Source organism: Flavobacterium sp. UW10123 (genome assembly GCF_040538975.1).
GTDB lineage: Bacteria > Bacteroidota > Bacteroidia > Flavobacteriales > Flavobacteriaceae > Flavobacterium.
Genome location: NZ_JBEWQE010000006.1, coordinates 1 through 115343, shown reverse-complemented (window position 1 = coordinate 115343; position 115343 = coordinate 1). Strand labels below are relative to the sequence as shown.

Here is a 115343-nt window from a genome sequence, read left to right as displayed (position 1 = left end):
CTAATGAATATTGCCATTTACGGAAAGATACCATTAAGTATAAGAAAATAACTGCCATTGCACCAAGAACCGCCCAGTAAGAGTTTGTCTTAATATCTTCAGAGATAGAAGCACCTACTTTAGAAGCTTGCAATACTCCAACTTTTTTACCGTCAAAAGAGTTGATGAATTTATCGTAAGTTGTATTTGGGAAATACTTTTGTAAAGAAGCATATAATTTTTGGTTTACTTCCTCGTCGATAGCAACACCATCTTCTTTAATTTTATATTTAGTAGTGATTTTCAATTGATCATCATCACCTAAAATTTTAGCTTCAACCGGAGTTCCAAAAGCAGCAGATAATTCATCTGAAACTGCAGTTGCATCAACTGGTTTTTCGAATTTAACTTGGAAAGTTCTTCCTCCAACAAAATCAACACCTTCATCTAATCCGTTAACGAAGAAGATAGAAACTAAACTTACTACAACTACAATAGAAGAGAAGATATAAGTGAATTTTTTGATTTTGATAAAGTCAAAGTGGAAGTTTGTAAACCAGTTTTTAGTAATATTTGTAGAGAAAGTTAAATCTGCTTTTCCTGCAATATTTCTGTCAATGAAAATTCTAGCAATAAAGATAGAAGTAAACAATGAAGTTACGATACCAATTAATAATGTCAATGCGAAACCTTTGATAGGACCTGTTCCAAAAATGAATAAGATAGCTCCAGTTAAAACGTGAGTAACGTTAGCATCAATAATAGAACGCATTGCACCATGCCATCCGTAAGAAGCTTGAACTGCTTCAGAAAGTGATTTTCCTTCACGTAATTCTTCTTTCGCTCTTTCGTAGATAATAATGTTCGCATCTACCGCAGTACCTAATGTTAATACGATACCTGCAATACCTGGCAATGTCAATACAAAACCAAAACTTGCCATAATTCCGAATAAGAATAGTAAGTTTAATAATAAAGCAAGGTTTGCATACCAACCAGCTTTACCATAATAGAATACCATCCAAACACAAACTAATAAGAAACCTAATACAGAAGAAATTGTACCTGCATCAATAGCTGCTTGTCCTAAAGATGGACCTACAACAGTTGATTGGATAATATCTGCAGAAGCTGGTAATTTACCTGCATTTAATACGTTAGCTAAATCTTTAGTTTCAGCAACATCAAATGAACCTGTAATCTCAGATCTTCCTCCAGCAATAGGACCGCTTGTTACACCTGGAGCAGAATATACGATATCATCTAATACAATAGCAATGTAGCTTTTTTGAGCAAATGCTCTTCCTGTCAATTCTTCCCAAACTTTAGCTCCTTGGCTGTTCATTTGCATAGAAACAGCTGGTTTACCCATTTGGTCAAAAGTATCTTTTGCATCAGTTACAACACCACCGCTCATTGCTGGGTTATTGTCTCTGTTTCCTTTTAAAGCATATAATTCTACAACTTCAATATCAGCTGCACTTTTTACGTCTTTAGCTTTAGGGTCTTTTATAGTTGTTGGCTTGCTCCATACAAATTTTGCATAGTGTTGGTCAGCAGCCAATAATACTCTAATTTCTGGTCTTTTGAAATACTCATTGATAGTAGCAGTATCTTTAGGAGCAAAATATCCTAAAACTGGTCCACCACCATTACCGATAATTTTATCGAATAAAGGATTGTTTCCCTTTTTAACTTCTGAAGAATCTTTTGCATCTGTTAATAATGCATTTAATGAATCTTTAGCAACAGTTTTAGTTTCTGTCTTTTTAACTTCTGTTTTCTTTAAAGCTTCGTTTGCTGATACTAAGAAATTACCAATTTCTTCAATTTTGAAAGTTTCCCAGAACTCTAATTGAGCTTTTCCACCTAATAATTTTTTAATTCTATCAACATCCTTAGCACCTGGAAGCTCTACTAAGATTCTTCCTGTTTCTCCTAATTTTTGGATGTTTGGTTGTGTAACACCAAATTTGTCGATACGCTCTCTTAATACTTTAAAAGCACTTTCAACAGATTCATCAACTTTTCTTTTGATAACTTTTTGAACTTGCGCGTCAGACATTTGAAAGTCTACTCCACCTTCTCCTTGAAGACTTCTGTTAGCAAAAATATCTGGAGATGCTAATTTTACAGAACCTTTTGAATTTGCTTCAAAAGCTTCAAAAAACTTATTTAAATACGTTTTGTTTCCTTCTAAATTTGCAGATGCATCAGCTAATGATTTATTAAAAACTGGATTTTTAGAATTATTAGCCAAACCTTTTAATACATCTTTAATAGAAATTTGAAGAATTACATTGATTCCTCCTTCTAAGTCAAGACCTTTATTAAGCTGTTTGTTTTTCACTTCGTTATAAGTGAAATCAGTAAAACCAAGGTTTAATACTTTTTCTTTACCAATAGAATCTAAATATTTCAGCTCTTTATCAGGATTATCTCCTGCAAAAGCTTTAGCTTCACTTTTGACACCATTTGCCACAAAAGTGAATGATAGTTGGTAAATACTTACCAATGCAAATAGAATTGCGAAAAATTTAATAAGTCCTTTATTCTGCATTATTACTAAAAATTAATTATGTTTTATTTTTGTTTTTGTTTTAAAGTCCCATAAAATAAGCCCTGACATGATTTTTTAAAACAAAAAAACGAGATCACGAATTACCAATTTTTTTTTAAACCGAGCAAATATATAATTAACGAAAATACTAACCAATTTATTTATTAATTAATCTCAAAAAAAAAGCTGCAAAAGTGCAGCTTTTTTTCTTTTTTGCCGTTTTTATTATACTAAAATCGTTTTTAGAGCATCATTCATACTACGAACTGCATCTGCACTTTTAGCAAACAAAGCCTTTTCCTGATCGTTTAAGTTTATATCTAGAATTTCTTCTACACCGTTTTTACCAATTATACACGGCACTCCTATACAGATATCATTTTGACCATATTCTCCTTCTACAAAAACAGAACATGCAATCATTTTTTTCTGATCATTCAAAATACTATCTACTAAATATGCAACAGAAGCTCCTGGCGCATACCAAGCAGAAGTCCCTAGAAGTCCTGTAAGAGTTGCTCCTCCTACCATTGTATCTGCAGCAACTTTTTGCAATACTTCTTCTGAAAGAAACTGAGATACTGGAATTCCATTATAAGACGCTAAACGCGTTAACGGAATCATAGTTGTATCTCCATGACCTCCAATTACCATTGCCGAAATATCATTTGCCGGTTTATCTAGAGCTAATGAAAGATACGTTCTAAAACGAGAACTATCTAAAGCTCCTCCCATACCAATAATTCTATTTTTTGGAAGACCTGTAGCTTTTAAAGCCAAATACGTCATCGTATCCATCGGATTGGAAACTACAACAATAATTGTATCTGGAGAATACTTCAATACATTTTCAGCAACTGTTTTCACAATTCCTGCATTGATGCCGATTAATTCTTCTCTTGTCATTCCTGGTTTTCTCGGAATTCCTGATGTAATTACTACTACATCACTTCCTGCAGTTTTAGAATAATCGTTGGTAACGCCAGATACTTTAGTATTAAAACCAGTATTTGTCGCACATTGTGTAATATCCAATGCTTTACCTTCGGCAAAACCTTCTTTAATATCCAACAATACTACTTCGCTAGCAATTCCTCTATAAGAAATAACATCTGCACATGTAGCTCCAACATTTCCTGCTCCTACAATGGTAACTTTCATATTTTTTACTTTATCGGTTATTAATTTATTTGTCTATTCTTTAAAAAGACAATTCGTTTAATTGTCTAGTAAATTTAAACAATTAAACGAATTGGAATTATTAAATTTTCATTTTATGCATCAATATTTGCATAAACTGCATTTTTCTCGATAAATTCTCTACGAGGCGGTACTTCATCTCCCATTAGCATAGAGAAAACTTGGTCAGCTTCTGCCAAACTATCAATGTTTACTTGACGTAAAGTTCTGAAGTTCGGATCCATTGTGGTTTCCCATAACTGCTCCGCGTTCATCTCTCCAAGACCTTTATAACGTTGGATATTGGCACTTCCTCCCATTCTTTCGTTAGCCTGATCACGCTGAACATCATTCCAAGCGTATTCTTTTTTATTTCCTTTTTTAACTAAGTACAAAGGTGGTGCTGCAATGTAAACATGACCTTCTTCGATTAGCTCTTTCATGAAACGGAAGAAGAACGTTAATATTAAGGTAGAAATGTGGCTACCATCGACATCGGCATCACACATGATGATTACCTTATGATATCTTAATTTTTCAAGATTTAATGCTTTACTATCTTCTGCAGTTCCTACTGTAACTCCTAGCGCGGTAAAGATATTTCTAATCTCTTCGTTTTCGAATACTTTATGATGCATCGCTTTTTCAACGTTCAAAATCTTACCACGTAATGGAAGAATCGCTTGAAAGTTACGATCACGTCCTTGTTTTGCTGTTCCACCAGCCGAATCTCCCTCGACAAGGTAAACCTCACATCTTGCAGGATCTTGCTCAGAACAGTCTGATAATTTTCCTGGCAATCCGCCACCGCCCATAACGGTTTTACGCTGTACCATTTCACGAGCTTTTTTTGCTGCGTGACGTGCTTGCGCTGCTAAGATTACTTTTTGGATAATTAATTTTGCATCATTTGGATTTTCTTCCAAATAATTTTCTAGCATTTCTCCTACCGCTTGAGAAACTGGAGAAACAACCTCTCTATTTCCAAGTTTTGTTTTTGTCTGACCTTCGAATTGAGGCTCAGATACTTTTACCGAAATAATTGCTGTTAATCCTTCACGGAAGTCATCTCCAGCGATTTCGAATTTTAATTTATCTAACAACCCAGAAGCATCCGCGTATTTTTTAAGCGTTCTTGTCAAACCGCTTCTAAAACCTTGTAAGTGCGTTCCTCCTTCGTGTGTGTTGATATTATTTACATAAGAGAAAATATTCTCTGTATAACTCGTATTGTAGATTAAGGCAACCTCAACTGGAATTTCGCCTTTATCATTATCCATACTGATAACATGAGAAACAATTGGCTCACGGTTACCATCTAAGTAGCGAATATATTCTTTAAGACCTTCATCTGAGTGAAATACTTCACTTCTGAATTCGCCTTTTTCATCAACTTCCCTCTTATCTGTAAACGTAATTGTGATTCCTTTATTTAAGAAAGAAAGCTCACGCATACGCGCTGAAAGTGTGTCATATGAAAATTCAGTAGTTTGAGTAAAGATTGTATCATCTGGAAAAAAAGTTTGGCGAGTACCTCTTTTTTCTGTTTCTCCAATTTGTTTAACAGGATATAATGATTTTCCTCTTTCGTATTCTTGCTCATAGATTTTTCCTTCTCTAAAAACAGTCGATTTCATATGAACCGAAAGTGCATTTACTACAGAAACCCCAACACCGTGAAGTCCTCCTGAAACTTTATAAGAGTCTTTATCAAATTTACCTCCGGCACCAATTTTAGTCATTACAACCTCAAGTGCAGAAACTCCTTCTTTTTTATGTAAATCAACAGGAATACCACGACCGTTATCTTCAACTGTTACCGAACCATCTTCATTTATTGAGACACTAATAGCATCACAATGTCCTCCCATCGCCTCATCAATAGAGTTATCAACAACCTCGTAAACCAGATGGTGTAGTCCTCGAACCCCTACATCACCAATATACATCGACGGACGCATTCTTACGTGCTCCATCCCTTCTAATGCCTGAATACTATCTGCTGAATAATTGTTCTTCTTGATTTCTTCGCTCATATAATTTATTCTAAAAAATGTAATTAATGTCTAACACGCAAATATATAAAAACGCGAGCTATATACCCAGTAAATTACGACTTAAAGCACTTAAGTTATCAACACAATTGTCTGAAAAACTAAAAAATAAAGCCAAAAATGAATTTAAATTCTAATTTTCCTAAATTCCAAATTCTAAAAATGGAAATAACGTAAAAAACCCACTCTTTCTAAAATTCCAAATTCTCGTTTTGAAATTCTAAAATCAAAAAACCGAAATGCATTTTAACGCATTTCGGTTTTTTCTATATCGATTCCAACTTTGAATTTGGAATTTTACCTTTTAAGCAATAACAGTAGTTTTTACAGGTTCAAAATTTCCATTTAAATGGGCTGCATTTGCTCTTCCGCTCGGATCGAGGTTTTCCTGCCATTTTGGTATCCATTTTCGAACGGTTTGCGCCGCACTGACCTGTGGATAGTATTTATGGAAAATCGATCTGTACAAATAAGCTTCCTTAGTCGTAGGAGAATTATACGGGAATTCTGTACTTGCGCCTGCCAACTGTTCATCTGTAACCTGCGATGCACAATATTCGATCAACTCATCTACCCAATTATATCCTACACCATCAGAAAATTGCTCTTTCTGACGCCATAAAACTTCTGAAGGCAAATAAGCGTCTTCAGTATCAAAAGCTTTTCTTAAAATGTATTTTTCAACACCATCATATGTTTTTGGCTGTTTTTCTTCTGTTTTAATTCGAATGGCAACATCTAAAAATTCTGTGTCTAGAAATGGAATACGCACTTCTAAACCATTTGCCATTGTTGTTTTATCTGCACGTAGCAAATCGGCTGTAAACAGCTTTTGCACTCGCTCTATAGTTTCATCCTGAAATTCCTCTTCTGAAGGTGCATTTCTAAAATACAAATGTCCTCCAAAAACTTCATCTGCCCCTTCGCCTGACAATATTACTTTTATACCTTGATCTGCAATAGCTTTAGAAAGCAAATACATTGGAACACCCGATCTTACCGAAATAATATCGTAAGTTTCTATATGATAAATTACTTTTTCTAAAACTTTAACTCCTTCTTCAACAGAAAAATGAATTTCGTGATGTTCAGTTCCTAAAAATTCTGCTGCTTTTCTTGCCGCAACGTTATCTGGCGCATTAGCATCCAATCCGATAGAAAACGAATGCAGTTTCTCTCCTTTTTCTTTTAGCAATCTTGAAGTGATTGCCGAAATCAACGAAGTATCCAAACCTCCTGACAATACAACCCCTAAAGGCACTTCAGCCAATAAACGTTTGCGTGTTGCCTGAATCAGACTTTCACGAATCAATTCTAAATCTAATGGGTGAGTTGCATTTTTATGATCCTCGTATTCTGGACGATAGTATTTTACAAAACCTGTTTTTGCTGTATAATAATGTCCTGGAGGAAAAGTAGAAAATGATTTGCACTGATCTGCAATAGATTTCATTTCTGAAGAAAAATAAATTCTTCCTCTTTCATCTAAACCATAATACAAAGGTTTCACCCCAATCGGATCGCGACCAGCAATATATTTATCGCCATCAATAACTACAAAAGCAAAATCTCCATCCAATTTATTACAGAAATCGTATCCAAATTCTTCATACAAGTGTACAATTACCTCTGAATCCGATTCTGTTCTGAAGGCATGACCCTTTAAAACTGTATTTTTAAGCTCTTTATAATTGTAGATTTCTCCATCATGCACCATCCAAGCTTTACTGGTTCCTTGAATTGGCTGTTTCCCCGAATTAAGATCAATAATCGACAGACTTTCATGACAAAGTATACTGCCATTTTCCATAATATGAATATCGCTTTCATCAGGTCCGCGATGTGACATTCTCTCAGAAAGTTCTTTTACAAGCTTGGGGTCTTTTCCTTTGCCAATAACGGCTAACAATCCAGACATACTATTCTATTTTTTTATTTTTATTCTGATGTACCAAGCCTAAGCAAGCTGTACATTAAAAAATCATTAAAATTTCTGCTTAAAAGCAAAACTAAATATTATTTTCTGCTTTCTTACATTTTGCATCCTAAAATTTCATGGTTTAACTTTTATTTCAACGAAAGTCAAACATCAAATAAATTTTAATCGATTACCAAAACTTTTTATTTTAACATATTGAAATACAGAAACTTTTTTAGACAAGAAAGACGCTCTCATAAAAGAACGTCTTTCAGCAATATATACTAATTCTAAAAATTAAACTCTTAATTATTTTACATAAGCGTCATCATGAACACTTGCTACAGCTCTTCCTGATGGATCGTTCATGTTTTTGAAAGCTTCATCCCACTCCAAAGCAATTTTTGTACTACAAGCCACACTCGCTTCTTGAGGCACGCATAACGCTGCTGCATCACTTGGGAAATGTTCAGTAAAAATTGAACGGTAGTAATACTCTTCTTTTGAAGTTGGAGTCTGCAATGGGAATTTGAATCTTGCGTTTGCCAATTGCTCATCTGAAACTTCTCTAGCTACCACTTCTTTCAGAGTATCAATCCAGCTGTATCCTACTCCATCAGAAAATTGCTCTTTTTGTCTCCAAGCAACACTTTCTGGTAGCATATCTTCAAAAGCTTTACGAACTACCCATTTTTCCATCGGGTGTTCTTTGTTGATCATTTTATCTTGCGGGTTGATACGCATGGCAACATCCATAAATTCTTTATCCAAGAATGGAACACGACCTTCAATTCCCCAAGCCGCTAAACTTTTGTTTGCACGTAAACAATCGTACATGTGAAGTTTTCCTAATTTACGAACGTTTTCTTCGTGGAACTCTTTAGCGTTTGGTGCTTTGTGGAAATATAAATATCCTCCAAACAACTCATCTGCACCTTCTCCAGAAAGAACCATTTTGATTCCCATAGATTTAATCACTCTCGCCATTAACCACATTGGAGTTGAAGCTCTAACTGTAGTTACGTCATAAGTCTCAAGGTTGTAAATTACATCACGAACTGCATCTAACCCCTCTTGGATTGTAAACTTAATTTCGTGGTGAATAGTTCCGATATGATCTGCTACTTTTCTCGCTGCAGCTAAATCTGGAGATCCTTCTAATCCAACAGAGAAAGAGTGCAATTGCGGATACCAAGCATCTGTTGTATCATCAGACTCAATTCTTTTTTGAGCAAATTTCTTAGCTACAGCCGAAGTAATAGAAGAATCTAAACCTCCAGAAAGTAAAACTCCGTAAGGAACGTCACTCATTAATTGTCTATGAACCGCAGCTTCTAATGCTTTTCTGATTTCTGGAATGCTAGTTTCATTGTCTTTCACTGCATCGTATTCTGTCCAGTCTCTTTTGTACCATTGTACAAATTCACCGTCTTTACTTGATAAATAATGCCCTGGAGGGAATAATTCGATTTTTGTACAATATCCTTCTAAAGCTTTTAACTCAGAAGCCACGTAGAAAGTCCCGTGCTGATCCCATCCAATATATAATGGAATAATTCCCATATGGTCACGAGCAACAAAATATTCATCTTTATCTACATCGTAAATTGCAAATCCAAAAATTCCGTTTAATTCATCTACGAAATCTGCTCCTTTTTCTTTATAAAGTGCTAAAATAACTTCACAGTCACTTTCAGTCTGAAAGTTGTATTTTCCGGCAAATTGCTTACGCAGATCTCTGTGGTTGTAAATCTCACCATTTGCAGCTAAAACCAATTTCTTGTCTTCAGTAAATAAAGGTTGTTTTCCTGACGCTGGATCTACAATTGCCAAACGCTCATGAGAAAGAATCGCTTTATCATTACTGAAAATTCCGCTCCAATCTGGTCCGCGGTGACGAATGATTTTTGACATTTCTAATACTTGAGGTCTTAACGCTTCGGCTTTTTGTTTAAGATCAAAGGCACATACAATTCCACACATAATTTTATATTTTTATTTTTTAAATTTTAATTTGATAGGACAAAGATGTAATATTAGTTACAATTGAAAAACACAAATACTAATATCAATTACAATTATCAATCAAAAAAATCAATTTACATATAAAATGTAAAATTTTAGTATTAAAAAAAAGGCTTAAACTTTAAATCCTTAATTTTAAGCACAAAACTGCTTTCAAATTTAAAGTTTAAAGCGGTTTTTTGAATTAAATTTTGAGTTATTTCGATATCAATTAAAGATTCGTAAAGAAGAGATAGAAAATTGTTCTGGAATTATTGTTTATATAGTGTTACCTAGATTTTAAATCTTATCTGTCATCTTGACAAAGGAAAGATCGCACAAGTAATTCCGCATACTAGTTCGCCAATCTTTATCGAGGTTCTAGTGTGATCCTTCCTTCGTCAGGATGATAAAATTTGTGGAATTACTTTATGTCTATTCTTTAGAGAACTTTGTCAAAGTTTAAAACTTTGACAAAATTGTTCATAGACGAATTCATTATTCAACACTTTGAATTGTGTAATGCGTCTTATTTATTTCAAATTGAAATCCAGCTTTATTTCCCATTAAATGATTTCCCAAAGGAGATTGCGGAGAAAGTGCAATGACATTGATTCCGTCAATCGCTATTTTTGGAAGTGCAACACTCACATACAAATAAATCCCATTTGCTTTCACCAGACTTCCTAAAACAATATTTTCTGTCGTTTTAAGCGGATCTATTTTATCTAAAATTGCTTTTTGCTCAAGCGCTTCCTTCAATTTATTCGTCAATTTTTCCTGTTCGATATGCATCATCGACAAAGCTGTTTCGTGTTTATCGCCAGCTGAACCTTTTGCATCGTTTTTTGAATCTTCGGTCAAGCCTGAAATCATGTCTTTAAAAACATCAATTCTATCTTGAACCATTTGAGTATAGTGAGAATATATTTTTTCTTTGAAAGTCATTTTTTTTTAAGGTACTGAGGTTCTAAGGGACAAAGGTGCAAAGGTTTTTCTTTTTGTCTAAATTTTTATTCGAAAAAAGCTTTTGGATAGACCACTTCTCCATTTACATCGTTTAAACCGTCTTCTGCCAACGCTATTACCATACAGTTTTCAGCTGGAACATCAAACGGCATTATGATATTGTATTTTTCGCAGAGTTCATATCCGAATCTTGGATAATAATCTTGATGTCCTAATAAAATAACTGATTTATAACCTAGACTTTTTGCAACTTCATGCCCGTACAGAATAAGTTTTGAACCAATTCCTTTTCCTTGAAATTCGGGTAAAACTGAAACTGGAGCAAGTGCCAGAGATTCAAACGAATTTGAATCGTTTTTGATTCTTAGTTTAGTAAATAAAATATGGCCGATAATTCTATCGTCAAGCTCCGCAACAATAGACAATTCAGGAATAAAGGCTTCAGAATTTCTCAGTCTTTCCACCAAAAACTGTTCTTTATGATCGCTGTATTCTTCCTTTTCAAAAGCTTTTTCTATTAATTGAAAAACACTTTCAAAATCATTTTTATTTTCTTGACGTAATATAATTTCCATTTTATAAAATTAAAAAAAACAGCCACGAATTCACGAATCTACTCCAAAAAATTCATGAGCTCATGGCTGAAAAAAAAAGGCACATTCATTTAAAATGTTTTAGTGCCCTGGTATCTTTATGGCAAAGATGTCTTAAAAATCAAATTTATAATTTGCGCCTCCTAAAACTTGGAATCCTTGTACAGGATAATTCAACCATTTTTCGTAAGCTTGATTTCCAATATTGTTCAGTTTCAAGAAAAACGTTAATCTTTCGCTGAATTTATATCCTACATGAGCATTAGCATCAAAATAACTTTTTAAAGTAATTGGTGTTGCATCTATTCCTAAAGAAGTATTGGTCTGCATATCTTTTCTTTCTCCAACATAAAACACATTCAATCCTGCATACCACTGCTTAGTAATATTAACGTCTAAAGTCGAGCTTAATTTCATTGTTGGCAAATTCCATGCTTCAACTACGTTATCAGTATTATAACTATTAAAAGTTCCGTTGATTCCGAAAGTTACATTTTGAGAGAAATCAGCTTTTAATTCTCCGTAGAAACGGAACGTTCTAATGTCTTCATAAACTACTCCAAATGAGTTTCCGAAAGCATAATCTTCATTGGTAATTACTTCTGTATAATCATTTGCTTTAAACAGTGCTTTATCTTTTTCATTTAAATAAGAAGCTGTCAGGTTATAATTTACATTATTAGCCAATTTTCCTTTTAATCCAGCAAAAACATTGTATTGTGTACTTGATGGACGCATGTTTAAAGTTGGAGACAAAAACGGATTTTCAGTTACAAAATCAGCATAAGAATTCTGATTTAAACCTCCGTTTACTCCAGTGTAGAAAATCATCAAATCGCCAACCAGTCTATACGAAGCATTTACTTTTGGATAGAAATAAAATTTATTGCCACTATTTTCAGAATCTGCACTGTAATAAATTCCAGCTCCTAGTTCTAACGTCCACTCGTTTTCATTGATTACAAAACTTGGTTCGATTCCAACATTTGTAAAACTGTATTTTAAAGCTTCTGTATTATCTTGAAAATAGTTATTTTTAAAAGAACCGCTTACATGATCTACAATTACATTGGTTTTAATTGCCTGATCCATTACATCAACTGTAAAAGTTGGCTTTACATAAAATCTGTTTTCTGACGAAGAATAACTGTCTGAGAAATGGGTGAATTTTGTAGAAAGTTTACTGAAAATACTTTCGTTAAATTCGGCATTTCCACCAACCCAAATAGTATTGTAAGAGTGATCCGGATTAATACTGTTTACCAAATCATAACGCTGGTCCGGAATTGTCAATCCAAAATCTGACGGAAGTCCATACCAATTGTAAATCTGATTTTGATATCCTAAATCGACTCCCCAAGTATTATCTCTATTGTTTTGGCCATAACCCACATTAATTGACGTATCATAAAATTCATCATTCAATTCAACATCTTTAATTCCGCCTTGAGAAGAATGATGACGAAACATTCCAGCTACATAATCATTATTTCCTAAATCCTGATTCACGAATAATTCACCGTTCAAAGTGCTGTAATTTCCAAGCCCTATTGTAGCATAATTATTAAACAATCTTTCTTTTTTAGCTTTTTCCACACCTTCAGCTTTTCCTTTAGAAGGCGTAAAAGTCGAAGCCACAGGAACAGACAAAATACTATATTTAATTACTTCTTTCGGCTGATTCCCGCTATCGTCAAGCAAAGGCGTTTCTTTTACTTTAAAAGCATCTGAAATAGTTGGCGAATACGGTTTTACTACATTTACAGTTTCAGTCCCGATACTTTCATTTTTCTTCACTTGCGAAAACGAAAACTGGACAGCAAATAATACTAGTAAAATGATAATTTTATACTGGCAATTTAATTTCATATTTCTTTATTTTAAGAGAATAGAAAAAAGAACCAAGAAGAAAGACTTCTCTTTTATCTTTAATTTTTCTCTATACTTTTTTATTCTATTTCTAATATCTTGACTCTTTGTTCTTGCTTCTATTTTCTAAATCTAGACTTCCCACTCACCTTTAGCCACAAACTGAGCTTTTCCACCTATTTTAATATCAAACAGATCTCCGTTTAGTTTTCCATTAAAATAGATTTCAGAAGGACGACCAATGTAATCTCCCTGATGGTTTGTTACTTCAATTTCAGGAGAATGATATTTTAAAAGATATGCTTGCAGACAAGTACTTGCACTTCCTGTTGCTGCATCTTCTACCAATTGATTATTTTCTATACATAACATTCTAGTTGCCAACTTCGAATCTTCAAAACTATAAAAATACAGTGCTCTATGATCTGTTTTACAATGCTGTTTCAACCATTTATCGGTTTTATCTTTATCTAAAACCAAATTCTCTAAAGCTCTTTTGCTATTTAACGGAACAATTACAAATGCACTTCCCGTAGTCACTTCTTGTATCAAATATTGATTATCAAAATCATCAATTGTTAAGTTACTGAAAGATGGAAAATCTTCTTTTGCAAAAACATCCCAAAACTTTGGCTGAGCTGCTTTTAGCCAAATCAAATCTTCTGTTTTATTGATTGCAATTGGCCCAATCGGAACTTCTAATTTTATTTCGTTAAGAGCATTTTCAAATACTTTATTCATCAAAACCCATGAAGTCCCAATGATCGGATGACCCGCAAACTGCATTTCGTGAGCAGGAGTAAAAATTCTTATTTCTGCTTTATTGTTTTCTTTGTCCAGTTTCGTTACAAATGTGCTTTCTGCAAAATTAATTTCGCGCGCCATCTTCTGCATTTCCTGCGAACTCAAATTCTCCGCATTCATAAAAACTGCCAACTGATTTCCAGCATATTTCTTATCGGCAAAAACATCAACTATGTAAAAAGGTAAACTCATTTCTTTCTTATTTTTTTAGAGAATAGAGACAAGAAGCAAGAGAAAAGACTTTTCATTATAATCTTGCTTCTTGGCTCTTTATTCTATTTTTCTATCTATTAATCGACGAATTTGTTTTTGACTCTTCCGCTTTAATAGCACTTAATTCTTGTTTCGCTTCTTCTACAACATCTGGGTAATCGGTAAAATTGTTGATTACGTTATCCAAAATATAAGTTGCCTGATAACTGTCTTTTAATCCGTAAAAGTTTTTCGCCATTAACACTAAGCCTTTTGCTCCGTAATATTTATAAGCCGAATAGCTTTTTGCTAATTTCTGAACAGCGGTATTTGAAGCGTCATATTTACCTTCTTTGGTTTTAAAATACGCATCATAATACAGAGCTTCTGCCGCTAATTCTCCTTTTGAAGTCGTCAATAATTTCGCGTACGCTGTTTTCGCTTTATCTTCATTTCCTGTTTGAATTGCTGCACGAGCTACAATAATTTGAGCATCGGCTTTTACACCAGCATCTGATTTTGCATTTTCTAAAACTTTCTCAGCTGCAGTAACCGAATTGTCATAATCCTTTTTGTCATAATAGCATTTCATTAGGTTTGCTTGAGCGAAAGTTTTGTTTTGCGGATAATCTGCTTCGCTTTCTAAACGTTTTAAAACCGGAATTGCTTTATCGCAATCTTTTGCTTTTAAATAAATCTGAGCCAATCTGTTCAAGGCTTGCTCTGTAAATTCATTTCTAGGCTGATCTACTACATACTGATAATTTGCTATTGATTTTGTTTCAGAACCTTCTGCATAAGTAAGCTGTGCCAAATAGAAATTAGCTTCAAGCGCATGCAATCCGTTAGGGAATTTAGACACATAACCAGCAAAACCAGTAATCGCTTGCTTAGAATTGTTTTGACTGTATTGTTTGAAAGCTGCATCATAAGTATCATTATCCAATTCTGCATCAGTAACGGCAACGAAATCTAATGTGCGAACCCAAGTTGCATATTCGTCTACTTTTCCTGAGTCAACATAAATCAATCTTGCTGTTGCAACTGCTTCTAAAGCTTCTGGCGTTTTTGGGAATTCAGCAGCTACTTTTTTAAATTTTGTCAAAGCCAGTTGATCGCGATCTGAATTGTAATAAATTAAACCTTGTTTTAAAATTGCTTTTGAAGTGAATGATCCATCTTTAAATTCAGAAATCAATTGATCATACGTTTTTATTGCCTGATCGTTTTTCTTTTCTGCAACATAAGTATTTCCTAACTCAAACAAAGCATCATCACGGTAAGATGACTTTTTGTACATCTGAAGGAAATTATTCAGCTCATCTATTTTCTTAGTATTATTTGACATAAATCCGTAAGAAAGTGCTTTTTGAAATTGCGCATAATCTGCATCTACACCTTTTGCCGCAATTGCTTTTGCATAAGCCTCGTTTGCAGCACTGTATTTTGAAGTCACAAAACGGCAATCTCCTAAACGCAAATAAGAATCGTTTAAACGAACTTTATCTGAAGGCGAATTATCGATCTGAGCTTGAAAAGAATTTGCCGCTTGATCGTATTCTTTCAGTTTAAAATAAGTGTAACCAATATTGTAATTGATGTTTTTATATTCATCTGTAGATTTTGCTGCAGCCATTCCAGCAAATTGCTTGTACGTTAACAAAGCATTCTGCATGTCATCGTTTAGATATTCTGTTTCTGCTTTCCAGAAAGTAGCACGAGCTGTAAACTCAGGAGTTTTTTGTTCGCTGATAGCACTTTTGAACATTTTACCCGCTTCTTGGTAATTATTTTCATTATACAATTCTAATCCGCGATAGAAAAGCACTTTTTGATATGCCGCTTTGTTTTCAGCAGTTCTATTTTTTTCTAACAAAGCCAAAGCTTCTTTATAGTTTTTAGAAGAAATATAAGAATCAACCAAAAGTTTTTCTACCTCTGCACGGCTTGAATTGTTCGGATATTTTTTCAAGAAATCTAACAAAATACCTGGAACGGCCTGATAAGCATTTCCGATGTCATAACTTAGTTTAGCGTAATTTAAAGCAGCATCTTCTTGAATTTGTGCATTAAAATCCATTTCAGAAGCGTTTTTAAAAGCATTTAAAGCTTCTTGCTTTTTACCCGTATTTAAATAACTTAAACCTAAATGGTAATAAGCATTCTGAGCAACAAAATCTTTTCCTTCAATAATTTTATTAAACTGAGAAATTGCTTTTTCGTAGTCTTTCTGCTCATAATAGGCGTAACCCAACTGATAAAAATCGGTATTGTTCCATTTCCCTTTTTTACCTGCATATTGCTCCAAATACGGAATTGCTTTTCCGTATTGCTTTAAGTTGAAATAGCTTTCTCCAATAATTTTATTCAGTTCCGATTTTTCAATATCGTTCGATTTATTCATGGCTACCAATCCTAAATCAATCGCTTTTTGAAAATTTCCCAGCTTGAAATTCATATCAGCTTGATAATACGAAAGCTTTTCCTTGTATTTTTCTTCACCCGAAACCTCATCAAAATATTTGGTAGCTTCTTTATAATCGTCACCTTCATAAGCCATAAAACCTAAGTAATATTTGGCTTGAGAACCATATTCTTTAGAGTTTACAACTTTATTAAAATAATTGGTGGCTTCTTTTTTCTTTTTAGCATTAAAATAGCTGTAGCCTTTCATGAAGTTAAACTTATCCGATTCGGTTTTACTCATGTAACTTTCGTCTACTTTATCAAACCATTGCAATGCTTTTGGATAATTTCCCTGTTCGAAAAAAAACTGTGCAGCTTCTATATAAGCCTGATTTTGTTTAGTACTTGTTGGATAGTCATTAACAAAATTTTCTACCAAAGCATCAGCATTTGCTTTATTGGTTCTTATCGCGCAATTGGCAATATAAAAAGCACAATCTGACTGAACCTCTTCGTTAGTTGCATTGTATTTTACTTTTTCAAAAATCAATTGAGCCGAAGCATATTGTTTATCATTATATAAAGCCAGTGCTTTGTCAAAATCCTTTAATTCGTAAGTATAAATAGCCGATTTCTGTGCTGAAACTATTGTTGAAGTAAGGAGAATTTGGAATATAAAGAACCTGGATAGTTTACGCATTTTGATTAATATTTAGGTATTCAAATGTATCATTTTATACGCTTTATAACGAAACGTTTTTAGGTTTTATTATAAACAAATTAATAATCGTTTATGATTTTAAGGTTTAATAAACTTCAATTTATTGGTTCTCAAACTTTCTAAAACATTTCATTTTTTAAACTTTTTCCTAAGAAATGATTCAAATTTATTTTGAATACAAACGTTATCTTATTACTTTTACCATTCAAACCAATTTTATTATGTCACAAACCGTACTGTCTCTTAAAGAAGTCACTATATATCAAGAAGGAAGAAAAATTATATCTCACATTAATTTAGATGTTAACCATGGTGAGTTTATCTACATTATCGGGAAAACCGGTTCTGGAAAAAGTAGTTTTCTAAAAACTTTATACGCTGATTTACCGCTAATTGAAGGTGAAGGACATATTGTTGAATTTGATTTGGCTACTTTAAAAGAAAAAGATATTCCGTATTTGAGACGTAAAATCGGAATTGTATTTCAGGATTTCAAACTGCTTCCTGATCGTTCTATAAAAGACAATATGCTTTTTGTTCTTAAAGCAACTGGCTGGACAGAAAAAGAAGCAATGCAGCACAAAATTGATGAAGTTTTGGATAAAGTAGGCATGAAAGACTTTATGAACAAAATGCCTCATCAGCTTTCTGGAGGAGAACAGCAACGTGTTGCAATTGCAAGAGCATTGCTTAACGATCCAGAATTTATTTTGGCCGATGAACCTACAGGAAACCTTGATCCACAAACGAGTTCTGAAGTATTAGAAGTACTAAAAGCAATCAACGCCGCGGGTAAAACTGTTATCATGGCAACTCACGATTATGCTTTATTAATGAAATTCCCATCGAAAACATTAAAATGTGAAGATGAAAGAATCTTCGAAGTGGTTCAAAGAAGCGTGTAATGCTTTCCATTTTAATTCCGGTTTATAATTATGATGTTTTACCGCTTGCAAGCGAATTAGTAAAGCAATGTAATTCTTGCGGAATTATTTTTGAAATCATTTGTCTAGATGATGCTTCTCAAAGTTTTATACTTGAAAATCAAAGAATCAATCAATTTGAGAACGCTTCATATTCTATTTTAGAAAAAAATATGGGACGAAGCGCCATTAGAAATTTACTGGCAAAAAAAGCAGTTTATGAAAATTTGCTTTTTTTGGATGCCGATACTATTCCTGTAAATGATAATTTTATTGCGAAGTATATTTCACAGATTACAAATGATGAAAAAGTAATTTACGGTGGCATTTTATACCAAAGCACTGAGCCGTCAAAAAATAATCTTTTTAGATGGATTTATGGAAAAAAAAGAGAAGCTTTAGAGGTTTCTGAACGTATAAAAAATACACATCTTTCTTTTTTGACTTTAAACTTCCTGATTAAAAAAAGTGTTTTTACGAAAGTTAGATTTAATGAAGAAATTCCAAATTTAAGACATGAGGACACTTTATTTTCATTTGATTTAAAACAAAACCAAATTGACATTGTTCATATTGAAAATCCCGTTTTTCATTTAGGATTAGAAGACAGCAAAACATTTTTAAGAAAATCTGAAGAAGCTGTTTTGGGCTTAAAAAACTTAGTCGATTCCAATTTAATTCCGTCAGAATATACCAAGTTATCCAGCTATTTTAAAAGTATAAAAAAATATCATTTAGAAGGAATTATTGTTTTCGTATTTAAAGTTTTTAAACCCGCAATGACAAAACAATTTCTTAGCAGAAAACCATCACTTTTCCTTTTTGATATTTATCGATTAGGTTACTATTGTTCTCTAAAAACAAAATAAATGGCTTTTTTTTCTATCATAATTCCACTTTACAACAAAGAGAGTTTTATCAAGAACACAATTCAGAGTGTTTTAGATCAAATTTTTCAAGACTTTGAAATTATTGTAATTAATGATGGATCAACAGATAGAAGTGCTGAAAAATTACAGGAATTTAATGACTCCAGAATTCAGTATTTTAGTAAAAAAAATGAAGGTGTTTCATCGGCCAGAAATTACGGAATCGAGAAAGCTAACGCTGATTTTATTGTTTTTCTTGATGCAGACGACTACTGGTTTCCATTTTTTTTAGAAACCATGTTTGCTAACATTTCAAAACTGCCAAATCAAAAAGTATTTTCTGCTGCTGTTGAATTTGAAACTTCAAAAAAAATAATTCCAGCCCAGTATTCGATTTTAAAAACAAATGAAGAATTTCAAATTGTAAATTACTTTAAAGCCAGCATAAAAGAATCTGTTCTCTGGACATCTAGTTCTGTTTTTCATAAATCTATTTTCCAAGAAATTGGAAACTTTGACACCAAAATTAAAAGTGGCGAAGACACCGATTTATGGATTCGAATTGGACTTGTTTATTCCATTGTTTTTTCATGGAAAGTCTTAGCCCGTTATGTTTACGATGCTAAAAGTCTTTCTAAAAAAAGTGAAATGGAAAATAAAATGGATTTTTCAAAGTTTGAAATAGCAGAAAAAACAAATTCAGACTTAAAATACTTTTTAGATTTAAATCGGTTTTCGCTTGCCATTAAAAGCAAATTAGCTGGGGAAGCTGCTCACTTTAATAAATATTACTCTCCTATTGATTTAAAAAAAATTGGCTGGAAGAAAAGAACTTTGTTGCTTTTACCTTCATTCGCTTTACGTTTTTTAATTTCTTTTAAAACCTTTTTAGCAAATTTAGGAATCGGTTCATCTGTCTTTAAATAATCGGAACTTTTTGTATTCTCGAATATAATCTTCTTCGCTAAATTCACCAGAAGACAAAACCAAACAAACACTTCCCGAAGAGAAATTTTTAAGTTCACGCCAAATTCCCGAAACAATAAGCAAACCTACATTTGGCTTATTTAGCGTAATTGTTTTGATGTTTTTTCCATCTTTCAAAACTACATCAAAACTGCCGCTTAAAGCTATTAAAAGTTCTTGCTGTTCTATATGAGCGTGCCCGCCCCTTTTGCTTCCGCTTGGAACATCGTACAAATAATACACTCTTTTGGAAACAAACGGAATCGTATCGCCTTCCACAACCGAAAGATTTCCTCTTCGATCTTGAATTTTAGGAATTTCGATCAATTGAACATCTGAAATATTGGTCATTATTGAGAATTTAGAAGGTTTTTCCATTCATCAGAAATTTGTTTTAAAGACAAATGTTTTACGCTTTCAGCAGCATTTTGTTTGCAAAAATGATACAATTCAGCGTCATCTGCAAATCGGTTCATGGCTTCGGCCAAAGCTTTGGCATTATGATTTTCGACCAATAAACCATTAAACTCATTTTGAATTATTTCTCGCGGTCCAGAATTACAATCGACAGCAACAACCGGCATTCCCAATGCCAAAGATTCTATAATCGACAACGGAAATCCTTCATAATGGCTTGTCAAAATCGTAAATTTTGCTTCTCGAACATCAGCAAAAGGATTTTTTTTGAAAGGAAGAATTTCAACATAACTTCCTAAATTCAAAACCTTAATTTTCTTCTGAATAAAATCTAAATCATCTCCTGTTCCCATCAAATGCAAATGATATCCTTTTTCATAGATTTTTGATTGAGAAAAAGCTTCCAGCATTAGCGTGAAATTCTTCACTTTTTCTTCAAATCTTCCAAAAAACAAAATCACATTTTTATTTTCAGAAACTTCTTTTTTCAATTCTTCTTCGGCAATAAAAAAAGGATTGTAAATCGTAACCGTATTTTTAAATTCATAGAGCTTGCTTACTTTTTCTTCAATCGCTTTTGAAACACAAATCAAAGCTATTGCATTCTTATACAATATTCTCGACCAAAACTTTGAAGAAGGAAAATAGTCCTTAAAATTATAACTGTGAACGATATAATAGATTTTTGAATTTCGATAAATGAATTTTGCGATTAAATCCCTCAGCAAAATATTTCTCGTTCTACTGTCAATAACGATTTCTATATCATTCTCAACCAAATAGTTTCTCAATAATCTTCCCTTCTTTAGTTTTTTAAGAATAGAAATCGAACCTTTACATTCGTTTCCTAAATTGAATAAAGTTCCAGTATATTCATAATCTACCTCATCATTGATAACAATAGAATGAACCTCAAAACCAGATTTTTCTAACATGAAAGTAAGTAAAGCAGCAAAACGTTCTGCACCTCCTTTTCCTAAGGAAATCGAAACAATAGCAACTTTCTTTTTATTCATGTTTTTAACCGAAAAAGTAAATATATTTGTCAAATATACATATAAATGAAAGTTTTACTTGTAGGCGAATACAGCCATTTGCACAATTCTTTAAAAGATGGCTTACAGGCTTTAGGGCATGAAGTTTTTATTATTGGTCACAAAGACGGTTTTAAAAATTTTCCTGTTGATTTTCCTATTCAGAAAAAATGGGATTCTGGTTTTCTGAAAAAAATCAAAATTGCACTTTATAAAATCTCTGGATTTGACATTAGTTCGTATCTAACATTTAGACAATTTTTAAAATTCGAAAACCAATGCTTTGGTTTTGATGTTGTACAATTGATTAATGAAAACAGCTTTTACTGTACTTATCATTATGAGAAAAAAATCATTTCACGTCTCTTAAAAAACAACCAAAAACTTTTTCTATTAAGTACCGGTTATGATTATCTGAATGTAAAATATTGCTTCGAAAATCCTAATTTTAAATCTGTAATTCCTTTATATCTGAATCATAAAATTGATAAAAAGTCTTTTGGAAATATTTTAAAATTTCGCGAAAAAGCTTTTTTAAAATTGCATCAGTTTATTTACAAAAACATAAACGGAATTATTGCTACCGATTTAGATTATCATATTCCACTACAAGGAAATGAAAAATATTTAGGAATGATTCCGAACCCAATTAATATTGAAAAACTGCATTTTGAGCCACTTAATGTCGCTGAAAAAATTGTTATTTTTCATGGAATCAATAACGAAAATTATTTAAAAAAAGGAAACGATTATTTTGAAAAAGCTTTAGAAATAATTGAGAAAAAATATGCTTCGAAAGTTAAAATTATAACAGTCAGAAGTGTTCCTTATGCTGAATATATCAATCTTTACAACAGCTCTCATATTTTATTGGATCAAATCTATGCTTACGATCAAGGTTATAATGCACTCGAAGCAATGGCAAAAGGAAAAGTAGTTTTTACAGGCGCCGAAAAAGAGTTTACAGCAAGATATAATCTTTCTGAAAAAGTCTGCGTAAATGCCATTCCAGATGTTGATTATCTGGTTTCCGAATTATCTTTTTTAATTGAAAATCCAAGTGAAATTACTGCAATAGGAAAACGTGCCAGAACATTTATCGAGAAAGAACATTACTACATAAAAATTGCGCAAAAATATCATGATGTCTGGAATTTGCAATAAATTAAACTTCAGGTCTATTCTTCTTAATTAAAATATTTTTCCTGAAAAATAAAATAACGATAAGCATCATAATATATTCAAAAGGGAAACTAAACCTTGCATTATCACCATACGTAACTAAAGCTTGAAGCACCGAAGCTAAAAAGACAATTGTAGTAATAACAAGCTCTTTTGTAATATTGTGATTCTTCAAAAACAAAATAAAATAGTAAGGAATTAAGAGAACAAATGAAGCTTTAAAAAACCAAATCATTATGGTCTGTAAATACCAGATTCCTAAAAACATTTTGTTTACTAAAGGCAATGAAAAGCTATCATAATCCCAATATATTTTAGGCTTCCAGAAATCAAACCATGATCTAAAAAGAACTTGTTTTATATATTCTAACGGATTCATTTTTATGGTTTCTTTAGCATAATCACCAAGTTCTGCTGAGAGCTTGGCAAAATTGCCCTTTGTTTTTGGCAATAACTCGTTTTCTGCATCCCAAATTGTCATTGCAATATCTGCTTTAAGGTGTGACTCTAATTTGCTATTCCCATCAATCAATTTATCTCTATGCGTTGCATAAACAGTTCCAATCCAAAGATAATCTTGCGATGTTTTTTCAGCAAAATAAACACAGTTCTGCGATAGATTAAGACCGAAAAATGTGGTCGAAACGAAATATCCCGTATTTATTTTATTAACATAAGACCATCCAAAATAGGAGACTAAAGGAAAGAACAGAATAATGAGCTTAGAATTTATAATTCTTGAAATTTTAAAGTTTTTTATTAGGCTAAATCCATAAATAATAAATGGAATAAAGGCATAAAATGGCTTAATTAAAACGAGGAAACCAAGAACTAATCCGAGAGTAAAATCCTTTTTTAAACTTTTACTTTCTAAATAATCAGATGCTAAATAGTAAAATAATACCGAAACTAAGAAAAGTGTCAAAGATTCTACCAATATTATTCTTTCGTAAAAATGAATTTGAAGAAAACTTTGTAAAAAAAGCGTAATGTATAATGCTGATTTTGAATCGAAGTTTAGCTTTAAAATAGTTTTAAACCAATATATTGAAGTTACAATTCCTAAAATAACCTGATACACCACGGTCAAGGTTGTAGACCCTAAAGCCAATGCAATAAATAATGGATATCCCGGAGTTCTTTCTCCGTTATAAGAATTAAGATCAAAGTTTAAAATCTTTTCAGCTAAAAATAAATATCCCTCAGAATCAGGAAAAAGAGTTACATGAAAATAAAAGATCGATATTAAAGCACGGAGAAATAATCCCGTGAAGACTAAAACTCTGATTTCTTTGGTAAAAATTTGATTCAAAAAGTGTACTATTTTATAAAACTAAAATAGTACAAATAATCGAAATATATTCCTATTTTTAAGCTAAACCAAAATCTTTCTAAAATAAATAATCAGAACTATTAAATAGAGAAAGTTGTCGATAGACTGAGCCATTATCACTCCTTCTATTCCATAATATTCTACAAAAAACAAACTTAAAAAATACAAAGCTCCAAGCGAAAACAATTCTGAAATTATAAAAGCTTTAATTAACTTTTTAGCAAAAAACTGATATCCCAGAATTAACGAAGCTACTTTAAACACATCTCCTATTAACTGCCAAAAGAAAAGCGTCGTAACAGGAAGAAACTCTTTTGTAAAAAGCAATTGAATTATAAAATAACGGCTAAAATAAATTGCAATTAAGCCAAGACAAAAAACAGGTAATATTGTTTTATAAAATTGCCAAAAAATAGATTTTGTTTCTGCATTATCCTTGGCTTTTGATAGTTTTGGTAAAAAATAAACCGTCAGGATTGTGCTTATAAAGAGTAAATAATAAGACGAAATTCTTGTCATGCTTTCCCAAAAACCTGCTTGCTCTAATCCTAACTTTTCAATTAGGTTGTTTCGAATTGCCAATAAAACTATTGGCCCTAAAAAGGACGATACTAACGCCATTAAAGAATAAGCCGAAAGATTTTTCAGAACTTTAAAGTCAAAAGCATCTAATTTTATGAATTGAAAAAACTGAATCTCTTTTTGAACAAAATAAAGAGTAACAAAAAATAATAATGCGGGTGCAACTACAATTGCCATTAAAGCTCCTGTGGTTTTGAATTGAAGTATCAGAAAAACAGAAACCAATAGACCCATAATATTTCCGGCAATATTAATTGCAATTACTTTTTTAAATCTACTCAAGCCATTGATTATAGCAATAAAAAAAATGGATAGCCCATAAGTTGGTAAGACCAATGATAATACTTTAAAAACAATTAAGTATTCTGTATTATTTCCAAAGATTTTTTCATTCCAATATGGCGCTGAAAAAAACAAAACACAGCTTAAGAAAAGTCCAATTCCCATCAAAGTAATAAAAACCGTAGAAACTATTTTTTGAAGTTCGCTTTTGCTTTTTTCATTTTCAGCGGTATATTTTACGATTCCATTTTGAAAACCTAAAGTGGAGATATTTTCTAATGAAGTTAAAAAATTACGAAGATTTCCAACAAGAGCCATTCCGCTTGGACCAACAAAAACTGCCAATATTTTTGACGTTACCAAACCTATTCCGATTTTTATAACAATGCTAAAACTGTTTAAAGAAGTAATCTTAAACAAAGTCGTTTGAACTATTTTTCTATAAAAATTCAAATCAATATTGGTTTAAAACTTCGATCATATAATCCACTTGAGATTCTGTCAAAACCGGACTTATTGGCAAGCTTAAAACCTCTTTATGAATCTTTTCCGTTATTGGAAACGACAAATTATTCCATTGCGAAAAAGCTTTTTGCTTATTTGGAGGAATCGGATAATGAATTACCGTTTGAATATTATTTTGAGCTAAATATTCTTGTAGATGTTCTCTATTTTCTGTTCGAATTACAAACAGATGAAAAACATGGTTATTGGAGAAATCCCAAAATGGCAATACAATTTTACTGTTTTTAATTTCAGACAAATAGCGTTTTGCAATTGCTCTACGTTTTTCATTGTCAGAATCTAAATTCGGTAATTTTAGATTCAAAAATCCAGCTTGCAATTCGTCTAGTCTTGAATTTACACCGATAAATTCATTGTGATATTTTTTCTCTGAACCGTAATTACGAAGCGAAAAAAGGACTTTTGCTAATGCTTCGTCATTTGTCGTGATCGCTCCGCCATCACCTAAACAACCCAAATTTTTTCCTGGATAAAAACTATAAGCGATTGCTGATTTTAGATTGTAGATTTTAGATTTTAGATTTTTTTCTGCACCGTGAGATTGTGCAGCATCTTCAATTATTAAAAGATTGTTTTTATTTGCAATTTCACTGATTTTTTCCATTTCAGCCAATTGCCCATATAAATGGACAGCTAAAATGGCTTTTGTTTTTGAAGTAATTTTTTCGGGAATTAAATCTGGATTTATATTATAAGTTTCCAACTTCGGTTCAATTAAAACTGGAACTAAATCGGCTTGCAAAATAGCAAGGATACTTGCAATATAAGTGTTGGCAGGAATAATAACCTCATCGCCTTTTTTAAGTTTTCCGAGTTCGATATAACCTTTAAAGATGAGAACTAAAGCATCAAAACCATTTCCAACTCCAATACAATATTTAGATTGACAATGTTGGGCAAAAGCTTTTTCAAAGGCCTCCACTTCTTTTCCCAAAATATACCAGCCGTTTTCTAAAACCGATTTCAATTTTTCTTGAAAAGCGGTTTCATAGGGTTGATTTATTTTTTTCAGATCTAAAAATGGTATCACTTTATTTCTATTTTATAAAAATCCTGATTGTAAACAGTACAACCTAGTTCTTCTTTTTGATTCAAAAGCCCTAAATTATAATCTTCTGAATCAGAATCCACAATTCCCATGTCGAAAAAATACTTTCCTTTTCTTTTATATTTATGAATTAGATTAATGAATAAAAAATCTAGTGCCCTAAATTCTTCTCCTATTTTTGAAGTTGCGCCATATTGTGATTTCACCACATTTTTGGTTTCAAAAATGGTTATTCCTGCTATGATTTCGTCATTTCTGTAAGCCGAATATTGTCTAATATTTTTTCGAAATTTAGATCTTAAGAATGCTATTTCTTCTTTGGAATGTACAGGCTTTGCTCCAAATTTCTCTGTTAATCTTGGCTCTAGAATTTTCTCCCAAAATGGATCAAAGTTTTCTTCTTCAAAAATATCCAAATCAAGGTTTTCAATTCTTCTAAAATGCTTCATTTTGCTTTTAGAAATCTTCAAAGGAACTGTCAGATTAACTACCAGATTCATTTCTTTTCTTTCTAAAACTGCTCCCCTTTTCAAAAGAAAAAAGTCTATTGCCGCGTTTCCTTCTGAAAAATAAAAATCTGGAATTGGCTTATAATAAAAGTTTTCAACTTCATTTTCTTTCAGAAAAAACAAAATTTCATCTAAAATGAATTCCACTTTAGAAGCTTTCAATTTCGGCAAATAAACCAATCCTCCATAAGTAAGCCCTTGATGCGAATAAACAGCATTGCCTTTTTTATTGGCGGGAAGAATAGCACGTAATTTTTCTTCTTCGAAAACTAAAAGCGAAAAATCTTCAAAACGATCTATGTGGTATTCCATAAAATCGCGATGAAATAAAAACGTGGCATTTTTGGACTGATCGACAAAATCGTTCCAGATTAAATAATCATCTTGAGAATACTTTCTTATGGTATATTTCATGCCTATTTATGATCAAATGCTTTTAAGTGCCATTTGTATTTAACTGCCATTAATCTAATCACAATAATCACAAGAGAGGTAACTAGATATAAGATATCGTCATTTAAGTTTAGTTTGCGCAAGCCAAAAAATACCATTCCGCCAAAAATACAGATTGTGGCATAGATTTCTTCGCGAAAAACGTTTGGAATTTCGTTGCACAAAATATCCCGAATTACACCTCCAAAACAAGCTGTCATCGTTCCCAATGCAATACAAATTGCGGGATGAAGACCAGTTAAAATCCCTCTTTCTAAACCAATTAAAGTAAAAACTCCGAGTCCAATTGTATCAAAAAGAAACAATGAGGTTCGAAGTTTATCGAAGCTTTTTCTAAAAAGGATTGCTAAAAAAAATCCTAAAATGATCACATACACATATTGCATATCACGCATCCAGCCCACAGGAGTTCTTCCGATTAAGACATCGCGAAGTGTTCCGCCTCCAACGGCAGTTACAAATGCAATGATAAAAACCCCAAACGGATCTAGTTTTTTGTGCATTGCGGTCAAGGCGCCTGACATTGCAAACGCCATTGTCCCAATAATATCAAGTAAGTGAAACATTTTTTTGAGTTACAAAGATGCAAGGGTCAAAGTTACAAAGTTGTACCGAATAATCTTAGCAAATCTGACTCGTAAAAGGACTTATCATTTCTTTACGTAAATCGGACTTCTTTTTAATAAATAAGAAATAGAATCCATCCAGCCGTCTTTTACTGCCAACAAAGGTTTACGAGTTTGAGAATAGATTTTATCTGTATTTCTATACATGTCAAAATAAACCGTATAGTAATAATACTTCTGATCGTTTGCTGTCGTTGTAGAAATATCGTTTGTGGTTACTTTTTTGTTATTGTTGCTCACTTTTGCATTTCCGCTATTATATGTGGTAGCTGTAGTACCCGTTCCTATTGTGTATGAAACTTTTGCCGCAACAATATTATCAACTCCCAATATTTTTTCAAGATCTTCTATTGGAGTTTCGTCAATGTTATTATGGTCAATTCCGGCTTTGTGCAATAAACTGTTTGTGGTTCTTAAATCCTGTACTGTTAAAGGAAAAATGTTCGAAGATTTGTCTAACAGTTTGTTATACAAATCGTTTTGGGCAAATTTTGCCATATCTTCAGAGCCTTGCTGATTATCTGCATTTACATACGGAATTGGCAATACCGCAATTGTATTGTGTTTTATGTCGGCACTTGATACGTTTTGAGATAAACTTTGAGTGGTCGTGCTTGCGTTTGCTGAAACATCAAAAGTTTGAGATCTTCCGCTTGCAAAATCGATTTTAGCAATCTGCGAAACGTCTAGAGAAATCTGAACTGTCTCCCCTGGAAGTGAATATTCTACTGTTTTATCAGATATTTTTAAAACGGTACATTCTATAATCTGATAATCTCTTTTTATAATTTTATCTAATTTTTTTCCGCTTTGAGCAAAACTAACGCAAGCAGATAATAGTACTAGTAATACGAGAAAAGGCTTTGTAATTTTCATTTGTTTGGAAATTTATGAATTAATTATCTATATATAAATTTACGAAGAAATTTTAAAAATTTATCAGTTAAAATCAAAAAAAATCAACAATTCTTCAAAGAAAAAAAATTACATATTTTGTGTATAGAAATTATAATCTTTTAAAATTACTCTAATAAAATCGCCGTTATTTCCAGATTGATTTTTAATTCCTGTTACGCTTTCTATTTTGGTTACCAATTTATAAATAACTTCATGATCATTTTTAGCAGCCGCTTTTTGATAGGTTTCTTTAATAATACGCATATCATTATCAGAAAGTTTTATCACCAAAGGATAAGTCGGCACATAGGATTCGCCAATATCTTCGAGAATAGTATGGCTAATGTTGATTTTATTCTTCAAAGTAATTACTGCAGTACCTGCCGCCATATCTCCCAATCGCTGTGATTTCTGACTTGTAATAACCGTGATAAGTCCCGGAAGTCCGAAAAAAGTAAAAAAGTCAATTACTCTAAAAAACCATCTAATTAAATAATCTCCAAAACCTGCCTGATAACCGTCAATTTTAACCACTTTAATTTTTAGCAATTTTTTGCCAAGCGACTGTCCTTCAAAAACACTTTCTAAAACCAGCGAATAAACTATAACGGGAGAATACAATAATAAAAAAATCGCACCGCGCGACCAGCCATCCAGACCAACCATCAGTCTATCGAGTTGCAACCAGTCAAAAAGCACCATCGAAAGTGCTATTATATAACAGATTACTATAAACAAATCGATAAAAAAAGCACCTAGTCTTTCACCAACCGAAGCGGCAATAAAATTTATTTTGACATTTTGTGTCGTATTAATAGATAATTCTGACATATTTCATATTTTAGCCTACAATGAGAGAAATCGCCTTTATAAAACAAAACAGAGAAAAATGGCTCGAGTTTGAGCTGGCAATTTTTGGTAAAGCTAAAAAAAATCCTGATGAATTAGCTAATTTATACATTCAAATGATGAATGATTTGTCGTATGCGCAAACGTATTATCCTAAAAGTAAAACGGTTGTGTATCTCAATCATCTTGCCTCTCAGATTTATCAAAAAATTTACAAAACTAAACGCACCGATCAGAATAGGCTTGTAGATTTCTTTAAAATCGAAGTTCCGCTATTGGTTTACGAGTACAGAAGATATTTGGTTTATGCTTTTGCTTTGTTTTTTGTGACTGTTTCTATTGGAGTTCTTTCTGCTCGTTATGACCGAGATTTTGTACGTCTCATTTTAGGCGACGAATATGTAAATATGACTTTAGAAAACATCAAAAAAGGCAATCCGATGGCCGTGTATGGTTCGGGCAGCAATTGGGGAAGTTTTATTGGCATTACGGTCAATAATCTTTTTGTTGGCGCCAGATGTTATTTTTACGGAATCTTTGCAGGAATCGGAACTTTCAATGTTTTTCTTCAAAACTGTATTATGCTTGGTTCTTTTCAATATTTTTTCTACGAACAAGGCGTTTTCTGGAAAAGTGTTCGAGGCATCTGGATTCACGGTTCTATGGAGATTTTTGCCATAGTAATCGAGACTACAGCTGGATTTATTTTAGGCGCTTCCATCCTATTTCCTAAAACTTTTTCTAGATTAAATTCTTTTAAAATCGGTTTCAAAAACAGCTTTAAAATATTCTTAAGCACTTTTCCTTTTACCATAAGCGCAGGATTTTTAGAAGGTTTTATTACACGATATTCTATCGATATGCCCAATTGGCTAAGCAGTTTTATTATTTTATTGACATTGGCAATAATTTCGTTTTACTACTTGATATACCCTTTTATTGTACACAAAAAAATAACTTCAAAACTAATTCATTTATAATGTTCGAGCTTTACAGAAAAAGACAATTAGGTGATAATCTAGGTGATACTTTTACTTTTTTCAAAAATTACGGAAAGAACTTTTTCAAGATATTTTTTATTTCAAATGGAGCATTTTTACTTCTTTTCGCAATAGTAATTTATACTCTTCTTAAAGTTAATTTTGAGCATATTCAAGATTCTGGTCTTGAAAATAATCAATTAAAAAACGATCTTCTTGAATACTTCAATCATAATGAAGGATTAGTAGTTGCATTGATGTTTATCTGCATTCTTTTATTCTTTATCATATCATTGTTTAATTATGCCTATCCCGTTTTATATTTAAAAATGGTCGCTGCTGGCAAAGAAGATTTTGAATTGAATGATGTCTCGGCAAGTTTTTTTAAAGTTCTTTTTAAATTAATAAAATTCAGCATTGGGTATTTGTTTTTAGTTTTTCCGGTTTTAATAATTGCCTTAATCATCTTGTTTTTTCTGTGCTTCATTATTATCGGAATTCCACTGCTAATGATTGCATTACCTGCATTATTTACCTTTTTAAACCTGCATTTTTACAGTTATCTGACCGAAGAAAAACGTTTTTTTGAATCTCTAAAACACGCCTACGATTTAATAAAATTAGATTTTTGGAATACAATAGGAACAACTTTTATTATTATGATGATAATGCAGTTTGTTCAGTTTGCCATAACAATGTGTTTATACTTTGTGGGTATGTTTATCGCTTTAGCCTATTTAATTGGAAATTCTGCTTCAAATCATACAAATTCTATAGAACCCTCGCCATTGTTGATAGGCTTTATAACAATTGTTGTCATTGTGCTAATTGTTCTTGGCAACATTTTCAACAACATCATTATAGTTAATCAGGGGATGATTTATTATAGTTTAGAATCAGGAGACAAACAAGAATCTAAATCAATTGATTTAATTGGAGATACTACAAATGAATAGGTTTGTTATTATTTTATATTTTCTTTTCTGTCTGAGCCCATTATATGCTCAAGATACTCTGGTTAAAGAAGATCCTCCAAAAATTGTTGGAATTAAGTATACAGAAAAAGATATCAAGGTAGATTCTGGAACTGTGAAAACCAAACATTTTGAAAAGGATTTCAAGAAAAAATATACAGACAAGGACTTTGTTTACGAATACAAAGAACCTGAAAAAAGCTGGTGGGATCATGTTAAGCATTGGCTTGCTAGACAAATTGCCAATTTGTTCAATTTCGGAAGTGTAAAAACATCTCTAAACTTTGTTTCTATTTTGTTTAGAATAATTGCCATTCTGGTTGTTATACTTTTAATATATTTTATTGTAAAGGCATTAATCAAACGAGAAGGAATATGGATTTTTGGAAAGAATGCTGACAAAAGAGCTTTATTTTATTCTGATGCCGAAAAAAACATCCATCTTTTGGATTTTGAAAAACTTATTAAAGAAAGCATCGAAGCCGGCGAAAAAAGAATTGCGGTCAGATATTATTATTTATGGCTTTTAAAGGTAATGGCGCAGCATCATTATATTGAATGGGATATCGAAAAAACCAATTCCGATTATTTGTACGAACTGCATAATCCTGCTCATAAAGAAGAGTTTACTTATCTTTCTTATCTATACAATTATATTTGGTACGGCGAATTTGAAATTGACGATACAACATTCAGAAAGACAGAAAATAGATTTAAAAAAGCATTAAAAACCTTTGGCAATGGATAATAAAGTTAAAATATACATTGCTATTCTGGTCTTAATTTTCGGAATAACATTACTTGTAGACAAAGGACAGCCAAAACCTATTGACTGGACTCCAACGTATTCTGTTGAGGACAAAATTCCATTTGGATTGTACGTTTTCGATCAGGAAGCCGATGGTCTTTTTAAACAGAAAGTGGAACGAATTTCGACACAGACTCCTTATGAATATCTGGATTCTCAATACAATTCTAGCGAAAATGCAGAATCCTATAAAATCAAAGGCACTTTCATGAATATTTCTGAAGTAGATAATATTGACGAGGGATCAATGCGAGAAATCCTAAATTTTGTTTCTCATGGAAATAATGCTTTTTTGAGTATGAAAGTGTTTCCGAAAGTTTTACTAGACTCTTTGAAAATTGAGTTAAAAACCGATTTTATGCCTAATGACAGCATTTCGGTTTGGATGGCAAACAAAAAAGTAAGCGCAAAAAAATATACTTTTAATACTGGATTGAGTGATTATTTTTCTAAAATAGATACTTTAAACACAAAAGTTTTAGGATACCAAATTAGCAGTAAAAACAAAAGACAAGTCAATTTTATTGAAGTTCCTTATAAAAATGGCTATCTATATCTGCATACACAGCCTGTAGCTTTTACCAATTATAATCTGCTGAAAAAAAATTATTATCAATATGCCGAAAATGCATTGTCTTATATTCCGAAAGGAAATATTTTCTGGTACAACAAAACTTTTAACGATAAACGAATTTCAAGTTCTCCGATGCGTTATATCTTGAGCCAGCCTGCTTTAAAATCGGCTTGGTATTTAGGCTTACTTGGTATTCTGATTTTTATGATTTTCAATGCAAAACGTAAACAGCGAATTGTGCCTATCATAAAACCATTGGAGAATCTAACCGTTGATTTTACAAAAACTATTGGGAATTTATATTATCAAGAAGGCGATCATACCAATATTATTGATAAAAAAATTATTTACTTTTTAGAAAAAATTAGAACCGATTATCTGCTTGACACCAGCAAACTTGATGACGATTTTATAACCAAATTGCATTACAAAACAGGAAAAGATGAAAAAGACATACGCGATGTGGTTCAGTTAATTAATGACCACCGAAGTAGTTATCACGGAAGTCTAGAAGAAGATTTGATTAGAATAAATACAGCAATAGAAAAGATTTTACATTAATTTATTTAGCCACAGATTAAAAGGATTAGCACAGATTATTTTTTTATAAAATCATTTTAATCTTTCTAATCTGTGGCAAAAAAACACAGCAGTAGAAAAGATTTTATATTAATAAATATTAGACACTCCCGATAGCTATCGGGATAAAAGGATTAAAAATGATTTTTTTTATTAAAACTCTTTAATCTGTGTTAATCCTTTTAATCTGTGGCAAAAAAATAAAAAAACATACCAAATTATGGACGATATCAATACAACATCAAACGAAATCACAAATGAAAATGTGAATTTTGAAACGAGAATCAATTTAGGACCGCTTTTAGATCACGTAAACACGATCAAAAAAGAAATTGAAACTGTAATCGTAGGACAGCACAAAATGGTAGATCAGCTTTTGGTTTCTATTTTGTCAAACGGTCACGTGCTTTTAGAAGGTGTTCCTGGGGTTGCCAAAACAATAACAGCTAAATTATTGGCTAAAACTTTAAATATCGGTTTCAGCAGAATCCAGTTTACACCCGATTTAATGCCTTCTGATATTTTGGGAACTTCTATTTTTAATCTGAAAAACTCAGAATTTGAATTTAAAAAAGGGCCTATTTTCTCCAGTCTGATTTTAATCGATGAAATCAACCGTGCTCCAGCAAAAACGCAAGCCGCACTTTTCGAAGTAATGGAGGAACGCCAAATTACAATTGATGGTTCTGCTTATCAATTGGAAGCGCCATTTTTAGTAATTGCTACCCAAAACCCTGTTGAACAAGAAGGAACTTATCGTTTGCCAGAAGCGCAATTGGACCGTTTCCTTTTTAAAATTACAATTGATTATCCAAAATTGAATGAAGAGATTCTAATTATTCAGAGAGAACATTCTTTACAAGATCACGGAAAACTGGATGCGATAAAAACGATCCTTTCTGCTGAAGAAATTAAAGAATATCAAGGGTTGGTAAAACAAATCAGGGTTGAACAAAACTTATTGGAATACATTGCTAGAATTGTGGTAAACACACGCGAAAATGCCTTTTTATATCTAGGTGCTTCGCCTCGTGCTTCAATCGCTATTTTGAATGCTTCGAAAGGTTTTGCTGCAATCCGCGGACGTGATTTTGTTACGCCAGAAGATATAAAAGAAGCTGCAATTCCAGTGTTACAGCACCGTGTTATTGTAGCGCCAGAACGAGAAATGGAAGGCATTTCAAGTCCAGAAATCATTAAGCAGATTATTGAAACGGTAGAAATTCCAAGGTAATTAATAATGGTGAATTGTGAATTGTTAATGGCGGAAAACGTAAAGGACTTCGACTCCGCTCAGTCTGACAAAGAAGAGCAAAACTTGAAACCTGAAATTTGAATCAATAAAACTAAAAAAATTGAAAACGTCTAACCTTCTTATATCATTCTCTCTACTATTGTTGACTGTTTTTCAGCCATCAAATGCTGCTTTATTAAAAAACAAAAAAGATTCTTTTTATTTCAAAAATGACAAACAGGAAATAGAAACTTTAGTAAAAAAATTGTACGAATGGGTTGAAACTAAAAATAGTAATAATGACTTCAATCCTCTTGCAAACAAAAAAGGAGATAAATATATTGGGCTAGATTTAAACTCGCACAAAAAAAGATTGGAAGAATTGAAGAAAACCAATTTCTTTTCGCAACAGTTTTTAGACAATTACAATAAAATCGCTTTAAGAATAGATTCTAATCTTAAAACTAAAAAAACAGAATGGTTCGAAGGAGATTTACCTCCTTTTGGAAGTGATTCTAATCCGTGGTGTAATTGCCAAGACAATCCAGAAAATTTTTGGAAAACAATGACGATTAACCATTTGAAGATTGAAAACGACAAAGCTTCTTTTGATTGGACTTGGTCGTGGAAAGGCGATTTTAAATACAAAGTGAAAACCATCAAAGAAAACGGAACTTGGAAAATAGCTTCTTTAGAAGGCTTTGATTTTAATGAGTTCACCAAAATTTATTAGAAAAACATAAAACCGAGAAAACTTGAAATTCATAAAAAGTCTATATCTGAACAATTTCTTTTTCTATGTGCTCATAGGCATTATAGGATTGTTTGTCTGCGCTTTTATTTTTCCGAATATGTATCATGCAGTCTGGCTGCTCGTTTTAGGTTTAATAACTTTTTTAGGACTTGATATTTTGCTTTTGTACTTGGCAAGAACAGGACTTGAAGCTGAAAGGATTATGCCCGAAAAGCTGTCAAACGGAGATTTAAATCCGATAAAAATTAATTTAAAAAACCATTATACTTTTCCTGTTTCGGTTAAGATTATAGATGAGATTCCGTTTCAGTTTCAGGTTCGCAATTTCAAAATTGTAAAAACAATAAAAGCTGCGACACAAAAAGAGATTGGTTACGATCTTCGTCCAACTGAACGCGGAGAATATTATTTCGGATCTTTAAATATTTATGTTTCTTCGCCATTAAGACTGATTTCGAGAAGATTTACTTTTGATAAAGACCAAATGGTTCCGACATATCCGTCTTATATTCAGTTAAGAAAATACGATTTGATTGCTTTTTCGAATAATTTATTTCAATACGGAATCAAAAAAATACGCCGTACTGGACATACAATGGAGTTTGAACAGATTAAAGAATATGTTCAGGGCGACGATTTACGAACTTTAAACTGGAAAGCTACTGCCAAAAGAAATTCATTGATGGTCAACCAGTTTCAGGACGAGAAATCACAATCCGTTTATATGGCAATTGATAAAGGGCGCGTGATGCAAATGCCTTTTGACGGACTAAGTTTATTAGATTATGCCATTAATTCATCATTGGTTTTGTCAAACGTAATTCTGAAAAAACAAGATAAAGCGGGACTTTTTTCTTTTTCTAAAAAGGTTGAAAATAGAGTTTTTGCAGAAAGAAGAGGTTCGCAAATGCAGAAAATCCTTGAAGCACTATACAATGTAAAAACTGATTTCTTTGAAAGTGATTATAGCAGATTGTATGTAGATATTAAGAAAAACATCAATCAGAGAAGCTTAATAATTCTGTACACCAATTTTGAAACTATGGACGGTTTAAATCGTCAATTGCCTTATTTAAAAGGAATTGCCAAAAGCCATTTATTGGTCGTGGTTTTCTTTAGTAATACAGAATTAAACAGCATCATCAATAAAAAAACAACTACAATTCAGGAAGTTTACGACAAAGTAATTGCCGAAAAATTCATGTTTGAAAAACGCCTAATCGTAAACGAATTGAAGAAATACGGAATTCATTCTGTCTTGACACAACCAGAAAACCTTACGCTTGACGCCATCAATAAATATTTAGAGATTAAGTCGAGAGGAATTTTATAGCTTATTGCTTTTCAAGTTTATTCATTTCAATCAAAAAACTATTCTCAATCAAAAATCAAAATAATGAAATCAAAAACCACTCTTCTCCTATTTTTTATCTTTTTTGCGCAGTTAGCTACAAGCCAGCAAAATATTCCAACAATAAAAGCAATATCAAAAAAACTTGATATTAGAGATGGCAAAACATACAAAAAACAATCTTGGAATATTTCTCCTCAACTAAATCCGGACGTATACGAAACATCATCATTAGGAAAAAAAGTCACTTTTATTACTGATAAAGATTCTATCTCAGTAAAAATTAAAAAAAACACACAATTTGATTTCGTGATTTTACTTAATGATTCTGTAAAAGCCTATACACAAATCAAGTATAAAGCCACTACATCTCGCTTAGAAATACTAAAAAAAGCAGCTAAATATAATTATTCAGATAATAGATTTATTCCTGAATTTACTTATCAGTCAATGGAGAATCCAAATCTAATGAAAATCAGGAAAGATTTAAAATTGGATTCAATTGCTGGAACTGGAAGTGAAACTTCTCAAATTCTTAATTTACTTCATTGGGTACATAAAATAATTAGACATGATGGAAGTAGCTATAATCCAGCTCTAAAAAATGCAATTGATTTAATAAAAATATGCAAAACTGAAAATCGAGGTCTTAACTGCAGAATGATGGCAACAATTCTTAACGAATGCTATTTAGCTATAGGTATAAAATCTAGATACATTACCTGCATGCCAAAAGAAACTGACTTTGATGATTGTCACGTAATTAATATGGTCTACAGCAACGAATTTAAAAGATGGATTTGGATTGATCCTACTTTTGATGCTTATGTTATGAATGAAAAAGGAGAATTACTTGGAATTCAAGAAGTAAGAGAAAGATTAATTACAGATAAAACATTGATTTTAAATCCTGAAGCAAATTGGAATAACAAAGCCACACAGACTAAAGAATATTACTTAGAAACTTACATGGCTAAAAATCTATATAGACTAAAAACTCCTGTTTATAGCGAATATGATACTGAAACTGTTAGAGACGGAAAAGAAACTGCGTACGTCGAATTATTGCCATTAGACGGAATTGAGCAAACTCCACAAAAAACAGAGTCTACAAATACTAAAACAAATGTAAAAACTATCAATTACAAGACAAATAATCCAAATTTGTTTTGGGCTAAGCCAACGAAATAAATCTTTTACAAGCTTTTTTATCCATTATTAATTTATAGTTACATTCTGTTATCTAGGAAAAATCGCTTTATTAAATTACTTAGTTTTGAATCGTATTTCAAATTTATATACAATGAAAAAAGCAATTCTAATTCTGTTCGTTTTATTAGGCATTCAATCTCAAGCACAAAAAACAGAGAATATCATTATTATCACTACTGATGGTTTTAGATGGCAAGAAGTTTTTAAAGGAGTTGATCCTGCGATTGCCAATGATAAAAAATTCAATCAGGGAGACAGCACCTACATTTATAAAAAATATAGCGCTGCTGACGTAAAAGAAGCACGTAAAAAATTAATGCCTTTTTTCTGGTCTGAAATCGCCTCTAAAGGTCAAATCTACGGGAACCGAGATTTAGGAAACAAAGTCGATGTTGCCAATCCGTATTGGTTTAGCTATCCTGGCTATAGCGAAATCATGACTGGAAATGTAGATGTAAAAGTCAACTCAAACGGCTACAAAGCCAATCCAAACGTAAATGTTCTGGAATTTTTAAATAAACAGTCCAAACTAAAAGGCAAAGTTGCCGCTTTTGGCGCTTGGGATGCTTTTGACAGAATCTTAAACGAAGAAAGAAGCGGTTTCCCTGTAATTTCAGCCTTTGATAAAGTGGGCGGAAATAAACCAACTGCAGCTCAGCACTTATTAAATGAAATGCGTGACAATTCATATAAACCATTTCACATGGATGAATGTCTAGATGTTTTCACCTATTATCAAGCTTTAGACGAACTAAAAAATAAAAAGCCAAAAGTACTTTACATTGCATACGGAGAAACCGATGAATGGGCGCATCATGGGCAATATCGTTCGTATTTAGATGCAGCCAATCAAGTGGATAAATGGATTCAGGAAATTTGGAATTTTGTCCAAAATGACCCGCAATACAAAAACAAAACCACTTTATTCATAACCGTAGATCACGGACGTGGAGACAAAGTAAAATCGCAATGGACAGATCACGGTTCGGATGTTCCAGGAGCATCTGAAATTTGGTTTGCCATAATGGGACCAGAAATTGCACCAAAGGGCGAAATCAAAACAGAATCTCAATTCTACCAAAAACAATTTGCTCAAACATTAGCAAAAATAATGGGATATGATTTCAAAACCGATCATCCTGTAGAAACAGAGATTAAAGAAATTTTTGAAAAATAGTTTTTTTTTCGCCACGACCCGAGCGATAGCGAATAGGCGAAGCAATTCCACAAATTTTCACGAATTATAATTTAGTCAAAAGAAATTAGTGAAAATTCGTGGAATTCGTGGCGAAAGAAATATAGTTTCAAACCTACGAGGTCTTAAAAACCTTGCAGGAAGAAAAAAACTCTGTACCTTTGCCCCTCTGCAACTTTGAGCCTTAAAAAAAATGAAACAAATTACTTCAGTTCAAAATCCGTTTATTAAATCTTTGGTTTTACTTCAAGAAAAAGCCAAAGCCAGAAAGCAAACCGGAACGTTTTTGATTGAAGGACAACGCGAAATTTCATTAGCTATAAAAGGCGGTTACGAAATCGAAACTGTTTTATTTTTACCAAAATTAGTTTCAGAATCAGAAATCAATAAACTGATTCAGAATCCATTTCAGATTATCGAAATCAACAAAGAAGTTTACCAAAAGCTTGCTTATCGTGATACAACCGAAGGAATTTTAGCAGTAGCAAAAACCAAATCATTAAAATTATCTGATTTAAAATTATCCGATAATCCATTAATTCTTGTGGTTGAATCCTTAGAAAAACCAGGAAATATCGGTGCTGTTTTACGAACTGCTGATGCCGCCAATTTAGATGCCGTTTTAATTGCCAATCCGAAAAGCGATTTGTACAACCCGAATATTGTGCGCTCTAGCGTTGGATGCCTATTTACCAACCAAATTGCAACTGGAACATCGGAAGAAATTATTGCCTTTTTGAAAGAAAAAAAGATCAATTTCTACAGTGCTACTTTACAAAATTCAACTTCATATCATACACAAAACTTTACTACTCCAACCGCTTTAGTTGTAGGTACAGAAGCAACGGGTTTAACCCAGCAATGGCGTGATGAAGCAACTCAAAACATCATTATTCCAATGCAAGGAGAAATTGACAGTATGAACGTATCTGTCGCTGCAGCTATTTTAATTTTTGAAGCTAAAAGGCAAAGAGGGTTTTAAATTTAGGTGCAAAGTTGCAAAGGCACAAAGCCTCTGATGTTCTGAGGTTCAAATTAAAAGTCTTCAACTTTTAATTTTTAATCTTTAATTTTTAATTAAAAAACGACTGTTTCCATGTCTAGCTGAGCGGAGTCGAAGCCTTATTCTTACATGCAAAAATCCAAAATCTACACTCTAAAATCAACAATCTAAAATCTTGTGTATGTTCAAACTAATTCTTATTTTTAGTACTTGAACTATGCCGTTATGACAGAAATAGATATAGAAAAAGAAAACAAAGCTATTGCGCAGGAATACAAGGAATTACTTCGAATAAGTTACCAAACTTTAAGCCCTACTGACAAGAAATTAATTAGAAAAGCTTTTGATGTTGCCGTTGATGCTCACAAAGATCAGAGACGTAAATCTGGCGAAGCTTATATCTTTCATCCTATTGCAGTTGCAAAAATTGTTGCCTCAGAAATCGGTCTGGGCGCGACTTCTATCGCTGCGGCTTTAATGCACGATGTTGTAGAGGATACTCCAATGACAGTTGAGGATATCGAACGCTTGTTTAATCCTAAAGTGGCGCAGCTAGTTGAGGGTCTTACTAAAATTTCGTTAGTTCAAAAAGACCTGAATGCTTCAATGCAGGCTGAGAATTTCAGAAAAATGATTCTGACGCTGAATGATGATGTTCGTGTAATTCTAATCAAATTGGCCGATCGTCTTCATAATATGCAAACAATGGATTCGATGGCGGAATACAAACAGACCAAAATCGCATCTGAAACTTTATACATTTATGCTCCCCTTGCCCACCGTTTGGGACTTTACAATATCAAAACCAAACTTGAGGATTTAGGCTTAAAATATACCGAACCTGCAGTTTATGATGATATAGTAAGCAAGATTCGTGAAACTAAGGAAGAACAGGACGCTTACATCAAGGATATTTCGGATGTTTTGAAAAAATCTTTAGATAATGAAGGTGTAGATTATATCATCAAAGGTCGTCCAAAATCTATTTATTCTATTCGTCGAAAAATGCGTGCGCAAAACGTAACTTTTGATGAAGTTTATGACAAGTTTGCGCTTAGAATTGTTTACAAAGCAGATCCGCATGAAGAAAAATTTATTGCCTGGAAAATATATTCTATCGTAACAGACCATTACAGACCGAGCCCGAGCCGTTTGCGTGACTGGATTTCATCTCCAAAATCAACTGGTTATGAAGCGCTTCACATTACCGTAATGGGACCAAAAGGACGCTGGGTCGAAGTTCAGGTTCGAAGCGAACGTATGGATGAGATCGCAGAAAAAGGTTATGCTGCACACTATAAATACAAAAATGGCGCAACAGAAGAAAGCGGTTTGGATACTTGGCTAAACCTTCTTCGTGAAGCCTTAGAAAATCCAGAAACTAACGCGGTAGATTTTGTTGAAGATTTTAAAATGAATTTATATTCTAAAGAAATCTTTGTCTTTACGCCAAAAGGAGAAATCAAATCACTTCCAAAAGGCGCGACTTCATTAGATTTTGCTTTCAGCATTCACTCCGAAATCGGAATTAAAACACGTGGAACTCGTGTTAATGGGCGTTTGGTTCCACTGAACTACGAACTAAAAAGTGGTGATCAGGTCGAAGTAATTACTTCTCCAAACCAGAAACCAACTGTAAACTGGCTGGAATATGTAACGACTTCAAGAGCTAAAAATAAAATTAAAAACGTTCTTAACGAGAACACTAAGAAAATTGCAGAAGAAGGAAAAGAATTACTTGTTAGAAAATTAAAACATTTAAAAGTTACGTTTAACGAACAGGTAACAAACGAGTTAGTTAATTTCTTCAAGCTAAAAACCAGTTTAGATTTATTTTACAGAGTTGGAATTGGCGCGATCGAAAATCAGCAGTTAAAAGATTATGCAGCGCAGAAAAGCAATTCGTTTATCAATTTCTTCAAAAATAAAATTAAACGAACGAAAGATACTGCAGATGAAGATATTCACAAACCAGTTATTAGCAGCAACTATGACATGCTGGTTTTTGGAACAGAACATGACAAGTTAGATTATAAACTTTCACAATGCTGTAACCCAATTCCAGGCGATGACGTTTTTGGTTTTGTAACTATTAATGAAGGAATAAAAGTGCATAAAAAAGATTGTCCGAACGCTATTGGAATGCAGTCTAATTATGCTTACAGAATCATGAGTGCCAAATGGATTGATTCTTCGCAAGAAGAATTTAAAGCCATTATCAATATTACAGGAATGGACGTTTTGGGACTTACCAACCAATTGACAAAGGTAATTTCAAACAATATGAGCGTAAATATTCAAAGTATTTCGCTGAGTACCGATGCTGGAATTTTCCACGGACAAGTTGCTGTAATTGTTAAAAACAATACGATTTTGAAAAAAATGATTAGCGCTATCAAGAAAATTGACGGGGTTGATAAGGTTACTAGAGAGTACAGAACCTAACTTTTTAGGGAAACTATAAGAATTTTGTAACGAAACTTTAAACCCGAAACTTTTATTCATTAAAAATAAAAAATTATCTTTGCCGGATATGACACTTATTTCAACTGACAACACTAAGAATCAAGAAATTGTAAAAAATGTTTTTACACTATATCTTGAACAAAAAGGGCATCGCAAAACTCCTGAGCGTTATGCTATACTTCAGGAAATTTACGATAGCGAAGAGCATTTTGATATAGAAAACCTTTATATTAAAATGAAAAACAAAAACTATCGTGTGAGTAGAGCTACTTTATATAACACGATCGAGTTATTGTTAGACTGCGCTTTGGTTAGAAAACATCAATTTGGACAAAATCAGGCTTACTACGAAAAATCATATTTTGATAAACAGCATGATCACATCATTATGACAGATTCGGGTGAAGTAATTGAATTTTGTGATCCAAGAATTCAAACCATCAAAAAGACTATCGAAGAAATCTTTGATATCGAAATTACAAATCACTCGCTTTATTTCTACGGAAACAAAAAGCAAAACTCAAATTCATAGTCTATTCAATTAGACTTTTTCAAAAAAAATAAAAAAGAAAATTAACTACATAATCAGTAGGGCAACTTAGAATTGCCTCAACGCAAATTAAAACAGAATGACCGTAGATTTATTACTAGGATTACAATGGGGAGATGAAGGTAAAGGAAAAATTGTAGACGTACTTACCTCAAATTACGATATTATTGCACGTTTTCAAGGAGGACCAAATGCAGGACATACGCTAGAATTTGACGGGATTAAACACGTACTTAGAACGATTCCTTCTGGAATTTTTCATAAAAACTCAGTAAATGTTATCGGAAATGGTGTTGTAATTGATCCTGTAGTTTTTCAAAAAGAAATTGAAGGTTTAGAAAAATTCAACCTTGATATCAAAAGCAAATTAATCATTTCTAGAAAAGCACATTTAATTTTACCAACTCACCGTTTATTAGATGCGGCTTCTGAAGCTTCTAAAGGTAAAGCTAAAATTGGTTCTACTCTTAAAGGAATTGGACCAACTTACATGGACAAAACGGGTAGAAATGGTTTACGTGTCGGTGACATCGAATTAGAAGATTTTAAAGAGCGTTACAGAGCTTTGGCAGACAAACACGAAGCTATGATTGCTTTCTACGATGTTAACATTCAATACAACTTGGCTGAACTTGAAAAAGAATTCTTCGAAGCTATCGAAGATTTGAAAAAATTAGATTTCATTGACAGTGAAGAATACATGCACCAAGCTCAAAAAGCTGGAAAATCAATTCTTTGCGAGGGTGCTCAAGGATCTCTATTAGATGTTGATTTCGGAACTTATCCTTTCGTAACTTCATCAAACACTACTGCTGCTGGAGCTTGTACAGGTTTAGGAATTGCTCCTAACAAAATCAAAGAGGTTTACGGAATTTTCAAGGCTTACGTTACACGTGTTGGTAGCGGACCTTTCCCAACTGAACTTTTTGACGAAGTTGGTGCTACAATGGCAAAAGTGGGTAACGAATTTGGTTCTGTAACAGGAAGACAAAGACGTTGCGGATGGTTAGACCTTGTTGCTTTAAAATATGCAGTTCAAGTTAACGGAGTTACTCAGTTAATGATGATGAAAGGTGACGTTCTTTCTGGTTTTGAAACTTTAAAAGTTTGTACAGAGTACAACTACAAAGGACAAAACATTTCTCACTTCCCTTACAACATTGAACCAGAAAACGTTACTCCGGTTTATAAAGAGTTTAAAGGATGGAAGCAAGATTTAACTGGATTGACAACTTACGATCAATTACCAATTGAGCTAAAAGAATATATTGAGTTTATTGAAAAAGAAATCGAAGTGCCAATCAAAATTGTATCGGTTGGACCAGATAGAAAGCAAACAATAACAAAATAATACATTTAAACGCTCTGATTTTCAGAGCGTTTTTTTTGACTATTTACTACTGACATGAGAAAAAATCCTGAAATTGAGATTACAGAAACCAAGTTATTATCAGACAATTGGTATATCTTAAACAAAGTTACTTTTAACTATACAAAAGAAAACGAAAAAGTAGAATCGCATATTCGTGAAGTTTACGACCGCGGAAATGGTGCTGGAATATTGCTATACAATACGGCAAAAAAAACAGTTATTCTAACAAGACAATTTCGTCTGCCGACTTATCTTAACGGAAATAAAACTGGAATGATGATTGAGGTTTGCGCGGGACTTTTAGATAAAGACAATGCCGAACAAGCCATTATTCGTGAAACTGAAGAAGAGACAGGATATAGACTTTCTAAAGTTCAAAAAGTTATCGAGACCTATATGTCTCCTGGATCTGTAACCGAAATTTTGTATTTGTTCGTTGGCGAATACGACGAAAGCATGAAAGTAAGTTCTGGTGGCGGACTTGACGCAGAACAGGAAAATATTGAAGTTTTGGAATTTACTTTTGATGAAGCTTACGCCATGATTGAATCTGGCGAAATTACAGATGCAAAAACCATTATGTTGTTACAGCATGCTAAAATAAAAGGTCTGATATAATTACAATAATTTATATGTCCCAAAAAACTGATGGCAAAGTAAATATTTGGAAAGAATTTGCAAATAAAACTAACGGAATTTTTAAAGAAGGCTATTTTTGGCAGTCAGATTCTGTTGTTATTAAATATAAAAACTGGAAAATTATATTTGATAATTACACGCTTTGGTCTGGAAAATATAGTACTGAAATGACAAGAATCATTGTTCCCATTAATTCAAATAATGATTTTAGATTTGAAATATATAAGGAAGGACTTATTCGTAAAATTGAAAAATTATTTGGAGCACAAGATGTTCAAATTGGATTTGAGGATTTTGACAAAACATTCATCATTAAAAGCAATAATGAATTAAAAATTAAATCCCTATTACGAAGTACAGTAATTCGATCTCTTTTTTTTGAAATCAAAGACGTAAATATTCAAATTTCTGATCAGAAAGGAATTTGGGAACAAAAACTCCCTGAAAATCAATTTGAGCTATCTTTTTATTTTGACGGAAAAACGGCAGATTTACAAAAACTAGATCAAATATTAGAACTCTTTAAAATAATTTTAAATGAGTTGCATCAAATGAGTATTATTTAATAAAATGAAAATCCCGAAACCAATTCAAAAAATTATGTAACCCTTTTCAGCTATCAGATTTATAACTTTATATTCATAAAAATACCGACCTATGAAAAAGTTATATTACACAGCAAATGCCCTACTGATATTAATGTTAGTCTTATTAGGTTCTTGCAAAAAAACCGATACTATAACATTGACTGAAAATAAAAAAGAAAAAAAGAAAGTAATTGAATATAAAAAGCCAGAAACGGTTTCTTATCAAATCACAAATACAAAAGAATGGTTGAAACTAAATGAAGCCGACAGTTCTCAAATGGATATTGTTTACGCTTTAAACCGAACAGATAAAGCCAATTTTAAAAAACTGGATTCTGTTGTAATTCCAGCAGATTTTAGCGGAGATTTGGTTTATTACCTTCCCTTTCCGTTACATGTTTCGGCTCTAGAAGAAGTTTCAAAAATCATCCTTTTTTCTTATCCTACGCAGGCTTTTGCTGCTTACGAAAATGGTGAATTGGTTCGTACGGGTCCAACCAATATGGGAAGAAAAAAAGACCCTACTCCCACTGGATTGTTTTTTACCAATTGGAAAGCCGAGCAAACCACAAGTACATTTAATGACGAATGGGACTTGAAATGGAATTTTAATATCGAAAATAAACTAGGAGTTGGTTTTCATGAATATGCGTTGCCTGGTTATCCCGCGTCACATTCTTGTTTGCGATTATTAGAAAAAGACGCTAAATATCTTTATAAATTTGCCGACGAATGGATTTTAAAAGACAAAGAAAACGTAAAAGTAAAAGGAACTCCTGTTGTAGTTTTTGGAAGTTATGATTTTGACGGTTCAAAACCATGGTTAAAATTAGCATCAGATCCTGAAGCTTTAAATATCCCAGAATCTGAAATTGAAAATCAGGTAAAACCGTTTTTAAAAGAGATTTTAGAAAATCAAAATCTAAGAGAAGCCGAACCAACCAAAACGATATAAATATACTCTCGATATAAAAATCAGCTGAAATGATGGCTCATTTTAGCTGATTTTTTTATGTTGCCAATTCAACATGTAATATTAGACAATTCATATCTTTAAAACTTTGAACATTTGTCCCTTTGCTCCTTTGCATCTTAAAAAAAATTATAAATAAGCGATCGTTCATTTATTATTAATATCTTTGCACCGTAATCAATTAGAATTATGAGAACGAGAGACATTAATAAAGAAGAAATTGTAAAGAAAAAAGCAATAGAAATGATTGTTACGCAAGGCGTAGAAGGCTTTGGAATGAATCGTTTGGCAAAGGAATGCGGAATTTCTGTCGCTACACTCTATATCTATTATTCAGACAAGGAAGATTTGATTCGTAAAATTGGAATCGAAATTGGGCAAAATTTCTTCCAAAAGATGTTTGATGGTTTCTCTACAGACATGTCTTTCAGAGACGGATTACGAAACCAATGGGAAAACCGTATTTATTTCACTCAAAATTTCACATTACAGGCAACCTGTTTTGAACTTTTAAGACATTCTACTCACGGCGATGCAATCATACAAGAAGTAACAGGAGAATACAAACAAATGATGACTGAATTTATGCTTTCGGCAATTGAAAGAAAAGAACTTATTTCTGTTCCTTATGAGGTCTTTTGGAGCATTGCTTATGGTTCACTTTACTCTCTTTTAGAATTTCATAGAGACGGAAAATCAATGTCTGGAAAATCTTTTGTTCTAAATGATAAGATTAAAGACGAAGCCTTTAATCTGGTTTTAAAAGCGCTAACACCATAATTTTTCAATTACAACAACAATTGCAAAAATCAATTTTAGATATAATATCAAAACACAATGAAAACTTCAATTATAGAAAATAAAAAAATTGCCATTATTGGCGGCGGTCCAGTTGGGCTAACTACCGCTAGGATTTTACAAATAAACGGTGCTGATGTTACAGTTTACGAAAGAGATATAAATGCACAAGCTAGAACTTCGGGCGGAACACTTGATATTCATTCAGATTCTGGTCAGTACGCGATTCAAAAAGCGGGTTTAATGGATGAATTTTATAAATATGCAAGGCCTACCGGCGAAAAAATGGCTGACATGGATGGAAATATAACTTCTGATGAAATGCCAGATGAAACCAATGCTTTCTCTCGTCCCGAAATTGACCGTAATGATCTTAGAAAAATTATGCTGGATAATCTTGAAGAAGATACTATTGTCTGGGATAGTCAATTGGTCAATCTTGAAAAAACAGAAACCCAATATATTTTAGAATTCAAAAACGGTAAAACAACAACAGCTGACTTTGTTATTGTAGCTAACGGAGGAAGATCTAATGCTAGAAAATTTGTGAGCGATCAGGAACCTCAGCTTTCTGGAACTTATATTATTCAAGGCGAAATTGTAAATCCAGATCAAGATTATCCTGAATTTAAACCGAAATTCGGAAACGGAAACGTAATGGCAATGGGCGAACATAAAATGTTTTATACACACACCATGCGCGATGGTTCTGTACATTTTGGCGTTTCTTTTAAAGCTGATGAAGAATGGATTTCAAACCACGGAATTAATTTTGAAGACGATCAATCTGTTATTTCCTTTTTGAATGAAACTTTTGAAAACTGGGCAGATGATTACAAAAAATTCTTTGCTGCTTCTACAGAATTCTCTGGTTTACCTTTAAGATTATTTTCTTTGGAAGAGCCTTGGAAAGAGCATTCAAATATTACTCTTGTTGGCGATGCAGCGCATTTAATGCCTCCTTTTGCTGGCGAAGGAGTCAATATGGGATTATTTGATGCTTTTCACTTAACCCAAAACTTAACCAACGGAAAATTCGAAACCATTGATGACGCAATTGCTAATTACGAACAAAAAATGTTCGGTTACGCTTTAGAAGCACAACGTATGACAAAGAAAATGGAAGATTTACTGCATTCTGATATTGTTGCCGAAGATATTTTGAGTAGCCGTGGTATGTGATTTTTTTTCACAATGTAAGTGATATAAGTTCTTTTATATAACGTTTGTCATTCTGAGAAACGAAGAATCACACACAGGATTCGACAAAGACATAACACAATCTTGTCATTTCGAACGAAGAGAGAAATCTTCACGAGTGGTTCGCCAAAGATTGATGATATGCTTTACGGAGTTTCTTACGAAGATTTCTCCTTCCTCGAAATGACAAAATTATGAGGAACTTTGACAAAGTTTTTTTTAATCAAAACCAATAAAAAAGGCGTAAGAATTAAATCTTACGCCTTTTGCTTTATGATGAAAACTAAAAATTATCTAGAATAATTTGGAGCTTCTTTTGTAATTGTTACGTTATGAGGGTGACTCTCAGTGATTCCGCTTGACGTGATTCTCACGAAACGACCTGTTTCCTGTAAAGCAGGAATGTCTTTTGAACCACAGTATCCCATACCTGCACGAAGACCTCCGATAAATTGAAGCATACTTTCGTTTAATTCTCCTTTGTAAGGAACACGTCCAACGATTCCTTCTGGAACTAGTTTTTTAACGTCGTCTTCAACATCTTGGAAATAACGATCTTTAGAACCAGTTTGCATTGCTTCAACAGATCCCATTCCGCGGTAAGATTTGAATTTTCTTCCTTCAAAAATAATAGTTTCTCCTGGAGATTCTTTTGTTCCTGCTAATAATGAACCTAACATTACACAGTCAGCACCCGCAGCGATTGCTTTAGGAATATCTCCTGTATAACGAATTCCACCATCTGCAATTACAGGAACTCCAGTTCCTTTGATAGCTGCAGCAACTTCTAAAACTGCTGAGAATTGAGGAAAACCAACACCTGCAACAATACGTGTAGTACAGATAGAACCAGGTCCGATTCCAACTTTTACACCATCAGCCCCGTTTTCTACTAAATATTTAGCAGCTTCTGGCGTTGCGATGTTTCCAACAATTACATCTATTTGAGGGAATTTTGCTTTTACTTCTTTTAATGTATTGACCACACCTTCTGTGTGTCCGTGAGCTGTATCGATAATGATGGCGTCTACACCTGCAGCAACTAAAGCTTCAGCTCTTTGAACTGCATCTCCAGTAACTCCAATTGCAGCGGCAACTCTTAAACGACCAAAAGAATCTTTGTTCGCGATTGGCTTTTGAGTCAGTTTTGTAATATCTCTAAAAGTGATTAAACCAACTAATTCGTTTTTATCGTTTACAACTGGTAATTTTTCGATTTTATGACCTTGTAAAACTACTTCTGCCTGCTCTAGTGAAGTTCCTTCAGAAACCGTTACTAAGTTTTGGCTTGTCATAACCTCAGCGATTGGTCTTGCTCCGTTTTTCTCGAAACGTAAATCACGATTGGTAACAATTCCTTTAAGGATTCTATTTTCGTCAACGATTGGAATACCACCGATTCCGAATTCTTTCATAGCATTTTTAGCATCAGCGATTGTAGAGTTCATTGGTAAAGTTACCGGATCGATAATCATACCTGCTTCTGCACGTTTTACTTTTCGAACTTTTCCTGCTTGTTGTTCGATAGTCATATTTTTATGTAAAACACCAATTCCGCCTTCTTGTGCCATAGCAATTGCCATTGCGCTTTCTGTAACTGTATCCATCGCAGCTGATACAATTGGAACGTTTAATGTAATGTTTCTTGAGAATCTTGATTTAATGCTCACTTCGCGAGGAAGCACATTCGAGTAGTTAGGTACTAATAATACATCGTCGTAAGTTAAACCTTCGCCGATAATCTTGGAGTTGTGTGCTATCATGGTGCAATTTCTAGTTGAATTGCGTGCAAATATAGTGAATAAATTGCTAACTTGAATACTAACTTATTCATAAATTTACTTTTACACGAAAAACCCTACGTTCAAAAATTCCAAAAACTAAATTATATTCCCAACAGAAACCGAGAAATAGTTTTTTGAATTTAAATATTGAATTTTACTTTTTAGAATCTTTAACTATAAAGTTTAAACCTAATTGGAAAGCAGCACTATTGGCTTTTGAAATATCTCTATATTCGAAAACATTATCTACTAAAGCATAAATATTAATTTTTCCGACTGTTCCAGAAATACCTAAACCAACGTTTGTTTTAGAATAAGGATCAATTGTATAAGTTGCTTTTACATCTAATTTCTCAAAAATACTTCGTTTGTAAAAAGCAGTCAAAGCCAAATACGGATCATTAGTTGGCATTGTCATAACAAATAATTGTGCGCCAACTGCATTCAAATACCTTTTTTCATCGGGAACTTTACAATTACATTCGCCGTCATATCTTGATTCGCCAAAAGAATACTGAATAGATGAATTAAATTTCACAGGACGCCAAGTTGTATACTTGTTATAAAGTTTTTCTTCTGGAATAGCTTCTTTAAAATCATCAAAAATATCTTTGGGTTCATTTACAGCATCAAAAATTGGGTTTACTCCGTTGTACTCATAAGTTCCTTTATATCTTCTTGTCTCAACATCTTTTGACTGTCTGATAAATCCAACATCAATTATACTGGCAGTAATCTGTAAATTGTCTTTCGGATAATAAGTTAATCCAGCATCAAATCCTAAACCTAGACTTCCGTTAAAAAAAGTATTGTGAGCAATATCACTTGGAACATTTCCTTCGTACTCATCTTTTGTAAATTTAGCAATTCCTGCTGTTTTAAGTTCTAGATTAGACTCTATTATCTGAGTGTACATATTAGCTCCAGTACCCGAACCTGTATATATGTATCCTGAATTTTTGGTTGAAGTTGCGTTGGCACCACTAGAATAAATTTTAGCTCGTCCTCCTAAAACAAGTTTCTTATTAAGCTTTTTATGAAAACCCACATGCAATACTGAAAGTACTTCGGCGCGCACGTTTAAATCGCCTAAATTGAATGATTTTCCAATATAGTCCCGATTTCCATCGATAGCTAAAATGGCAAGATCTTTTGGAAAATACATTAAAAAATCAAACTCCTGATATGCTCCAAATGAAACATAAGACTGACTATTCTCACCTCCTACTCTAAATCCACCAGAAAATATTTCTAATTGCTGGTTGATCTGCGTTTTATCATTGGCAGCTGATTTGTTTATAATATTACGAACTTTATCATTAAAATCTACGCCGTTATTGGCAAACAAATCATAAGCCGAAAAACTGCTTGATCCTGTATTTACAGAAACTCCCGAAAGTAGCGGAATTCCAAAATAATACTTATAAGACACATCAGCACCTGGATTTACAAGAGACGATTGAGGAATTGATGTAAAGTTGTACAGAATTTGCTTGTTTTGAGCCAAACTAGAAAACTGTACTATTAGTACTAAAATTAAAAGTGCTTTTCTCATTCAATTCTCATATAAGCGGTTGCACCTGATTTTAGTTTCAAATTACCTGATATATCGCCTGTTCCCGCTTCAATCGTAATAATAAAACCCACTTTTACTGTTTTTTTTAACAAAGCAAGTCGGTCACCTTCAAAAACTTCAGTTGGATATTTTATAATATTTACACCCCCATTATATTGGGGAACATTTAAAGTAATCGTTTCCGTTGGCTGATCGTTTGCATCAATAAATACTATTTCAACCTTAAAAGCTCTATTAAAGGTATTTTCGATTTCGAAATTGAGTTCGGCCTTGGTAAGATGATCATTTAAAAACTTATTCTTAAAAACATCAAAATCTTCAACATCAGGCGGTATTTGGTGTGCCGTTCCATCATCTTCAATATCATTTGCTTTAACATTAAAATAAGCCACATTTGCAACAAATACAGGCTCGATTTTAAAATCATTAACCTGATTAAAATCTAAATCGCTCGAACAAGACAGAAAAAAAATTGCGGCTAACAATGCTACTGAGATTCTTTGTATGAGATTTCGTTTCATTTTAATTTTATTAGAATAAATAAAAACGCATTTTTCTGTAAGATATTACCTATATGGTAAAATAATTTTTAATGAAACTTTCCAAACAACTTTGAAGCTTCATTGTAAGCACTTTCGAAACTAAGAGAATTAAGTCCTGTTATTTTTTTATTGGCGGTAAAATAAGAAACTAACTTTTCTGTCGGCATATTTCCTGTCAGTTTATCAGTTGCCATAGGGCAACCTCCAAAACCTTGAATAGCGCCGTCAAAACGAGTACAACCCGCTTTCGTTGCTGCATCTATCTTTTCGAACCAGCTTTCTGGTGTTGTATGCAAATGCGCTCCAAACTCGATTTCAGGATATTTGGGAATTAAATCTGAAAATAAATACGTAATTACTTCCGGAGTAGAAGTTCCAACAGTATCTGAAAGTGATAGAATTTTTACTCCCATTCCTGCCAATTTCTCAGTCCACTCTCCTACGATTTCAACATTCCACGGATCTCCATATGGATTTCCAAAACCCATTGAAAGATAGGTTACCACTTCTTTCTTTTTCTTATCAGCGACTTCTAGAATTTCTTCGAGCGTAACCAAAGATTCTGCAATGGTTTTATGTGTGTTACGCATTTGAAAGTTCTCTGAAATAGAAAATGGAAAACCTAAATATTGAATCTGCTCATAACTTGCTGCTGTTATCGCCCCCTGCGTATTGGCAATAATAGAAAGCAATTTGCTTGACGTTTGAGATAAATCAAGCTGTTCTAAAACCTCAGCAGTATCCTGCATCTGCGGAATAGCTTTTGGGGAAACAAAACTTCCAAAATCAATAGTATCAAAGCCAACTCGCAACAAAGATTGTATGTAAGTAACTTTATTTTTTGTTGGAATAAAATCCTTAATGCCTTGCATGGCATCTCGAGGGCATTCGATGATTTTGATTTCTTTACTCAAAGCTTATTCTTTTGTAAAGGCTAAGTTAGTTTCTTTTTTAATGAAATGAAAGATAATTTTAGTTCAAACTAATTTATTACAGAATATTGTAATAGCCTACATTATTACCAAAAAACGTAATATTTAAAATTATTACCAAAAAACGTAATACAAAATTTTATTACGTATATTTGTAATAGAAAGTTTATAATTTTTTAATTATATTTGAGTTATGACTAGTGTAATTACAGGTGACATAATTGATTCGAGACAACAGCAATCTGAGCATTGGGTTGAAGATTTAAAGAAAATCTTGGCTCCATTTGGCAAAACGCCAAGTCAGTGGGAAGTATATCGTGGAGATGAATTCCAAATTGAAGTCAGTAATCCCGAAGATGCATTGTTAGCCGCTATTTTGGTTAAAGCACATTTAAGAGCCATAAAATCTGATGCCAGAATGAGTATTGGTTTTGGAGATAAGACGCATAATGCTGAAAGAATTTCTGAAAGCAATGGTTCTGCTTTTATACATTCGGGAGAACTATTTGAAACTTTAAAAAAGCAGAAAGTTACATTAGCACTTCGAACTGGAGATATTGATTTTGACGAAAGAGTAAATTTAATGCTACAATTAGCATTGACCTTTATGGATAGTTGGCTGGTGCAATCGGCAGAATTTGTAGCTGTTGCCATTGAAAACCCGAATTTGTCTCAAGAAGAATTAGGACAAAAATTAGGCATCAACCAAGCCGCCGTGAGCCGAAGACAAAAACGTGCTCAGTTTGATTTGGTAATAAATCTAGATCGATATTTTAGAAAACAAATAAAACAACTTACAGCCCCATGATTTTATTTATAAAACTGCTTCTTGCTCATTTATTAGGTGATTTTATCTGGCAACCAAATTCTTGGGTGGCCGACAAAGAAATTAAGAAACACAAAAGTGTATATTTATATATTCATGTTTTGCTTCACGGAGTTTTAGCTGCAGTTTTAGTAGGCGAAATCAATTTTATACCATATGCCGTTTTAATTGCTGTTACGCACGGAATTGTTGATTTAATAAAACTGAATTTCCAGAAAAACAAAACCAAACGTACTTGGTTTGTTCTTGACCAAATTGCACATATTTTAATTTTAATTGGAATTACTCTTCTCTATGAAAATAAACCTATTCCTAGTTTCTGGAAAGATAATCAATTCTGGATTTTGCTAACTGGGTTTTTATTGCTTACAAAACCAACCTCTATTTTTATAAAAACGATCATCTCAATCTGGGCGCCAGAAAGCAAAAACAGCAATCAGGATAACTCACTAATTGCTGCTGGAAATTATATTGGTATTTTAGAACGCTTGTTTGTTTTCGGATTTATCTTAACCGGACATTTTGAAGCAATCGGATTTCTTTTGGCCGCAAAATCTATTTTTAGATTCGGAGATTTAAAAGAAGCTAAAGACCGAAAATTGACCGAATATGTTTTAATCGGAACTTTAATCAGCTTTGGAATTGCAATACTTGCTGGATTAACCGTTCAAGTTCTGCTTTTACAATTGCTGTAAAACTTTTTTGTTGATTGCTTTTATCAATGCTGGACCTTCGTAAATAAATCCTGTATACAATTGCACTAGACTTGCTCCTGCATTTAGTTTTTCGATGGCATCGTCTGCAGAATGAATTCCTCCTACTCCAATAATTGGGAATGCTTTATTGCTTTTTTCAGATAGAAAACGGATTACTTCTGTAGAACGTTTCGTTAATGGTTTTCCAGACAAACCTCCTGTTTCTGTTTGATTCGCAGATTGTAATCCTTCTCTAGAAATTGTTGTATTTGTTGCAATAACACCTGCAATTTGCGTTGTTTTTACAATATCGATAATATCTAATAATTGCTCATCTGTTAAGTCTGGAGCAATTTTTAAAAGAATTGGTTTTACTTTTTGAGTGCTTGTTTTTTGTTTTTCGATATTTCTATTTTGCAATGTCTGCAATAAAGCTGTCAAAGGTTCTTTGTCTTGTAAAGCTCTTAAATTTGGCGTATTTGGCGAACTCACATTCACTACAAAATAATCTACATGATTAAAAAGTGCATCAAAACAAATGATATAATCTTTTACAGCATCTTCGTTATCGGTCACTTTATTCTTTCCGATATTTCCACCAATCAAAACGCCTGAGTTCTTTTTTAGACGTTCAACAGCTTCTAGTACACCGCCATTATTAAATCCCATTCGGTTAATAATTGCTTGATCTTCTTTTAAACGGAATAAACGTTTTTTAGGATTTCCTTCTTGCCCAACTGGAGTCACAGTTCCGATTTCAATAAAACCAAAACCAAAATCGCCTAGTTCTTTGTACAGTTTTGCATCTTTATCAAAACCAGCAGCAAGTCCAACTGGGTTTTTAAATTTAATTCCGAAAACTTCTCTCTCTAATCGAGCATCTTTTACCTCATAAATCGATCTTATAATTGCCGAAACTCCAGGGATCTTTGAAATGAATTTTACAAAAGAAAAAGTGAAATAATGTACTTTTTCAGGATCAAAACAAAAAAGTATCGGACGAATTATCAATTTATACATAAGAGTTGTGTTGTTGTTATTTTGGCTGCAAATTTAAATATTATAGTTTAAAAAGGTGCTTTTTTACAAAAACAAATAATTTCCTTTTTGTTTAATTATTACAGTTATAACTAAAACGATTCTAAAAACTTATATCGGCTAGCCTTCAAAAATGCATTTTTTTATGTTGCAAGTTATAAGATGCAACATGTTTTTGCCTTTTAAAAAAAAACACAAGTTGTTTATCGGTTAATTTTGAGAGAATTAAGAATATCTGTAACCGAAAATCTTTCTCTTCATTAACAATAGCAATAACGAAAAACTATGAAAAGCAACAACAATTCATCTCCGAAAAAAAGTTTTTTTCTATTTTTATTATTCTTGTTATTTAGTGTAACTCCAAAATTATTTGCACAAGCTGATCCTCAGCAAGTAACAAAAGAAACGTTTAAAGGAAAAATGGCTTTAGACATTCGAGACTCCAAAAGTGACTGGGCTCCTTATTTACCTAAAAAAGCACCTGCAGGCGCTCCAAACATTCTATTTATTTTGTACGATGACACTGGAATGGCTGCTTGGTCTCCTTATGGTGGAGCGATCAACATGCCAACCATGCAAAAATTAGCCGATAACGGAATTACCTATTCACAATGGCACACAACTGCATTATGTTCTCCAACACGTTCTACTTTATTGACAGGTCGTAACCATCACCTTAACGGAATGGCTGCTATTACCGAAACTGCAGACGGATATCCAGGAGCAAGCGGAAGAATACCTAAACAAGCTGCCACAATTGGACAAATTCTGCAAGATAACGGATGGAGTACTTTTTGGATAGGAAAAGATCATAATGTTCCAGAACAGGATATTGCAGCGGGAGGACCGAGAAGCACTTGGCCACTTCAAATGGGCTTTGATCGTTTTTATGGTTTTCTTGGTGGAGAAACCAATCAATGGTATCCTGACTTAACAGAAGACAATCATTTTATAGAACCGCCAGCAACTCCTGAAGAAGGTTATCACTTATCTAAAGATTTAGCTGATCATGCATTAGAATATCTTAAAGATCAACAAGCAACAAATCCTTCTAAACCTTGGTATATGTGGTATTGTCCAGGTGCAAATCATGCTCCGCATCAAGCTCCAGAAGAATATATTGCAAAATACAAAGGCAAATTTGATGATGGTTATGATGCTTACCGCAAATGGGTTTTGCCTCGTATGATTGCAAAAGGAGTTATTCCAGCAGGAACAAAAATGGATAATTTTAACCCAATGCCTCCTGGAGTAGCAAATCCAGCTGATAATGTATTAGACTGGAATAAATTAAAACCAGAAGAGAAAAAATTATTCTCAAGATTAGCCGAGGTTTATGCAGGCTTCTCAGAATATACAGATGCTCAAGTTGGAAGAATTATTGATTATCTTGAAAAAACAGGACAGCTTGAAAATACTCTAGTAATTTATGCAGCAGATAATGGTGCTTCTGGAGAAGGTTCTGAATCGGGTTCTGTAAATGAAAATAAGTTCTTTAACGGATATCCTGATGAATTAAAAGAAAACTTAAAATACATTGATAAATTAGGAAGTCCAGATACTTACGAACACTACCCTACAGGATGGGCAGCTGCATTTTCTACTCCGTTTAAAATGTTCAAAAGATATAGCCAATATGCTGGAGGAACTTGCGATCCATTAGTAATGTCATGGCCAAAAGGAATTAAAGCTAAAGGTGTGGTTCGCGATCAATTCCACCACTCTACAGATATTGTCCCTACGATATTAGATGTATGCGGACTTGAAATGCCAAAAGAATATCGTGGTGTTGCACAATATCCATTATCAGGAGTTTCAATGCGTTATACTTTTGATGCCGCTCCAAATACCAAAACACAAAAACACATTCAGTATTTTGCTATGTTAGGAAGCCGTGCTTTATGGAAAGATGGTTGGAAAGCTGTTGCTCTACACGCTCCACTAGGTGGAAAAGGGCATTTCGATAAAGACGAATGGGAATTGTACAATACAGACGTTGACAGATCTGAGTCTAATAATTTAGCTAAAAAATATCCAGACAAATTAAAAGAGTTGATTAAAGACTGGGATGATGAAGCTGCTAAAAATTTGGTTTTACCTCTTGACGACCGTTCAGCAATTGAAGTATTAGGAACTGAAAGACCTACATCTGAACCTCCTCGTGACTTGTATAAATATTACCCTGGAACTTCAGCTGTGCCAGAAGGAGTTGCTGTCAATGTTAGAGGAAGATCGTATAAAATTCTAGCCGATGTTGATGTTAAAGATACTAAAGCTTCGGGCGTACTTTTTGCTCATGGGTCTCGTTTTGGAGGACATACTTTATTCATAAAAGATGGCAAATTGAATTACGTGTACAATTTCTTAGGAATTGCTCCTGAACAAAAATTCACTTCGAATGTGCCAATTACAACAGGAAAACATGTTTTCGGAATGGAATTTATTCGAGAAAAAGCGGGTCCAAATGGAGAATCTCTTGGTCAAATGAAACTTTATATTGATGGAAAAGAAGTTGCTTCTGGCCCAATGAGAACTCAATCTGGTAAATTTACTCTTGCTGGAGACGGGCTTTGCGTTGGATTTGACAGCGGTGATTCTGTTAGTAAAGAATATAAAACTCCTGGAACTTATAAAGGAGGCGAAATCGTTGGTGTTGGCGTTAGTGTTGGAAAAATTGAATATACTGACTTAAACAACGAAGCAAAAAGAGCTTTAGGAAGAGATTAAAAAACAAGCAAAGAGGTATATTCGGTTGCAATCGTGCAATCGAAATACCTCTTTTTCTTCTTTTAAATAAATGTATCATTAATAAAGAAGCCAAATGTATTACACTTATTTTAAGCAATATTTTCTTTTCTTCCTCTGTCTAATACTTTTTTTCTCTAATAAAATTGTAGCACAAGAAAGCGGAGAAGAGACATTCAAACCGCATCATCAAATCGGAATTTCAATCAATCATGTTCATGTTTTCGAAGGCCGTGATGATGAGGGAAATCGAGAAACTTTAACGCTTCCTGCTTGGGGAATCGATTATACGTTTCAGTTTCATGAAAAATGGGCTATTGGTCTTCATACCGATTTTATTGTAGAAAAATTTAAAGTCGAAAAAGTATACGCTAGTGAAGAAGATAAAGAAACTGTTGAAAGAAGTTATCCTATAGCTCCTGCTCTTATGGGAATTTACAAACCAAATGAACATTGGAGTTTTCTTCTAGGTTTTGGTGGCGAATTTGCCAAAGAAGAAGACTTTTTCTTAACCCGAGCCGGTGTAGAATATGGTTACGAACTTCCAAAAGGATGGGAAATTTTTGGCACTGCAAGTTACGACTTTAAATGGAACGCATACGACAGCTGGGGAATCGGTTTAGGAATTGCAAAAAACTTTGGAGGAAAATAATATATACAAATCTATTGATCTTATGTGCACCTCAAATAAATCAAATCGTATTTCTAGAAGCCTACTCTTTATTTTCCTTTTACTAATTGGTTTTAAAGGATTTTCGCAGCAAGAAAAAGATACGACAAAGCTGATGAACGTTCGTTATGGCAGTAAAGGAATTGAACTGGAAACCCGTGACAAAAAATTCCTCTTTCAACTAGCTAGCCGTCTGCAGTTTCGCTTTTCAACACCCAATGATACAGATCCATTAACTTATGATGATTATAGCCAAGATGCTAAAACTACTTTCAAAATAAACCGTGCCAGATTAAAAATCGGCGGTCATGCTTTCGAACCTTGGCTTAAATATTACTGGGAATATGAATTGAGTCAGTCAAATTTGCTTGACTTTAGAATAATGATTGAAAAATGGGATTGGCTGAGTTTTAAAGTAGGACAATGGAAAACAGAATTTACACGCGAACGCTTTATCAGTAGCGGTGAACAACAAATGGTGGATCGCTCACTTATTAACCGTCCGTTTACAGTAGACAGACAATTGGGAGTTGAAGTTTATGGGCATTTAAAAGGTGCAGGAATTGCCGATTTCAATTATTGGGCCGCAGCATTGACAGGAACCGGACGCGGAAGCACTTCTAATGACGATAATCATTTAATGTATTTTGGAAGAGCACAATGGAATTTCTTAGGACGTTTTCTTGATTTTGAAGGCTGCGATTTAGAATTTCACGAAAAACCAACTCCAATTATTGCTTTTTCAGCCGTAACCAACCGAAGCCCATATACTCGTTTCTCTCAAGCTGGAGGAGGTTCTTTAGACGGTTTTGAAGATGGCTTGCCAGGACAGTACAGAGTCAATCAATGGAATTTGGAAAGTGCTTTTATGTACCGAGGTTTTTCATGGCAAAGTGAATGGCATACTAAAGAAATCATTGATAAAATAAATAATGATGACACAACCATAATGAAAGGATATTACGTTCAGGCAGGATATTTCTTTCATAATATTTTTCATTGGTGGCCACAACACTTAGAAATGGCTGGTCGTCATGCATCATATAGACCAGATAATTCGATAAGAGAAAATAGACAAGATGAATCTACATTGGCTTTTAACTGGTTTTTTAAGGGACATAAAAACAAACTGACTTCAGAGGTAAGTTATTTTAGTTTTCAAGACAAAACACTTCCGTTAGAACAAGGCTGGCGATTTAGAATACAATGGGATATCTCATTATAATTCAAACTTTTAGAGCATTAACACAAACCGAACCTTTTTTTTCATAACTTTAAATCACATAAATTTCTGAATATGAAAAACATATCCAAAACAGTAAAAAAACTGGCACTTTTAATGTGTTTAACTGGAACCTTTTTCTTTATTTCGATGGACAGTCTAGCACAACGCCACCGTGGAGGCGCCGGCGCCGGAGGATTCAACAGATCTGGCGGAGGTGCAACACATACCAGACAAGCAAGACCAGCTACTCAATCTAGACCCAATGTATCAAGACCAGCAGCAACCACTAGGCCTGCAACAACCAGACCTGGAGCTAATAATTCTGGAACTCAAATTACAAGACCATCCAACAATTCCAACAGGAATAACACTGTAAATAGAAACAATACAGTAAATAGAAATAATACTGTCAACCGAAATAATGTAGGAAATAGAAACACCAACATAAGTGGCAATACCGTTAACAGAAATAGAAACAATGTCAATATTAATGTTAACAATAGTGTCCATGTTCGTAATAATCGAAATACAGTAGTTCGCCCAGGATATAGACCATATACACGCCCACCTTATGTGTATGGCGGTTACAGATATAATTGTTACCATCCATATTATCCGCGTCCTTATGTACCTTTTTATTGGGGCCCAGTTTGGCATCCTTGGGGATTTTTTGTTGCAACTTTAGCAACGACGGCAATTATTGTAAGTGTGCAAAACGAAAAGTATCACTACGATCAAGGAGTTTGGTATACCTCTACAAATGGTGGCTATACAGCCGTACCAGCACCAGTTGGCGGAACAGTAAACAATATTCCAAGCGGAGCAGAAACAGTAAATACCGGAACGGTAAATAATTATTATTACGGCGGAACATATTATGAAAAAGATGGCGGGAAATATACTGTAGTTGCCCCTACAGCAGGAACAATTGTAGAGAAATTGCCTGAAGGCGGAGAAGAAGTTACAATTGGCGATGCCAAATATGTAAAATTTGGAGAAACCTATTATCAGCCCGTGCAGATTGATGGAAAAGATAAATATGAAGTAGTGTCGGTTGAGAAAGAATAATTTAATTTTATTAATTCTATAAAACTAATATACTTTTAAAAGTAATTTTAACTAATTTTATCCCCGTTATTGACAACCATTATAAGCTCAAAATAAATAAACCATGAAAAACAAAACCTTTTGGATTTTTGCATTACTCACATTGTCCATTATTTCAATTGCTTACAGTTACACAAGATTTACAAATAAAAAAGCAGGAGCAACTCCTGCAGAATGTCATGAGATACCAAGCAATATAGAGTCTGAATTTAAACCTACTGTAGAAAACAAATTCAAACCTACTGAAAAAGCTCCTAAAGGCATGGTTTGGATTCCTGGTGGCGAATTTTCTATGGGTACAAATGTTGAAGACGAAAGCTTATGCAGCATAAAAGGCGTTACCAAAGATGCCGCTCCTATTCATAGAGTTTATGTTGATGGATATTATATGGATGAAACTGAAGTAACCAATGAAGAATTCGAGAAATTTGTAAAAGCTACAGGTTATGTAACAGTTGCGGAACAAAAACCAACAAAAGAAGAATTTCCGACAGCAAATGACGAAGATTTAGTTACGGGTTCTGTGGTCTTTACTCCTACTCCTTCTGCAGTTAATTTGAATAATTTCTTGCAATGGTGGCGTTACGAGCCGGGAGCTGATTGGAGACATCCAGAAGGTCCGCAAAGTACCATTATAGGAAAAGAAAAATATCCTGTTGTACATGTTGTATACGAAGATGCGGCCGCTTACGCTAAATGGGCAGGAAAAAGACTTCCAACAGAAGCTGAATGGGAGTTTGCTGCACGAGGTGGCAAAACGGGAAATCTTTACGCTTGGGGAAATGATTTAAAACCTAAAGGAAAATTTCAAGCTAATATTTACCAAGGGCATTTCCCGATTAAAGACGGCGATACTGGAGAAGACGGTTTTAAAGGCATCGCGCCAACAAAACAATACGCTCCAAATGCATACGGATTATATGATATAGCAGGAAATGTTTGGGAATGGGTAAACGACTGGTACAGCGTAGATTATTACAAATCATTAGCAGAAAGCGGTAAAGTAACAAAAAATCCGCAGGGACCGAGTGCTTATTATGATCCTAGCGATCCATCTGAAATAAAACGAGTTCACCGCGGCGGTTCGTTCTTATGCACCGATCAATACTGTACTCGTTATATGGTCGGAACAAGAGGAAAAGGCGAAATCAGATCTGCTGCAAATCACGTTGGTTTTAGATGCGTAAAAAGCAAATAACAAACTTAAAATACCAGAAAGGGATTCTACAACGAATCCCTTTTTTTATTAATTCACATATTGAAAGCTAAATTTCGCAGCAGATTTTTTTTTCTATATTTGCTAAAAATCTAAAAAAATGCAACATATCATAGATCGTTTTATCAGTTATGTAACAATTGATACTGAATCAGATCCAAATTCTCAAACAACGCCAAGCACGCAAAAACAATGGAATCTTGCCAATAAATTAGTTGACGAACTAAAGGCAATTGGACTTGAAGAAGTAACCATAGATGATAAAGCCTATATAATGGCGACACTTCCGAGCAATGTAGACCACGAGGTTCCAACAATTGGTTTTGTTTCACATTTTGATACTTCTCCAGATTTTAGCGGTGCGAATGTAAAGCCACAAATCGTTGAAAATTACGACGGAAAAGATATCGTTCTTAACGCTGAGAAAAACATTGTTTTATCTCCAGATTACTTTAAAGATTTATTACTATATAAAGGTCAAACCGTCATTACAACCGACGGAACAACACTTTTAGGAGCCGATGATAAAGCTGGAATTACTGAAATTGTTTCGGCAATGGAATATCTAATTCAGCATCCTGAAATTAAGCACGGAAAAATCAGAATCGGATTTACTCCAGATGAAGAAATTGGACGCGGTGCTCATCATTTTGACGTAGAAAAATTTGGAGCCCAATGGGCTTACACTATGGATGGAAGCCAGATTGGAGAATTAGAATATGAAAATTTTAATGCCGCTGGAGCGAAAATCACTTTCAAAGGAAAAAGTGTTCACCCTGGTTATGCAAAAGGAAAAATGATCAATTCTATGCTTTTGGCAAATGATTTCATCAATGAACTTCCAAAAGGCGAAACACCACAGGAAACTAGAGGTTACGAAGGTTTCTTTCACGTACACCACATCAAAGGAAACATCGAGGAAACCGTTTTAGAATTGATTATTCGCGACCACAACAGAAAGAAATTCGAAAAGCGAAAAGAATTGATTCACAAATTGGCGAAACAATTAAATAAAAAATTCGCGAAGAAATTCGGTGAAGATATTGTAATTGCTGAAGTTAAAGATCAATACTATAATATGAAAGAAAAGGTTCTTCCTGTGAAGTATATTGTAGATATTGCTGAAAAAGCAATGAGAGAATTGAACATCAAACCAATCATTAAGCCAATTCGTGGAGGAACTGATGGTTCTCAATTGTCATTTATGGGATTGCCTTGTCCGAACATTTTTGCGGGCGGACATAATTTCCATGGAAAATACGAATATGTTCCAGCGGAAAGCATTCAGAAAGCAACTGATGTTATTGTAAAAATTGCCGAGCTGACTGCAATTCCAGGAATCTTTGACGCACCAGAAAAATCTAAGAAAAGAAAATAATGGAATCAAAATCCGAAAATAAGGGCATTTGGAAATACGGTGATCAATGGGAAGAAGAGTTACTTTTCTTAAAATCGATTATTGATAGAACCGAACTAACCGAAACCACAAAATGGGGCGGTCCAGTTTATGTTTACGAGAAGAAAAACGTAATTGGCCTTGGCGGATTTAAAGATTATTTTGCAATATGGTTTTTTAATGGCGTTTTCTTAAAAGATGAGAAAAAGAAACTCATTAACGCTCAAGAAGAAGTTACAAAATCTTTGCGCCAATGGCGTTTTACATCTAAAGATCAAGTCAACGAAAAAGAAGTTTTAGAATATATTCACGAAGCGATTGAAAACGAAAAACAAGGAAAAGTCATTAAACCTGCAAAAAAAGAAACAATAGTTTCAGAATTTCTAAATGCAGAAATGGTTAAAAATCCAGATTTGAAATCAGCTTTCGAAAAGTTTTCTCCGTACAAACAATATGAATTTTTAGAATACATCGAATCTGCAAAACAGGAAAAAACAAAACTCTCTAGAATCGAAAAAGTGATTCCAATGATTTTAGCTAATGTTGGGCTGAATGATAAATACAGGTAGTTTTTTGAAATTTCAAATTTTGGAAATTCCAAATTCCAAGCTATACGAGACCTTTGTCAAAGTTTTAAAACTTTGACAAAGGTTTTTCTTTTTTTTGTCATCCTGACGGAGTAAGGATCGCACGCGGAAATCGACAAAGATTATCCACATTACTTTACGGAGCTTCTAGTGTGATCCTTCCTTCGTCAGGATGACATAACTCCTCCACACGGTTTGTCATTTAGAGGAACGAGAAATCTCCGCAAGAGACTCTACAAAGATTGGCGATATACTTTGAGGAGTAACTTGCGAAGATTTCTCTCTTCGTTCGAAATGACAAAACAAGGCAAAAAAAAATCCCAAACTCCATTTGGAATTTGGGATTTTAAATATTGTAATTTAAAATTTATGCTTTCTTATTCAAAGCAGCGCTCAATTCCAAAGAGATAGCAGAACGCTCTAATTTTAATTTTCCAGACATAGTTTCGATTACAACTGTAGTTTCTGCTAATTCAGCGATTTTACCGTGGAAACCACTTTTTGTAACTATTTTATCACCTACTTTTAGGTTGCTTTCAAATTCTTTTTCGTTTTTAGCTCTTTTTTGCTGTGGTCTGATCATGAAGAAATAGATTACCACAAACATTAAAAGGAATGGCGCAAATTGAGATAATTGTCCCATAATTTAAATTTGTTTTTGATTTATATTTAATATTCTTTTTGGAATTTCAAATTACATTAATCCTCTTCCAACTTTTACCATCTTTTTATTGGCAGTAAGTTCTTTAACAAGATTATCTAAAATTCCGTTGATAAAAATACTACTTTTTGGTGTAGAATACTCTTTTGCAATTTCTAAATATTCGTTAAGAGTTACTTTTACTGGAATTGAAGGAAATTTAATAAACTCGCAAATTGCCATTTTTAATATAATAGTATCAATTTCGGCAATACGATCACTGTCCCAGTTTGGCGTTTTATCTTCATATTCTTTTGCAAAAGTTGCTTCATTTAAAATTGTTCTTCTAAACAAATCTTTAGCAAAATCTTTATCTTCAACATCTTTATACAACTTTGGCACTCTAAAATCGTCTGGATCTTCCGTTTTAATTGCTTTTAATTGTTTAACGATGTGCGTATTTACAACCGGAATATCATCAACCCAAGTTAATTTATCATCCTCTAAATACTCGTATAATTTTTCGTTTGGTACAATAACGTTTTCAAACAAATCAATTATAAATTGTCTGTCTTCTTCAAACGTATTCACGTTATTGCTCATGTATTTTTTGTAGATATCACTTGCTTTAACATCATTTAAAAGCAAAATAATATAATCGTCGTTTAACGACCAGTTATTGATTTTACGATTTTCTAAAGCAATACTAAGAGAATTACTTTCTGCTAAAAGCTGAAAGATTTTGTTTTTGATAAACTTTTCGTTCGGATTACGTTCTGCTGCAGTAGCAAGGTGTTTTTTGCTTGATAGATGTAAATAGACAGCTTCTTTTTTGCAAATTTCTATCAATGAAGAAAGCATTATAAGATATAAGTCCTGAATATTATCTATGCTATAAAAAAGAAATTTCTCTTCTTTTTCCATATTATCAGAACCGCTTTGGTGCATTGCATAAATGGATTGCATTACTTTAACGCGTATGTGTCTTCTATTTACCACCTTGTAAGAACATTTAAAAATTAGTCTGCAAAAGTATAACTTTAAAGGCGTATATTAAAATTAATTCGTAAAAAAGTGACAGTTTTTAGTCGACGTTTTCCGTTTAATTCAAAATTTAAGTCACATTCACAGTTTTCTGCATTAATTGAAAAACAAAAAGTCCCAGTTTCCAGTAGATCTGAAAACTGAGACTGAGACTGTAAACTCAAAAATTACTTAGAAGCGTTCTCTATTCTTCTTTGATCAATTCTGTTTTGAGCAATTGTAAGAGCCGCTTTATGAGTTGTAATATTATTTTTAGCAGCAAAATCTATAATTTCTAAAGTTGTATTATAGATATTCTCTGTTTTTGTCATGATTTCAGCTTTACCGTAGTTTGCCAATTCAGCATAAACATTGATGATTCCACCAGCGTTGATTAAGAAATCTGGAGCGTATAAAATTCCTCTTTCTTGTAAAATCGCACCGTGAACATTTTCGTCTGCTAACTGATTGTTGGCTGCACCAGCAATAACTTTAGCTTTAATTTTATTTACCGTATTATCATTGATTGTTGCTCCCATTGCACAAGGCGCATAGATATCAACATCTGCAGTATACAAATCTTCACCAGTATAAATTGATGCATTGTATTTTGAAGCAACTTGGTATAATTTTTCTTCGTTGATGTCAGTAATCGTTACTTGAGCTCCTTCTTTAGTTAAATAATCAACCAAAGTTTCTCCAACGTGTCCAATTCCTTGCACCAAAACTTTTTTACCTTCTAAAACATCAGAACCAAACTGACTTTTAGCAGCCGCTTTCATACCTAAATAAACTCCGTAAGCAGTAACTGGAGACGGGTTTCCAGAACCACCTCTTTCTTCAGAAATTCCAGTAACATAAGGCGTTACATCTCTTACAGTATCCATGTCTTTAGTTTCCATTCCGACATCTTCTGCAGTAATGTATCTTCCGCTTAATGAATGAACAAATTCACCAAACTTACGCATTAATTCAGGCGTTTTTTGTGTTTTAGCATCACCAATAATTACAGCTTTACCTCCACCAATATTAAGTCCAGTAATGGCCGATTTAAACGTCATACCTCTAGAAAGGCGTAAAACATCGTTTAAAGCTTCCCATTCTGTGTTATAATTCCACATTCTGGTTCCTCCCAAAGCTGGCCCCATAACCGAATTATGAATACCAATAATTGCTTTTAAACCTGTATCTTTGTCATTGCAAAATACAATTTGTTCGTGATCGTCAAAAGATAATTGACCAAAAACAGGATCCATTTTTTGAAGTTCCTTTCCAGTTGCGAAAGTTGCATCCATAGCGCTAGTATTAATTAGGTTAAAATTATGAATTTGTCAAAAAGACTTCTCAAACATAATTAAAAAATACACATGCACTAATTTTTTGTCTTTAAAATAACAATTTTACAATATAATTGTTTTGATTAAATCGCAAATTATTATAATTTTATTTAATAATAATTCTTAAATCTAAATCAATTCAATATCATATTTCTTAAAAAAATGAAAGAATTAAGCTATTTAAATAAATATTTCATCAAATATAAATACAGTTTTTCGCTTGGAATTTTAATCACTATAATCGCACAAATATTTTCTCTGTTTACCCCAAAGCTCATTAGCAAGTCTTTAAACGCTATTGAGAATTTTGACAAACTTTCTGCTGCAGATCAAAAATCAGAAATTGTAATCGCCACTTTTCGTCAGGATCTCATTCATAATGTGCTACTTATCATAGGAACTACGATTGTTGCTGGATTTTTAACCTTTTTAATGCGCCAGACTTTAATTGTAATGTCGCGCCATATTGAATTTGATTTAAAAAATGAAGTTTTCAGACAATACGAGAATCTTTCGCAAAATTTTTACAAACAAAATAGAACAGGAGATTTGATGAACCGTATTAGCGAAGACGTTTCAAAAGTTCGTATGTATGTTGGCCCAGCAGTAATGTATACCATAAATACAGCTATCCGTTTTGCCATTGTTATTTTATATATGTATAATGTATCGCCGCTCCTTACCTTATATACTATATTGCCGTTGCCGATTCTTTCTTATTGCATTTTTAAATTAAGTTCAGAAATCAATAAACGAAGCACCACTTTCCAGCAATACCTTTCTAAAGTTTCAAGTTTCACACAAGAAATATTTTCGGGAATCAGAGTTATCAAAGCCTATTCTTTAGAAAATCAGCATCAGAATAACATGGTTGATTTGGCAGAAGAAAGCAAACGCAAAAGCTTAAGTTTAGCAAGAGTTCAATCTTTATTTGGCCCTTTGATGATTGCTCTTATCGGAATTAGTAATTTGGTTGTGATTTATTTTGGAGGTGTAATGTACATCAATGGAAGCATTCCAAATATCGGAACTATTGCCGAGTTTATCTTATATGTAAACATGCTGACTTGGCCGGTTGCTTCTTTAGGATGGGTTTCTTCGATGGTTCAGGAAGCAGAAGCTTCTCAAAAACGTTTGAACGAATTTTTGAAAATTGAACCAGAAATCAAAAACAACAATGAGAATTCTTCAGATATAAAAGGAAATATTTCTTTTGAAAATGTTTCTTTCACTTATCAGGACACTAATATTGAAGCATTGAAAAATGTCTCTTTTACAGTAAAAAAAGGAGAAACTTTAGCCATTTTAGGAAAAACGGGGTCTGGAAAATCGACTATTCTTTCATTGATTTCAAGATTATATGATACAACAGAAGGCGAGATTAAAATTGATGAAAACGAAATCAGTACTTTAAATTTAAACGATCTTCGTAATAATATCGGAATCGTACCTCAGGATGCTTTCTTGTTTTCGGATACGATTAAAAACAATATCAAATTCGGAAACCAAAACGCAACTGACGAAGAGGTAATCGAAACTGCCAAAAACGCTGTGGTTCACGACAACATTATAGCCTTTAACAAACAGTATGACACCGTTTTAGGAGAAAGAGGAATTACTCTTTCCGGCGGACAGAAACAGCGTGTTTCTATTGCAAGAGCCATTATTAAAAACCCTGCAATTTTACTTTTTGACGATTGTTTGTCTGCAGTCGATACCGAAACGGAAGAAATGATTTTGAATAATTTATTTGAAATTTCTAAAGACAAAACAACCATAATTGTGAGCCATCGAGTATCATCGGCAAAGAATGCAGACAAAATTATTATACTCGAAGATGGTAAGATAATTCAACAAGGTTCTCATAATCAATTGATAAATCAAGAAGGATATTACGCATCGTTATATTTAAAACAACTTTCGGAAAAAGAATTACTTTAATTGTTGCGTAATAGATAATTTTTTATGATTTTTGAGTACTATTAATTCCAAAAATGATAGAACGTATTATGAGAGAAAATGACATGTTAGAAAAAGAAGAGATTTTTTCTAAAGTATTACGAGCAGGAAGAAGAACTTATTTCTTTGATGTGAGAGCTACCAAAGCTGATGATTATTATATCACGATTACAGAAAGCAAAAAATTTACTGAAGAAGATGGTTCTTTTCACTTCAAAAAACACAAAATCTACTTATACAAAGAAGATTTTAGCGCTTTCGCAGAAATATTAGAAGAAATGACTTCTTATGTTTTAAACCACAAAGGCGAAGAAGTAATTTCTGAAAGACATCAAAAAGATTTTAAAAAAGAATACAGCTCTGAAAAGACTGAAAGCCAAAGATCTAGTTTTACAGATATTGATTTTGATGATATTTAATTCAAAATCATCTATATAAGTAGGAGTCCAATTTGTTATGCATTTTGGACTTTTTTTATATATTTAACTATTGCGTTAGGAGTTATAAGTTAGACGTTAAGTGTTAAATTCAAAACGTCAATTCTTTTTTTTCATAAACTCATAACTTTTAACCTATAACTTCATAACTTCACAAAAAAATGAAAAAATTAATTATCCTCCTAAGTTTCTTCCTTTACGGAATTTCGTTGTCTGCACAGAATCTAGAATATGAAACGAAAAACAACATCCAATATTATAATGCATCTGTAAATAAATCGGATAAATATATTAACGAAAGATGTGTATTAGATATTTACTACCCTAAAAATAAAAAGGATTTTGCTACTATAATCTGGTTTCACGGCGGCGGATTAACAGGCGGAAATAAAGAAATTCCTGAAGCTTTAAAAAATAAAGGTTTTGCTATTATTGGTGTAAATTATAGATTATCTCCAAAAGCAAAAGCAGCAAAAGCAATTGAAGATGCAGCCGCAGCAATTGCTTGGACATTTAATAATATTGCTAGTTACGGTGGAGACAAATCTTCTATTTTTGTTTCTGGACATTCAGCAGGAGGTTATTTAGCAATGATGACTGGATTGGATAAAAAATATCTTCAAAAAGAAAATATCGATGCGAATCAAATTGCTGGACTTATTCCGTTTAGCGGGCAATGCATTACACATTTCGAAATCAGAAGAGAAAACGGAATTCCAGAAAAACAGCCTACAATTGACGCTTTTGCACCACTTTACCACGTTCGTGCAGATGCTCCGCCTTTATTATTAATTACAGGAGATCGTGAACTGGAAATGCTTGGACGTTATGAAGAAAACGCATATATGGCCAGAATGATGAAACTAGTTGGGCATACGCAAACTAAATTATACGAATTGGACGGTTACGGCCACGGAATGACAGAACCTGGATTTCCGCTTCTGGTTAATGAAGTAAACCGAATTTTAAAAGAACATAAAAAATAATCACTAAATAAAAATTCCACGGCAATGGAGACACAACTATTAATTATACCAGGACTTGGAGATTCTGGAGAGAAACACTGGCAAACCTTTTGGCATAAAAAATTCGAAAACTCAATTCGCATTGTTCAAGACAATTGGGATGAACCAATTCTAAGAGAATGGCTTGAAAGATTAAATGAGAATATCTTAAAACTTGACAAACCCACTATTTTAGTGGCGCATAGTTTGGCGGTTTCATTGGTTCTGCATTGGGCTGAAAAAAATAAAAACCCGAATATAATTGGCGCTTTTTTGGTTGCTCCTGCAGATGTTGATTCACCTCAACATACACCAGAATGTACAAGGAATTTTTCACCGATTCCGCTTTACAAATTACCTTTTCCGTCTGTAGTAGTTGCAAGCGAAAATGATCCTTATGCTTCTTTTGAAAGAAAAAAACTTTTCGCTGAAAAATGGGGAAGCGATTTTGTAAATATCGGGCAGCAAGGACACATTAATTCTGATTCTGATCTAAAATATTGGGAAGAGGGACAGGAAATTTTACAAAACCTGATTAAGAATATAATTCCAAAATAAACATTAGAAATCTTCTATGAAAAAATTCTTTTTAATCGCATTATTAATTACAAACTTATGTTTCTGCCAAAACAATGAAGACAATGCATTTGAAACCAATTATAAGCTTTTATTAGAGAATCTCACAAATCAAAATTGGCAAAAATCTCAGGATTTGGCTAAGAAACTTCTTGACATTACAGAACCTATCGATTCTATGCAAATACAGAAAGAGGTTATAAGATATATGTACATTTATTCAACAGCCGGTCTTTTAAACGAAAAGCAATTAACCCAAAAAGAAGCTCTGAAAAAAGTGCTTTTTCTGAAATCAAAACAAATGATTATGCCTTCACATTTATTCAACAACAATTGTTATGTCAATTGCACAAACCTGAAAGATGATGAACCTAATACGTTTTTTACAGGAGTAAATAATACTCAGGGAACTCAGATTTTTTCGTTTGAGTATGTACAAATTGCAAACGGAATCAAAGAATCTGTAACTGAATTAGAAGGAAAATATATCCAGTTAAGAGGACAATTAAATGAAATCACAGTCGAAGGAAATCTACTTCCGAGATTCAAACTAAAATTTATAAATGGTGATTATAAAATAAAAAGCCGGTAAAATTTTACTGGCTTTTATTCCATAATAAATTATCCAATTCTTAATCCATTTGGAATCTTAAAATCAGGAGCCAATAAAATTACGTCTCCCTCCTCGCCTACGGCACCAAGAACCAGACATTCACTCATAAACTTCCCAATTTGTTTTCTTGGAAAATTGATAACCGCAACAATCTGACGATTTACTAAATCTTCTTTCTGATATCTTTTGGTAATTTGTGCCGATGATTTTCTAATTCCGATTTCTGAACCAAAATCAATTGTCAGCTGATAGGCTGGCTTTCTAGCTTCAGGAAAATCGTTTACTTCTAAAATTGTTCCAACGCGCATATCGGTGCGCTCAAATTCATTCCAGGTTAAATCCATTTTTAAATTGTATTATTTACAAACCTATAAATTTTGTAATTAATGAGCCTAATTCTATAACCTATTTCTTTTGCTTTAAATCTAATTTTACGAGAAGAAAAATAAAAACACTTACGTAAAAAAAATACAACATGGAACATACTGAACCAAATGCATGCATGTCAATTAAAGATTTTGAATCTAATTTAAAACAGGTTCACACAGATAAATATATAGAAACTGCTCAAAATGTAAGACTTTATGTGAAGGATTATGGTCAAGGGAAACCTGTAATCCTGATTCATGGATGGCCTCTTTCTAACGAAATGTGGGAATATCAAATTGATCATTTAGTACAAAACAATTGTCGTGTAATTGCCTATGATCGACGCGGATTCGGAAAATCTTCTCAGCCTTGGGATGGTTACGATTATGATACTTTGGCTGATGATCTAAAAGAAATTATCGAGCAATTGGAATTAGAAAATGTTACTCTTGTAGGTTTTTCTATGGGTGGCGGCGAAGTGGTTCGTTATTTTAGCCGTCACGGCGGAAAAGGAGTTACAAAAGCAGCTTTGATTTCATCAATTATTCCATTTCTATTAAAAACTCATGATAATCCTGACGGACATCCAAAAGAGAAAAGTGAAAACACTGCTGCAGCAATAAAAGAAGACAGGATAGGATTTATTGATAATTTTGGAAAAACGTTTTTCGGGGTAAATATTATCAACAAGCCTTTAAGCACACCTTTATTAGAATATTACAGAGCTTTATGTTCGGTGGCTTCTCCTAGAGCTACTTTAAAATGTGCTGAATCTTTTTCTTATACCGATTTTAGAGATGAATTAGATTTTATAAAAGTTCCAACCTTGATTATTCACGGTGACGATGACAAAATCGTACCTATTGATCTTACTTCTAGAAAAGCGGCAAAATCTATACCAAACAATACTTATATCGAATATGAGGGAGCGCCTCATGGTCTTTTTTATACAAATAGAGAAAAACTAAACGAAGATTTACTAGAATTTTTGAATTCATAAAACTTAAAAAAGTATCCAAAGAAGCAAGCTGGATCAGCTAACTGCTTTCTTTGGATATTTTTATTCTTGTGCGCTTTTATTTACAGTTTTTTAAAGCTATTTTTGGGAATCAAATTTCGGATAAAATGGCACGAACTGAATCAACAATGCTTCCACTAGGAACACTTGCACCTGATTTTTATTTAAAGGATACCAACTCGAACAATACTTTTTCTTTTGACGATTTAAAAGGTTCTAAAGGCACTTTAGTTATGTTCATCTGCAACCATTGTCCGTTTGTGCATCACGTCATTAAAGAAATTGTAATGATTGCCAATGATTATCGCGTTCAAGGAATTGGAGTAATCGCGATTTCTAGTAATGATGTTGTAAAATATCCACAAGATGGCCCAGAATTAATGGCTGACTTTGCAATAGAAAATAAAATTGATTTTCCTTATTTGTATGATGAAAGCCAAGAAACAGCAAAAGCTTATCAGGCGGCTTGTACTCCAGACTTCTACTTGTTTGATAATCAAGACAAATTATTTTATCGCGGTCAGCTAGACGATTCAAGACCAGGCAACGGAATTCCACTTAGCGGAAGCGATCTTAGAGGTGCGATTGATGCCTTAATTTACAATAGAAGTTTAAAAGAACCACAGAAACCAAGTTTGGGCTGTGGCATTAAATGGAAGTAAAACCTCACTAAATTGAAAAAGATTACTTATCTTTGCAGTTCAATTTAACAATCCTTATGGGAAATATAATATCACATACAGCCGCTACGAAGCCGTTTTGCATAGCAAAACCGATTCCTGCTGTAATTATTTCGCATAATAAGGCCTTTATTAATTAGGCCTCCGTCTACTTCACTTTTTTCTTCTTTTTGACGGAGGATTTACATCAGCTTAAACATTTCCTTATTTGACAAAAATCATTTTTGATCAGATATTTTTTTGTTTTTCCAGATTAAACATTTCGATTCTGTCTTTTTTAAGACTCTGAAATTTTTCGTTTGTAAATTATTCTAAGAAGAAAAAATCATTTAAAATTTAATAACAATAAATTCAATATAGATATGAAACCAACACCCACTTTCTGTAAATCAGATTATCAATTTTTAAGAGAATTGATTTTAAAAAGTAAGAACTCAACAAATACTAAAGAAGCCAATCAGCTTTCGCAAGAACTAGATCGTGCTGTAATTAGTAAAGAAAGTGAACTTGACAGTTCGGTAATCAGAATCAATTCATTTGTAACGATAGAAGATGTAAAAGCTAAAAAACAAATGAAAATTCAAATCGTTTTACCTTCTGCTGCAGATGTAAAACAATCTAAAATCTCAATTCTAGCACCTTTAAGCGTTGCCATTATTGGTTTTAAAGAAAATGACGAAGTAGATTGGGAATTGCCTGCTGGAATCAAAACTTTAAAAGTAATAGCTGTAGACAATTCGGCTGTACATCATTCCTAAATTTTAAAACACCTCATTATGTGACGGTGTTTTTTTTATATCTATTTGAAAATAAAAAAAACTGTTCTATCGAACAGTTTTTTTTATGCTTATTACTCAAATCAAAATTACAATTGTGAATCAATATAATTTGTAATTGAAGCCATTTGAGTTTCGTCTAATTTTGCTTTTTTACCCATTCTTACCAAAATCGGCGTCCATTCTTCTTTTGTGAATTTTTTAGGTTCAAACAATTTGTGACATTTTGCACAATTATTATCATACAAATTTTTGCCTGCTTCTAATTCAGGTGTCAAAGCAACCGTTTTTGGAGCTTCAGCAGTAGTTGCTGCAACTGCCGTTTTTTTAGTGCCACATGCCACTGCAAACAACGCTACGGTCATTAAACTTAAAATCGTTTTTTTCATTTCTTGGTTTCGTATTTTTTTAATTCAAGTAAATATAAAAAAAATCCCATACGCCGTGGCATATGGGATTATTATTTAAAACAATGCTAAATTGCTTCTAAACTCTTATTTTACGTCCATTAATTCAACGTCAAAAATTAAAACAGCATTTGGTGGAATAACTCCTCCAGCTCCAGATGGTCCGTAAGCTAAATCAGATGGAATTACAAAACGAGCTTTGTCTCCAACTTGCAATAAAGCAATACCTTCGTCCCATCCTTCAATAACTTGTCCAATTCCTAATTTGAATTCGATTGGTTTTTTACGTGGGTAAGAAGAATCGAATACTTTTCCGTTATCTAAAGATCCTTCGTAGTGAACAGAAACAGTTTTTCCTGCTTCAGCTTTTTTACCTTCACCTTTTTGAATCATTTTATAACGTAAACCGCTTTCTGTTCTATCAAAACCAGCAGCTAATTGTTCCATTTTTGCTTCAGATTCTGCTTTTAAAGCTGCCTCACGTTTCATACGAGCACCTTTTAAGCCGATGAAAGCTTCAATTGCATTCCATTTTTGAGCTTCTTCTCCAACTCTAATAATTTCAACAGACTCTAAATTGTCACCTTGAGCAACAGCATCAACAACGTCCTGTCCTTCAACAACGTATCCAAAAACACTGTGTTTGTTATCTAACCAAGGAGTTGGAACGTGAGTAATGAAGAATTGAGAACCATTACTTCCTGGACCAGAATTTGCCATAGATAAAACTCCTGGACGATCGTGTTTTAAACTTGGGTGAAATTCGTCATCAAATTTGTAGCCTGGATCTCCAGTTCCAGTTCCTTTTGGACAACCTCCCTGAATCATGAAATCTGCAATTACTCTATGGAAAGTTAATCCGTCATAGAATTTTTGCCCTTGAGGTTTTACTTTATTTTCCATATTTCCTTCTGCAAGAGCAACAAAGTTACCTACAGTTCCCGGTGTCAAATCGTGTGTCAATTTTACTAAAATTGAACCTTTGCTAGTATTGAATTTAGCGTATATTCCGTTTTCCATTGTTGTTATTTTTTTATTGAACGCAAATTTACAATTAATTTCTTAATCAATTTGCGCTTTCTGTCTTTTAGATTTTGATTTGTAAGTAAGTCCGTAAATGGTTAATGATAGTAAAGATAAGACCATACAGCCAATTGTTACTGCTGGCCATCCGCCTAATTTCCATAATAACAAACCGTATGCAGATCCTGCTGCAGTTCCTAAAAATGTCAGCGACATAAATACGGTATTTAATCTATTTCTTGCTTCTGGCAATAGAGAATAAACCCTAGTCTGATTTGAAATATGAACACCCTGAATTCCAATGTCGATAAATACAATTCCAATTGCAATTCCGATTACGCTTTCAATAGCAAAATAAAAAATGATGAAGCTTATTAGCACTAATAAACAGCCATATCCAACAGCAATTCTCGAATTTCCTTTGTCGCCAAGCTTACCAACCAGAGGCGCTGCTAAAGCTCCAGATGCACCAACGATTCCAAACAAACCGATTGTTGCACTATTAAAGTGGAATGGTTCGCCAGAAAGCAATAATACCATTGTCGTCCAAAATGCTCCAAATTGAGCAAAACTGAAAACATTTATTGCTGTTGCTTCACGTAAAACCGGCTGGGTTTTTATCAGCGTAAATAAGGATTTAATTAATTGACCATAAGTTCCCTGAAACTGTGGCTTATTGTACGGAAACTTACTTTGAATTACAAAAAAGATCAGAAGACAGATTCCAGCTGCGATATAAAACATCGATCTCCAGCCTAAAACCTGACCAATAAAACCGCTTAAAGTTCGCGAAAGCAAAATTCCGACTAAAAGTCCGCTCATGATAGTTCCTACGACTTTTCCTCTTTGTTCGGGCGCACTCAAAGAAGCCGCTAAAGGCAGAATAAGCTGTGGTACAATAGATGTGATTCCGATTAGCAGTGATGCAATTTGTAAAACAAGAAAACTCTTTGCAGTTGCTGCAATCAATAAGGCAATTACAGTAGCAAAAGTGGTCATTAAAATTTGCCTTTTTCGTTCTATTTTATCGCCAAGAGGGACCATAAAAAATAGCCCGATAGCATAACCCGCCTGAGTTAGATATGTTATAGTTCCGGCGCTGGCTTCAGGAATTTTAAATTCGTTAGCAATTAAAACAATCAAAGGCTGGCAGTAATAAAGATTTGCAACTATAAGACCAGTGCAAACTGCCATAAACAGTACATTAGTTTTAGATAAATTCATGCTGCAAAAATACCACTCTAATCTTTAGCAAAACTTTAAAAAAAGTATAATTTTTAAGTTTTTTTTAAAACCATATAAGTGATATAAGCTCATTTAAAAATATCTTGGCGAAATTTATAGCCAAACTTAAATTTTCTTAAATCACTTATATGGTTATTTTTTATTAAGCTTTTAATAGTTCAAAAAGTCTTCTCTTGCAGGACTAAAAACATCTGTAAGCATGCCAGTTTCCAAACATACAACTCCATGAACAGCGTGAGGCGGAATATAAAAACTATCGCCTTCTTTTAAAGTCTGCGTTACTCCGCTGATTGTGACATCAAATTTTCCGCTTGCAATATAAGTAACCTGTGAATGATAATGATCGTGTAAAGTACCAATTCCGCCTTTTTCAAAATGAACGTTTACCAGCATCACTCTGTCGTCAAAAGCCAAAATTTTGCGTTTGATTCCTTCGCCTACTACTTCCCATTCGATTTCGTCTCCTTTTATAAATTGTTTGCTTGTACTCATTTCTATTTATTTTTAATTTTTTCAAGATCTTTTTTCATTAACGCTAATCCATCATTTAGATTATTCTTTTCAAAGAATCCTTCTAGTTCTTTCAACCTTTTTAGATTGTCATATTTAAATCCCGAATTTAATTTTCTTTGACAAAGCGAACATAATCTAATAGAATGAGAATCTGTTTCAGCCATACTATTAGTTCCATTCATAACACAATTAGCAACAATGCAATGATACAGACCAAACATATGGCCAATTTCATGAGAACAGATTTTAAGTAATCGCTCTAAAGCTAAATTAAAATCGGCTTCTTTTTGCATTCTATACATCGAACTTACTGCGATTTTATCTCTATACGATGCCAAACCAAAAACATAATTCCATTCGGGTTTTGGATATAAATCCTTTTCAGTTATTGCCATTAAAGCAATTCTTTTATTAGGATTTTCTTCTTTTAAAACATCAGTTAAAATATATCCTGCTAAAAACTGTTCTTGTCCAACGTCTCCCATTCGTCTAGCACGATTCGGAATAATATCATTTGAAACATTTTCTAAGACCTTAGTTTCCAACTGAAAAAATATTTGCAAATACTGACGAACTAATTCGATTTGTTTTATTTGCGTCGAATTAAATTTTCCAATTGGTTGCAAATAGATTATATTTTCTTCTTTAGTTGGAACAACATGTTTCGTGTTTACAAATTTTTCAAAACTCTGTCCTTTTTCATCATGAGAAAATAGCCAATCACCATAAGTTGGTTTTCCCAGCTTAACATCATTAACTTTAATATCTAAAAAATAAGGTTCAGGCAGTAAAATTTGTTGTGGAATTGATTCTGCCTTTGAATTTGTTTTTTCTTTTTTATCAGATTGACAAGAAAAAAGAATCACCACGCTCAACAAAAGAAGTTTCTTCATAAATTGAATTTACTTGATTAAGTTTTTCGAAATAAAATCACAGCTCGATTTTATCGAATCAAAAGAATTTGAAGCAAAATTATTCTCCTGTTCTACAAAAAAATAAACCATTCCAGATTGTTTTGCCACTGCGAAAAAGGGTCTAAAATCAATTGTTCCAGAACCAACTTCAGTATTCAAATCGCTATTATTCTTATCTTTATCTTTCACATGCCACATTTTGAAACGCCCTGGATTTTCTTTGAATAGTTTTAAAGGATCATTGCTAGAATGAACTACCCAGTATAAATCTAGCTCGAAATACACCAAATCTTTATCTGTTTCCTTTAATAAAATTTCGTAGCCTGTAACGCCATCATATTTCTTAAACTCAAAATCATGATTGTGATAAGCCAGTTTCAAACCTGCCTTTTTACAAATTTTTGCGGCTTCATTTATACGAGCAGCAATCTTTTTATAATCTGCTATACTTCTTCTAAAAGGTTCATCGATCCATGGAACAGTCAGAAATTCATTTTTAAGAACTTTTGCCGCTTCAATTGCAGCAATTAATTCAGCAGTATTTCCGTCATATAAAAAACTTCCCAAATTATAATGCCCGCTAACGGCTTTCAGTCCATTATCATCTAAAATCTTTTTTAATTCCTGAGGCGTTAATCCCCAAAACTGATCTTTGATTGAAAAACCGTATGTTTCAACGGTCGTATATCCTGCTTTTGCCACTTTTTCTAAAGTTCCTTTTACATCTTTAGGAAGTTCATCACGAAGCGTATACAGCTGTAAACCTATTTCTTTTTTATTCATAGTAAGTGCAAATGATGGCGAAGCCAAAACTGCTGTTGCGGCAAGGCCTGTGGTTACGATAAAGTTTCTTCTGCTAATCATTTTAATGATTTAAATTTCAGAAAGTAAATATATTATAAAAATTGATTCTTAAAGTTTTCTGCAAAGTTTTGAAGTGCATTTGCAGTTTGTTCCGAAACTATTTCTCCTTCAGCATTCACTTTTCCGCGTACGCCTTGAATCAGAAGTTGTGTGGTGTCATCAAATTTAGCTTCCAATGTTTTCATTACTAACATTAGCTGCTCGTGCCCCATTTCACCTGAAGCAGAAGCAGTAATCAAGCCTGTCTTTTTATTTGAAAAAATAGTGGTTGAAACACACCATTCTAAAGCATTCTTTAAACTCCCTGGAAGACTGAACACATATTCGGGAGTGCAAATGATAACTCCATCAGCATTTATAATTTTATTTCGAAATGAATTGATTTCTTGCGGAGGAGTATCGGTATCCAAATCTGGATTAAAATGTGGAAGATGCTCTAAATCTTCAAAAAAATCTACTTCAAATTCAGGTTTTAAGTAATTTGAAATGTATTTCAGAATTTTGAAGTTGCTGGAATTACTTCTCGTGCTTCCAGAAATAGCAAGGATTTTTATATTTGGTGAAGTCATTAAATAAACAATTCGTATTTTTAAATTAATTATAAAAATACGAATTGCTTAATGATATTTTTAAAAAATTATTTTGCGGTCAACAAATTCATCCCCTGTATTTTCTGAGAGTCAATTGCTTGTGGGGGATAATTTTGTTTTTCTTGTCTCGTTGATGTGACTTTGCCTTCTTTGCTTATATATACGTAATTGTAACGCCAATAATGCGATCCCGCCATTGCTGTTCCACTTTCAGAAAAAACCTGATCTGCATAAACAAAAATTTCTCCATCTTGTTTATTATCTAATGTCATTACTGGACTGCCTAAAGTTTTTAGCACTTTCAATTTGGTTTCTCCTACGACAACGGCAGCTGAATTGGCACTCGCACAGGCAATAAAAAATGCAACTACTACAGAAACTAATAATGTTTTTTTCATGATTAAGTGTTTGGATTTTAAGTTTTATTTGGTTGGTATACCTTGATAATAAGGAACGCAAGGATAATTAAAGTTAGCCTATTAAAATTTATACAATTCAACAAGTATGTTATATAATTATTACTAAAAGACTCAAAGCATTATTTGTATCTTTGCCAGCAAGAAAATTATCGAATAAAGATGCGAATTGACATTATTACTCTTTTACCTGAATTACTAAGAAGTCCATTTGAGGCTTCAATTATGAAACGCGCCATCGATAAAGGTTTGGTCGAAGTGCACTTTCACAACCTACGTGATTATAGCACAAACAGGCAAAAAAGCGTAGATGATTATCCTTTTGGCGGAGGTGCAGGAATGGTAATGACAATTCAGCCTATCGATGATTGTATTACACATTTAAAAAGCCAGCGCGAATATGACGAAGTAATTTATATGTCACCAGATGGGGAAACTTTAGACCAGAAAATGGCTAATAAAATGTCTATGTATGAAAACATTATCATTTTATGCGGACATTACAAAGGCGTTGACCAAAGAGTTAGAGACCACTTTATTACAAAAGAAATCTCAATTGGAGATTATGTTTTATCGGGAGGAGAATTGGGTGCCATAGTTTTGTCTGATGCTTTAATCCGATTAATTCCTGGTGTTTTAAGTGATGAAACCTCAGCTTTGACAGATAGTTTTCAGGACAATTTATTGTCTGGCCCAATCTATACAAGACCGGCAGACTATAAAGGATGGAAGGTTCCAGATGTTTTGACCAGCGGACATGCTGCCAAAATTGACAAATGGCGCGAAGACAAAGCGTACGAACATACAAAAAACAGACGTCCAGATTTGTTGGAAGGTCATTAGAAAAGTGTTCAGTTTTCAGCCGCAGTATTCAGCCTGATCAAACTGAGACTGAAAACTAGAAAAAAATGAATCTAAAACGTATTTATAATACTCGTAACTATATTGAGACAAATTACAATAAAATCATCTCAATAAGCGAGCTTGAAGATATTTCTAGTTACTCTTACAGAAATTTACAGCGCGTTTTTTATTCTTTGTTTCAGGAAACAATTGGCGCTTATCAAACCCGTCTGAAAGTAGAAATCGGATATAAAAAGATTTTATATTCTAATAACCAAATTTCAGATATTGCTCTTGAAGTTGGCTTTGCAGATGTACAGTCTTTTTCGAAAACTTTCAGAAAACACTTTAATTGTCCGCCTTCTACAGCGCGAAATCAGAAGGAATTACTGCTAAATGATTTTCATCCGCAAGAACCTGTTTATAATATTTTAGACCCCGAAATTGTTTTCATTCCCGAAATAACAGCTTATTATTCTAGCTGTAAAACCTCATATATTAATCCTGAGATAGAAACTCTTTGGGATACTTTGCTGAAAAATGAAATTACTGAACCTATTTCTGATTTCTTCGGTATTATTACAGACGATGTTCTAATTACCGAAAAATCAAAATGCACTTATGAAGCTTGCATCGTTAGTAAAACAACTATTAGAAATCTTCCAACAAAAAAACTTTTTGGAGGCAGATATGCTCGTTTTCTACATCACGGATGTTATGATACTCTAGAAGATACTTATCAGCAAATTTTTGGAGCGTGGCTTCTTAATAATGATATCGAAGTTTCTCATTTACCAGTTATTGAACAGTACATCAAAAACGATTTAAATTGCAATACGCCAAGTGAATATCTTACAGCTATTTATATTCCTCTTATTTAAATTGTCCATTTTGGACAACTTCGCAATTACTATTTAGAAATACTTTTGTCCCGTCAAGTTATCGATAAAAATGGCATTAAACATTAAAAATTAAATCAACTAAGATGGAAAAGCTTTTTTTAACATTATTCTTAATTCCTTTAATCTCTTCTTGTCAAGGGGATGAAATAAACACAATTACAGAAAAAATAGAAAATACGGAAGTTATGTACACCATGCCAGAAGAATCGGCTCCGCATGAAGGAACTTGGCTTCAATGGCCGCATCAATATCAATATGGAATTGATTATAGAAACGATTTAGATGCAACTTGGATTGCCATGACTAAATCACTAATAACAAGTGAAAAAGTTTTTATTGTCGCTTATGATTCTACTGAAAAAAACAGAATTGAAGCTTTATTGCAAGAATCAGGAATTTCATTATCGTCAATTGAATTTAAAATTTACAAAACCGATGATGTTTGGGTAAGAGATAACGGACCAATTTATGTAAAAGACAAAAACAATCAAATGGTAATTCAAGATTGGGGCTTTAATGGCTGGGGCAAAAAAGCAGCTTATCAAAATTGCAACACTATTCCCTCGCAAATTGCCACAGACCAAAAAATCGCGGTTTTAGATTTAAACAATATAATGATTAATGAAGGCGGAGCTGTAGAAATAGACGGAAACGGCACTTTAATGGCTACCAAAAGTTCAATACTAAATTCAAATCGAAACCCTTCAATGACGCAGCAACAAGCTGAGGCGAATTTTAAAAAATACCTTGGAGTGACACATTTTATTTGGTTAGATGGTAAAGCGGGTAGAGAAATTACAGACATGCATATTGATGGATTTGCCCGTTTTGGCAATAAAAGCACTATTGTAACAATGAATGAGAATGATTTATTGTATTGGGAAGTTCCACAAAATGATATTAGTACTTTATACAGTTCGAAAGATAAAAACGGTAAAAATTATACTTTCTTAAAACTACCATTGTCCAAAAATAATGTTACAACAACTTATGGTAAAAAACTAGGATACAAAGGTTCGTATGTAAACTTTTACATTGGAAACACTGTTGTGCTGGTTCCAAATTATAATGACCCAAATGACGTTGTGGCCAACCAACTGATTCAAAGTTTATATCCTACAAGAAAAGTAATTGGCATTGATGTCCGCAATTTATATGCAAATGGAGGAATGATTCATTGCGTTACACAGCAACAGCCAAAGTAAGATTTTAGTCTTCAGTCTCCGTTTAAAGTCACAGTGTCAAATGTTACAAACCTAAGACTAAAAACCTTTTTATCAACAAGTTAAAATAATTTACAATTTATAATTCATAATTTATAATTATTTTCTACATTTGCACCCGAATTTGACCAACCTCTGGCGAGATCCGTGAATGTTGCTCTAATATAAAAACCATAATTTAAATTATCATGGCAGATTTATTAAAATTCGTTCAAGACGAATTCGTTGCTAAAAAAGATTTCCCAGATTTCGGAGCTGGAGACACAATCACTGTTTTCTACGAAATTAAAGAGGGTGAAAAAACAAGAACTCAGTTCTTTAAAGGAGTTGTGATTCAAAGAAGAGGTTCTGGTGTTACAGAAACTTTTACTATCCGTAAAATGTCTGGATCTGTTGGTGTTGAGCGTATCTTCCCAGTAAACTTACCAGCTTTACAAAAAATCGAAGTTAACAAGAAAGGTGCTGTACGTAGAGCTAGAATTTTCTACTTCAGACAACTTACTGGTAAAAAAGCTAAGATTAAAGATAAAAGAAGATAATCATTTATCAAAATGTTATAAAAAACTCGTTTCAAATGAAGCGAGTTTTTTTTATGCCTGTTTTTTTTTAGTTTAACCAAACCCGACATTTTAGAAATCCTATTGGGTTTCAATAAAAAAACCGACACTTGTAAAGCATCGGTTTTGTATCTTAATAAAAAATCGGTATTCTATTTATTCAATAGTTTTTCTAAATATTCGATTTTATCTTTTTCTGCTTGCAACAAACGTTCGTAAAGCTTTTCTTTTTCATGAAAAGTTTCAATTAATTTATCCAATGGATTAAAATGACATATATTATGAGTGCCCATTGGCCCTTGATTAATACTATTGTCGTGAAAACTATTAAAATAATTAATCATATTGTCTTCTGAAAAACTTTTAATTGCTTCAACAGTTACACCAAGTGCTTTTGCAACTTCTTTAAGTCTTTCTTCTTCTATGGTTTCGCTGTTTTCCATAATCGAAATAGCCTGCTGATTGGTTCCTAAAGCCTGCGCCAAAGCTTCCTGCTTCATATCTCGAAGTTCACGAATACGGCTAATTTTTCGCCCTATATGATTTGGTTTTGTAAGTGTGCTCATAATTCAAAGATAACGATTAAGCGCAATAATAAACAACATGTAAAAAACATATTAAACAATGTATCTTATATTTGTTATATGCCTATTGCATTTGAGTCAAAAATACAATTTTTCAGACAAAAAGAATGTTTTTATACGCATGAAAATATTTCTCTTTTTCAAAATCGTACTCTTTACTCTCCGATTCATCAAAACCGTAATTTTTTAATACCAAAATCATCGATTTAGCAATTTAATGAGCTCGAAATAACAATCTGTTAATTTCATCTTTTCTCTGCAAAACTCAACCGTTTTCGTTGTGATTTTATTATATTTGCTCCGCTCATTTTGAGCCGAATATATCTTTTACATCGTTAACTCCTGACGATACGATTATAAAAAAAAAAGAAAATGAATAAATCAAAAATTTTTTACACCTTAACTGATGAGGCGCCTCTATTGGCAACTTACTCTTTGTTACCAATTGTTCAAGCTTTTACAGCAACAGCTGGAATTGAAATCGAAACCAGAGATATTTCGCTGGCAGGAAGAATTTTATCAAACTTCCCAGATTCTTTGACAGATGCTCAAAAGACTGGAGATGCGTTGGCAGAATTAGGTCAATTAGCGACTCAGCCAGAAGCAAACATTATCAAATTACCAAACATTTCAGCATCTGTACCGCAATTAAAAGCGGCTATTGCTGAGTTACAATCGCACGGATACAACGTACCAAATTTCCCAGAAGATCCACAAAATGATGCTGAAAAGGAAATTAAAGCAAAATATGCTAAAGTTTTAGGTTCTGCTGTAAACCCAGTTTTACGTGAAGGAAACTCTGATCGTAGAGCTCCAAGAGCAGTTAAAAACTTCGCAAAAGCAAATCCACACTCAATGGGTGCTTGGTCTGCTGACTCAAAAACTAAAGTGGCTTCTATGTCAGGCGGTGATTTTTACGGAAGTGAAAAATCATTAACTGTTGCTGAAGCTAATGATGTAAAAATCGAATTTGTTGCTAAAGACGGAACTACAACTGTTCTTAAAGCAAGTACTCCATTAAAAGCTGGAGAAATTATCGACAGTTCTGTTTTAAGCGTAAGCAAATTAAAAGCTTTTGCTGCTGATGTAATCGCTGAAGCTAAAGCTGCAGGAGTTTTACTTTCTGTACACTTAAAAGCTACTATGATGAAAGTTTCTGATCCAATTATCTTTGGCGCTATCGTTGAAGTATATTTTGCAGATGTTTTCAAAAAATACGCTTCTTTATTTGCTGAATTAAACGTTGACACTAGAAACGGTTTAGGTGATATCTACGCTAAAATCGCTGGAAGACCTGAGCAGGCAGAAGTTGAAGCTGCTATTGATCAAGCAATCGCAAACGGACCTGCTTTGGCAATGGTTAATTCTGATAAAGGAATTACAAACTTACACGTTCCATCTGATGTAATTGTTGATGCTTCTATGCCAGCAATGATCCGTACTTCTGGACAAATGTGGAACAAAGAAGGAAAAGCACAAGATACATTTGCTGTTATTCCAGATCGTTCTTATGCTGGAGTTTATACTGCAACTATCGATTTCTGTAAAAAACACGGTGCTTTTGATCCAAAAACAATGGGAAGTGTTCCTAACGTTGGATTAATGGCTCAAAAAGCAGAAGAATACGGATCTCACGACAAAACTTTCCAAATGAAAGCTGATGGTGTTGTTCGTGTGGTTGATGCAAACGGAAATGTTTTAATGGAGCAAAACGTCGAAGCTAATGACATTTTCAGAATGTGTCAGGCAAAAGACGCTCCTATTCAAGACTGGGTTAAATTGGCTGTAAACAGAGCTCGTTTATCTAGCACGCCTGCTGTTTTCTGGTTAGACGAAAACAGAGCACACGATAGAGAATTGATCGTAAAAGTTCAAAAATACCTTAAAGACTACGATACTACAAACTTAGATATCCGTATTTTAAACCCAGTTGCTGCAACTGAATTTACTTTAGACAGAATCATCAAAGGTTTAGATACTATCTCTGTAACAGGAAACGTTTTACGTGACTACTTAACAGATTTATTCCCAATCTTAGAACTAGGAACTTCTGCAAAAATGCTTTCTATCGTTCCGTTAATGAACGGTGGTGGATTGTTCGAAACTGGTGCTGGAGGTTCTGCTCCTAAACACGTAGAGCAATTTACAGAAGAAGGATACTTACGTTGGGATTCATTAGGAGAATTTTTAGCTCTTGGTGCTTCATTGGAGCATTTAGGACAAACTTTAGATAATTCTAAAGCAATTGTTTTATCTGAAACTTTAGATCAGGCAAACGATAAATTCTTAGCAAACGATAAATCTCCAGCTCGTAAAGTGGGTCAAATCGATAACCGCGGATCTCACTTTTATTTAGCATTCTACTGGGCTCAAGCTTTGGCTGCTCAAACTAAAGATACTGAATTGAAAGCAATCTTTACTCCAATCGCTGCTGAATTTGAAGCTAATGAAGCTAAAATCGATGCAGAATTAATTGGTGCTCAAGGTAAACCTCAAAACATTGGCGGTTACTACCAACCAACACCAGAATTGGTAAGCAAAGCAATGCGTCCAAGCGAAACTTTCAACGCTATTGTTGCTAAAATCAAATAATTCAGAATACATTTTGTATTTCTAAATAAGCAAAAGGACAACTAGCATAGTTGTCCTTTTTTTATCTTAACTTATGTTTAACAAAAATTCCGTAAGAATATGTAGTAAGAATTTGTTAACTATGTAAATCAAAATCAATATAATGATTACAAAAAATACCTGCACATTTTTTCTTTTTATTCTTACGATTTTCACCTCATTTGCGCAGGAAAAATTCACTCTTAGCGGAACTATAAGTGACAGCAAAAACAACGAAACTCTAATTGGAGTTTCAATCTATATTCCATCACTAAAAATTGGAACTACTACAAATGAATACGGATTTTACTCGCTTTCTGCCCCTAAAGGAGAATACGAAATTGAAATCAGTTATACCGGTTATCAAACCATTCAAAAAAACATTATTTTAAACCAGAATTCTAAAAGTAATTTCTCGATTAAAGAAGGTGGCGAAGAACTTCAAGAAGTCATTATTACAGAAAACAAAGGCAAGACAAACATCAAATCGCCAGAAATGAGCGTTAACAAACTATCTATTTCAACCATAAAAAAAATGCCCGTAGTTTTAGGAGAAGTCGATGTTATAAAATCGATTTTACTGCTTCCAGGCGTTACTAATGCGGGTGAAGGAGCTTCTGGATTTAATGTCCGTGGAGGCGGTGCAGACCAGAACCTGATTCTTTTGGATGAAGCAACCATATTTAATTCTTCTCACGTTTTCGGATTCTTTTCTGTTTTTAATCCCGATGCTATTAAAGATTTAAAATTGTATAAAGGCGGAATTCCAGCACGTTATGGCGGAAGAGCTTCTTCAGTTTTAGAAATTTATCAAAAAGATGGAAGCAGCAAAGATTTTCATATGAATGGCGGTATCGGTTTAATATCAAGCCGTCTGCTTGCTGAAGGTCCGATTGCAAAAAACAAAGGTTCATTTTTAATTGGAGGAAGAGCTTCTTACGCGCATCTTTTTTTAAAACTCTCTGAAGACAATAAAAATAACTCAGCCTATTTTTATGACTTAAACACCAAATTAAGCTATAAACTCAGCGATAATAACAGTCTTTATTTATCAGGTTATTTTGGGCGCGATGTTTTCAGATTAAATAAAAGCTTCACTAATACTTACGGAAATTCTACTTTAAATTTCAGATGGAACCATTTGTATTCTGACAAATTGTTCTCAAACCTCTCCCTAATTTACAGCGATTACTATTATGGTTTAGATCTTGATTTTGTGGGATTCAACTGGGATTCTGGTATTAAAAACTATAATATTAAATACGATTTCAAACATTATCTATCAGACAAATTAAAATTAAATTACGGAGTAAACGGAATCTATTATCAATTTAATCCAGGAACAATTAAACCAAGCAGTATTGATTCAGGAATCAATCCAGATCAATTGGATAAAAAATATGCTTTTGAGCCTTCTGTTTACATAGATGCAGAAAGTCAGCTTTCTAAAAAAATTACTCTCGCATACGGATTACGTTATAGCTTATTTTATAGATTAGGCGCTTCTACTATTAATTATTATGATAATAATCAAGCGGTTGTTTTTAATAATGATATGCAGATTTACGAAAAAGGAACACCAACCTCAACAAAGTATTTCAGCAAAAACAAAGTCATTCAGAGTTATGATAATTTTGAACCTCGTTTTTCTCTTTCTTACCAATTAAATGAAGAGCAATCTATAAAAGCGAGTTACAACAGAATGGCGCAATACCTTCAGTTAATATCTAACACCTCATCTCCTACTCCGCTAGATGTTTGGATGCCAAGTGATAATTATATCAAACCGCAACTTGCAGATCAGGTCGCTCTGGGTTATTTTAGAAATTTCTTTAATGATGCGTATTCCTTAGAAGTTGAAACCTATTATAAGAAAATCCAAAACAGATTAGATTATATAGATGGAGCCGATTTAATTGCCAACAATGCCATTGAACAAGTTATTTTAAACGGTCATATGCGTTCGTATGGTTTAGAGCTTATGATAAAGAAAAACAAAGGCAAATTTAACGGATGGATTTCGTACACGATTTCCAAATCAGAACAACAAACACCTGGAAGAACTCCCGAAGAAACAGGAATTAATAATGGTCAATGGTATGCTTCTGCATATGATAAAACCCACAATCTTGCCATTACCTCAGCTTACAACTTAAACGAAAAATGGTCATTTGGTGCTAACTTTGCTTTGCAATCAGGACAGCCTGTTACTTATCCGAATGGCCAATATGAATATTTAGGAATCACAGTACCGAGTTACGGTTTGCGAAATGAAAACAGACTTCCTGCTTATCATCATTTGGATATTTCAGCAACTTTAACTCCGAGCAAAAATAAAGATCGAAACTGGAAAGGCGAATGGGTTTTTAGTATCTATAATATTTACAATCGTATGAATGCTGCCTCAATCAATTTTCGTCAAAATACGGATACAGCTATGAATGAAGCCATAAAAACATCTATTTTCGGAATTGTACCTGCAGTGAGTTATAATTTCAAATTCTAAAAAAATCAATGTAAAAACTAAAAATATAAGTATGAAAAAATTAGTTTTTTTAATCGTGCTTTTCACATCGCTATTCTTCGCAAGCTGCGAAGAGGTCGTTGATGTTGATTTGGATACAGCACCTCCAAAATTAGTAATTGAGGCTGCTATTAATTGGGAAAAGGGAACAGAAGGAAATGAACAGACGATAAGACTAACTACAACGACTGGTTATTTTGAAAACGTAATACCAACTGTATCTAATGCAATTATTTATATAGAAAACAGCCAAAAAGAAAGATTTAATTTCATCGAAATTAAAAAAACTGGCCAATATGTATGCATAAATTTCACACCCGTTATCGATGAACAATATACATTAACCGTAATTAGCCGCGGAAATAGATATATCGGAACAGAAACTTTAAAATCAGTAGCGCCCATTACGCGAATAGAACAGAATAATCAAGGCGGTTTTACTGGACAAGACATTGAAATAAAAGCCTTTTATAATGATCCTATTGATGCAGATAATTTTTATTTATACAAATATGTATATTCTAATAAAATCAAATCAACCTTCTATGTAGATGAGGATAAATTTTTTAATGGCAATGAATTTTTCAGCCTTTCTGATGATGAAGATTTACAAATTGGAAATGAAATTGAAGTGACACACTACGGGATTTCAAAACAGTACTATAATTATATGAATATTTTGATCAATATTGCCGGAAGCACTTTTGGAGGACCATTTCAGTCTCCTCCAGCAACCGTAAAAGGAAATATGGTTAATGTAACTAATAAAGATAATTATCCGCTGGGCTATTTTTCTCTCAGCGAAACCAGTACAGAAAAGTACAAAATTCAATAATTTATGCAGCCTCTAATCAAAACCTTAAACGAAAAAAAACTTGTTGGACATTTTATCGAAATGTCTTTTATCGAAAATAAAACTTTTCAATTATGGAGCGGTTTTATGCCAAATCGAAAAGAAATAAAGAATGCAATTAATGCCAATTTATATTCTCTAGAAGTTTATGCAGAAAACCATTTTGAGAATTTTGATCCTAACGACAGTTTTCAAAAGTGGGCTGCAGTAGAAGTTTCAGATTATTCAACTATTCCAGAAGGAATGGAAACCCTAGTTGTTCCAGACGGTTTGTATGCGGTTTTTCTTCATTTAGGCCCAGCCTCAGAAGGACATAAAACTTATCATTATATTTTTGCAGAATGGCTTCCAAATTCTGATTACACGGTTGATGACAGGCCACATTTTGCAGTAATGAACGAAAGGTATAAAAAAGACGATCCAACCTCTGAAGAAGAGATTTGGATTCCAATAAAAAACAGAAATTAGTTATGGTACTAGAAACGCTAAAAACACTTTTCAATCGAGATTTAAGCAAATTAAAAAACGAAATTGAATCGTATCAAAATGAAAATTCAATCTGGGCAATTGACAAGGACATCTCCAATTCAGCTGGAAATCTTTGCCTTCATTTAATTGGAAATCTAAACACTTATATCGGTGCAGAAATTGGAAAAACTGGGTACGTCCGAAATCGTCCTTTAGAATTTTCTTTAAAAGACATTCCGAAATCAGAATTAATTCAGAAAGTTGAAGACACCATTTCAGTTGTAAACAAAGCTCTGGACAATTTAGCAGAAGCTGATTTAGAAACGATTTACACGCAGATTATTTTTGAAAAAGAGATGACAACTGGATTTTTCTTAATTCATCTTTCAACTCATTTGGCTTACCATCTAGGACAAATCAATTACCACAGAAGACTGCTAGATTTCTGATTCTAGATTGTAAACATTACCTTTGCAACACATTCAAAAAAACATACATGTCATCACATCATATAGTCCGCGACGATCAAGAACCTGCTTTAGTAATTGCAAATGGCGCAGCCTGCGATCCAGAATTATTAGGACAATTGTTAGAATGGTCACCACTGGTTGTCGTTTTAGATTCGGCTATTGAAAGAGTGATTGAACTAGGCATAAAAGTTGACGTTTTATTGGGTGATTTTGACCGAGGTTTTGATCCTGAAATTTACAAATCACAATTTCCTATAGAAATTGTTCATACTCCCGATCAAGACAAAACCGATTTGGAGAAAGCTTTTGATTATCTTATCGAAAGAAAAATTCCCGCCGTAAATGTCGTCTGGGCAACTGGAAGACGTGCAGATCATACTATTACAAACCTTACACAAATTGTTCGTTACCGAGATTTGCTCAAAATTGTAATTCTTGATGATCATTCTAAAATATTCCTTCTACCAACAAAATTTGAAAAATGGTATACTGCAAAAACACCAATTTCGCTAATTCCTATTGGTGTTGTAAACGGAATTTCTTCAGCAAATTTAAAATACGAATTAAACGATGATACATTAACAATGGGCTACAGAACCGGAAGCAGTAATTCTGTCGAAAAAGACGGAATCGTAACCATTACACATCGTGAAGGCGATTTACTTTTAATGGAATGTTTTGATTAGAAGCTATTTCCTGCTGTCCGCTATATCTTTTCCTGGCTAAAGAAGCCAGAAAAAGGATGCCGCTCCCATCAGGGCTAGGGCACTCATTTTCACAACAAATCTTTCTTCAAAAAAGGAATAACTATATTTGCAATCGAAATCAATGAAAATGAAAGCAGAAAACAATTCACAAAAAGACAATTTACACCCAAGAAATCTTCATCGAGATCGATATGATTTTGAAAAACTGATTTCAAATTGCCCAGAATTAAAAGCTTTTGTTTCCATCAATAAACACAGAATTGAAACCATTGATTTTAGTAATCCGCTTGCTGTAAAAACTTTAAACAAGGCTTTACTTCAAACCTATTACGATATTCAAAACTGGGATATTCCTAAAAATTATCTTTGTCCGCCCATTCCAGGACGTGCAGATTATATTCATTACATAGCCGATTTATTGGCTGAAAGTAACAATAATCAAATTCCCGACACTTCTTATGTTTTAGGATTAGATATCGGAACAGGCTCAAATTTAATCTATCCGATATTAGGGAATTCAATTTACAACTGGAGTTTTGTCGGAACAGACATTGACAAAAAATCAATTGAAAATTGCGCTAAAATTATTGAAGCCAATCCAGAATTAATCGATTCAATTAGCTTGCAACAGCAAACAGAACCTCGATTTATTTTTAAAAATATTATCACGCCCGAAGATCGTTTTACATTCACGATGTGTAATCCTCCTTTTCATGCATCTGCCGAAGAAGCAAATAAAAGCACTTCTAGAAAAGTTTCTAATTTAAATCCGAAAGAAAAAAGAAATGCAAATCCAGTTTTAAACTTTGGAGGACAAAATGCAGAATTATGGTGCAACGGCGGTGAAATCGGATTCATCACACAAATGATTTACGAAAGTGCCAAATATCCTTCTCAGGTTTTATGGTTTACAACTTTAGTTTCTAAAAAAGAAAACTTGGCATCGATTTACAAAATCCTGAAAAAAGTAAACGCTGTTTCTGTCAAAACAATCGAAATGTCGCAAGGGCAAAAAAACAGCAGAATTGTAGCTTGGAGTTTTTTTGAAAACACAAATTCTCAGAAACATTTCTTTTAACACATTCATTTCCAATACCAAAATCTTGATTTTATAATTTACTTTAAGTACATTTATTGTAAACAATTTAAAATCAAGATTATGGCAGAATATATTGGTTATCTCGCATCTGTATTTATTGTTGGAGGATTTTTGCTGAAAAACCTCAGAGCAATCCGATTTATTAATATGTTTGGCTGTATCTGCTTTGTGATTTATGGCATTTTTTTAAACGATTACCGAGATTTCAATCAATGGCTTTGGCCTGTTATTATTCCGAACGCAATTTTAGCATTTGTACAGATTTATTATCTGACATCCAAAAACGAGAAATCTTAAAATTATGATATTTTAAAATAAAATTCTGATACACCTTTCACTTACGCTACTCGTAACTTTAAGCCGAAATTTGAATTTATTGCCATGTTAAAACTATATTCCCGATTAGTTATTGTACTTTTTTTAGTGACAAGCTGTGCCTCAAAAAAGCCAAAATTTGAAGATTACGTTTTTAAAACCAAAAGCGAAGAAGTAAATTATCAAACCGCTTATGATAAAGCTCTGAAACTTTGGAACATTCCTTACACTGAAGAAGATGTAAAAACAAGTTACGGAACAGCACATGTTGTAATGGCCGGACCAAAAAACGGAAAAGATCTGGTTTTACTTCACGGAATGGATGCCAGTTCAACAATGTGGTATCCGAATATTAAAGCTTTCGCTAAAAATCACCGCATTTATGCCATCGATTTTATAATGGAACCCAATAAATCCAATTTAACAGCAAAACCGCTTTCATCAGATGATATTGTTGCTTTTTACAACGAAGTTTTTGCTTACTATAAATTAAAGAAATTCGATATTATTGGGGCTTCTCGAGGCGGTTGGATTGCGACATTATTAGCGATTCAAAAACCAAATTCTATAGATAAAATTGTTTTATTGAGTCCCGCGCAAACTTTCAAATTCCTGGATAAACCCAGAAAAACGACTTCAGCATTAATGCTGAAACTTTTTCCTAGTGAGAAGAAATTCAGTAAGACATTAAACACTTTTTCAACTCATCCTGAAAACATAAGCCGTATTTATAAAAGACAATTTTATTTGGCCAATAAATATGCAAAATCAAATTCCAGTATGCTTAAAATGATGCCTTTTTCAGATAAAGAATTAGAATCTATTCAAAATCCTGTTTTAGTTTTAATTGGTGATAAAGACGTCATTAATTCAGAAGAAAGTCTAGAACGGGCACAAAAACATCTAAAAAACAGTAAAACCAATGTTGTAAAAGATTCTGGACATTTTCTCACTATCGATCAGCCAAAAATTGTGAATGATGCAGTTATTAATTTTTTAGATTAAGAGTTTTTTTGCCACACATTTTACAAATGCTCTTTGCATTTGCATTGGTTTGATAAACAAAATTAGTGCAAATTAGTACAATTCGGAACAGACTTTAAACTGCTTACTTCCACAAACTTCGTATCTTTACAAAACCAAATTTTCAGTATACGCAAATGAAATTCCAAGTTTCTTCAGAATATAGTCCAAAGGGAGATCAACCTCAAGCCATACAAAAATTGGCACAAGGAGTGGTTGATGGAGATAAATATCAAACTTTATTGGGAGTTACAGGTTCGGGAAAAACTTTTACCGTGGCCAATGTAATTCAGGAAGTGCAAAGACCTACTTTGGTTTTGGCACACAATAAAACATTGGCGGCACAATTGTATTCAGAGTTCAAGCAGTTTTTTCCAAACAATGCTGTAGAATACTTTGTTTCTTACTACGACTATTATCAGCCAGAAGCCTTTATGCCTGTAACGGGAGTTTTCATTGAAAAAGATTTATCTATCAATGAAGAATTGGAGAAAATGCGTTTAAGCACAACTTCTTCTCTACTTTCTGGCCGTCGTGACGTTTTGGTTGTGGCATCAGTTTCTTGTTTGTATGGTATTGGAAACCCTGTTGAATTTCAGAAAAACGTAATTGAGATTAAACGCGATCAGGTTATTTCGCGAACTAAACTATTACACAGTTTGGTTCAAAGTTTATATGCCAGAACAGAAGCCGATTTTAATCCGGGAACTTTCAGGATTAAAGGAGATACGGTTGAAGTTTATCCAAGTTACGCAGACGATGCGTATCGAATTCACTTTTTTGGAGATGAAATTGAAGAAATCGAATCATTTGACGCCAAAACTTCTCATGTAATAGAGAAATTTCAAAGACTTACTATTTATCCAGCCAACATGTTTGTGACTTCTCCAGAAGTTTTACAAGGTGCGATTTGGCAGATTCAACAGGATTTGGTGAAACAAGTAGACTATTTTAAAGAAATAGGAAAACATCTGGAAGCCAAACGTTTGGAAGAAAGAACCAATTTTGACTTAGAAATGATTCGAGAATTAGGATATTGTTCTGGAATTGAGAATTACTCAAGATATCTTGACGGACGTGAAGCGGGAACGAGACCTTTCTGTCTGTTAGATTATTTTCCAAGCGATTATTTGATGGTTGTTGACGAAAGTCACGTAACCGTTTCTCAGGTTCATGCCATGTATGGAGGTGACAGAAGCCGAAAAGAAAACCTAGTAGAATATGGTTTCCGTTTGCCTGCTGCAATGGACAATAGACCTTTAAAATTTGAAGAATTTGAAGCGTTGCAAAATCAGGTAATTTATGTTTCTGCTACTCCTGCCGATTATGAATTGCAAAAATCGGATGGTATTTATGTAGAACAGATTATTCGTCCGACCGGATTATTAGATCCAATTATTGAAGTTCGTCCAAGTTTAAATCAGATTGATGATTTGATTGAGGAAATTCAAGTTCGATGTGAATTGGACGAAAGGGTTTTAGTGACTACTTTAACCAAAAGAATGGCTGAAGAATTGGCTAAATATTTAACGAAAGTAAATATTCGATGCCGTTACATACATTCTGAAGTTGATACTTTGGAACGTATTGAAATTATGCAGGATTTACGAAAAGGTCTTTTTGATGTTTTAATTGGAGTAAACTTGCTTCGCGAAGGTCTGGATTTACCAGAGGTTTCACTTGTTGCCATTTTAGATGCCGATAAAGAAGGTTTCTTGAGAAATCACAGATCTTTGACGCAGACAATTGGTCGTGCGGCGAGAAACTTAAATGGTAAAGCCATTATGTATGCTGATAAAATCACAGCCAGCATGCAGCGAACGATTGATGAAACAGAATACCGAAGAACCAAACAGATTAATTTCAACGTTCAAAATAATATCGTTCCGCAAGCTTTAAACAAGAAAATCGAAAGCGCTTTTACCAAAAACCCATTGGTTGAATATGAATTAGGGCATCCTATTCCTGTTGCGGCTGAGCCAGAAACAGCTTATTTGTCTAAAACTGAATTGGAGAAAATGATTCGCGAAAAGCGTAAAACAATGGAAAAAGCAGCTAAAGAATTAGATTTCTTGCAAGCGGCTAAACTTCGCGATGAAATTAAAAAACTACAGGAACAGCTAGCTTAATTGTGCTGTTCCTGAAAAATTTCTAGTAAGACTATTGGATTGATTATTGTATTTGGTGCTTTTTTCATCATTTCTAAAACTCGTTTTACCGCAGAAAGATTCAATCCCATCTGTAAAGCAATTTGCTGAATGGCTTGAAACTCTCTTTCGTGCAAAACCCCATCGCAATGCATTAACAAAGCCAATCTATAAAACTGATTGATACGTTGCATCTCAGATGGAATTGGCAATGATTTTGTTTCCTGATGAAATAAATCCTGAAATTCTTGTTCGCTAATATTCAATTCAAAAGCTACAAGTCTTAAAAATTCTAGTTCGCGTTTGTGCAAATGTCCGTCTACAGTGGCGAGGGTAATCATTTCTAAAAGTAAACTTCTTTTTTCTGCTTCTGTATTCATCAATTTATTATTTTTAGCTAAAATATTGCTTTTAAATAAAAATACAAAACACGGATAATGAAGAGGATTTTCTTGGCGGTTTTACTTCTATTTACTCTTATTGGCAAAGCGCAAAGCACTGCTTCAAAAAATGTATCAACCTTTACAATTGAGGCACCTCAGTTGAATACTTCAAAAAAAATCTGGATTTATCTTCCTGAAAATTATTCTAAAGACATTAAAAAGAAATACAGCGTTATTTACATGCACGACGCTCAAAACCTTTTTGATGCCAAAACTTCTTATTCTGGCGAATGGAATGTAGACGAAAAACTGGACAGCTTAAAAGCTCCTGTAATTGTTGTCGGAATCGAACATGGAAATGATAAGCGCATTGACGAACTGACTCCTTTTAAAAATGAAAAATATGGTGGCGGAAATGCAGATAATTATTTAGAATTCATTGTAAAAACATTAAAGCCACATATCGATAAAAATTACAGAACCAAGACAAAAGCTAAAAACACTATTATTTTTGGAAGTTCTCTTGGCGGGTTGGTTTCTTATTATGGAGCATTAAAATATCCAGAAGTTTTTGGAAAAGCAGGCGTTTTTTCGCCTTCATTTTGGTTTTCTCCTGATATTTATACTTTCACCGAAAAACAATCCAAAATCAAAACTAAAATCTATTTTCTGTGCGGGGACAAAGAAAGTGATGACATGGTAAACGATTTAACCAAAATGAAACGTTTACTAGATACAAAACGCTGTTATTGTCTTCATCTTGATAAAATTAAAATTGTGAAAGGCGGAGAGCATAATGAGAAACTTTGGAGAGATCATTTTACAGAAGCAATATTGTGGCTAGGTTATAAATAGAAAAAATAAAAACATCGCATACCAATGAAACTAATTTTAAGAGAATACAATCTCAAACTAAAACACACTTTTACCATTTCGAGAGAATCTATAGATTTTCAGCCTTCATTAATTGTTGAATTGCAAAGCGGTGGTTTTTCGGGTTTTGGAGAAGCTACTTCAAACCCATATTACAATACAACTGTACCAATGATGATGCAGGATCTAGAAAAAATCAGAAGCATTATTGAAAATACTGAGAATGAAACTCCAGAAGTATTTTGGGCAAAAATTCATCCATATTTAAAAGACGATATGTTTGCTTTATGCGCTTTGGATCTTGCTTATAATGATCTGTACGCGCGTAAAAAAGGCAAAAAATTATACGAATTATGGAACTACACCACCGAAAGAAATCCAATGACAGATTACACAATCGGAATTGCCTCTATCGATAAAATGGTTTCTAAAATGCAGGAACTTCCGTGGCCGATTTATAAAATTAAATTAGGAACTAAAGAAGATATCGAAATTGTAAAAGCACTTCGAAAACATACCAACGCTATTTTTAGAATTGATGCCAACTGTGGCTGGGGCGTTGAAGAAACTATAAATAATGCAGTTGAATTAAAAAAACTTGGTGTTGAATTCTTAGAACAACCTATGAAAGCGGATAATTGGGAAGGTCATAAAGAAGTTTTCAAACATTCTGTTCTTCCTGTTATTGCAGACGAAAGCTGTATTATTGAAGAAGATGTTCAAAAGTGTCATAATCATTTTCATGGTGTAAATGTAAAATTGGTAAAATGTGGCGGTTTAACTCCAGGAAAACGCATGATTGAAGAAGCTAAAAAACTAGGATTAAGAACGATGGTAGGCTGTATGACCGAATCTACTGTTGGAATTTCTGCCATTGCACATTTGCTTCCTCAATTGGATTATGTAGACATGGACGGCGCGCTTCTTTTAGCAGAAGATATTGCGACGGGAGTAAGCATAAAAGATGGTGTTGTAAGTTATTCAGATCTTAACGGAACTGGCGTTACACTTTTATAAAAATGATAGTCGATAAATTTCCTGACCGAATTATTGAAATTGACCAAAAACAATATTTGTATTTTGGCGGAACTGCGTATTTGGGACTTCCAACAAATACAGCATTTCAAGATTTAGTCGTTCAGAATATTTTGAATTGGGGAACCACATACGGAAGCTCCAGAACGGCCAATATTCAATTAAAAGCATATGATGAGGGCGAAAGGTTTTTAGCGTCTCATATTGGCTCAGAAAAAGCCGTAACTGTTTCTTCTGGAATGCTGGCCGGAAAATTGGTTATTGATTTAATGAAAAAGCAAACCGATTGTTTTTTCCATTTGAATGATACTCACAACGCAATCCAAACCGAAAATAGTTTTCCTGTATTCCTGAATAGAAAATTAAACGATCAGCTGTTAGATTCAAAATCTGAAAAAATAACGATTTTAACCGATGGTGTTCCTTCTTTTGAAACAAAACCTGCCGACTTATCCTTTTTAGAAAAGATTTCGAAAACCAAAGAAATCACTTTAATTATTGACGAATCCCATTCTTTGGGAATCACAGGTAAAAATGGTTGTGGAATTTATTCATCAATTTCATTTCCTGTAAAAAGAAAAATCATGGTTTCTTCTTTAGGCAAAGCTTTTGGATTAACTGGTGGCGTTATTGCTGGCGATTTAAAATTTATTAATCAAATAAAAGAACAGGAAACTTTTACCAGCGCTGCAGGAATGAATCCTGCTTTTGTGCAGACACTCTCTGATGCTAAAGAAATTTATAAAGTACAGCATCAGAAACTGAACGAAAATCTGAGTTATATAGATTCAATTCTAATCAAAAATGACAGTATTCTATTTAATAAAAACTATCCTTTAATTTACCTTTTATCGGATGATTTAGTAGAAAAACTAAAACAGGAAAACACTATTATCGCAAGTTTTAGATACAAAAAAGAAGCTGAACCATTAAATCGAATTGTAATTACAGCCAATCATTTAAAGAAAGATTTGGATAAATTAGTTCAAGCCTTAAATAGTAAATAAAATAGCCACAAATTACACGAATTTTCATAAATTAAAATTTCAAATTGAATTAGTGGAAATTCGTGTAATTCGTGGCAAAAAAATAAATCGGCTAATTACTTTTAAAATGTACCTTTGCAAAGAATATATATTAAGTTTTACTATCAAGTAAAGATTGGAAAAACTTGAAACTTGAAACAAAAAAACCTGAAACAAAAAATTATGACAAATAACGATATACTTAAAAAACTTCGCGTGGCTTTGATGCTCCGTGATGACCAAATAGTTGAAATTTTAGAATTGGTAGATTTTAGAATTTCAAAATCAGAATTGGGTGCTTTTTTCAGAGCAGAAGATCATCCAAATTACATGGAATGTGGAGATCAGGTTTTAAGAAACTTCTTAAACGGATTGGTGATTCATTTAAGAGGAACTAAAGAAAACCCGAAAAATCCAAACGAAGTTTTGGCAAAGCACAAAGCTGAAATTCCGAAGAGAGAAACGTCTAAAGAAAGACCAGAATTTAAAGCTGCACCAAAAGATTCTGAAAAATACAGAGGTGATAAAAGTCCTTCAAAGTCAGGCCCATCAGCTGGTAAACCTAAGAAAAAATCATTCCCAAAAGGAAACGGAAAACCAGTTGTTGTAGAAAAAGTAGTTTTTAAAAACGGCAATAAGAAAAAATCATAATTGGGTGATTTTAACCGCAAAGAACGCAAGTTTTTTTTACTTAAAAGACTAAATATAAACGCAAAGTTCGCAAAGCTATATGGAAAAGCTTTGCGAACTTTATGTTTTAAAAAGATTCTAATTACGGTCTAATTTTCAAATATAGCCCGCGGTTTCAACCGCGGGGACGCCCAGAGATGCATTACGTGACATACATTGTGTACCCCTGGTTGAAACCACGGGCTATATCGAAATAAAAATCGAAAAATTTTATTGTTTTAGCTTTGCGAACTTTGCGTTTATATTCTCAATCCTAAATAAAAAATCCTTGCTCCCGATAGCTATCGGGATTGCAGTAAAAAAAATCTATATCTTATTCTCTTCTATTTTATCAAAAAAGGCATCTTTAAACGTTGCTCCAATCGGCAGTTCTTTTCCATTTACAAAAACAGAAAAATTATCCGTTGATTCGATATGTTTCAAAGAAACAACATGCGATTTATGAATCTGAATAAATTCATTTTCTGGAAGAGATTCAATTACATTTTTCAAAGATGAATGCGTGATTATCTGCTGTTTTGAAGCATGAATGCAAACATAATTCTGAAGGCTTTCTATATATAAAATGTCCCTCAAAAATACTTTCTGAAATTTATTTTTCCCATCTGTTTTAACAAAAAGAAAATCAGGCAGATTACTTTGATTTGAAACTACTGTCTTTGGTTCTGAATTCAGTTTTGAAACAGCCTGATAAAAACGTTCAAACGAAATGGGTTTCAATAAATAATCAACTGCGTTAAGTTCAAAACCTTCTAAGGCAAAATCAGGATAGGCGGTTGTAAAAATGACTTTTATATTTTTCGAAATGATTCTAGAAAGCTGTAATCCTGTCAATTGAGGCATTTGAATATCTAGAAAAATCACATCTACAGAGTGCGTATTTAAAAATTCTAATGCTTTTAAAGAATCATTAAAAACTCCAGCTTTTTCTAGAAAATTTACTTTTCCGATATAATTTTCCAATATTCTAGTTGCAGGCGGTTCATCGTCTACAATAATGCATTTAAAAGCCATAAATTATTTCTTTAGCGGTATTTTTAAGTAAGTTTTAAAGGTATTCTTTTCTTCTGTTTTTTCAAGTATAAATTGATCTCTATACATGTATTCGAGTCTTTTCGTCAGGTTTTCATAACCAATTCCGGTTGACGAATAATTCTCTCCATCCACATTATAATTGAAAGTCGAAATCTCCAGAAATCTATCTTCTATTTTGATTACAATAAAAGCTTTTTCATTTTCATTATTCAGTTTCCCGTGTTTAAAAACATTCTCCACAAAATGAATTAAAGCTGACGAAAGGATTTTTTCATTTGAATATTCTCCTTCAACAGAAAAATCCAAATACAACTGGTCTTCAAAGCGTTTTTTCTGCAAATGAATATAGTTTTGAACAAACTGAATTTCTTTTGAAAGTATGGCTTCATCTTTATCTGTTTCGGTAATAACATATCGAAGCAAATCTGAAAGCACCAAAATATCATCAGCCATTTCATCTTCTTTCAAGACTAACTGACTGTAAAACGAGTTTAGCGTATTAAACAAAAAATGAGGGCTAACTTGCGCTTTTAGCATTTGAAACTCAGCTTTTTTATTCTCTAAAAGCAATTCCTGATTGTATTTCAGTGCACTTTGAAACTGCCAGAACAAATAACTTAAAGCACTAAAAATAACAGCCGGAAGCCCAAAAAATAAATTATCAAGAATGTAAAATCCCCATTCTAAATCGCCAACATCATAATTGTGCACTCCTGTAATTTGAAAAACAATAACTTCCTGAGTTACATAACGAACACCAGCAAAAATCACTAAGGAAATTGGCATGCTTAAAAAGTAAAAAAGTATTTTCTTTTTATTTAGAAACCAATCACAAAAAGTATAGAAATTTAATACGTAAACAATAAAGACGGAAAGAATATAAGTTGATGTAAGCCAAAAATAAAGTTTGGTATGCTTCTCAATTGCTACTTTATTGTTTATTCCGTAATCCCAAAGAAAATAGGTTAAAAACAATCCGAGAAAAAGAACAATATGGTAATAAAAAGGGATTTTGAGTTTCATAAAAATTGGTTATAACATCAAAAATACAATTATGACTTTAAACGAAAACGGTATTTTATATGAAACCTCAATTTTTGTATGATGAACCACTAAAAACTTTACATGAACATTTTGAAATGAAAATTTGGATGGTTGGTCAATAGAAATTCAGCATTCATCAAAAACGAAAACGAACCGTTAAATCTACGTATACATTTGCAATGAATTTAAAACAGAATCATCATGCAAAAAATTATTGTATTACTAGCTCTAATAACACTTAACATCACTTCTGCTCAACAAGCTAAGAAAAAACAAATTTTATTAATCGGAACTTTTCATTATGCAAATCCAGGTCATGATGTTGCCAAGATAAATACTTTTAATGTAATGTCTGAGAAAAGCCAAAAAGAGCTCGAAATAATGAGTGACAAAATCAAGAAATTTGGTCCTGATAAAATTTTTGTAGAATGGAAATTTGCCAAACAAGCTGATTTAGACAAGTATTACAACAAAAACACTGATAGTATACTCAAAAAAGATTCAAATGAAATTGCTCAATTAGCATTACGCACTGCTAAAAAAATGAATCACAAAAAAATGTACGGAATTGACTATCGCACTCGTTTTCCTTATGATAGTTTAATGATGTCAATGGAAAAAGCGAATCAGAAGGATTTAATAAAAAAAACTACTGAGTCAACAGAAAGGTTTCAGAAAGAAAACAATGAAAGAATGGCAAAAAGCTCTCTTACCGATCTTATGCTTTATTATAATAAAAAGGCAACTAATGAAGATAATATTCAATGGTATTTAGAAGTAGCCAATAGAGCTGGAAATCCAGACGATTTTACAGGAGCTTCTTTAGTCTCAAATTGGTACAAAAGAAACCTTTACATGTATTCTTTGGTTCAGAAATTAACCGAAAGTACTGATACTAAAATAATGGTTTTGCTTGGAGCTGGACACGCTGCAATGCTGAGAGAATTTCTAGCACATGACCCAGAATTTGAAATCGTTGAATTGGCTACTGTTTTGAAATAATTTTTTAAACCGCAAAGCACGCAATCCCGATAGCTATCGAGATACGCAAAATTCGCAAAGTCTTTTTAGCCACAGATTACACAGATTAACACAGATTTTAAAAAATCATTCTAATCCTAATAATCTGTGGCTATATCTTTTGCAAGCTGCTAAAATTTTTGTCTCCCGCAGATTTTGCAGATTCAGCAGATTTATCTTTTTCTTTATCATTAAAAATCTGCTCAATCTGCGAGAGAAAATTTTTTAAGCATATTATTTTATTGTAGAGAATCACTGCAGTGCGTCTATACAATACGCAAACTTTACAAAAACAAAAAACCATTCCTTTCGGAATGGTTTTTCTATATAAATTGATTTCTTATTTAATTAAGAAAGAGCAGCTTTAACTTGATCAGCAGCTTCTTGGAATTGAACTGCAGATAAGATTGGCATACCAGAGTTGTCAATTAATTCTTTTGCAATTTCAGCATTTGTTCCTTGCAAACGAACGATAATTGGCACATTGATAGCGTCACCCATGTTTTTGTAAGCGTCAACAACACCTTGAGCAACACGGTCACAACGAACGATACCTCCGAAGATGTTAATTAAAATAGCTTTTACGTTTGGATCTTTCAAGATAATTCTGAAAGCTGTTTCAACACGTTTAGCATCAGCAGTTCCTCCTACGTCAAGGAAGTTAGCAGGCTCAAAACCAGCGTATTTAATTAAATCCATAGTTGCCATTGCAAGACCAGCTCCGTTTACCATACATCCTACAGTACCGTCAAGGTCAACATAGTTTAGACCAACTTCTTTAGCTTCAACTTCGATTGGATTCTCCTCACGGATATCTCTCATTTCAGCATATTTAGGTTGTCTGTATAAAGCGTTATCGTCGATGTTAACTTTAGCGTCAACAGCTAAGATTTTGTTATCAGAAGTTTTAAGAACTGGGTTAATTTCAAACATAGAAGCATCAGAACCAATGTAAGCATTGTAAAGTGCGTCGATGAATTTAACCATTTCTTTGAAAGCGTTTCCAGAAAGACCTAAGTTGAAAGCAATTCTTCTAGCTTGGAAACCTTGTAATCCAACAGATGGATCAATTTCTTCAGTAAAGATTAAGTGTGGAGTGTGCTCAGCAACTTCTTCGATATCCATTCCACCTTCAGTAGAATACATAATCATGTTGCGTCCTGTACCTCTATTCAATAAAACAGAAACATAAAATTCAGAAGTTTCGCTTTCACCTGGATAGTAAACATCTTCTGCAACTAATACCTTATTTACTTTTTTACCTTCAGGCGGAGTCTGAGGTGTAATCAACTGCATTCCGATGATTTGTTCTGCTAACTCTTCAACTTGTTGTAAGTTTTTTGCCAGCTTAACTCCACCACCTTTTCCACGACCACCTGCGTGAATTTGTGCTTTTATTACATGCCATCCTGTACCAGTTTCGGCAGTTAATTGTTTTGCAGCAGCTACAGCTTCAACCGCATTGTTAGCCACAATTCCGCGTTGTACGCGTACTCCGTAACTCGCTAAAATTTCTTTTCCTTGATATTCGTGTATGTTCATAATATAGAATTTGTCTGGTTCTGAATTTATTTCAGAATAAAAGTGCGACAAAAGTAACAAAATACAACTTAATAGTAAAATCTTTTTCAATTAAATAAATGTTATATATAGGTATTAGCCGTTGATAATTTTTCAAAGCAAACAAATCGTTAACGGAACAATTTGTTAATGTTAACACAATTCGCATAAAACGTTTGATATTTAACAAAAAATTCATTGGTTTTATTGGCCTGCCGACGATTTTTCCTAATATATTTTAAGAGTAATTATATTTTTAGCAATTCGGGATGCCTTCTATAATAATATTAATAATTAAGAACCCTTTTTCTAATATTACAGCAAAAATGAAAGCAAAATCACTATTTCAATACATTATGTTTAACGAAATCTTTATTTTTGTAAAAAAAATATCAAGAATGAGAGTTAAAGAACAAGGGCTTTATCTGCCTGAATTTGAACACGACAATTGTGGTGCAGGATTTATTTGTAATTTGAATGGTATTAAGTCAAATGATATTATTCACAAAGCATTAGACATCTTAATTAAATTGGAACATCGTGGTGCCGTAAGTTCTGATGGAAGAACTGGTGACGGAGCCGGAATTTTATTCGACATTCCTCATGATTTTTTTAAGAAAGTTTGTGACTTTGAAATCCCAGAAGCGCGTGAGTATGCAGTAGGAATGGTTTTTTTACCAAAAAGCAAAAACCAGGTTTCTTTTTGTATTAATGCATTTGAAGCTACTATCAAAGATCAAAACTTAAAGGTTTTAGGTTGGAGAGATGTACCTGTTGACGTTGAGAATTTAGGTGAAATCGCCGCAGAAAAAGAACCAACAATTAAACAAGTTTTCGTTTCTAAAAACGGACAAGATTTAACTGAACAAGAATTTAATGCAAAACTTTTTGCAGCTAGAAAAATTGCTGAACATGCCGTAAGAGGATCTAAAACCTCAGAAAGCCATATGTTTTATTTTACTAGTTTATCGACAACTACTATAATATATAAAGGTCTATTGATGCCGGAAGACATCAGCCGTTATTATATAGATTTGAAAGATCCAGACTTGGTGACGCGTTTAGCGCTTGTTCACCAACGTTTCTCTACCAATACATTCCCATCTTGGGACTTAGCTCAACCGTTTAGATACATGTGTCACAATGGTGAGATCAATACACTTCGTGGAAACGTAAGCCGTATGCGTGCTCGTGAAGAGCTTATGCAAAGCAAAGTTTTTGGCGAAGATATCAAAAAATTATTCCCAATTATCTTAGAAGGAAAATCAGATTCTGCTTCTATGGATATGGTGATTGAACTTTTATTAATGACTGGACGTTCTCTTCCAGAGGCAATGATGATGGTAGTTCCTGAAGCTTGGGAAAAACACCAAACAATGTCTCCTGAGAAAAGAGCTTTCTACGAGTACAATGCTTGTATCATGGAGCCTTGGGATGGTCCTGCTTCTATTCCGTTTACAGATGGTAACGTAATTGGAGCTTTACTAGACAGAAATGGTTTACGTCCTTCTCGTTATACATTAACTCATAGCGGATTCGTAATTATGTCATCTGAAATTGGTGTATTAGACATCGATCCAGAAGATGTAATCCAGCATGGTCGTTTGGAGCCAGGAAAAATGTTCTTGGTTGATATGAATGAAGGCCGTATCATCGAAGACGAGGAAGTTAAAAAAGCGATCGTTACAAAACGTCCATACAAACAATGGGTTGATGAAAACTTATTGCCATTGGCTAGTGTTCCTTACACAAACAATCCTACTCCTGTTGAAAAATTAGATTTCTTGACAAGACAGCGTTTGTTTGGTTATACAATTGAAGATTTAAAAACAATCATCAACCCAATGGGTAGCGACGGAGCTGAAGCAATCAGTTCTATGGGTAACGACACACCTTTGGCAGTTCTTTCAGATCAGCCTCAGTTGTTGTACAATTACTTCAAACAATTGTTTGCTCAGGTTACAAACCCTCCATTGGATGGTATTCGTGAAGAAATTATCACTGACATCAGTTTAGCGATCGGTGGAGATTTCAATATTTTCGAAATTGAATCTAAACAATGCAAAAAACTGAAAATCCAAAATCCGGTTATCTCTAATGAAGATTTGGATAAAATCAGAAATATCGATCACGCAGATTTCAAATCTGCTACTATTTCTACTTTATATAAAATAGAAAAAGGAGTTAACGGTTTAGAGCGTGCACTTGAAAAATGTGTTCAGGCGACTTTTAAAGCGGTTAATGAAGGATGCAACATCATCATTTTATCAGATAGAGGTGTAAGCGAAGAATTAGCTCCAATCCCAATGTTATTGGCTTGTTCTTACATTCACCACTCATTAAACATTTTACAGGTTCGTTCTAAATTCGGAATCATTATCGAATCTGCTGAACCACGCGAACCTCATCATTTTGCTTTATTGTTCGGATACGGTGCAAGTGCGATCAACCCTTACATGGTAAACGAAATCATTCACGATCAAGTTGAAAAAGGTTTCATTACAAAAGTAAAAGCGGATTATGCAGTTGTAAACTATAACAAAGCAATTGCTAAAGGAATCGTAAAAATCATGAACAAAATTGGTATCTCTACCTTACATTCATACAGAGCTGCTCAGATTTTCGAGATTTTAGGTTTAAACAAAACATTTACATCTAAATACTTCCCTTACACGCCATCAAGAATTGAAGGAATTGGTTTAATGGAAGTTGAAAAAGAAGTGAAGAAACGTTTCCAAAAAGCTTTCCCAAATTCAAAAATTGCAAACTTGCTTTCTCTTGAAATTGGAGGTATTTACAGATGGAGACGTGGCGGTGAAAAACACATGTTTAATCCAACTACGATTTCTAAATTACAGCAGGCAGTTCGTTTAAACAGCCCAGAAAGCTATAAAGAATATGCTAATGCTGTAAACGAACAAAGCTCAAACTTAATGACCATTAGAGGTTTATTTGAATTCAACAATTTGGACCCAATTTCTATTGACGAAGTAGAACCTTGGACAGAAATTGTGAAGAAATTCAAAACCGGAGCAATGTCTTACGGTTCTATCAGCCAGGAAGCACATGAGAACTTAGCAATTGCAATGAACAGAATTGGAGGAAAAAGTAACTCTGGAGAAGGTGGAGAAGATCCGAGACGTTTCCAGAAAGAAATCAACGGAGATTCTAGAAACTCTGCAATTAAACAAGTAGCTTCTGGACGTTTTGGAGTTTCAATCAACTATTTGACAAACGCCAGAGAAATCCAGATCAAAATGGCTCAGGGAGCAAAACCTGGAGAAGGTGGTCAGTTACCTGGAGAAAAAGTAGTGCCTTGGATTGCTGAAACTAGAAACTCTACGCCTTATGTAGGTTTGATTTCGCCTCCGCCTCACCACGATATCTACTCTATTGAGGATTTATCTCAGTTGATTTACGATTTGAAAAATGCAAACCGTGAAGCTCGTATCAACGTAAAATTAGTTTCTGAAGTTGGAGTTGGAACCATCGCTGCCGGTGTTGCCAAAGCAAAAGCTGACGTTATCTTAATTTCTGGTTACGACGGAGGAACGGGAGCTGCACCATTAACATCTTTGCAACACACAGGTATTCCATGGGAACTTGGTTTAGCTGAAGCACAGCAAACACTTATCTTGAATGACTTAAGAAGCCGTGTAGTTTTAGAGTGTGACGGACAGTTGAAAACAGGACGTGACGTTGCGATCGCAGCTTTATTAGGTGCAGAAGAATTCGGATTTGCAACGGCTCCGCTTGTAGCTTCTGGATGTATCATGATGAGAGCTTGTCACTTAAATACTTGCCCAGTTGGTATTGCTACTCAGGATCCTGAATTAAGAAAAAATTTCAAAGGAACTCCAGAGCACGTAATCAACTTCATGTATTTCATTGCTGAAGAGTTAAGAGAAATCATGGCACAGTTAGGTTTCAGAACTTTAAAAGAAATGGTAGGTCAGTCTCAAAAATTAAATGTAGACAAAGCGATCAAACATTATAAAGCTAATGGTTTAGATTTATCGACTATTTTATACAAACCGGAAAAAGCGAAAACAGAGCCAAATCATAATACAACAACTCAAGATCACCAACTTGAAAACGTATTGGATTTTGACATCATCAAAGAAGCGATTCCGTCTATCTATAGAAAAGAAAAAACAAGAGTAACCTTTAAAATTAAAAATACAGACCGTTCTGTAGGTGCGATTTTGAGTAACGAAATCTCAAAAATCTACGGAGCACAAGGATTACCTGATGACACTATTTTAGTTGATTTTGAAGGTTCTGCCGGACAAAGTTTTGGTGCTTTTGCAACAAACGGATTGTCATTTAAAATTCACGGAAACTGTAATGATTATTTAGGAAAAGGTCTTTCCGGAGGAAAATTAATTGTAAAAGTACCTCCTACTGCAACTTTCAAACCTGAAGACAATATCATTATCGGGAACGTTGCCCTTTACGGAGCTATTACCGGAGAGGCTTATATTAATGGAATGGCCGGAGAGCGTTTCTGTGTGAGAAATTCTGGAGCAACAGCAGTTGTTGAAGGAATTGGAGATCACGGTTGCGAGTACATGACCGGTGGTACAGTAGTAGTTTTAGGAAAAACTGGAAGAAACTTCGCAGCTGGTATGAGCGGTGGTGTAGCTTATGTTTACGATCCAAATAAGAAATTCGATTCTACAGTTTGCAACATGGAAATGGTTGCATTCGATCCAATGGAAGAAGAAGATCTTACGAAACTAAGAAAACTGATCAAAAATCATTCATTGTACACCAGCAGTCCATTAGCAAAAAGAATTTTAGCAGACTGGGAAAACCAACAACAGCACTTCGTAAAAGTAATGCCAACTGATTACAAAAAAGCATTGCAAAGAATTGCAGAAGAGAAAAAAATAGAAGAATTAATAGCGGGATAAAAATCAATTTCAAAAAATAAAATTCCAAATTCCAATGTCAATATCAATGGCAATGTCGTCCTGAGCGAAGTCGAAGGATTGGAATTTGGAATTTAAAGAAATTGGAATTTAATTTAAAAAGTCATGGGTAAAATAGGCGGATTTAAAGAATATAACAGAGCCGATGAAAGTAATTTAGCAGTAGCAGAACGTGTTTCGAACTACAACGAATTTACTATTCCGGTACCAAAAGATAAATTAAAAGAACAAGGATCAAGATGTATGGACTGTGGAATTCCTTTTTGCCACAGTGGTTGTCCGTTAGGAAATTTAATTCCTGATTTCAACGACATGGTGCATCAGGAAGAATGGCAAAGTGCACTAGAGATTTTACAATCTACTAATAACTTCCCTGAATTTACAGGACGCTTATGCCCTGCTCCATGTGAGAAATCATGTGTATTAGGAATCATCAAAGATCCAGTTTCTATTGAAAACATTGAGAAAAGCATCGTAGAAAGAGGTTTCGCAGAAGGATGGATCAAACCACAAGCGCCAAAAACAAGAACTGGAAAAACGGTTGCTGTTATTGGTTCTGGACCTGCAGGTCTTGCTGCGGCTCAACAATTAAACAGAGCGGGTCACACTGTAACTGTTTTCGAAAGAGACAACGCAATTGGAGGTTTATTACGTTACGGAATTCCAAATTTCAAATTAGAAAAAGGAATTATCGACCGTCGTGTAGCTATTCTTGAAGCAGAAGGAATCACTTTCAAAACGAATGTAAATGTTGGAGTAAACTTCAGCGTTGAAGAATTAAACCAATTCGATTCTATCGTCTTATGCGGAGGAGCAACTGAAAGAAGAAGTTTGCCAACTAAAGGAATCGAAAGCAAAGGCGTTGTTCAGGCAATGGATTTCTTAACACAACAGACTAAAGTTTTATTTGGAGAATCAATTCCAGATCAGGTTAAAGCAACTGGTAAAGATGTAATCGTTATTGGTGGTGGAGATACAGGTTCTGACTGTATCGGAACTTCTAACCGTCACGGAGCTAAATCGGTAACTAACTTTGAGATTTTACCAAAACCTCCAGTTGGAAGAAGCGAGTCAACTCCTTGGCCTTTCTGGCCGTTGCAGTTAAAAACATCTTCTTCTCACGAAGAAGGTTGCGACAGAAACTGGTTGATCAACACTAAAGAATTCATTTCTAACGATAAAGGCGAATTAACTGGATTAAAAACTGTTGAAGTGCAATGGAAAATGACTCCAGGAAACAGACCAGAACTAATCGAAAAAGAAGGTTCTGAGAAAATCTGGCCTTGCGATTTAGCTTTATTGGCTCTTGGATTTACAGGTCCTGAGAAAACACTAAGTGAGCAATTAGGAATCGAAACTGATATGAGAAGCAACTACAAAGCGCATAACTATCAGACAAACGTTCCTCATATCTTCACAGCTGGAGATATGCGTCGTGGACAATCATTAATCGTGTGGGCTATTTCAGAAGGTCGCGAAGCAGCAAGAGAAGTAGATTTATTCCTTATGGGATCTACAAACTTGCCTACTAAAGGAAAAGGAGATTTACCGAGTCTTTAGTTTTAAGGTTCTGAGATACTAAGATGCTAAGGTTCTAAGTTTTTTTTCCTTGCATTTAATCTTTATTCCGATAACAACATAACTACTAACAAACCCTTGAATTTATATTCAGGGGTTTTGTTTTTTTTAGCCACAGATTTCACAGATTAAATGGATTTTTTCTGTTGCCACAAATTACGCGAATTTTCACTAATTTTTCTTTTCTCTTTGGCTTCAATATTCAAATATAGCCCGTGGTTTCAACCACGGGAACACAATATATGACTAAGCTCAATCCGCAACGTTTCCTGTGGTTGAAACCACGGGCTATGTTTTAGCATTTTGCGAAAAATCTAAAAATTAAAATTTGTGTAATTCGTGTAATTCGTGGTAGAAAAAAAAATCTGTGAAAATCATTTTGATCTGTGGCAAAAAAATAATTTAAGCATCACGTAGAAATTAGAGAAATTCGTGAATTCGTGGCAAAAAACCTTTGTACCTTTGTACCTCTGTCCCTTTTAACCTCAAAAAAGGTTACAAAACTCCAAAAACACCAACTTTTTGTTCAAAATAAAACAATTTGTTATAATTTGTTATTTTTCTGCAAATTATTTGCTGATAGATAAAAGTGTAATAACTTTGCCCAAAATGATTTAAAAATGCAAGCAAAAGATTTACTGCAGTTAGCAGACCAATTTGGAAGTCCATTGTATGTTTACGATGCTGAAAAAATCCAATCTCAGTACAACAGATTAACTAAAGCTTTCTCTAAGGTTGAGAACTTAAGAGTTAATTACGCCATGAAGGCATTGTCAAACGTTGCGATTCTACAGTTATTAAAGAACATGGGGTCTGGCTTAGACACTGTATCTATTCAGGAAGTTTTATTAGGACTTCATGCTGGCTATGAACCCGAAAGAATTTTCTTTACACCAAACGGCGTTTCTCTAGAAGAAATCGAAGAAGTTGCCGCTATGGGTGTACAAATCAATATCGACAATTTATCTATTTTAGAGCAATTCGGAACAAAACATCCACATATTCCGGTATGTATCCGTATCAATCCACACGTAATGGCAGGCGGAAACGCTAACATTTCTGTTGGACATATCGATAGTAAATTCGGAATTTCTGTACACCAGATTCCGCATATCTTGCGAATTGTTGAAAATACAAAAATGAGCATTGTCGGAATTCACATGCACACAGGATCTGATATTTTAGATATCGAAGTATTCTTGTATGCTGCTGAAATACTGTTTGATACCGCTAAACATTTCAAAGATTTACAATTCTTAGATTTCGGAAGCGGATTCAAAGTACCTTACAAAAAAGACGATATCGAAACAGACATCGAAGAATTAGGTAAAAAATTATCAAAAAGATTCAATGCTTTCTGTGCTGAATACGGAAGAGATTTAACGCTGATTTTCGAACCAGGAAAATTCTTGGTAAGCGAAGCAGGTCATTTCTTAGTAAAAGTAAACGTAGTAAAACAAACAACATCAACAGTTTTCGCTGGAGTTGATAGTGGTTTCAACCACTTAATTCGTCCAATGTTGTACGGATCTTCGCATCATATTGAAAACATCTCAAACCCAAAAGGAAAAGAGCGTTTTTACTCTGTTGTAGGATACATTTGTGAGACCGATACTTTTGCAAACAACCGTAGAATTCAGGAAATTACTGAAGGCGATATTTTATCTTTCAGAAATGCTGGAGCATACTGTTTCTCAATGTCTTCAAACTACAACTCAAGATACAAACCAGCCGAAGTTCTTTGGAAAGACGGAAAAGGAATCTTAATTCGTCAAGCCGAAACTTTTGAAGATTTACTTAAAAATCAAATTCCGTTACCAGAAGAAATTGCTGCTACGGTTTAATAATAGAAAAAAAGAGAATATCACTTTAATCCCGTTTCTTAATTGAGGCGGGATTTTTTTGTTTTTTGTTTTTTGTTTCACGCAGATTCTACAGATTTTAGCAGATTTTTTCTATTGATACTAATAATCAGACTGAACGAAGTCGAAGTCTACACAAAGTAACCACACAGTTTTGTCATTTCTGTAAAGGTTAGATATTTCGGTAACAAAATTTAACTTTAATAAATTTTGTTGCGATGAGAAATAACAGTCAGGATTCAAC

At 33.5% G+C, this 115343-nt stretch carries 101 protein-coding genes and 1 pseudogene (1 of these 102 running past the window's edge); 61 read left to right on the top strand and 41 right to left on the bottom strand.

Annotation, left to right across the window (positions count from 1 at the left end):
- The 10 genes from secDF to ABXT06_RS08635 all read right to left on the bottom strand — a co-directional run.
- Positions 1–2539: the 5' portion of a protein translocase subunit SecDF gene (secDF, locus tag ABXT06_RS08680; protein ID WP_354590395.1), read on the bottom strand. The gene continues 452 nt to the left of window position 1, outside the view; 2539 of the gene's 2991 nt are visible here — the first part of the coding sequence; its start codon is at positions 2537–2539; its stop codon lies beyond the left edge, outside the window.
- Between the two features lie 225 nt (positions 2540–2764).
- Entirely contained in the window at positions 2765–3700 is a 936-nt protein-coding gene (gene mdh, locus ABXT06_RS08675; protein WP_278022377.1) for a malate dehydrogenase, read from the bottom strand.
- Between the two features lie 113 nt (positions 3701–3813).
- Complete coding sequence (gene gyrB / locus ABXT06_RS08670) at positions 3814–5754, bottom strand: DNA topoisomerase (ATP-hydrolyzing) subunit B (RefSeq protein WP_223705167.1); 1941 nt, start codon at positions 5752–5754, stop codon at positions 3814–3816.
- A gap of 322 nt (positions 5755–6076) precedes the next feature.
- The gene (gene asnB, locus ABXT06_RS08665) at positions 6077–7690 is read right to left on the bottom strand and encodes an asparagine synthase B (protein WP_354590394.1); all 1614 of its coding nucleotides are present in this window, start codon (positions 7688–7690) and stop codon (positions 6077–6079) included.
- A 309-nt stretch (positions 7691–7999) separates the two neighbouring features.
- Positions 8000–9673: an asparagine synthase B gene (gene asnB, locus ABXT06_RS08660; protein ID WP_354590393.1), complete on the bottom strand. Its 1674-nt coding sequence runs from the start codon at positions 9671–9673 to the stop codon at positions 8000–8002.
- A gap of 519 nt (positions 9674–10192) precedes the next feature.
- Positions 10193–10642, bottom strand: a complete 450-nt coding sequence (locus tag ABXT06_RS08655; RefSeq protein WP_111365260.1) for a hypothetical protein — start codon at positions 10640–10642, stop codon at positions 10193–10195.
- Positions 10643–10707: 65 nt separating this feature from the next.
- The gene (locus tag ABXT06_RS08650) at positions 10708–11238 is read right to left on the bottom strand and encodes a GNAT family N-acetyltransferase (RefSeq protein WP_354590392.1); all 531 of its coding nucleotides are present in this window, start codon (positions 11236–11238) and stop codon (positions 10708–10710) included.
- Positions 11239–11370: 132 nt separating this feature from the next.
- A complete protein-coding gene (locus tag ABXT06_RS08645) occupies positions 11371–13125 on the bottom strand; it encodes a TonB-dependent receptor (protein WP_354590391.1) in 1755 nt (584 codons plus the stop codon).
- Between the two features lie 132 nt (positions 13126–13257).
- Positions 13258–14121: a PhzF family phenazine biosynthesis protein gene (locus tag ABXT06_RS08640; protein ID WP_354590390.1), complete on the bottom strand. Its 864-nt coding sequence runs from the start codon at positions 14119–14121 to the stop codon at positions 13258–13260.
- A 91-nt stretch (positions 14122–14212) separates the two neighbouring features.
- A complete protein-coding gene (locus tag ABXT06_RS08635; protein ID WP_354590389.1) occupies positions 14213–17227 on the bottom strand; it encodes a tetratricopeptide repeat protein in 3015 nt (1004 codons plus the stop codon).
- Between the two features lie 242 nt (positions 17228–17469).
- Here ABXT06_RS08635 and ABXT06_RS08630 point away from each other — a divergent pair, with 242 nt between their 5' ends.
- From ABXT06_RS08630 to ABXT06_RS08620, 3 genes are read left to right on the top strand one after another with little or no spacing between them, the layout of a single operon-like run.
- Entirely contained in the window at positions 17470–18153 is a 684-nt protein-coding gene (locus ABXT06_RS08630; protein WP_354590531.1) for a cell division ATP-binding protein FtsE, read from the top strand.
- Positions 18153–19040: a glycosyltransferase family 2 protein gene (locus ABXT06_RS08625; protein ID WP_354590388.1), complete on the top strand. Its 888-nt coding sequence runs from the start codon at positions 18153–18155 to the stop codon at positions 19038–19040. The genes ABXT06_RS08630 and ABXT06_RS08625 overlap by 1 nt, the downstream gene beginning before the upstream one ends.
- Positions 19041–19967 (top strand): glycosyltransferase, encoded by a 927-nt coding sequence (locus tag ABXT06_RS08620; protein WP_354590387.1) that lies wholly within the window; start codon positions 19041–19043, stop codon positions 19965–19967.
- Here ABXT06_RS08620 and ABXT06_RS08615 read toward each other — a convergent pair.
- Both ABXT06_RS08615 and ABXT06_RS08610 read right to left on the bottom strand, forming a co-directional pair.
- The gene (locus ABXT06_RS08615; protein ID WP_354590386.1) at positions 19950–20384 is read right to left on the bottom strand and encodes a sugar 3,4-ketoisomerase; all 435 of its coding nucleotides are present in this window, start codon (positions 20382–20384) and stop codon (positions 19950–19952) included. The genes ABXT06_RS08620 and ABXT06_RS08615 overlap by 18 nt on opposite strands.
- Positions 20357–21439, bottom strand: a complete 1083-nt coding sequence (locus ABXT06_RS08610; RefSeq protein WP_354590385.1) for a glycosyltransferase — start codon at positions 21437–21439, stop codon at positions 20357–20359. The genes ABXT06_RS08615 and ABXT06_RS08610 overlap by 28 nt, the downstream gene beginning before the upstream one ends.
- A gap of 45 nt (positions 21440–21484) precedes the next feature.
- On the opposite strand from ABXT06_RS08610, the gene ABXT06_RS08605 reads away from it, so the two are divergent.
- Positions 21485–22621: a glycosyltransferase gene (locus ABXT06_RS08605; RefSeq protein ID WP_354590384.1), complete on the top strand. Its 1137-nt coding sequence runs from the start codon at positions 21485–21487 to the stop codon at positions 22619–22621.
- A 1-nt stretch (position 22622) separates the two neighbouring features.
- On the opposite strand, the gene ABXT06_RS08600 is transcribed toward ABXT06_RS08605, so the two are convergent.
- From ABXT06_RS08600 to ABXT06_RS08570, 7 genes are all read right to left on the bottom strand, one after another.
- A complete protein-coding gene (locus ABXT06_RS08600; protein ID WP_354590383.1) occupies positions 22623–23951 on the bottom strand; it encodes a hypothetical protein in 1329 nt (442 codons plus the stop codon).
- A gap of 63 nt (positions 23952–24014) precedes the next feature.
- Positions 24015–25289 carry an O-antigen translocase gene (locus tag ABXT06_RS08595; RefSeq protein WP_354590382.1) on the bottom strand — a complete coding sequence of 425 codons (1275 nt, stop codon included), beginning with the start codon at positions 25287–25289 and terminating at the stop codon, positions 24015–24017.
- Position 25290: 1 nt separating this feature from the next.
- Positions 25291–26391 (bottom strand): DegT/DnrJ/EryC1/StrS family aminotransferase, encoded by a 1101-nt coding sequence (locus tag ABXT06_RS08590; RefSeq protein WP_354590381.1) that lies wholly within the window; start codon positions 26389–26391, stop codon positions 25291–25293.
- Positions 26388–27332, bottom strand: coding sequence for a GNAT family N-acetyltransferase (locus ABXT06_RS08585; protein WP_354590380.1), 945 nt, complete (start codon positions 27330–27332; stop codon positions 26388–26390). Before ABXT06_RS08585 ends, ABXT06_RS08590 begins: the two co-directional genes overlap by 4 nt.
- A gap of 2 nt (positions 27333–27334) precedes the next feature.
- Complete coding sequence (locus ABXT06_RS08580; RefSeq protein WP_008462233.1) at positions 27335–27937, bottom strand: trimeric intracellular cation channel family protein; 603 nt, start codon at positions 27935–27937, stop codon at positions 27335–27337.
- Positions 27938–28021: 84 nt separating this feature from the next.
- Positions 28022–28873, bottom strand: a complete 852-nt coding sequence (locus ABXT06_RS08575) for a hypothetical protein (RefSeq protein ID WP_354590379.1) — start codon at positions 28871–28873, stop codon at positions 28022–28024.
- Between the two features lie 108 nt (positions 28874–28981).
- Positions 28982–29725 carry an RDD family protein gene (locus tag ABXT06_RS08570; protein ID WP_354590378.1) on the bottom strand — a complete coding sequence of 248 codons (744 nt, stop codon included), beginning with the start codon at positions 29723–29725 and terminating at the stop codon, positions 28982–28984.
- Positions 29726–29745: 20 nt separating this feature from the next.
- Here ABXT06_RS08570 and ABXT06_RS08565 point away from each other — a divergent pair, with 20 nt between their 5' ends.
- The 18 genes from ABXT06_RS08565 to ABXT06_RS08480 all read left to right on the top strand — a co-directional run bounded on the left by ABXT06_RS08565 (position 29746) and on the right by ABXT06_RS08480 (position 48974).
- Entirely contained in the window at positions 29746–30723 is a 978-nt protein-coding gene (locus ABXT06_RS08565) for a stage II sporulation protein M (RefSeq protein WP_354590377.1), read from the top strand.
- The gene (locus tag ABXT06_RS08560) at positions 30723–31679 is read left to right on the top strand and encodes a hypothetical protein (RefSeq protein WP_354590376.1); all 957 of its coding nucleotides are present in this window, start codon (positions 30723–30725) and stop codon (positions 31677–31679) included. Before ABXT06_RS08565 ends, ABXT06_RS08560 begins: the two co-directional genes overlap by 1 nt.
- Entirely contained in the window at positions 31672–32445 is a 774-nt protein-coding gene (locus ABXT06_RS08555) for a DUF4129 domain-containing protein (protein WP_354590375.1), read from the top strand. Before ABXT06_RS08560 ends, ABXT06_RS08555 begins: the two co-directional genes overlap by 8 nt.
- Positions 32438–33640 carry a DUF4350 family protein gene (locus ABXT06_RS08550; RefSeq protein ID WP_354590374.1) on the top strand — a complete coding sequence of 401 codons (1203 nt, stop codon included), beginning with the start codon at positions 32438–32440 and terminating at the stop codon, positions 33638–33640. Before ABXT06_RS08555 ends, ABXT06_RS08550 begins: the two co-directional genes overlap by 8 nt.
- A gap of 238 nt (positions 33641–33878) precedes the next feature.
- Positions 33879–34892, top strand: a complete 1014-nt coding sequence (locus ABXT06_RS08545) for an AAA family ATPase (RefSeq protein ID WP_354590373.1) — start codon at positions 33879–33881, stop codon at positions 34890–34892.
- Positions 34893–35013: 121 nt separating this feature from the next.
- Positions 35014–35625 (top strand): hypothetical protein, encoded by a 612-nt coding sequence (locus tag ABXT06_RS08540; RefSeq protein ID WP_354590372.1) that lies wholly within the window; start codon positions 35014–35016, stop codon positions 35623–35625.
- Between the two features lie 22 nt (positions 35626–35647).
- Positions 35648–36979: a DUF58 domain-containing protein gene (locus ABXT06_RS08535; RefSeq protein ID WP_354590371.1), complete on the top strand. Its 1332-nt coding sequence runs from the start codon at positions 35648–35650 to the stop codon at positions 36977–36979.
- Between the two features lie 63 nt (positions 36980–37042).
- A complete protein-coding gene (locus ABXT06_RS08530; protein ID WP_354590370.1) occupies positions 37043–38188 on the top strand; it encodes a transglutaminase domain-containing protein in 1146 nt (381 codons plus the stop codon).
- A gap of 112 nt (positions 38189–38300) precedes the next feature.
- Complete coding sequence (locus tag ABXT06_RS08525) at positions 38301–39386, top strand: phosphoglyceromutase (protein WP_354590369.1); 1086 nt, start codon at positions 38301–38303, stop codon at positions 39384–39386.
- 211 nt (positions 39387–39597) lie between these two features.
- Positions 39598–40386: a TrmH family RNA methyltransferase gene (locus ABXT06_RS08520; RefSeq protein ID WP_354590368.1), complete on the top strand. Its 789-nt coding sequence runs from the start codon at positions 39598–39600 to the stop codon at positions 40384–40386.
- Between the two features lie 246 nt (positions 40387–40632).
- Positions 40633–42852, top strand: a complete 2220-nt coding sequence (locus ABXT06_RS08515; protein ID WP_354590367.1) for a RelA/SpoT family protein — start codon at positions 40633–40635, stop codon at positions 42850–42852.
- Positions 42853–42940: 88 nt separating this feature from the next.
- The gene (locus ABXT06_RS08510) at positions 42941–43405 is read left to right on the top strand and encodes a Fur family transcriptional regulator (RefSeq protein ID WP_008462215.1); all 465 of its coding nucleotides are present in this window, start codon (positions 42941–42943) and stop codon (positions 43403–43405) included.
- Between the two features lie 97 nt (positions 43406–43502).
- Positions 43503–44774 (top strand): adenylosuccinate synthase, encoded by a 1272-nt coding sequence (locus ABXT06_RS08505; protein ID WP_202000275.1) that lies wholly within the window; start codon positions 43503–43505, stop codon positions 44772–44774.
- 54 nt (positions 44775–44828) lie between these two features.
- Positions 44829–45413, top strand: a complete 585-nt coding sequence (locus ABXT06_RS08500; RefSeq protein WP_354590366.1) for an NUDIX domain-containing protein — start codon at positions 44829–44831, stop codon at positions 45411–45413.
- A gap of 14 nt (positions 45414–45427) precedes the next feature.
- The gene (locus ABXT06_RS08495; RefSeq protein WP_354590365.1) at positions 45428–46000 is read left to right on the top strand and encodes a hypothetical protein; all 573 of its coding nucleotides are present in this window, start codon (positions 45428–45430) and stop codon (positions 45998–46000) included.
- Positions 46001–46091: 91 nt separating this feature from the next.
- A complete protein-coding gene (locus ABXT06_RS08490; RefSeq protein WP_354590364.1) occupies positions 46092–46976 on the top strand; it encodes a L,D-transpeptidase in 885 nt (294 codons plus the stop codon).
- A gap of 207 nt (positions 46977–47183) precedes the next feature.
- The gene (locus ABXT06_RS08485; RefSeq protein ID WP_354590363.1) at positions 47184–47774 is read left to right on the top strand and encodes a TetR/AcrR family transcriptional regulator; all 591 of its coding nucleotides are present in this window, start codon (positions 47184–47186) and stop codon (positions 47772–47774) included.
- A gap of 57 nt (positions 47775–47831) precedes the next feature.
- Positions 47832–48974 carry an FAD-dependent oxidoreductase gene (locus tag ABXT06_RS08480; protein ID WP_354590362.1) on the top strand — a complete coding sequence of 381 codons (1143 nt, stop codon included), beginning with the start codon at positions 47832–47834 and terminating at the stop codon, positions 48972–48974.
- Between the two features lie 308 nt (positions 48975–49282).
- On the opposite strand, the gene guaB is transcribed toward ABXT06_RS08480, so the two are convergent.
- The 4 genes from guaB to ABXT06_RS08460 form a co-directional block, all read right to left on the bottom strand.
- Positions 49283–50755, bottom strand: coding sequence for an IMP dehydrogenase (gene guaB, locus ABXT06_RS08475; protein WP_354590361.1), 1473 nt, complete (start codon positions 50753–50755; stop codon positions 49283–49285).
- Positions 50756–50930: 175 nt separating this feature from the next.
- The gene (locus ABXT06_RS08470; protein ID WP_354590360.1) at positions 50931–52331 is read right to left on the bottom strand and encodes a DUF5723 family protein; all 1401 of its coding nucleotides are present in this window, start codon (positions 52329–52331) and stop codon (positions 50931–50933) included.
- The gene (locus ABXT06_RS08465) at positions 52328–52873 is read right to left on the bottom strand and encodes a hypothetical protein (protein WP_354590359.1); all 546 of its coding nucleotides are present in this window, start codon (positions 52871–52873) and stop codon (positions 52328–52330) included. The genes ABXT06_RS08470 and ABXT06_RS08465 overlap by 4 nt, the downstream gene beginning before the upstream one ends.
- Before the next feature lie 68 nt (positions 52874–52941).
- The gene (locus ABXT06_RS08460) at positions 52942–53808 is read right to left on the bottom strand and encodes a hydroxymethylglutaryl-CoA lyase-like TIM-barrel protein (RefSeq protein ID WP_354590358.1); all 867 of its coding nucleotides are present in this window, start codon (positions 53806–53808) and stop codon (positions 52942–52944) included.
- Between the two features lie 211 nt (positions 53809–54019).
- Between ABXT06_RS08460 and ABXT06_RS08455 the strand changes: the two genes are divergently transcribed.
- Both ABXT06_RS08455 and ABXT06_RS08450 read left to right on the top strand, forming a co-directional pair.
- On the top strand, positions 54020–54634 hold the full coding sequence (locus tag ABXT06_RS08455) for a SatD family protein (RefSeq protein ID WP_354590357.1): 615 nt from the start codon (positions 54020–54022) through the stop codon (positions 54632–54634).
- Complete coding sequence (locus ABXT06_RS08450) at positions 54631–55347, top strand: DUF3307 domain-containing protein (RefSeq protein ID WP_354590356.1); 717 nt, start codon at positions 54631–54633, stop codon at positions 55345–55347. The genes ABXT06_RS08455 and ABXT06_RS08450 overlap by 4 nt, the downstream gene beginning before the upstream one ends.
- Here the strand turns inward: ABXT06_RS08450 and ABXT06_RS08445 are convergent.
- Positions 55333–56367: a quinone-dependent dihydroorotate dehydrogenase gene (locus ABXT06_RS08445; protein ID WP_354590355.1), complete on the bottom strand. Its 1035-nt coding sequence runs from the start codon at positions 56365–56367 to the stop codon at positions 55333–55335. The genes ABXT06_RS08450 and ABXT06_RS08445 overlap by 15 nt on opposite strands.
- 303 nt (positions 56368–56670) lie before the next feature.
- On the opposite strand from ABXT06_RS08445, the gene ABXT06_RS08440 reads away from it, so the two are divergent.
- The 7 genes from ABXT06_RS08440 to ABXT06_RS08410 all read left to right on the top strand — a co-directional run bounded on the left by ABXT06_RS08440 (position 56671) and on the right by ABXT06_RS08410 (position 65313).
- Complete coding sequence (locus ABXT06_RS08440; protein WP_354590354.1) at positions 56671–59112, top strand: arylsulfatase; 2442 nt, start codon at positions 56671–56673, stop codon at positions 59110–59112.
- Positions 59113–59206: 94 nt separating this feature from the next.
- On the top strand, positions 59207–59782 hold the full coding sequence (locus ABXT06_RS08435) for a hypothetical protein (protein ID WP_354590353.1): 576 nt from the start codon (positions 59207–59209) through the stop codon (positions 59780–59782).
- A 22-nt stretch (positions 59783–59804) separates the two neighbouring features.
- Positions 59805–61025, top strand: a complete 1221-nt coding sequence (locus ABXT06_RS08430) for an OprO/OprP family phosphate-selective porin (protein WP_354590352.1) — start codon at positions 59805–59807, stop codon at positions 61023–61025.
- A gap of 72 nt (positions 61026–61097) precedes the next feature.
- Complete coding sequence (locus ABXT06_RS08425; RefSeq protein WP_354590351.1) at positions 61098–62093, top strand: DUF6515 family protein; 996 nt, start codon at positions 61098–61100, stop codon at positions 62091–62093.
- A 103-nt stretch (positions 62094–62196) separates the two neighbouring features.
- A complete protein-coding gene (locus ABXT06_RS08420; protein WP_354590350.1) occupies positions 62197–63330 on the top strand; it encodes a formylglycine-generating enzyme family protein in 1134 nt (377 codons plus the stop codon).
- Between the two features lie 118 nt (positions 63331–63448).
- Entirely contained in the window at positions 63449–64726 is a 1278-nt protein-coding gene (gene pepT / locus ABXT06_RS08415) for a peptidase T (protein ID WP_354590349.1), read from the top strand.
- Positions 64726–65313, top strand: coding sequence for a YdeI/OmpD-associated family protein (locus ABXT06_RS08410; protein ID WP_354590348.1), 588 nt, complete (start codon positions 64726–64728; stop codon positions 65311–65313). The genes pepT and ABXT06_RS08410 overlap by 1 nt, the downstream gene beginning before the upstream one ends.
- A gap of 385 nt (positions 65314–65698) precedes the next feature.
- Here the strand turns inward: ABXT06_RS08410 and yajC are convergent, their stop codons facing one another.
- The 3 genes from yajC to ABXT06_RS08395 form a co-directional block, all read right to left on the bottom strand.
- Positions 65699–65974, bottom strand: coding sequence for a preprotein translocase subunit YajC (gene yajC / locus ABXT06_RS08405; RefSeq protein WP_008462186.1), 276 nt, complete (start codon positions 65972–65974; stop codon positions 65699–65701).
- 51 nt (positions 65975–66025) lie between these two features.
- Positions 66026–66937: a transcription antitermination factor NusB gene (gene nusB, locus ABXT06_RS08400; protein ID WP_354590347.1), complete on the bottom strand. Its 912-nt coding sequence runs from the start codon at positions 66935–66937 to the stop codon at positions 66026–66028.
- Between the two features lie 245 nt (positions 66938–67182).
- Complete coding sequence (locus ABXT06_RS08395; RefSeq protein ID WP_354590346.1) at positions 67183–68289, bottom strand: Glu/Leu/Phe/Val family dehydrogenase; 1107 nt, start codon at positions 68287–68289, stop codon at positions 67183–67185.
- Positions 68290–68493: 204 nt separating this feature from the next.
- On the opposite strand from ABXT06_RS08395, the gene ABXT06_RS08390 reads away from it, so the two are divergent.
- The 5 genes from ABXT06_RS08390 (at position 68494) to ABXT06_RS08370 (ending at position 72899) form a co-directional block, all read left to right on the top strand.
- The gene (locus ABXT06_RS08390) at positions 68494–70272 is read left to right on the top strand and encodes an ABC transporter ATP-binding protein (protein ID WP_354590345.1); all 1779 of its coding nucleotides are present in this window, start codon (positions 68494–68496) and stop codon (positions 70270–70272) included.
- 68 nt (positions 70273–70340) lie between these two features.
- Positions 70341–70709 carry a PUR family DNA/RNA-binding protein gene (locus ABXT06_RS08385; RefSeq protein ID WP_095931384.1) on the top strand — a complete coding sequence of 123 codons (369 nt, stop codon included), beginning with the start codon at positions 70341–70343 and terminating at the stop codon, positions 70707–70709.
- Between the two features lie 179 nt (positions 70710–70888).
- Positions 70889–71713: an alpha/beta hydrolase gene (locus tag ABXT06_RS08380; RefSeq protein ID WP_354590344.1), complete on the top strand. Its 825-nt coding sequence runs from the start codon at positions 70889–70891 to the stop codon at positions 71711–71713.
- Between the two features lie 24 nt (positions 71714–71737).
- Positions 71738–72289 (top strand): RBBP9/YdeN family alpha/beta hydrolase, encoded by a 552-nt coding sequence (locus ABXT06_RS08375; RefSeq protein WP_354590343.1) that lies wholly within the window; start codon positions 71738–71740, stop codon positions 72287–72289.
- A 16-nt stretch (positions 72290–72305) separates the two neighbouring features.
- Positions 72306–72899, top strand: a complete 594-nt coding sequence (locus ABXT06_RS08370) for a hypothetical protein (protein ID WP_354590342.1) — start codon at positions 72306–72308, stop codon at positions 72897–72899.
- 29 nt (positions 72900–72928) lie between these two features.
- On the opposite strand, the gene ABXT06_RS08365 is transcribed toward ABXT06_RS08370, so the two are convergent.
- Positions 72929–73264 carry a tRNA-binding protein gene (locus ABXT06_RS08365; protein WP_354590341.1) on the bottom strand — a complete coding sequence of 112 codons (336 nt, stop codon included), beginning with the start codon at positions 73262–73264 and terminating at the stop codon, positions 72929–72931.
- Between the two features lie 131 nt (positions 73265–73395).
- On the opposite strand from ABXT06_RS08365, the gene ABXT06_RS08360 reads away from it, so the two are divergent.
- The 3 genes from ABXT06_RS08360 (at position 73396) to ABXT06_RS08350 (ending at position 75745) form a co-directional block, all read left to right on the top strand.
- Entirely contained in the window at positions 73396–74289 is an 894-nt protein-coding gene (locus ABXT06_RS08360; protein ID WP_354590340.1) for an alpha/beta fold hydrolase, read from the top strand.
- Between the two features lie 125 nt (positions 74290–74414).
- Positions 74415–74969 carry a thioredoxin family protein gene (locus ABXT06_RS08355; protein WP_354590339.1) on the top strand — a complete coding sequence of 185 codons (555 nt, stop codon included), beginning with the start codon at positions 74415–74417 and terminating at the stop codon, positions 74967–74969.
- Between the two features lie 380 nt (positions 74970–75349).
- Entirely contained in the window at positions 75350–75745 is a 396-nt protein-coding gene (locus ABXT06_RS08350) for a GreA/GreB family elongation factor (RefSeq protein WP_095931379.1), read from the top strand.
- A gap of 107 nt (positions 75746–75852) precedes the next feature.
- Here ABXT06_RS08350 and ABXT06_RS08345 read toward each other — a convergent pair whose 3' ends face one another.
- The 8 genes from ABXT06_RS08345 to ABXT06_RS08310 all read right to left on the bottom strand — a co-directional run bounded on the left by ABXT06_RS08345 (position 75853) and on the right by ABXT06_RS08310 (position 81717).
- Positions 75853–76152, bottom strand: a complete 300-nt coding sequence (locus ABXT06_RS08345; protein WP_354590338.1) for a c-type cytochrome — start codon at positions 76150–76152, stop codon at positions 75853–75855.
- A gap of 105 nt (positions 76153–76257) precedes the next feature.
- On the bottom strand, positions 76258–77190 hold the full coding sequence (locus ABXT06_RS08340; RefSeq protein ID WP_202000191.1) for a peptidylprolyl isomerase: 933 nt from the start codon (positions 77188–77190) through the stop codon (positions 76258–76260).
- A gap of 42 nt (positions 77191–77232) precedes the next feature.
- Positions 77233–78387 (bottom strand): MFS transporter, encoded by a 1155-nt coding sequence (locus tag ABXT06_RS08335; protein ID WP_354590337.1) that lies wholly within the window; start codon positions 78385–78387, stop codon positions 77233–77235.
- Between the two features lie 201 nt (positions 78388–78588).
- Positions 78589–78930: a cupin domain-containing protein gene (locus tag ABXT06_RS08330; protein WP_202000187.1), complete on the bottom strand. Its 342-nt coding sequence runs from the start codon at positions 78928–78930 to the stop codon at positions 78589–78591.
- A gap of 2 nt (positions 78931–78932) precedes the next feature.
- Complete coding sequence (locus ABXT06_RS08325; RefSeq protein WP_354590336.1) at positions 78933–79844, bottom strand: archaemetzincin family Zn-dependent metalloprotease; 912 nt, start codon at positions 79842–79844, stop codon at positions 78933–78935.
- A 9-nt stretch (positions 79845–79853) separates the two neighbouring features.
- Positions 79854–80729 (bottom strand): sugar phosphate isomerase/epimerase family protein, encoded by an 876-nt coding sequence (locus ABXT06_RS08320; RefSeq protein ID WP_354590335.1) that lies wholly within the window; start codon positions 80727–80729, stop codon positions 79854–79856.
- A gap of 32 nt (positions 80730–80761) precedes the next feature.
- Positions 80762–81298 carry an NADPH-dependent FMN reductase gene (locus ABXT06_RS08315; RefSeq protein WP_354590334.1) on the bottom strand — a complete coding sequence of 179 codons (537 nt, stop codon included), beginning with the start codon at positions 81296–81298 and terminating at the stop codon, positions 80762–80764.
- Between the two features lie 68 nt (positions 81299–81366).
- Positions 81367–81717 (bottom strand): hypothetical protein, encoded by a 351-nt coding sequence (locus ABXT06_RS08310; protein WP_354590333.1) that lies wholly within the window; start codon positions 81715–81717, stop codon positions 81367–81369.
- A 180-nt stretch (positions 81718–81897) separates the two neighbouring features.
- Between ABXT06_RS08310 and trmD the strand changes: the two genes are divergently transcribed.
- The 4 genes from trmD (at position 81898) to rplS (ending at position 85242) form a co-directional block, all read left to right on the top strand.
- Complete coding sequence (gene trmD, locus ABXT06_RS08305) at positions 81898–82578, top strand: tRNA (guanosine(37)-N1)-methyltransferase TrmD (RefSeq protein ID WP_354590332.1); 681 nt, start codon at positions 81898–81900, stop codon at positions 82576–82578.
- Positions 82579–82643: 65 nt separating this feature from the next.
- Complete coding sequence (locus ABXT06_RS08300; protein ID WP_354590331.1) at positions 82644–83459, top strand: AraC family transcriptional regulator; 816 nt, start codon at positions 82644–82646, stop codon at positions 83457–83459.
- Positions 83460–83563: 104 nt separating this feature from the next.
- Entirely contained in the window at positions 83564–84685 is a 1122-nt protein-coding gene (locus tag ABXT06_RS08295) for an agmatine deiminase family protein (RefSeq protein WP_354590330.1), read from the top strand.
- A 206-nt stretch (positions 84686–84891) separates the two neighbouring features.
- Positions 84892–85242: a 50S ribosomal protein L19 gene (rplS, locus tag ABXT06_RS08290; protein WP_008462155.1), complete on the top strand. Its 351-nt coding sequence runs from the start codon at positions 84892–84894 to the stop codon at positions 85240–85242.
- Between the two features lie 170 nt (positions 85243–85412).
- On the opposite strand, the gene ABXT06_RS08285 is transcribed toward rplS, so the two are convergent.
- Positions 85413–85826 carry a helix-turn-helix domain-containing protein gene (locus ABXT06_RS08285; protein WP_354590329.1) on the bottom strand — a complete coding sequence of 138 codons (414 nt, stop codon included), beginning with the start codon at positions 85824–85826 and terminating at the stop codon, positions 85413–85415.
- 390 nt (positions 85827–86216) lie between these two features.
- On the opposite strand from ABXT06_RS08285, the gene ABXT06_RS08280 reads away from it, so the two are divergent.
- The 10 genes from ABXT06_RS08280 (at position 86217) to uvrB (ending at position 98042) form a co-directional block, all read left to right on the top strand.
- Positions 86217–88436, top strand: coding sequence for an NADP-dependent isocitrate dehydrogenase (locus tag ABXT06_RS08280; RefSeq protein ID WP_354590328.1), 2220 nt, complete (start codon positions 86217–86219; stop codon positions 88434–88436).
- A 142-nt stretch (positions 88437–88578) separates the two neighbouring features.
- On the top strand, positions 88579–90960 hold the full coding sequence (locus ABXT06_RS08275; protein WP_354590327.1) for a TonB-dependent receptor: 2382 nt from the start codon (positions 88579–88581) through the stop codon (positions 90958–90960).
- A 31-nt stretch (positions 90961–90991) separates the two neighbouring features.
- Positions 90992–91813: a DUF4249 domain-containing protein gene (locus tag ABXT06_RS08270; protein WP_354590326.1), complete on the top strand. Its 822-nt coding sequence runs from the start codon at positions 90992–90994 to the stop codon at positions 91811–91813.
- A 3-nt stretch (positions 91814–91816) separates the two neighbouring features.
- The gene (locus ABXT06_RS08265) at positions 91817–92299 is read left to right on the top strand and encodes a GyrI-like domain-containing protein (protein WP_354590325.1); all 483 of its coding nucleotides are present in this window, start codon (positions 91817–91819) and stop codon (positions 92297–92299) included.
- 2 nt (positions 92300–92301) lie between these two features.
- Positions 92302–92748, top strand: coding sequence for a DinB family protein (locus ABXT06_RS08260; RefSeq protein ID WP_354590324.1), 447 nt, complete (start codon positions 92302–92304; stop codon positions 92746–92748).
- 47 nt (positions 92749–92795) lie between these two features.
- Positions 92796–93455, top strand: coding sequence for a thiamine diphosphokinase (locus ABXT06_RS08255; RefSeq protein ID WP_354590323.1), 660 nt, complete (start codon positions 92796–92798; stop codon positions 93453–93455).
- A 148-nt stretch (positions 93456–93603) separates the two neighbouring features.
- Entirely contained in the window at positions 93604–94554 is a 951-nt protein-coding gene (gene rlmF / locus ABXT06_RS08250) for a 23S rRNA (adenine(1618)-N(6))-methyltransferase RlmF (protein WP_354590322.1), read from the top strand.
- An 81-nt stretch (positions 94555–94635) separates the two neighbouring features.
- Entirely contained in the window at positions 94636–94872 is a 237-nt protein-coding gene (locus ABXT06_RS08245) for a uroporphyrinogen decarboxylase (protein WP_354590321.1), read from the top strand.
- Positions 94873–94956: 84 nt separating this feature from the next.
- The gene (locus tag ABXT06_RS08240) at positions 94957–95895 is read left to right on the top strand and encodes an alpha/beta fold hydrolase (protein ID WP_354590320.1); all 939 of its coding nucleotides are present in this window, start codon (positions 94957–94959) and stop codon (positions 95893–95895) included.
- A 155-nt stretch (positions 95896–96050) separates the two neighbouring features.
- Positions 96051–98042 carry an excinuclease ABC subunit UvrB gene (gene uvrB / locus ABXT06_RS08235; protein WP_354590319.1) on the top strand — a complete coding sequence of 664 codons (1992 nt, stop codon included), beginning with the start codon at positions 96051–96053 and terminating at the stop codon, positions 98040–98042.
- Here uvrB and ABXT06_RS08230 read toward each other — a convergent pair.
- Positions 98039–98440, bottom strand: coding sequence for a TerB family tellurite resistance protein (locus ABXT06_RS08230; protein ID WP_354590318.1), 402 nt, complete (start codon positions 98438–98440; stop codon positions 98039–98041). The genes uvrB and ABXT06_RS08230 overlap by 4 nt on opposite strands.
- Positions 98441–98497: 57 nt before the next feature.
- On the opposite strand from ABXT06_RS08230, the gene ABXT06_RS08225 reads away from it, so the two are divergent.
- The 4 genes from ABXT06_RS08225 (at position 98498) to ABXT06_RS08210 (ending at position 102027) form a co-directional block, all read left to right on the top strand.
- Positions 98498–99298 carry an alpha/beta hydrolase gene (locus ABXT06_RS08225; RefSeq protein WP_354590317.1) on the top strand — a complete coding sequence of 267 codons (801 nt, stop codon included), beginning with the start codon at positions 98498–98500 and terminating at the stop codon, positions 99296–99298.
- A gap of 24 nt (positions 99299–99322) precedes the next feature.
- Positions 99323–100333 carry a dipeptide epimerase gene (locus ABXT06_RS08220; RefSeq protein WP_354590316.1) on the top strand — a complete coding sequence of 337 codons (1011 nt, stop codon included), beginning with the start codon at positions 99323–99325 and terminating at the stop codon, positions 100331–100333.
- A 2-nt stretch (positions 100334–100335) separates the two neighbouring features.
- Positions 100336–101358, top strand: a complete 1023-nt coding sequence (locus ABXT06_RS08215; protein WP_354590315.1) for an aminotransferase class I/II-fold pyridoxal phosphate-dependent enzyme — start codon at positions 100336–100338, stop codon at positions 101356–101358.
- A 201-nt stretch (positions 101359–101559) separates the two neighbouring features.
- Positions 101560–102027 (top strand): DUF1456 family protein, encoded by a 468-nt coding sequence (locus ABXT06_RS08210; RefSeq protein ID WP_354590314.1) that lies wholly within the window; start codon positions 101560–101562, stop codon positions 102025–102027.
- A 345-nt stretch (positions 102028–102372) separates the two neighbouring features.
- Here ABXT06_RS08210 and ABXT06_RS08205 read toward each other — a convergent pair whose 3' ends face one another.
- On the bottom strand, positions 102373–103080 hold the full coding sequence (locus ABXT06_RS08205; protein WP_354590313.1) for a LytR/AlgR family response regulator transcription factor: 708 nt from the start codon (positions 103078–103080) through the stop codon (positions 102373–102375).
- Between the two features lie 3 nt (positions 103081–103083).
- Positions 103084–104124, bottom strand: a complete 1041-nt coding sequence (locus ABXT06_RS08200) for a sensor histidine kinase (protein ID WP_354590312.1) — start codon at positions 104122–104124, stop codon at positions 103084–103086.
- Between the two features lie 222 nt (positions 104125–104346).
- Between ABXT06_RS08200 and ABXT06_RS08195 the strand changes: the two genes are divergently transcribed.
- Positions 104347–105147: a DUF5694 domain-containing protein gene (locus ABXT06_RS08195; protein ID WP_354590311.1), complete on the top strand. Its 801-nt coding sequence runs from the start codon at positions 104347–104349 to the stop codon at positions 105145–105147.
- Positions 105148–105513: 366 nt separating this feature from the next.
- Here the strand turns inward: ABXT06_RS08195 and sucC are convergent, their stop codons facing one another.
- A complete protein-coding gene (sucC, locus tag ABXT06_RS08190) occupies positions 105514–106707 on the bottom strand; it encodes an ADP-forming succinate--CoA ligase subunit beta (protein WP_091131042.1) in 1194 nt (397 codons plus the stop codon).
- Between the two features lie 416 nt (positions 106708–107123).
- On the opposite strand from sucC, the gene gltB reads away from it, so the two are divergent.
- From gltB to lysA, 3 genes and pseudogenes are all read left to right on the top strand, one after another.
- Positions 107124–111641, top strand: coding sequence for a glutamate synthase large subunit (gene gltB / locus ABXT06_RS08185; RefSeq protein WP_354590310.1), 4518 nt, complete (start codon positions 107124–107126; stop codon positions 111639–111641).
- A 123-nt stretch (positions 111642–111764) separates the two neighbouring features.
- Positions 111765–113219 (top strand): glutamate synthase subunit beta, encoded by a 1455-nt coding sequence (locus tag ABXT06_RS08180; protein WP_354590309.1) that lies wholly within the window; start codon positions 111765–111767, stop codon positions 113217–113219.
- A gap of 635 nt (positions 113220–113854) precedes the next feature.
- Positions 113855–115081: pseudogene (lysA, locus tag ABXT06_RS08175) on the top strand (diaminopimelate decarboxylase); the annotation flags it as partial.
- Positions 115082–115343 lie beyond the last annotated feature (262 nt).

Coding starts and splice junctions, on each gene's coding strand:
- mdh (WP_278022377.1), bottom strand. CDS start 3,700: ATGAAAGTTACCATTGTAGGAGCAGGAAATGTTGGAGCTACATGTGCA.
- gyrB (WP_223705167.1), bottom strand. CDS start 5,754: ATGAGCGAAGAAATCAAGAAGAACAATTATTCAGCAGATAGTATTCAG.
- asnB (WP_354590394.1), bottom strand. CDS start 7,690: ATGTCTGGATTGTTAGCCGTTATTGGCAAAGGAAAAGACCCCAAGCTT.
- asnB (WP_354590393.1), bottom strand. CDS start 9,673: ATGTGTGGAATTGTATGTGCCTTTGATCTTAAACAAAAAGCCGAAGCG.
- ABXT06_RS08655 (WP_111365260.1), bottom strand. CDS start 10,642: ATGACTTTCAAAGAAAAAATATATTCTCACTATACTCAAATGGTTCAA.
- ABXT06_RS08650 (WP_354590392.1), bottom strand. CDS start 11,238: ATGGAAATTATATTACGTCAAGAAAATAAAAATGATTTTGAAAGTGTT.
- ABXT06_RS08645 (WP_354590391.1), bottom strand. CDS start 13,125: ATGAAATTAAATTGCCAGTATAAAATTATCATTTTACTAGTATTATTT.
- ABXT06_RS08640 (WP_354590390.1), bottom strand. CDS start 14,121: ATGAGTTTACCTTTTTACATAGTTGATGTTTTTGCCGATAAGAAATAT.
- ABXT06_RS08635 (WP_354590389.1), bottom strand. CDS start 17,227: ATGCGTAAACTATCCAGGTTCTTTATATTCCAAATTCTCCTTACTTCA.
- ABXT06_RS08630 (WP_354590531.1), top strand. CDS start 17,470: ATGTCACAAACCGTACTGTCTCTTAAAGAAGTCACTATATATCAAGAA.
- ABXT06_RS08625 (WP_354590388.1), top strand. CDS start 18,153: ATGCTTTCCATTTTAATTCCGGTTTATAATTATGATGTTTTACCGCTT.
- ABXT06_RS08620 (WP_354590387.1), top strand. CDS start 19,041: ATGGCTTTTTTTTCTATCATAATTCCACTTTACAACAAAGAGAGTTTT.
- ABXT06_RS08615 (WP_354590386.1), bottom strand. CDS start 20,384: ATGGAAAAACCTTCTAAATTCTCAATAATGACCAATATTTCAGATGTT.
- ABXT06_RS08610 (WP_354590385.1), bottom strand. CDS start 21,439: ATGAATAAAAAGAAAGTTGCTATTGTTTCGATTTCCTTAGGAAAAGGA.
- ABXT06_RS08605 (WP_354590384.1), top strand. CDS start 21,485: ATGAAAGTTTTACTTGTAGGCGAATACAGCCATTTGCACAATTCTTTA.
- ABXT06_RS08585 (WP_354590380.1), bottom strand. CDS start 27,332: ATGAAATATACCATAAGAAAGTATTCTCAAGATGATTATTTAATCTGG.
- ABXT06_RS08580 (WP_008462233.1), bottom strand. CDS start 27,937: ATGTTTCACTTACTTGATATTATTGGGACAATGGCGTTTGCAATGTCA.
- ABXT06_RS08575 (WP_354590379.1), bottom strand. CDS start 28,873: ATGAAAATTACAAAGCCTTTTCTCGTATTACTAGTACTATTATCTGCT.
- ABXT06_RS08570 (WP_354590378.1), bottom strand. CDS start 29,725: ATGTCAGAATTATCTATTAATACGACACAAAATGTCAAAATAAATTTT.
- ABXT06_RS08565 (WP_354590377.1), top strand. CDS start 29,746: ATGAGAGAAATCGCCTTTATAAAACAAAACAGAGAAAAATGGCTCGAG.
- ABXT06_RS08560 (WP_354590376.1), top strand. CDS start 30,723: ATGTTCGAGCTTTACAGAAAAAGACAATTAGGTGATAATCTAGGTGAT.
- ABXT06_RS08555 (WP_354590375.1), top strand. CDS start 31,672: ATGAATAGGTTTGTTATTATTTTATATTTTCTTTTCTGTCTGAGCCCA.
- ABXT06_RS08550 (WP_354590374.1), top strand. CDS start 32,438: ATGGATAATAAAGTTAAAATATACATTGCTATTCTGGTCTTAATTTTC.
- ABXT06_RS08545 (WP_354590373.1), top strand. CDS start 33,879: ATGGACGATATCAATACAACATCAAACGAAATCACAAATGAAAATGTG.
- ABXT06_RS08530 (WP_354590370.1), top strand. CDS start 37,043: ATGAAATCAAAAACCACTCTTCTCCTATTTTTTATCTTTTTTGCGCAG.
- ABXT06_RS08525 (WP_354590369.1), top strand. CDS start 38,301: ATGAAAAAAGCAATTCTAATTCTGTTCGTTTTATTAGGCATTCAATCT.
- ABXT06_RS08520 (WP_354590368.1), top strand. CDS start 39,598: ATGAAACAAATTACTTCAGTTCAAAATCCGTTTATTAAATCTTTGGTT.
- ABXT06_RS08515 (WP_354590367.1), top strand. CDS start 40,633: ATGACAGAAATAGATATAGAAAAAGAAAACAAAGCTATTGCGCAGGAA.
- ABXT06_RS08510 (WP_008462215.1), top strand. CDS start 42,941: ATGACACTTATTTCAACTGACAACACTAAGAATCAAGAAATTGTAAAA.
- ABXT06_RS08505 (WP_202000275.1), top strand. CDS start 43,503: ATGACCGTAGATTTATTACTAGGATTACAATGGGGAGATGAAGGTAAA.
- ABXT06_RS08500 (WP_354590366.1), top strand. CDS start 44,829: ATGAGAAAAAATCCTGAAATTGAGATTACAGAAACCAAGTTATTATCA.
- ABXT06_RS08495 (WP_354590365.1), top strand. CDS start 45,428: ATGTCCCAAAAAACTGATGGCAAAGTAAATATTTGGAAAGAATTTGCA.
- ABXT06_RS08490 (WP_354590364.1), top strand. CDS start 46,092: ATGAAAAAGTTATATTACACAGCAAATGCCCTACTGATATTAATGTTA.
- ABXT06_RS08485 (WP_354590363.1), top strand. CDS start 47,184: ATGAGAACGAGAGACATTAATAAAGAAGAAATTGTAAAGAAAAAAGCA.
- ABXT06_RS08480 (WP_354590362.1), top strand. CDS start 47,832: ATGAAAACTTCAATTATAGAAAATAAAAAAATTGCCATTATTGGCGGC.
- guaB (WP_354590361.1), bottom strand. CDS start 50,755: ATGATAGCACACAACTCCAAGATTATCGGCGAAGGTTTAACTTACGAC.
- ABXT06_RS08470 (WP_354590360.1), bottom strand. CDS start 52,331: ATGAGAAAAGCACTTTTAATTTTAGTACTAATAGTACAGTTTTCTAGT.
- ABXT06_RS08465 (WP_354590359.1), bottom strand. CDS start 52,873: ATGAAACGAAATCTCATACAAAGAATCTCAGTAGCATTGTTAGCCGCA.
- ABXT06_RS08455 (WP_354590357.1), top strand. CDS start 54,020: ATGACTAGTGTAATTACAGGTGACATAATTGATTCGAGACAACAGCAA.
- ABXT06_RS08450 (WP_354590356.1), top strand. CDS start 54,631: ATGATTTTATTTATAAAACTGCTTCTTGCTCATTTATTAGGTGATTTT.
- ABXT06_RS08445 (WP_354590355.1), bottom strand. CDS start 56,367: ATGTATAAATTGATAATTCGTCCGATACTTTTTTGTTTTGATCCTGAA.
- ABXT06_RS08440 (WP_354590354.1), top strand. CDS start 56,671: ATGAAAAGCAACAACAATTCATCTCCGAAAAAAAGTTTTTTTCTATTT.
- ABXT06_RS08435 (WP_354590353.1), top strand. CDS start 59,207: ATGTATTACACTTATTTTAAGCAATATTTTCTTTTCTTCCTCTGTCTA.
- ABXT06_RS08430 (WP_354590352.1), top strand. CDS start 59,805: ATGTGCACCTCAAATAAATCAAATCGTATTTCTAGAAGCCTACTCTTT.
- ABXT06_RS08425 (WP_354590351.1), top strand. CDS start 61,098: ATGAAAAACATATCCAAAACAGTAAAAAAACTGGCACTTTTAATGTGT.
- ABXT06_RS08420 (WP_354590350.1), top strand. CDS start 62,197: ATGAAAAACAAAACCTTTTGGATTTTTGCATTACTCACATTGTCCATT.
- pepT (WP_354590349.1), top strand. CDS start 63,449: ATGCAACATATCATAGATCGTTTTATCAGTTATGTAACAATTGATACT.
- ABXT06_RS08410 (WP_354590348.1), top strand. CDS start 64,726: ATGGAATCAAAATCCGAAAATAAGGGCATTTGGAAATACGGTGATCAA.
- yajC (WP_008462186.1), bottom strand. CDS start 65,974: ATGGGACAATTATCTCAATTTGCGCCATTCCTTTTAATGTTTGTGGTA.
- nusB (WP_354590347.1), bottom strand. CDS start 66,937: ATGCAATCCATTTATGCAATGCACCAAAGCGGTTCTGATAATATGGAA.
- ABXT06_RS08395 (WP_354590346.1), bottom strand. CDS start 68,289: ATGGATGCAACTTTCGCAACTGGAAAGGAACTTCAAAAAATGGATCCT.
- ABXT06_RS08390 (WP_354590345.1), top strand. CDS start 68,494: ATGAAAGAATTAAGCTATTTAAATAAATATTTCATCAAATATAAATAC.
- ABXT06_RS08385 (WP_095931384.1), top strand. CDS start 70,341: ATGAGAGAAAATGACATGTTAGAAAAAGAAGAGATTTTTTCTAAAGTA.
- ABXT06_RS08380 (WP_354590344.1), top strand. CDS start 70,889: ATGAAAAAATTAATTATCCTCCTAAGTTTCTTCCTTTACGGAATTTCG.
- ABXT06_RS08375 (WP_354590343.1), top strand. CDS start 71,738: ATGGAGACACAACTATTAATTATACCAGGACTTGGAGATTCTGGAGAG.
- ABXT06_RS08370 (WP_354590342.1), top strand. CDS start 72,306: ATGAAAAAATTCTTTTTAATCGCATTATTAATTACAAACTTATGTTTC.
- ABXT06_RS08365 (WP_354590341.1), bottom strand. CDS start 73,264: ATGGATTTAACCTGGAATGAATTTGAGCGCACCGATATGCGCGTTGGA.
- ABXT06_RS08360 (WP_354590340.1), top strand. CDS start 73,396: ATGGAACATACTGAACCAAATGCATGCATGTCAATTAAAGATTTTGAA.
- ABXT06_RS08355 (WP_354590339.1), top strand. CDS start 74,415: ATGGCACGAACTGAATCAACAATGCTTCCACTAGGAACACTTGCACCT.
- ABXT06_RS08350 (WP_095931379.1), top strand. CDS start 75,350: ATGAAACCAACACCCACTTTCTGTAAATCAGATTATCAATTTTTAAGA.
- ABXT06_RS08345 (WP_354590338.1), bottom strand. CDS start 76,152: ATGAAAAAAACGATTTTAAGTTTAATGACCGTAGCGTTGTTTGCAGTG.
- ABXT06_RS08340 (WP_202000191.1), bottom strand. CDS start 77,190: ATGGAAAACGGAATATACGCTAAATTCAATACTAGCAAAGGTTCAATT.
- ABXT06_RS08335 (WP_354590337.1), bottom strand. CDS start 78,387: ATGGCAGTTTGCACTGGTCTTATAGTTGCAAATCTTTATTACTGCCAG.
- ABXT06_RS08330 (WP_202000187.1), bottom strand. CDS start 78,930: ATGAGTACAAGCAAACAATTTATAAAAGGAGACGAAATCGAATGGGAA.
- ABXT06_RS08325 (WP_354590336.1), bottom strand. CDS start 79,844: ATGAAGAAACTTCTTTTGTTGAGCGTGGTGATTCTTTTTTCTTGTCAA.
- ABXT06_RS08320 (WP_354590335.1), bottom strand. CDS start 80,729: ATGATTAGCAGAAGAAACTTTATCGTAACCACAGGCCTTGCCGCAACA.
- ABXT06_RS08315 (WP_354590334.1), bottom strand. CDS start 81,298: ATGACTTCACCAAATATAAAAATCCTTGCTATTTCTGGAAGCACGAGA.
- ABXT06_RS08310 (WP_354590333.1), bottom strand. CDS start 81,717: ATGAAAAAAACATTATTAGTTTCTGTAGTAGTTGCATTTTTTATTGCC.
- trmD (WP_354590332.1), top strand. CDS start 81,898: ATGCGAATTGACATTATTACTCTTTTACCTGAATTACTAAGAAGTCCA.
- ABXT06_RS08300 (WP_354590331.1), top strand. CDS start 82,644: ATGAATCTAAAACGTATTTATAATACTCGTAACTATATTGAGACAAAT.
- ABXT06_RS08295 (WP_354590330.1), top strand. CDS start 83,564: ATGGAAAAGCTTTTTTTAACATTATTCTTAATTCCTTTAATCTCTTCT.
- rplS (WP_008462155.1), top strand. CDS start 84,892: ATGGCAGATTTATTAAAATTCGTTCAAGACGAATTCGTTGCTAAAAAA.
- ABXT06_RS08285 (WP_354590329.1), bottom strand. CDS start 85,826: ATGAGCACACTTACAAAACCAAATCATATAGGGCGAAAAATTAGCCGT.
- ABXT06_RS08280 (WP_354590328.1), top strand. CDS start 86,217: ATGAATAAATCAAAAATTTTTTACACCTTAACTGATGAGGCGCCTCTA.
- ABXT06_RS08275 (WP_354590327.1), top strand. CDS start 88,579: ATGATTACAAAAAATACCTGCACATTTTTTCTTTTTATTCTTACGATT.
- ABXT06_RS08270 (WP_354590326.1), top strand. CDS start 90,992: ATGAAAAAATTAGTTTTTTTAATCGTGCTTTTCACATCGCTATTCTTC.
- ABXT06_RS08265 (WP_354590325.1), top strand. CDS start 91,817: ATGCAGCCTCTAATCAAAACCTTAAACGAAAAAAAACTTGTTGGACAT.
- ABXT06_RS08260 (WP_354590324.1), top strand. CDS start 92,302: ATGGTACTAGAAACGCTAAAAACACTTTTCAATCGAGATTTAAGCAAA.
- ABXT06_RS08255 (WP_354590323.1), top strand. CDS start 92,796: ATGTCATCACATCATATAGTCCGCGACGATCAAGAACCTGCTTTAGTA.
- rlmF (WP_354590322.1), top strand. CDS start 93,604: ATGAAAGCAGAAAACAATTCACAAAAAGACAATTTACACCCAAGAAAT.
- ABXT06_RS08245 (WP_354590321.1), top strand. CDS start 94,636: ATGGCAGAATATATTGGTTATCTCGCATCTGTATTTATTGTTGGAGGA.
- ABXT06_RS08240 (WP_354590320.1), top strand. CDS start 94,957: ATGTTAAAACTATATTCCCGATTAGTTATTGTACTTTTTTTAGTGACA.
- uvrB (WP_354590319.1), top strand. CDS start 96,051: ATGAAATTCCAAGTTTCTTCAGAATATAGTCCAAAGGGAGATCAACCT.
- ABXT06_RS08230 (WP_354590318.1), bottom strand. CDS start 98,440: ATGAATACAGAAGCAGAAAAAAGAAGTTTACTTTTAGAAATGATTACC.
- ABXT06_RS08225 (WP_354590317.1), top strand. CDS start 98,498: ATGAAGAGGATTTTCTTGGCGGTTTTACTTCTATTTACTCTTATTGGC.
- ABXT06_RS08220 (WP_354590316.1), top strand. CDS start 99,323: ATGAAACTAATTTTAAGAGAATACAATCTCAAACTAAAACACACTTTT.
- ABXT06_RS08215 (WP_354590315.1), top strand. CDS start 100,336: ATGATAGTCGATAAATTTCCTGACCGAATTATTGAAATTGACCAAAAA.
- ABXT06_RS08210 (WP_354590314.1), top strand. CDS start 101,560: ATGACAAATAACGATATACTTAAAAAACTTCGCGTGGCTTTGATGCTC.
- ABXT06_RS08205 (WP_354590313.1), bottom strand. CDS start 103,080: ATGGCTTTTAAATGCATTATTGTAGACGATGAACCGCCTGCAACTAGA.
- ABXT06_RS08200 (WP_354590312.1), bottom strand. CDS start 104,124: ATGAAACTCAAAATCCCTTTTTATTACCATATTGTTCTTTTTCTCGGA.
- ABXT06_RS08195 (WP_354590311.1), top strand. CDS start 104,347: ATGCAAAAAATTATTGTATTACTAGCTCTAATAACACTTAACATCACT.
- sucC (WP_091131042.1), bottom strand. CDS start 106,707: ATGAACATACACGAATATCAAGGAAAAGAAATTTTAGCGAGTTACGGA.
- gltB (WP_354590310.1), top strand. CDS start 107,124: ATGAGAGTTAAAGAACAAGGGCTTTATCTGCCTGAATTTGAACACGAC.
- ABXT06_RS08180 (WP_354590309.1), top strand. CDS start 111,765: ATGGGTAAAATAGGCGGATTTAAAGAATATAACAGAGCCGATGAAAGT.